General features: G+C 47.3%; 66 protein-coding genes. 20 read left to right on the top strand and 46 right to left on the bottom strand.

The genetic code is table 11. The features are described 5' to 3' along the window. The 5 genes from KVT36_RS23005 to KVT36_RS23025 form a co-directional block, all read left to right on the top strand. Nucleotides 1-206: hypothetical protein (locus KVT36_RS23005; protein ID WP_217605798.1), on the top strand; the 206-nt coding region annotated here is incomplete at its 5' end. Between the two features lie 513 nt (nt 207-719). Then, the gene (locus KVT36_RS23010) at nt 720-971 is read left to right on the top strand and encodes a hypothetical protein (RefSeq protein ID WP_217605799.1); all 252 of its coding nucleotides are present in this window, start codon (nt 720-722) and stop codon (nt 969-971) included. A gap of 380 nt (nt 972-1,351) precedes the next feature. Further along, complete coding sequence (locus tag KVT36_RS23015) at nt 1,352-1,567, top strand: hypothetical protein (protein ID WP_217605800.1); 216 nt, start codon at nt 1,352-1,354, stop codon at nt 1,565-1,567. 210 nt (nt 1,568-1,777) lie between these two features. After that, on the top strand, nt 1,778-2,056 hold the full coding sequence (locus KVT36_RS23020; RefSeq protein ID WP_217605801.1) for a carboxypeptidase-like regulatory domain-containing protein: 279 nt from the start codon (nt 1,778-1,780) through the stop codon (nt 2,054-2,056). Between the two features lie 88 nt (nt 2,057-2,144). Then, nucleotides 2,145-2,615 carry an OmpA family protein gene (locus tag KVT36_RS23025; protein WP_217605802.1) on the top strand — a complete coding sequence of 157 codons (471 nt, stop codon included), beginning with the start codon at nt 2,145-2,147 and terminating at the stop codon, nt 2,613-2,615. 181 nt (nt 2,616-2,796) lie between these two features. On the opposite strand, the gene KVT36_RS23030 is transcribed toward KVT36_RS23025, so the two are convergent. Beyond that, a protein-coding gene (locus KVT36_RS23030) for an IS3 family transposase (RefSeq protein WP_254640159.1) occupies nt 2,797-3,863 on the bottom strand; the annotation gives its coding sequence in 2 pieces (ribosomal slippage) (nt 2,797-3,602 and nt 3,602-3,863; 1,068 coding nt in all). Nucleotides 3,864-4,420: 557 nt separating this feature from the next. On the opposite strand from KVT36_RS23030, the gene KVT36_RS23035 reads away from it, so the two are divergent. The 3 genes from KVT36_RS23035 (at nt 4,421) to KVT36_RS23045 (ending at nt 7,979) form a co-directional block, all read left to right on the top strand. Then, nucleotides 4,421-5,902, top strand: a complete 1,482-nt coding sequence (locus KVT36_RS23035; RefSeq protein WP_217605803.1) for an FAD-binding oxidoreductase — start codon at nt 4,421-4,423, stop codon at nt 5,900-5,902. Between the two features lie 272 nt (nt 5,903-6,174). After that, nucleotides 6,175-6,951: an SDR family oxidoreductase gene (locus KVT36_RS23040; RefSeq protein ID WP_217605804.1), complete on the top strand. Its 777-nt coding sequence runs from the start codon at nt 6,175-6,177 to the stop codon at nt 6,949-6,951. Nucleotides 6,952-7,115: 164 nt separating this feature from the next. After that, on the top strand, nt 7,116-7,979 hold the full coding sequence (locus KVT36_RS23045; protein ID WP_254640160.1) for an AraC family transcriptional regulator: 864 nt from the start codon (nt 7,116-7,118) through the stop codon (nt 7,977-7,979). Between the two features lie 51 nt (nt 7,980-8,030). Here KVT36_RS23045 and KVT36_RS23050 read toward each other — a convergent pair whose 3' ends face one another. Continuing rightward, nucleotides 8,031-10,226 carry a LamG-like jellyroll fold domain-containing protein gene (locus tag KVT36_RS23050; RefSeq protein ID WP_217605806.1) on the bottom strand — a complete coding sequence of 732 codons (2,196 nt, stop codon included), beginning with the start codon at nt 10,224-10,226 and terminating at the stop codon, nt 8,031-8,033. A gap of 436 nt (nt 10,227-10,662) precedes the next feature. Here KVT36_RS23050 and KVT36_RS23055 point away from each other — a divergent pair, with 436 nt between their 5' ends. Both KVT36_RS23055 and KVT36_RS23060 read left to right on the top strand, forming a co-directional pair. Next, a complete protein-coding gene (locus tag KVT36_RS23055) occupies nt 10,663-11,112 on the top strand; it encodes a VOC family protein (protein ID WP_217605807.1) in 450 nt (149 codons plus the stop codon). A 140-nt stretch (nt 11,113-11,252) separates the two neighbouring features. Next, complete coding sequence (locus KVT36_RS23060) at nt 11,253-11,711, top strand: MaoC family dehydratase (protein ID WP_217605808.1); 459 nt, start codon at nt 11,253-11,255, stop codon at nt 11,709-11,711. A 339-nt stretch (nt 11,712-12,050) separates the two neighbouring features. On the opposite strand, the gene KVT36_RS23065 is transcribed toward KVT36_RS23060, so the two are convergent. From KVT36_RS23065 to KVT36_RS23115, 11 genes are all read right to left on the bottom strand, one after another. Continuing rightward, complete coding sequence (locus KVT36_RS23065; RefSeq protein WP_217605809.1) at nt 12,051-13,835, bottom strand: RagB/SusD family nutrient uptake outer membrane protein; 1,785 nt, start codon at nt 13,833-13,835, stop codon at nt 12,051-12,053. A gap of 18 nt (nt 13,836-13,853) precedes the next feature. Then, the gene (locus tag KVT36_RS23070) at nt 13,854-16,955 is read right to left on the bottom strand and encodes a TonB-dependent receptor (RefSeq protein WP_217605810.1); all 3,102 of its coding nucleotides are present in this window, start codon (nt 16,953-16,955) and stop codon (nt 13,854-13,856) included. Nucleotides 16,956-17,079: 124 nt separating this feature from the next. Further along, on the bottom strand, nt 17,080-18,231 hold the full coding sequence (locus KVT36_RS23075) for an endo-1,4-beta-xylanase (protein WP_217605811.1): 1,152 nt from the start codon (nt 18,229-18,231) through the stop codon (nt 17,080-17,082). A gap of 240 nt (nt 18,232-18,471) precedes the next feature. After that, on the bottom strand, nt 18,472-22,467 hold the full coding sequence (locus tag KVT36_RS23080) for a hybrid sensor histidine kinase/response regulator transcription factor (protein ID WP_217605812.1): 3,996 nt from the start codon (nt 22,465-22,467) through the stop codon (nt 18,472-18,474). Nucleotides 22,468-22,590: 123 nt separating this feature from the next. Then, nucleotides 22,591-23,982, bottom strand: coding sequence for a sialate O-acetylesterase (locus KVT36_RS23085; protein ID WP_217605813.1), 1,392 nt, complete (start codon nt 23,980-23,982; stop codon nt 22,591-22,593). Nucleotides 23,983-24,137: 155 nt separating this feature from the next. Beyond that, nucleotides 24,138-25,673 (bottom strand): glycoside hydrolase 43 family protein, encoded by a 1,536-nt coding sequence (locus KVT36_RS23090; protein WP_217605814.1) that lies wholly within the window; start codon nt 25,671-25,673, stop codon nt 24,138-24,140. 343 nt (nt 25,674-26,016) lie between these two features. Continuing rightward, entirely contained in the window at nt 26,017-26,928 is a 912-nt protein-coding gene (locus tag KVT36_RS23095) for an esterase family protein (protein ID WP_217605815.1), read from the bottom strand. Nucleotides 26,929-26,954: 26 nt separating this feature from the next. Continuing rightward, nucleotides 26,955-27,290 (bottom strand): L-rhamnose mutarotase, encoded by a 336-nt coding sequence (locus KVT36_RS23100; protein ID WP_217605816.1) that lies wholly within the window; start codon nt 27,288-27,290, stop codon nt 26,955-26,957. A 128-nt stretch (nt 27,291-27,418) separates the two neighbouring features. Then, a complete protein-coding gene (locus tag KVT36_RS23105) occupies nt 27,419-29,068 on the bottom strand; it encodes an alpha-L-fucosidase (protein WP_217605817.1) in 1,650 nt (549 codons plus the stop codon). Between the two features lie 171 nt (nt 29,069-29,239). Next, nucleotides 29,240-31,210 (bottom strand): glycoside hydrolase family 97 protein, encoded by a 1,971-nt coding sequence (locus KVT36_RS23110; protein ID WP_254640161.1) that lies wholly within the window; start codon nt 31,208-31,210, stop codon nt 29,240-29,242. 111 nt (nt 31,211-31,321) lie between these two features. After that, nucleotides 31,322-34,159, bottom strand: coding sequence for a T9SS type A sorting domain-containing protein (locus KVT36_RS23115; RefSeq protein ID WP_217605818.1), 2,838 nt, complete (start codon nt 34,157-34,159; stop codon nt 31,322-31,324). Nucleotides 34,160-34,935: 776 nt separating this feature from the next. Here KVT36_RS23115 and KVT36_RS23120 point away from each other — a divergent pair. From KVT36_RS23120 to KVT36_RS23155, 8 genes are read left to right on the top strand one after another with little or no spacing between them, the layout of a single operon-like run. Beyond that, nucleotides 34,936-35,850: an ROK family protein gene (locus KVT36_RS23120; protein ID WP_217605819.1), complete on the top strand. Its 915-nt coding sequence runs from the start codon at nt 34,936-34,938 to the stop codon at nt 35,848-35,850. Between the two features lie 2 nt (nt 35,851-35,852). Beyond that, entirely contained in the window at nt 35,853-37,631 is a 1,779-nt protein-coding gene (locus KVT36_RS23125; protein ID WP_217605820.1) for a class I mannose-6-phosphate isomerase, read from the top strand. Nucleotides 37,632-37,689: 58 nt separating this feature from the next. Beyond that, nucleotides 37,690-40,017: a GH92 family glycosyl hydrolase gene (locus tag KVT36_RS23130; protein WP_217605821.1), complete on the top strand. Its 2,328-nt coding sequence runs from the start codon at nt 37,690-37,692 to the stop codon at nt 40,015-40,017. A gap of 58 nt (nt 40,018-40,075) precedes the next feature. Beyond that, on the top strand, nt 40,076-43,165 hold the full coding sequence (locus KVT36_RS23135) for a TonB-dependent receptor (RefSeq protein ID WP_217605822.1): 3,090 nt from the start codon (nt 40,076-40,078) through the stop codon (nt 43,163-43,165). Nucleotides 43,166-43,187: 22 nt separating this feature from the next. After that, a complete protein-coding gene (locus KVT36_RS23140) occupies nt 43,188-44,792 on the top strand; it encodes a RagB/SusD family nutrient uptake outer membrane protein (protein WP_217605823.1) in 1,605 nt (534 codons plus the stop codon). A gap of 56 nt (nt 44,793-44,848) precedes the next feature. Next, the gene (locus KVT36_RS23145) at nt 44,849-45,994 is read left to right on the top strand and encodes a SusE domain-containing protein (RefSeq protein ID WP_217605824.1); all 1,146 of its coding nucleotides are present in this window, start codon (nt 44,849-44,851) and stop codon (nt 45,992-45,994) included. A gap of 25 nt (nt 45,995-46,019) precedes the next feature. After that, on the top strand, nt 46,020-47,219 hold the full coding sequence (locus tag KVT36_RS23150; protein WP_217605825.1) for a glycoside hydrolase family 76 protein: 1,200 nt from the start codon (nt 46,020-46,022) through the stop codon (nt 47,217-47,219). Nucleotides 47,220-47,270: 51 nt separating this feature from the next. Continuing rightward, nucleotides 47,271-48,440, top strand: a complete 1,170-nt coding sequence (locus KVT36_RS23155; RefSeq protein ID WP_217605826.1) for a glycoside hydrolase family 76 protein — start codon at nt 47,271-47,273, stop codon at nt 48,438-48,440. A 127-nt stretch (nt 48,441-48,567) separates the two neighbouring features. On the opposite strand, the gene KVT36_RS23160 is transcribed toward KVT36_RS23155, so the two are convergent. Genes KVT36_RS23160 through KVT36_RS23170 form a run of 3 tightly spaced genes read right to left on the bottom strand, consistent with a single transcriptional unit; the run spans nt 48,568 to nt 51,556 of the window. Further along, nucleotides 48,568-48,924, bottom strand: a complete 357-nt coding sequence (locus KVT36_RS23160) for a nuclear transport factor 2 family protein (protein WP_217605827.1) — start codon at nt 48,922-48,924, stop codon at nt 48,568-48,570. Between the two features lie 56 nt (nt 48,925-48,980). After that, nucleotides 48,981-49,577: an AraC family transcriptional regulator gene (locus tag KVT36_RS23165; RefSeq protein ID WP_217605828.1), complete on the bottom strand. Its 597-nt coding sequence runs from the start codon at nt 49,575-49,577 to the stop codon at nt 48,981-48,983. Nucleotides 49,578-49,636: 59 nt separating this feature from the next. Beyond that, complete coding sequence (locus KVT36_RS23170) at nt 49,637-51,556, bottom strand: alpha/beta hydrolase-fold protein (RefSeq protein WP_217605829.1); 1,920 nt, start codon at nt 51,554-51,556, stop codon at nt 49,637-49,639. 920 nt (nt 51,557-52,476) lie between these two features. On the opposite strand from KVT36_RS23170, the gene KVT36_RS32835 reads away from it, so the two are divergent. Then, the gene (locus KVT36_RS32835) at nt 52,477-52,902 is read left to right on the top strand and encodes an AraC family transcriptional regulator (RefSeq protein WP_254640162.1); all 426 of its coding nucleotides are present in this window, start codon (nt 52,477-52,479) and stop codon (nt 52,900-52,902) included. Nucleotides 52,903-52,904: 2 nt separating this feature from the next. On the opposite strand, the gene KVT36_RS23180 is transcribed toward KVT36_RS32835, so the two are convergent. The 13 genes from KVT36_RS23180 to KVT36_RS23240 all read right to left on the bottom strand — a co-directional run bounded on the left by KVT36_RS23180 (nt 52,905) and on the right by KVT36_RS23240 (nt 83,210). After that, nucleotides 52,905-54,872: a discoidin domain-containing protein gene (locus KVT36_RS23180; protein ID WP_254640163.1), complete on the bottom strand. Its 1,968-nt coding sequence runs from the start codon at nt 54,870-54,872 to the stop codon at nt 52,905-52,907. 251 nt (nt 54,873-55,123) lie between these two features. Continuing rightward, complete coding sequence (locus KVT36_RS23185; protein WP_217605832.1) at nt 55,124-56,716, bottom strand: glycoside hydrolase; 1,593 nt, start codon at nt 56,714-56,716, stop codon at nt 55,124-55,126. 27 nt (nt 56,717-56,743) lie between these two features. After that, the gene (locus KVT36_RS23190) at nt 56,744-58,831 is read right to left on the bottom strand and encodes a beta-galactosidase (RefSeq protein ID WP_217605833.1); all 2,088 of its coding nucleotides are present in this window, start codon (nt 58,829-58,831) and stop codon (nt 56,744-56,746) included. Beyond that, nucleotides 58,824-61,289, bottom strand: coding sequence for a sugar-binding domain-containing protein (locus KVT36_RS23195; RefSeq protein ID WP_217605834.1), 2,466 nt, complete (start codon nt 61,287-61,289; stop codon nt 58,824-58,826). The genes KVT36_RS23190 and KVT36_RS23195 overlap by 8 nt, the downstream gene beginning before the upstream one ends. Before the next feature lie 21 nt (nt 61,290-61,310). Further along, the gene (locus KVT36_RS23200; RefSeq protein ID WP_217605835.1) at nt 61,311-63,500 is read right to left on the bottom strand and encodes a glycoside hydrolase family 3 C-terminal domain-containing protein; all 2,190 of its coding nucleotides are present in this window, start codon (nt 63,498-63,500) and stop codon (nt 61,311-61,313) included. Between the two features lie 16 nt (nt 63,501-63,516). Next, on the bottom strand, nt 63,517-64,971 hold the full coding sequence (locus KVT36_RS23205; protein WP_217605836.1) for a cellulase family glycosylhydrolase: 1,455 nt from the start codon (nt 64,969-64,971) through the stop codon (nt 63,517-63,519). 28 nt (nt 64,972-64,999) lie between these two features. Then, nucleotides 65,000-66,220, bottom strand: a complete 1,221-nt coding sequence (locus tag KVT36_RS33035) for a glycan-binding surface protein (RefSeq protein WP_217605837.1) — start codon at nt 66,218-66,220, stop codon at nt 65,000-65,002. A gap of 22 nt (nt 66,221-66,242) precedes the next feature. Next, entirely contained in the window at nt 66,243-67,817 is a 1,575-nt protein-coding gene (locus tag KVT36_RS23215; RefSeq protein WP_217605838.1) for a RagB/SusD family nutrient uptake outer membrane protein, read from the bottom strand. 27 nt (nt 67,818-67,844) lie between these two features. Then, on the bottom strand, nt 67,845-71,003 hold the full coding sequence (locus tag KVT36_RS23220; protein ID WP_217605839.1) for a TonB-dependent receptor: 3,159 nt from the start codon (nt 71,001-71,003) through the stop codon (nt 67,845-67,847). 346 nt (nt 71,004-71,349) lie between these two features. Continuing rightward, complete coding sequence (locus tag KVT36_RS23225; RefSeq protein WP_217605840.1) at nt 71,350-72,942, bottom strand: RagB/SusD family nutrient uptake outer membrane protein; 1,593 nt, start codon at nt 72,940-72,942, stop codon at nt 71,350-71,352. An 18-nt stretch (nt 72,943-72,960) separates the two neighbouring features. Then, a complete protein-coding gene (locus tag KVT36_RS23230) occupies nt 72,961-75,984 on the bottom strand; it encodes a SusC/RagA family TonB-linked outer membrane protein (protein ID WP_368670043.1) in 3,024 nt (1,007 codons plus the stop codon). 109 nt (nt 75,985-76,093) lie between these two features. Continuing rightward, a complete protein-coding gene (locus tag KVT36_RS23235; RefSeq protein WP_217605842.1) occupies nt 76,094-78,958 on the bottom strand; it encodes a TIM-barrel domain-containing protein in 2,865 nt (954 codons plus the stop codon). 130 nt (nt 78,959-79,088) lie between these two features. Then, the gene (locus KVT36_RS23240) at nt 79,089-83,210 is read right to left on the bottom strand and encodes a two-component regulator propeller domain-containing protein (protein WP_254640164.1); all 4,122 of its coding nucleotides are present in this window, start codon (nt 83,208-83,210) and stop codon (nt 79,089-79,091) included. 345 nt (nt 83,211-83,555) lie between these two features. Between KVT36_RS23240 and KVT36_RS23245 the strand changes: the two genes are divergently transcribed. After that, entirely contained in the window at nt 83,556-84,611 is a 1,056-nt protein-coding gene (locus tag KVT36_RS23245) for an aldo/keto reductase (protein WP_217605843.1), read from the top strand. Nucleotides 84,612-84,639: 28 nt separating this feature from the next. Here KVT36_RS23245 and KVT36_RS23250 read toward each other — a convergent pair whose 3' ends face one another. The 17 genes from KVT36_RS23250 to KVT36_RS23330 all read right to left on the bottom strand — a co-directional run. After that, nucleotides 84,640-86,034 carry a sialate O-acetylesterase gene (locus KVT36_RS23250; RefSeq protein WP_217605844.1) on the bottom strand — a complete coding sequence of 465 codons (1,395 nt, stop codon included), beginning with the start codon at nt 86,032-86,034 and terminating at the stop codon, nt 84,640-84,642. 10 nt (nt 86,035-86,044) lie between these two features. Continuing rightward, nucleotides 86,045-88,255, bottom strand: a complete 2,211-nt coding sequence (locus KVT36_RS23255; protein WP_217605845.1) for a DUF2961 domain-containing protein — start codon at nt 88,253-88,255, stop codon at nt 86,045-86,047. 26 nt (nt 88,256-88,281) lie between these two features. Continuing rightward, nucleotides 88,282-89,241 carry a hypothetical protein gene (locus tag KVT36_RS23260; protein ID WP_217605846.1) on the bottom strand — a complete coding sequence of 320 codons (960 nt, stop codon included), beginning with the start codon at nt 89,239-89,241 and terminating at the stop codon, nt 88,282-88,284. Further along, nucleotides 89,238-90,530 carry a histidinol dehydrogenase gene (gene hisD / locus KVT36_RS23265; RefSeq protein ID WP_217605847.1) on the bottom strand — a complete coding sequence of 431 codons (1,293 nt, stop codon included), beginning with the start codon at nt 90,528-90,530 and terminating at the stop codon, nt 89,238-89,240. Before hisD ends, KVT36_RS23260 begins: the two co-directional genes overlap by 4 nt. Before the next feature lie 42 nt (nt 90,531-90,572). Next, nucleotides 90,573-91,745 carry a glycoside hydrolase family 172 protein gene (locus KVT36_RS23270; RefSeq protein ID WP_217605848.1) on the bottom strand — a complete coding sequence of 391 codons (1,173 nt, stop codon included), beginning with the start codon at nt 91,743-91,745 and terminating at the stop codon, nt 90,573-90,575. A 7-nt stretch (nt 91,746-91,752) separates the two neighbouring features. Next, nucleotides 91,753-93,903, bottom strand: coding sequence for a hypothetical protein (locus KVT36_RS23275; RefSeq protein WP_254640165.1), 2,151 nt, complete (start codon nt 93,901-93,903; stop codon nt 91,753-91,755). 1 nt (nt 93,904) lies between these two features. After that, nucleotides 93,905-95,131, bottom strand: a complete 1,227-nt coding sequence (locus KVT36_RS23280; protein WP_217605849.1) for a hypothetical protein — start codon at nt 95,129-95,131, stop codon at nt 93,905-93,907. Nucleotides 95,132-95,138: 7 nt separating this feature from the next. Next, nucleotides 95,139-95,948 (bottom strand): glutamine amidotransferase, encoded by an 810-nt coding sequence (locus KVT36_RS23285; RefSeq protein ID WP_217605850.1) that lies wholly within the window; start codon nt 95,946-95,948, stop codon nt 95,139-95,141. A 19-nt stretch (nt 95,949-95,967) separates the two neighbouring features. Next, on the bottom strand, nt 95,968-97,821 hold the full coding sequence (locus KVT36_RS23290) for a hypothetical protein (protein WP_217605851.1): 1,854 nt from the start codon (nt 97,819-97,821) through the stop codon (nt 95,968-95,970). 16 nt (nt 97,822-97,837) lie between these two features. Then, on the bottom strand, nt 97,838-99,046 hold the full coding sequence (locus tag KVT36_RS23295) for a glycoside hydrolase family 172 protein (RefSeq protein WP_217605852.1): 1,209 nt from the start codon (nt 99,044-99,046) through the stop codon (nt 97,838-97,840). A gap of 24 nt (nt 99,047-99,070) precedes the next feature. Beyond that, nucleotides 99,071-100,903: a RagB/SusD family nutrient uptake outer membrane protein gene (locus KVT36_RS23300; protein ID WP_217605853.1), complete on the bottom strand. Its 1,833-nt coding sequence runs from the start codon at nt 100,901-100,903 to the stop codon at nt 99,071-99,073. Between the two features lie 19 nt (nt 100,904-100,922). Continuing rightward, complete coding sequence (locus tag KVT36_RS23305) at nt 100,923-104,114, bottom strand: TonB-dependent receptor (protein ID WP_217605854.1); 3,192 nt, start codon at nt 104,112-104,114, stop codon at nt 100,923-100,925. A gap of 262 nt (nt 104,115-104,376) precedes the next feature. After that, nucleotides 104,377-105,381 (bottom strand): LacI family DNA-binding transcriptional regulator, encoded by a 1,005-nt coding sequence (locus tag KVT36_RS23310; protein WP_217605855.1) that lies wholly within the window; start codon nt 105,379-105,381, stop codon nt 104,377-104,379. A gap of 235 nt (nt 105,382-105,616) precedes the next feature. Next, nucleotides 105,617-106,381 carry a penicillin-binding transpeptidase domain-containing protein gene (locus KVT36_RS23315; protein ID WP_217605856.1) on the bottom strand — a complete coding sequence of 255 codons (765 nt, stop codon included), beginning with the start codon at nt 106,379-106,381 and terminating at the stop codon, nt 105,617-105,619. A gap of 232 nt (nt 106,382-106,613) precedes the next feature. Next, nucleotides 106,614-107,255, bottom strand: coding sequence for a DUF1826 domain-containing protein (locus KVT36_RS23320; protein ID WP_217605857.1), 642 nt, complete (start codon nt 107,253-107,255; stop codon nt 106,614-106,616). 5 nt (nt 107,256-107,260) lie between these two features. Continuing rightward, nucleotides 107,261-109,435 carry an FN3 associated domain-containing protein gene (locus KVT36_RS23325; RefSeq protein ID WP_217605858.1) on the bottom strand — a complete coding sequence of 725 codons (2,175 nt, stop codon included), beginning with the start codon at nt 109,433-109,435 and terminating at the stop codon, nt 107,261-107,263. A gap of 46 nt (nt 109,436-109,481) precedes the next feature. Further along, on the bottom strand, nt 109,482-109,768 hold a 287-nt coding region (locus KVT36_RS23330; protein WP_217605859.1), incomplete at its 5' end, for a DUF1501 domain-containing protein.

Consider the following 109,768-nt stretch of genomic DNA (forward strand, 5'->3'; position numbering starts at 1 on the left):
TGACAACGCTACTTAAAGCGCCTTATAGGTGGTTCACTTTGCGCCGGAATGGTGGTTCACTTTGTCCGGAATTTACAAATGGAAAAGAAATCGGTGAAGTTGCAGAATATCCTACATTGGATACACATCAAAATGAGGCTGTCGATTACATAAAAGAACGCTCGACTAAAAATACCGATTCAACTGGAGAGCTAGTTGATGCCTAAATACTCACTGCTTTCCCTAATCGCCGGACAAACTGAAGAGGTGATTTTCATAACTGCTCGTTCCACTAATAATAGTTGTAAAAAAAACGAATGTATCTCATTTCAGTTGGTTCAATCTGGATTTATTTGATATTATTTGGGAAATAACCTAATATTACTACCGAAACCATTAGTGACCGCGAGGAAACAATTGAGTAGCTAAAAAGTTCTTAAGTATAAATAACTGAAATTTGAATAATTAGAGTCTATGGGCGTCGTATAGTCGTCCCGACAGAAGAGAAAAAGCCTTAGAATTCTTTAACAGAAAGGATTTAGGGCTTTTTTCTTTTTAGAACTTTTCTGAATGTATTGTATTTCTGAAGCCTGAATTAGCCCTTTAAATACCCTGTTTGGGCTACAAAATGGGCTACACAAAAAAGGGAAAGAAGGGATAGATCAGCATATCTAACCATAGGGGAAGAATTATATTAAGATGGAGATATAATGGAATAAGATACCCTTTAAGCCTACCTTATGACTATAGCCCTGAAATTCAACCATTGGGGTAATAATATCAGAAATGTTGATGTAGAAAACTCCATTGATTACTTATATACCAGAAAGCTACTGGAAAAATGGGCAAATGTTCCTATTGACCAGATTGCAGAAAAGTTGAATAGTACAGATTGGGCTTTTACCACATATAACAGAAGGCTGAACTATCTAAAAACCCTTTTTTACCTGGTTGTTGGGATTAGGCGCTATACAGCAGAACTATTTAGCTGATGTTCGTAGGAAAATGGAAAAGAAGAATCCCAGAAGGATACCCATATCAGAAGAAGAAACAAGCATCTTTTTAGAGGCAATTAGGAATGATACCCACTGCCCTTCTAGTTCCAGATTTACGCACTCCTACTACTACCCTTTCCTTTTATTCATTTTCCATACTGGTGTATGAAATGCAGAGGCCATAGGGCTAAAAGTAAAGCATATTGATTTTGAGAGTGGGCTGATTGAAATTTCAGAAGCATTTGCTCGTACTATCAAAGGTACTAACCATGCAGCAAGGATTAGCAAGGGTACCAAAATGGAGAATGTTAGGTATTTACCTATGCCAGAGGAATTGAGAGAACTTTTAAGTGTTCAGACATAGGGTAAAAATCCTGATGACCAGGATTATTGCCAACAAAGATGTTTCCATTCCTTTTAAAAGTGACTCGGCTGGTTTTACTTTTTTAAAGCTGCTACCAGCGATAGTTTACCACAATGATCTGCTTCGGGATGAATGGACAAAATTTTTGCCCCCCGTGCAAGTGACAAACAAATTTAACTCAGTTCATGGCATGGCAATTAAGGATGATCACAGCGGACAAGGTCATTAAACTTTGCCTCTGCTCAAGCACCTGATTTCATAACTGAAGACATTATGAATGTTTATTTCTTTTGCTTCAATAATTGCAACAGGATATAAACCGCAATTCATGTACATAGTTTGACAGCAGTGGGATGATAAATCTTTCGAATTTTAGTCTTACTTTTAAGCAGATACCTGGTGCTTACACTGAATACGCTTTTTTGAAAACACCATATTTATGAGTATTGCAAATGATGGCGCGGTAAGGGGCGTTATTATCGATAAAGAGACGAACAAGCCGATACCTTTCGCAGAGGCAATTTTATTACAGGATAATGTCAAGGTTGGAGCAGCGGTGGCCGATCACAGAGGGATATTCATTATAAAGCCGGCAGCTCCGGGGCATTGTGAGCTGGAAACCATATCCCTGGGATATGAAACGGTGCAGACAAAAGTCCTTGTGGAGTCTTATATCACCACATCTGTCGGAACTGTAAAAATGTCACCGAAAAATTAAGAACGTTCCGCCTCCTACCCGGAAATATCCTACCCGGATTTAGACATATGTTATCTTTATCTGCCATTTACGCCCCAACTATAATCATATGAAAAGAGTAACCTTATTGTTGTGTATGCTTTGGCTGGCATTATCTGTTGCAGCACAGATACCACCACCTCCACCACCGCCTCCAACTCCACCATCCTTGCCACCTAATCCCCCACCTCCAGCACACGAAGGCAGGTCAACTATCCATTTTGCTTCCGGCAGTTGGAGCTGCGACGATGATGCAAAGGTCATCTTGGATAGTGCAGCATTGAAGATCAAGCAGGATCCGGACGCAAAAGCCGTGATTATAGGATATACGGATTGCCTGGGTACAGACAAATATAATTTAGATCTATCCCAAAAAAGGGCCAAGGCAGTAAAAGATTACCTGGTAGGCCGGCACGGCATTGATCCCTCCCGCATGGTGACCGAAGGACGTGGCAATGCTGATGCAATGAATGACTGTTGTAATAATAAAGCAGTGTGCTGGACAGACAGGAGAGCAGTGATCATTGTTGAATTTGAATAAAATTTCCCTCCAACTCCAATATATAACCCGTGGGAATGTAAGAAGGTTAAAACATGCTCCCACAAGCATGCCGTTCTTGCCGCACAAACGGCACTTGGGATGGCGGTGTAAGCTTCCCTTATATTAGGCCCATTTTGGATTAGAATTTTCAAATTTTATACGTGTTCCGAAGAGAAATAAATCAGACGTACTCCAGAGGTGGAACAAAGCCGAGTGCCTGGTGGGGTCTCGAACAGTTGTAATCCTGCTGCCATTCTTCTGCCATCAGCCTGACCTCCTGTAAGGTGAAGAAATGGTAAGCATCTAAAAGTTCTCTTCTTAAAGAGCCATTATTTCGTTCAATAAAAGCGTTTTGTACCGGCTTGCCCGGTTGGATGTATAATAATTGAATGTGCCTGTCCTCGCACCATAGCTGCAGCTTGTCGCTTATAAACTCTGGTCCATTGTCAACTCTGATCCGCTGGGGCTTACCACGCATTTCCAGGAGCCGGTCCAGCACCCTGATAACCCGCAAACTGGGTAGGGATGTATCTACTTCGATCCATAGCGATTCCCTGTTATAGTCATCAATAATATTCAACAGCCGGAACCGTCTACCATCTACCAGGCTGTCCGACATAAAATCCATGCTCCAGGATTGATTAAGCGCGTCAGGAACAATCAGCGGCTGTTTAACCCGTTCGGGCAGCCGGCGCTTGATCTTACGCCGGATATTCAATTTTAAAAGCTTATACACCCGGTAAAGACGTTTATGATTCCAGATATGACCCTTTCTTCGGAGTCGATGATAGCATTTCCAGAAACCAATGGTAGGATGCTTTTTGACCAGGTCTTCCAAGGCATTCATCAGAGCATGATCGTCTTTGAGCACCTTCTTATACCGAAAGGCGGAACGTGGCATACCAACCAGCTTACAGGCCTGACGTTCACTCAGCTTTTCCTTCACCAACAACTCTACTTGTTCCCGTTTGTCGTCAGGCCGCCGTACTTTTTTTCCAGGACATTCTTCATAGCGTCATTCTCCAGAGTGAGATTGGCCACAATTCGTTTGAGCCGGTTGTTTTCCTCCTCCAGCTCTTTCATCCGTTTAACCTCATTGGCATCCATACCGCCATACTTCGCCTTCCAGTTGTAAATACTGGCTTCGCTGACTCCATGCTCCCGAGCCAGATCCTTGATGGACATACCCGCTTCCTGCTGCTTAAGAATGGAGATAATCTGAGTTTCTGTAAATCGTACTTTCTTCATAATTGTGACATTTAAGTTAGAGATTTTTCTCTAACCCCAATGGACCAATTTTCGGAGAAGCTTACAGCGGGTTTCGGAAACGGCCTTTACCTGCGGTGGCGGATATCAATCTTGAACAATCCTATATCATTTGGTACACATTTAGGACCGCCTTATATTTGCGCTAGGCACGAAGACCAGTGTAGAACAACCAGTGAGTAGCTGAAAAGTTCTTACATAACAATTTTATTTTAAATTAGTAGTAATATTTGGCGTTGTATAGTCGTCCCGACAAATGAGCAAAAGAGAATAAAACCGATCAATTCTGATCATTTACTCTCTTTTTTTGTTTAAGCAAGTCAAATGGGGTTCTGTTCTGCGTTCTTCATATTTAATTATTTTCTGGATTGTATCTACAAATTGTCGCATTTGTACCCTTTTAATGTCACGTTTTACACCTGCATTTTTCAAGCCGCAAGTATATTTTTGCAATATAACAAGGCCATGGTAAAAGATTATCCTGTTACATCTTATAATAACCGAAATGCCTTGAAATTTAAGCATCTTCAAATTAACACATGGAAAAGATAACCTCTGACGACATTCGTTTTACTGATCTTGCCGAAAAGCGCTTCAACAAACGCTTTACCGGAAAACCTGAATATTTCTACCTTCCAGAATCGACGCAAGATGTCGTAGCAGCCGTACAGGAAGCTGTCAATGCTCAAAAGAGAATAGTTGTTCGGAGCGGCGGCCACTGCCTGGAAGGATTTGTATCTGACCCTTCCGTACAAATACTTATTGATATGTCCCTGATGAAGAGTATTTCCTACGATGCTGAAAAGTCAGCTTTTGAAGTGCAGGCTGGTGCAACTGTCGGTGAGACGTACCGCAGGCTCTTCTTAGGCTGGGGAGTAGTGCTACCCGCCGGTGAACATCCCAACATAGGAATCGGTGGCCACGTACTTGGCGGGGCTTTTGGTTTTCTTTGCAGAGAGTATGGATTAGCTGCAGATCATCTCTATGCTATAGAATTGGTTGCAGTAAATGCATCCGGGAAAGCACACAGCGTTATTGCTACACGGGAAGAAAATGATCCCAACCGGGATCTCTGGTGGGCGCATACCGGCGGCGGTGGCGGGAATTTCGGCATCGTTACCCGGTACTGGCTTCGATCTTTAAGAAGCAATGGTTCTGATCCTACTACTGCTCTTCCTCAAGCACCCAGATCTATTACGACGTTTAGGGTGTCATGGGACTGGAATAACTTTAACGAAATACTGTTTTCACAGTTAGTTCAAAATTTCGGAACATGGGCGCATAAGAATAGCGACCCGGAATCTCCCTATAAGCAGCTATTCAGTTTACTTTTTTTGAATCATCGCAACATGGGTAAACTAGAAATGAAAGGTATTTGCACAGCAGGGGCAAAAGCACTACAGCTTATAGATGAACATCTGGCCTCGATTGCCGATCCTTTAGGCTTATCTTATACGCGGCAAGTGGAAGAAACTGCATGGCTACAATTTGCACTCAATCCTTTTCCCGAACTTTTCCAGCCAGGGTTCGACAAATGGAGAGCTAAGATTAAAGACGCTTTTCTGCGCCGTCCTTTTACAGATGATCAAATTGCGACGATATACAAATATTTGTCGAATAATGAGCCGGTAGGCGGGGGATTAGGTATGGCAACTTATGGCGGCCAGGTTAATGCCGTAATGCCGGGGGCAACAGCTTCCGCTCAACGGGATTGCATTCTTGATGTTGCTTGCAACACTGGATGGGGTGACCCTGAAGGTGAAACTGTCAGTCTTAACTGGGTTCGCAATTTTTATAAGGATTTGTTTGCCACTTCCGGCGGTGTCCCTGTACCCAATGAGCAGACCGGTGGATGCGTGATTAATCATCCCGATACTGACCTGACCGATCCGCAATGGAACACATCTGGTATCCCATGGCAAACCTTGTATTACCGGGATAATTACCCACGATTGCAGCAGGTGAAACAAAAATGGGATCCTAAGAACGTGTTTCATCACGCCTTGTCAATTGGTTTATAGTATTATCCAATTGGAAATTAGTTGTATTTGCAATCCTGTGGGCACAATTGCTCATACCCTCCATGCTGGTGTATAAACATCAACATTATTTAACGCTATTTATTGCTTTTCTGTCTTCCGCATAGAAAACATTTTCGGCCCATAAGTTTATTTCGATCCCTACAGGAAGTATTCCACGTCTTTTTGTGTTAGACATTCCTCCTTTTGGGTTATGACCCGGGGATAAGGTCAACCTACCTTTGTGTTATCAAAAAACGCAAAAAAAAAGCAAAATGGAACTTAAAGGAAAAACAATACTGATTACAGGCGGTACAGCAGGTATCGGCCTGGAAGCAGCAAAGCAATTTTTATCAAATGGTGCAAAAGTGATCATCACCGGCAGAAACCAGGGAAAATTGGACGAAGCCAAAAAATTATATCCGGCATTAACTGCTATAAAAAATGATGTTGCCAATGCAGATGATGCTCAGTTACTATTTAATAAGATTAAGGAGCTTGGAGGAATTGATGTCCTTTACAATAATGCCGGCGTTATGAGCTATCCACCGAATATGGGAATAGCGAATGACAAGCATTTTGAATTGGCAAAGTATGAAATAGACATTAATTACCTGGGGGTGATCCGCTTGAACAACCTGTTCATCGAAATGCTGAAGTCAAAGAAAGAAGCGGCCATTATCAACACTTCTTCCATTTTAAGCTATGTGCCATTGAATCTTGGTGCAACCTACTCTGCCAGCAAAGCGGCCATGCACTCTTACACAGTGTCGCTTAGAGATCATTTAAAAATACTGCACAGCAAAGTGAAAGTGTTTGAGCTATTACCACCTGTGGTGGCAACAAGCATGACTGAAAACCTTGAGTCAAAAGGAATCTCCCCGGAAAAATTGGTGAACGCATTGATTGCCGGCATCAAAAAGGATCGGTTCACTATACGTGTTGGTGACACGAGATTGATATATATGCTCAATCGTTTATTTCCTAAAATAGCATACGGAATAGTTAATCCTGCAAAAAATGCCAGTCTGCTGCTACTTCCGGTAATGTAACTATTAATGGAACATTTTCACATATCGCACAGGATGATCTTTCTTTTGGTGGTGATCTTTTGCATGCTCCCTTCACTAAAAATACGGATAGGCTAATTAACCGTTTCTTCGTTAATTTGTAACTTAAGACCAATTTGATGAAACACTTTAAATCAATCAGTGAAATGGCAGTTGCCAACAATTTGCCATTGCCAGAACATCCTATGCTGGGTCTGTTGCGAATCAATCGTGAAATCAAAATAAATAATGCAGAATACACCAGCGATTTCTATATGATTGGATTAAAAAAAGTAAAAACTGGCTATGTGTTATACGGGCGAACCAAATTTGATCATGAGACGGGCTCTATGATATTCACGAAACCCCGGCAGGTGATTGAAATGCGGAATTTGGAATTTGAAGAGGATGGATATATTTTAGTACTTCATGAAGATTTCCTGATCGGACATTCATTGCATGAAGACATTCAACGTTATTCTTTTTTTGATTACGAAACAAATGAAGCCCTTCACCTGGCACCAAAAGAAGAAAAAATTATTTGGAATATTTTCCATACGATAGAACAGGAATATAAAAATACTGAAGATGAATTTAGCAAAGAGATTATTCTCGCAGGCATCAATTCCATACTCAAATATGCGGAACGGTTTTATAAAAGACAATTCATTAACAGAAAGCAACTTTCCGGAAAAACGGTAACAGAGTTCAATAAAATCTTACAGCAGTATATTAAGGATGGTTCACTTGATGACAAGGGACTGCCTTCGGTCGGAGATTTGGCAAACAGGTTGAATATTTCTTCACGATACCTTACTGATTTATTGAAAGTAGAAACTGGCAAAACTGCTATTGAGCTTATTCACATCGCTCTTATCAATGAAGCTAAAAACCGGCTGAGAAAAAAAGATAAAACGGTTTCTGAAATAGCGTTCGATTTAGGATTTGAAAATATGTCTTACTTCTCCCGGCTCTTTAAAAAAGAAACAGGAATGCTACCGACATCTTATAAGAAACAATTTTTTGAATAAATAGAGGCCGGCTTTTTAGCCGGCCCCCGCTTAAATCAATTTAACACCTTTCTATCGTTTCATAAGTTTGTATTTTTCCACGATTACCTGGCCATCTCTGACCTCGATCATGTAAACCCCAGATGGCAAGGAAGTAATATTCAATGATATTCTGTTAAAACCTTTCACAACAAATGTTTTATTACTGTGTAAATTTCTTCCGAACATATCAAGAACATTGACTGTTACCGATTTCGAAATGGAAGCATTTAATTCAATCTGTATAAGCCCCTCCGTGGGATTCGGGTATATTTTTCCGGTAAGGGGTTTATTTTCTTTTATTACTTCTAAAGGAGGTGCAAATATTACCCTTGCTCCGCTGCAACCACTGGAAGTTGTGGCCTGGGCACTGGTAACATAAGTACCGTTGGTGATAGTACCGCCATAAGCGGTTCCCAGTTCCGCAGTGGCAGTTGCCGGATTCGTGTTGTCATCCAGTGGCCAGTATACAACCAGGTGGGCGATATTGGGATGGCAGCTGCCGAGCAGTTTGTCTTTCCAGGCCCCGATGGTTGCTGCAGAAAGTACGGTATCCCATACACGTACCTCATCGATCGTACCATTAAGATAACAGCAGCCCGGCTCCCCGCCTGCCATGAAAGGTGCGGTATTAGTTGTACTGGTATTAGCCGGTAAGTCGATGGCCGAGAAACTGAGTGATTGCTGAACGCCATCGATATACACTTTCAGACGGTTGGCATTGCCGCTTTGTGTGCCATCAAATACAGCAGCAACGTGGTACCAGGTGCCTGGGCTTACGGCATTGGCCCCGGTGTAGCCGTATGTATTATTGCCATTACCCACCATCACATATATAGAATTATTGTTAGGACCTATATGGATCATAATCCTATCTGTAAGGGAGGTGGATTTGCGCATGATCGTGGTCCAGCCGCTGACGGTTGCATCATATTTAAACTGCGCTTCCAGGGTAAACTTAGACGCATTGTTGAGCTGTGTTACATTTCCAGCCGTTATCCTCCCTAGGGAGGACATGGTCAATGCCTTGCCGGAATCAGAACAGCTGCTTGTAACCGTAACCGTCAGCGTGTCCCTGGCAATGGCCGCCCTGTTGTCCACAACATTCAATTGATATTTATATACACCTGCCGTTGTAAGCCCCGACACAGTTGTAGAGGAGCTGGAACCCAATGGGGTAGCAATGGTACCGGCAGCCGGGCCGGAAATTTTTTTCCATACATACCTTACAATACTCCCATCCGCATCTGTAGAAAGGCCGCCACTCAACGTGGCTACCCCGGAGCTGGTGCAAATTGTTGTATCGTTGCCCACGCTAGCTATGGGAAGGACATTAACCGGAAGGCTTTTATTCTGCCCAAGGAACCATTCGTAGATATTTACTATGCCGTCGTAACCGTATGTATAGGCCGCGTTGTCGATGTTATACACCCTGGGCCATATCCCGTGCCCTCCGTCTGGCCAAATGGTCTTCAATGCTTTTACATCCGGTGGAGGAATATGGTTGTTGATTGAATCAATTGGAACCGTAGTGCCGGTAACGTCGCATGTCACATCATTTTCGGCATGAAACCCCCACACCGGCAATTTGGCTTCCCCCACATACTGGGGACCATTGGGCGTACTACCCCAGCCATCAAAATGGTGTGGAGGTGCGCAAAGTGGTGCTGCTGCTGCCAGCCGTTTGGCGTTTGCTGCATTGGATGCGAGAAAGCCAAAAGTGCCCCCTCCGCCAAAACTCATGCCGGTCAGGTAAACTCTGTTGGTGTCTATTTTGAGATTGTTCTTAGCATAATTTAATATGGAAGTTATATAAGCAACCTGCCACTGCCCTATTGGGTTTCCGGTGCTTCGGAAAGTGCTTCGGCACATAGGGGATAAAACGATAAAAGTATCTACCTGTCCGTTCCAGGTAAATGCCATTTTATACCCAAGACTTACGAGGCGGGAAGGCCCGAAACCTTCTATATCCCACACGGGAGCACCAGCAGCAATGGATGTATTATTACTTTGCTCGCCACCACCATGCAGAAAAACAATCAATGGGTATTTCCTGGTATTGCCCGGCGCGTCGTGCCCTGCTGGTTTGTATTCAAGAAAAGGAATCGTATCGCCGTTGCTGGCTGTAATGCGTTTGGCAATATTTTGTGCATTTATATGAGCAGGTAAATTGGAAAGAAGCAGAAAAAAGACCAGGCATTGGCCGGTTAGTGGGGTAAATCTTTTCATGGAATAAGTGTTTTAGCATTAAGGTATTACTTGGGAAATCAATTTATTACAACGTTTCTGCGTTAAAAAAGGTGATACTGGAAAGAAAGATGGTTAAGTAAAGGGGTTCAAGGGTGTTAACCAGTGGATATAACTACAGTGCTTGCACCAGGCTTAGAGTTTTCGTATTTGCCAATCGTAGGTGATGTAAATAATCTAAGTAAAACAGGGATCCAATGAGTAAAATGAGAATCTTATCTTAAGTTAGTATTTCTTGTGCTAATTATCAAAAGTTGTGATGCATATCTTTTTTCAGCAACTATACGTTCGGCAGTTTTAAATATTTACCATTGATAAATTAATAGAATGCCGTACTTTTTGGATATCCTGCACGCTGAAATTGCGTATATTAGTTGCTAATGGTCATCCTGTAAATTAAAGTCAATTCAAATTAAAAATGAAAGTAAAATACGGACATACGAATATTATAACGAAAGATTGGAAACGGCTGGCGGACTTTTATGAATTGGTTTTTAACTGTACACCAGTTCCTCCGGAACGCAACCAAAAGGGAAGCTGGCTTGACAAAGGAACAGGTGTGCTGAACGCTCATTTAAAAGGAATGCATTTACGGCTTCCTGGTTATGGCGATAATGGGCCAACTTTAGAAATTTATCAATATTCAGAAATAATAAGTTCCGAAAAGCCTTTACCAAACAAACAAGGGTTTGGACATATCGCTTTTCAAGCAGACAATATAATTGAGCTGTTAGAATCAGCATTAAAAAACGGGGCAGCAAAAGTTGGGGAATTAAGCGAACATTATGTTGAAAATGTTGGGCTGCTAAAGTTTACATATATCTCAGACCCAGACGGCAACATTATTGAACTTCAAAACTGGAGTTAGGCCGGCTTCGTACTTCGCAATAACGGTCACCAACATGCCATCTTACAAAGATTCATCATTTATTTCTAAGATTGATATATCACATCAATTATAAAACTTGTATATTGAAATTTAAATGTGTTGATTAATATAATTTTACTATGGTAATTATTAACAGTTTTGAAGAATACAAATCTTTTGAAGGAGAAGTTTTAGGAGTTTCGAACTGGCACAGAATTAGCCAGGAGCAAATTAATAAATTTGCGGATGCGACATTGGACCATCAATGGATACATGTTGATAAACATCGGGCAGAAAACGAAGGACCCTTTAAGTCAACTATTGCACACGGTTACTTAACACTGGCTCTTATTCCTTACCTATGGAAACAGATTGCTGATGTAAGAAACGTAAAAATGGAGATCAATTATGGGATCGAAAATTTCAAGTTCGGTCAGCCCGTATTGGTTGACAGCGAGATCCAATTACAGGCTAAAGTAAAATCAATAACAAACCTCAGGGGAACCGTGAAGGCGGTTATCGAAGCAATTTTAATGCTCAGGGACAATCCGAAACCCGTGTATACAGGTGATGTGGTATTCCTGTATCATTTCAATTAATTGAAGCGGATTAACAGACCGGGGATATGGGACAATATCCAACCTGGCGCAACAGCGTTCCCCCTGCTACCACGAGACCCTAACTCTGGAAAAAGCTGTTTCGACAACAGCTTTTTCCAGTACCATTCTACCACGGATAAAAAATCTAAAGCTAATTACCAGGCGTACTGCTTATTGTGTACCACCACACGTAAGCAGCCCATCCGGCATTCATGCAATCATGGATCTCCTTTGCAGCATTCATTGCATTTGGTATAATGTTCGGTCATCCAAACCGATTTACCAATGGAATTATTATCCTGATGTATGTATGCTTAATAAGATCTTATCTGCTCAAATTTAGTTCCCGTACCATGGATTCTGCGGAAACGCAGGCCCTTCGGTCACCAGGTCTATCTGCTGCTGAGGGATAGGCCTTAACATATGTTCAGGCACTATATTGGCCGCTGCTTCATCATTATATTGTTTAACCCTGGCAACAAGCGTTTTTGTGCGGGAAAGATCGTACCACCGGTTACATTCACCATACAGCTCTCTTGTACGTTCCTCCAGGATAAAATCCAATGTTACCTGTGGCGCTGTAATAGTTTGCGCAGCTACTGCAGCGGCATACTGGTCAGGGGTTTGCCCGGGCTTTCTTGCCGCCCTTATCCTGATCACGTTCAGCATATCAGCGGCCTGCTGTAAGGTTGCACCGCCTTTCAGCGCCGCTTCCGCTGCAATCAGGTACACCTCTGAAAACCGGAACAGGATATAAGGCCTGTCCGAATAATCATTCATATCAGCCCTTGTGGAATCGTCCCATTTGCGCAAAGAAGGGTAAAGCAGGCTGGTATAAGGCACGGTTGCTCCCGGCAGATAATCCGGCTCAAAAATAACACCCCTGAAGGCAGATCTTTCGGCTGGCGTTACAACCTTGTCTGCCATCCAGATTGCCGTATCAACACCATTGACAAGTTTTCCACGCGGTGTAGTTGCGCCGGCAGTCCCTTTTACAGAACCCGGTACACTGTTGGAGAGCCAAATGGTTTGAAAGGTACCGTCATACCGGGAATCAGTGGCCCTGTTGGCAAAAGCCACATTCAGTACATAACGCATATTAGGTCTTATCCTTTGCCATGGACGGCCATTCTGCACGTCTCTTACACATACATAAGCGCCGCCTGCCTCCGGGTAATTTGCATTCACCGTGGGATAATTGGGCCGGAAAAAGAAGTTGGATTTGTTTTCCTTCAGATTGCTGGCACCTGTACCGGTCTGCGAGTTTTCACCAAACTTCAGGTCTTTGGTGTGGTCAATGACCATAATGGTCTCCCGCCCGTATTCATTGCCTTCCAGGAAACCTTCCGCAAAAGAAGGCCAAAGGTCCAGGCCATAAACGCCTTTATTATCGATGATCTCTTTGGCGGTATTAAATGCAGCAGTGAAATCGCCCGGCTGCCCGGCAGCAGACCAGCCGCGCCACAAATAGGTTTTTGCCAGCAGGTAGAGCGCAGTAGCTTTATACGCCGGCTTACCCAATGCAGCAGCAGGTTGATCCGGGAGGATGCCGGCTGCTTCCTGCAGGTCTTTTATGATGGCAGCATATACTTCAGCAACCGGCGTTCTGGTGTCTGAAGACTCAATAGCCGTGTTAAAATCCAAATGTAAGGGCACATCGCCAAAAGTAGTTACCAGGTAAAAGTAACTGAATGCGCGAAGGAATTTGGCCTGCGCCAGCAACTGCGCTTTTTTACCCTCTTCCATTTGCGCTTCGGGGCCGAATTGCAAGACCCCATTGGCAGTATTGATATCAATATACAAGGAATTCCACAAGCCGCTGTAATCATTGGTATTGCTCTTCATTAACGGAGAATAGGTAAAATTATGCTGCACATCAGCGGCGCCGCCACGGATCATTTCGTCAGTACCGCCATTGAAAAGCTGGGTAAAGATCTGTGTGCCCCAATGACCGCGCAGGGAAGAGTAGATACCGGAAACGGCTCCGTCCAGCCCTTCCGGCGTTTTGAAATATCCGGGGTCGATGGTTGCCCGGGGCTGTTCGTTCAACACTTTCCTGCAGCCTGCTCCGGCAAACAGCCATACGGCTACCAGCAAGCAGGATAATTTTATATTCAGTTTCATAATGGCTAAGTTTTAAGATTAAAATTTCACGTTAACACCAAACATATACTGGCGCGTAGGAGGTGCGCCCATTCCTACAGTAATGGCCCGCGCTACTACCGGCGTTCCTCCTGCGGTGGAACCTACCGCATTGCCATTGCCATTTCCTTCCGGATCTATCCCAAGCCCGTCATGTACAAGCGGGGCCCAGAGGATGAACGGATTTTGCGCGGCCAGGTATAAGCGCAGCGAACTAAGGCCTATCTTGTTTGTAATTTTCGACGGAAAGCTGTATCCAAGGGTGATGGTCCTTATTTTAATAAATGAACCGTCCCGGTAAGACAAAGCGGACGTGTATTGCAGCGCATCCCGGCTTGCATCGGGCTGAGGAAAGGCATTGGTAGGATTATCAGGTGTCCAGTAATCCACCTTATACTGGTTAACGCGGCTGTTCATGAAGAAAGGATAGCCGGCCGCACCACCGTCCGCGGTCAGATAGGTAACCACTACGGTCTGGCCTATACGCCCAAAGGTGACAATGTTCAGGTCAAAGTTTTTATATGCAAAACGGTTATTGAAGCCAAAGACAAAATCCGGCTGAAAATTGCCGATCACCTGCCGGTCTTCCGCGCCAATGGTTCCATTACCGTTAACGTCCTGGATCTTGATATCGCCCGGTGCTGCGCCGTATCTGGCAGCATCTGCTTTTTCGCCAAGCTGCCATATACCGGTCTTTTTTACGTCATAAATTACGGTCAGGGGCTGCCCTACGTACCAGCCATTACCAATGTCCTGTGTTAAACCCGGCTGCAGCGCAACAATTTTTTCCCGGGACATGGAAAAGTTCAGGTCTGTATTCCAGGTAAATCCTGTCCTGCCTTTTATATTCAGGCTGCTCAGTGTCAGCTCCAGGCCATGGCCTGCTGTTTTACCCTGGTTAACCAGCACAGAATTGGCTCCCCTGCTTCGCGGCAGCTCCTTGCTTAACAGGATATCCCTGGTATTTACATTATAATACTCAACAGCGCCGCTTATACGGTCATTGAACAATCCAAAGTCCAGGCCTATATTATATCCCCTCGTAGATTCCCAGGTAAGATGCGGGTTGGGAAGTGTGTTGATCAGGTAACCGGATACAAAGTTGGTATTGGGCGAAGTACCCTCGCCATAGTTGTAGAAACTAGATGTAAGGCTCCCTATGGTTGTATATGGAGCAATAGTCTGGTTGGAGCTTACACCCCACCCTGCCCTTAACTTGAGGTTACTGATCCATGTTGCATTATGCATAAATTTTTCGTTGCTGATGTTCCAGCCAACGGATAATGCAGGATAGGTGAACCATTGGTTACCGGGCGCCAGTACAGAAGCACCGTCTGTTCTGACCGTAGCGGTCAGCATATAGCGGTCGTCATAAGCATAGAACACCCGTCCCATATAAGACAGCAGCCCGCGCTCACTGTAGCCGGATGAGTTGGCGGTCAGCGAATTGGCTAGCTGGAAATTATAGTCCTGGATATAGTCTGCAGGCACTCCCTGCCCATTAAATTGCTGGCTCTGATTAAAGTTCTTCACCACTTCATGTAAAGCCGTTGCCTGTACCTTATGTTTTCCGGCAAAGGTCTTCTCATAGGTAAGCGAATTATCAACCGTATAACTCCATGTTTCATCGTTTGACTGGCTTAGTGTTGCGCCGGCGGTAGTAAGGTTGGTATTGAACACTGTTCCGGGACCGTTATAGTTGTTGTTCATTGTCTGGATCCAATCCAGGGCCAGGCTTGACCTGAATTTCAGGCCGTCAATGATCTCCACTTCTCCATATACATTATTCAATGTACGGAAGCGGCGTGTACGTGCTTTAATCTTATCATTATTACCGATAGCAGTAAGCGGGCTTATCTGGTTGCCGTCATTGGACTGCTGGATAGCAGGCTGCAAATTGATGCTGCCATCGGCGTTATAGGGCAGGTACAGTGGGCTTAACCTGGTTGCCGAGCCATAGGCGCTGGTGTTGACCCGATTGGCCCAGCTCATTGTATTGGTGCTGGTTAACCCGATCTTTATACGTTTACTTACCTTATGGTCAATGGCAATATGCATTGAACCGCGATCAAAACGTTGATCCGGAATAATGCCTGTTTCCCGGAAAACGCCAAATCCAAAGCTGTACAGTGTTGTTTCATTTCCGCCTGCAACATTGATATTATGATCTGTTCGCATGGCGGTTTGCAGCAACAGCTTCTGCCAGTCCGTGCTAATGCCCTTCGCCAGGTTTTCCTGTTCAATGGGCGTAAGCGCATTGGGATGAGGATTTGCCGGGTTGGGCTGCCCTTGCTTGGCGGCATCTTTGAAAGCCGCGTATTCCTGGCCGTTGAAGAGGCGGTAGGTGTCCATAGCCTGTGAAATGCCCACATAACCGTCGTAGCTGGTAACCGGTTTACCTGGCTTGCCTCTCCTGGTGGTAATGATAATAACCCCGCCTGATCCACGGGAGCCATATATAGCCGTGGCAGAAGCATCTTTCAAGACATCAATCGTTGCAATATCATTAGGATTAATATCATTAATGCTGCCGCCGGAAAGCGGTATACCATCCACCACCAGTAAGGGACCATTCTGAGTATTATTGGCGGTTGAGCTGGATGCCAGCGAGCGGTTGCCCCGGATCCTGATCTCGCCGCCTGCGCCTATGCTTGAACTGTTGTTTACAATGTCGATACCTGCGGCCCTTCCCTGCAGCTGGTTATAAACATTAGGCGCGCCTACTTCCCTTAATGTCTCTCCCTTAACGGAAACCGTAGCCCCCGTTACATCTTTCTTTTTAGCCGTACCATAGCCAATTACAACTACTTGTTCCAGATCGGCAACAGCAGATCTTAATGTAACATTAACCGTTGTCTGGCGGTTAATGGCTACTTCCAGGGGAGCAAACCCCACCGAGGAGATCATCAGGGTTCCGCTGGCAGGAGCAATGACCTTAAAGAAGCCTTCATTGTCACTGTTGACGCCCGTTCTGGTGCCTTTTATCTGGATGCTGGCGCCGGGAATACCTGCCCCGTCACTGCTGGTAATGCGCCCGCTAACGGTTATGTTCTGCGCAAATGCAAAGGATGCTGTTCCAACAACAAATAGAACGGCAAGCATCGTTCTCCCCAATAATAACCTGTGGAAGGTTAACGCTTTTTGTAAACTGTGCGTAACCGAAGTTTTCATAATCGTGGTTTTATTTCATTTTTAAAATATAGATCCCGGTATAAGAAGCTGGCTGTTAATGGGACGCTGTCCTGTCTGTATTCCTGGTTTTGGTTGCAATCACTTTATAAAAAGCAGGTTTGGGATTGAAATGCCTGTCAAACAACAATGGATAGTTTGTTCTTCCGCGTACAGGCCAGTTATTTAGCCATGAGTTTCCATCATTTACGCCCCAAAAGGTGATGCGGCTGATCTTGTTTTTATACTTCAGAAATAACCGGAATAAATCTTCATAGCTTCCGGCAAGCTTGCTCTGCAAAGAATCGGGCAGGCCATTTACATAGGGGTTCAAGGCCGCATTATAGGCTGTATTCTGACTTATATCTGCTCCATTGGAACCAATTGGATCCGGCAATACGCTTATATCCAGCTCCGTAAACATGACCTTAACACCTAAAGATGAAAATTCAAGGATGCTTTGCTCAATATCTTTCAGGGGTACCTGATCAATATGCCAGTGTCCCTGTATCCCAATACCGTCAATACGCACACCGGCAGCCTGTATCTTTTTCACAAGTGTTATAGCGCCGGCTCTTTTCTCCGGTCTTTCAATGTTATAATCGTTGTAATAGAGCATGGTACCCGGCGCTGCCTGTTGTGCCAGTTTAAACGCTTCCACCACATAATCTTCTCCCAGCTTTTCCCGGAAAATAGAATTACGCATTGTACCATCTTCATTCAAGGCTTCATTTACTACATCCCAGGAGTATACTTTTCCCTTATACCGGGAAGCGATGGTACTGATATGTTCTACAAAAAAGCGGTGCAGTGAATCCTTATCCTGCATCCGGCGCACAAACACAGGGAGCTGGCTATGCCATATCAGTGTATGGCCGTTGATCCGCATGTGGTGCTTTTGGCTATATGCTATAATTTTATCGGCCTCCGAAAAGTTGTAGGTACCCCATTGCGGATGTATCATGACAGCCTTCATGTCATTTTCCGGAGTGAAGGCACTAAACTGCCGGGGAATGAAGGCAGCGGCCAATGGATCTCTTTCTTCGATCTGTGTTCTGTTCAGGGCTGTGCCGATGACAAAATCGTCCTTAAAAACCTCCTTTAGGGAAGGTGTCTTTCCGGTTATCGCCTGCTGCGCGGGCAGCCTGATGGGGAATACGATAACCGGCAGCAAACAAACAAGCAGAATGCATCGTCTGACTTTTTTCATTGGTAGATCAGTTATTATTAACACGTGGAAAATGTCCGTTCACATACGTGGAAGCTGTGGTTCTAATATCGTGGCTAATGTACCCTGTCCCCTGCAGGAGCGATGGTTGATTTGTAAAAATGAATGGCACAAATGTTTAAACAGGTATTTTCTTTTTGGGGGTGGGAGAAATTTATCTGATTAAAAGCAGATAATAAATAAAAAATACATCACATATCAACACGATATCTGAGGGGCATCTTAACTGGCAGGCCGTTTTTTTAATAACTGGTATTCGGAAGGCAAAAGGTTGAATTTAGCTTTGAAAGCCCGGGTAAAATAATTGGGCGTGGAAAATCCGACAGCATACCCGATCTGCGCAATTTTCATATCGCTGTTTTCCAAAAGGTCGGCTGCCTTATTCAGCTTAATGGACCGGATATATTCTACCGGAGTTTCCCCTGTTAATTGCAACACCTTATTGTATAATGAGGCACGGCTCATAAAAAGGTGTTTGCTTAACTCTTCAACGGTTAAATGGTCACTATTCACATTGGCCTCAATATACTGTATAACTTTCAGCAGGAATTTCTCGTCTTCCAATTCCACCTCGGCTGCCGGTATCACTACTTTTAACTGGCGGGTGTAGGTATCCTTCAGGCTTTGGTTCAACCGCAGCAGGTTCCTGATCTTAACATTTAGTATATCAAAATTAAACGGCTTGGTGAGGTAGTCGCTTGCGCCTGTTTCCAGTCCCTTGAGCCGGGAAGCATCGCCAGTCAGGGCTGTTAGCAGGATAATGGGGATATGGCTGGTTCTTTTGTCGGATCTGATTTTCCGGCTTAGCTGGATACCATCCATATAGGGCATATTAATGTCACTTACAATCACCTGGGGATGTGCAGAAAGTACTTTCTGCCATCCTTCTTTCCCATCTGAGGCCTCTACTATTTTGTAAAAAGTCTTTAAATTATCCTTCAGATAATAACGGAAATCGTCATTATCCTCGATCAGCAGGACTGTTAGCCTTTCAGCGGCAGGAGCGGCAGCATCCTGTACCAAAGCAGTAGCTACTCCGGGCTGACCATCGGGCTCAAAATGTTCACCTGGCTCTATTTCATCAACTTGTTCGTGTATCTGCTCCAAAGGTAACAGCACCGTGAAAGTGCTCCCTTTCCCGGGTATACTTTCAACATTTACCGAACCTCCATGCATTTTCACAAACTCCAGGATAATGGAAAGGCCAATACCGCTGCCCTGGTTCAGGATGGCTGAATCAACGTCGCCCTGGAAAAAGCGGGTAAAGATCTTTTCCTGAACTTCCGGTGTCATGCCAATGCCGGTGTCCGTTACCACGACCCTGAGCCCCAAAGCCGGGTCCTGCTCAACAGTCAGCGATATCTGGCCGCCTTTCGGCGTGAATTTAAAGGCGTTTGACAACAGATTAAACAATATCCGCTCGATTTTATCCCGGTCAAAACTCGTATAGAAGCGGCTTAGCGTACTTGCAAAGGAGAAACTGATCTGCCTGCGTTCAGAGATATCTTTAAATGACTCCACCACCTCTCCTATAAAGGATACTATGTCGCCGTCTGTAAGATTAAGCTTTTGCTCCTGCTCTTCGAGCTTACGGAAATCCAGCAGCTGGTTCACCAGGTTCAAAAGCCTCCGGGCATTGCGCTTCAGGAGATTAAGCTGTCCCAGTTTTTCAGGGCATTCCTCCTGCTGGATCAGCTTTTCAACCGGGGCAACGATCAGGGAAACCGGTGTCCGGAACTCATGGCTTAAATTGGTGAGATATTTAATCTTAACCTGTTCAAATTCGCGCTGCCGCTCAGCCTCTCTCCTTTCCAGCTCCAGGGCCTGCCTTATCTGAAGACGTTCCTGCTCAAGCGCAAACTTATTTTTCAATTTCCGGATGCCGCGGTACCGCAATGCCCATAAAATAAGAACCACTGCCAGCACATAGAAAATATAGGCGTATATGGTAAGCCAGAAAGGCGGCCTGACATATATATTAATGGTTGCTTCTTCTGTAGTCCATGAACCATCGTCGCTACTTGCTTTTACGCGGAACACATATTCGCCCGGGCTTAAATTGGAAAATACCGCAGTCCGGGAAGCACCTACCTCATTCCAGGTTCTGTCAAAACCCTGCAGCATGTAGGAATACCTGCTTTCCTGCGGCGCCGTATAATTCAGGGTCGTAAAGTCAATTGAAAAGTTCTGCTTGTAGTCCAGCCTGATCTCATCAGCCACTGAAATATGCTCTTTGATGGCTGTTTTATTGCCCGGTATCACTGAGCTGTTGGCAATCTTCAGATCGGTAAGCACAATCCTGGGCACATTCCTGTTATAGTTCAAGGCCTTGGGATTGAAGTAATTAAACCCATCCAGGCCGCCAAAGAACAACTCTCCGTTGCTGGTTTTCAAACCTGCCCCCAGGCTGAACGTACTGCGCTGCAAACCGTTATAATAAAAATAGTTTTTGAACCTCCTGGTTTGCAGGTCAAAACTGCTGATGCCCTTATTCGTGCTGACCCACACCCTGGAAACATCATCTTCCAGTATTTTATAGATAACAGCATTTGATATTCCCTCCTGTTCAGCATAGCGGATAAACTTTTTTGTGGTAGTATCATACAGGCATAGTCCGCCGCCTGGCGTGCCCACCCAGATCCGGCCGTTTTCGCCGGCATAGATGGCCTGCACATCATCCGCCTGCAAACCACTGTTAAAGCGGTTAAGGATCGTGGCCTTATCAAGAAATGGATTAAACACAACTATTCCGGCTCCCAGCGTACCAACCCATATATTACCGGATCTATCTTCTTCAATGGCCCGGATGAATCCCCGGGAGAGCACTTTAATATCCTCCGGATACTTACGGCCCGTATCAAACCTTTGGAATTTTCGTGATACAGGATCGTAAACGTTTACCCCCTCTCCGTTAGTGCCGATCCAGATATTTCCCCTGCTATCCTTTTTAATACAAAAAATATCGTTACCGGAAAGGTCTTCCGGACCATCGCCTTTCATATAATGCCGCACCCTGCCGGTTTGCATATTAAGCACATATATTCCCTGCATAAAAGTGCCGATCCAAAGCTCCCCATCTGCACATTCCAATGCAAGCACTGCCGGCGGTTTGCCCTGATCGCGGGTATAGAACACAGGATGGTCAAACATACCTGTGCTTCTATGATACAGGTTAATACCCCCACCATCCGTTCCAACATAGATATCGCCATTTCTGTCTTCAGCAAAAGAAGTTACAATTGGAGCTGTTAATCCCCTGGGATCAAAAGGGTCGCTTTGCCGGAGGTTAAAGAAAGTGAGGTTCTTATCATACTTGCTGACACCGCCCTGGTATGTCCCCACCCAGTAAATGCCATGCCCGTCTATGAAAATGCTCCGGACAGATTTACCATGCAAACTATACCTGTTCCTGACATCATGTTCCACCCGGTACGATGTTTTTTTCTGCAGATCAAAGATATTCAGCCCTTCCTCTGTGCCAACCCATAAGCGGTTTGCATTTTCCGGTGTAATTGCCAAAACCCGGTTGCTGCTTAAGGTTTGATTATCTGTTTTACTATAGCTGTAATTCCGGAATCCTTTTCCGTCAGGCAGCAACATGCTTAAACCACCGTCATTGCTCCCAATCCACAGGTTACCGTTATGATCTTCTGCTATTACCTTTATCGAATTGTCAGGAATAGATAGCGAGTCTGCCGGGTTATGTACAAAATGTTTGAAATCATCAGTATTCCTTTGATATAGGTACAGGCCTGAGTTCCCGCCTATCCATAACCGCTGCCGGCTGTCTTCATACACGCTGGTAATAACGTTTGAAGATAGCTGCCCCGATGTGCCGGGATCAGCACTGTAGCGGACTGTTTTTCCTGTGCGCGGATCAAATTTAAACAGGCCATAATAACTACCCACCCACAGGTAACCCAGATGATCGCTGAAAAGCGCACGCGCGGTATTACCCAGTGTGATCTTATAATTAATAAAGGAATTCTTACGGCGGTTGTAAAGAGATACTATATTGGCTGTACCCACCCAAAGATTGCCGGAACGGTCTTCATGTATGGCTAGTATTGAATTAGCGCCAATGCTGGACGTATCACCGTCTTTATGCCTGTAAACCGTAAAATTAGTACCATCAAATTTATTAAGCCCATCGTCCGTACCAAACCACATATAGCCGTACCGGTCCTTTAGTATGGCAGTGACGGTATTGGAAGACATGCCATCTGTACTACTGAAATTAACGAAGCTAAGATCGCTTTGCTGAGGAAAAGCAACCTGCCGGAGGAAAACCAAACATAATATAGAAGCAATATACCTCACAATAGGGTGTAAATTAATGGACTAATTGGCCGGCCAGTTATCAGTACGGAAAGGTACAACAGGTAAACCTTCTGAAGAAAAGATATTACCGATACCGGTATTGGAGAAACCGTATCTCACCGCTTCAGGTTTCTCTACTTGTTTACTCCAAACGATCACTGCATCTTTTTCTACCTTCGCGGATGCTTCATGGAAAACATGGTCTGCTCCGGCTATATACAAGGCTGCGGGTGTTTTGCCATTGATCTTCAGAGAAGCAGGCACATTGCTGAAACGCAGCACTGCCTTGTTTTTGCTGATGCTCATTTCTTTGAATACCGGACTTTTCCAGGTAAATCCTGTTTTACCATAGTTCTCCCCTAGCGCCCAATTGGCAAGCCTGTTGCCAACTGTTCTTTTATCCTGTGGGTGAATATCTTTCACATTTTCTGTAACGTCGGCTACTACTACCATACCTGTTCCCGCAAGAGCGCTGCTGCGCGCCTGCGCCTCACGAAGCAGTGCAGCCTGGTTTTCCTTATCGTAGGTGAACGGCGCTATCTGCACATAGTAAAATGGCAGCTGTTTATGCCATGCATCCCGCCATGCTTTTATCATGCCGGTGAACAATGGTGTATAGGAATCCGCAGTGTTCACATTGGCTTCTCCCTGGTACCAGATCACTCCCTTTATGTTGAAATTGATAAGAGGAGCTATCATAGCATTATAAGCATAACCTGGCTTAATGGGCCACCAGGCAGCAGGCTGTAACTTAGCGGCAGCTGCAGAAAGCTGCGGTTCACCTGTTACAAGATGTTCCGGAGCCCATACTTCAGCCGGTGTTCCTCCCCAGCTGGCATTGATCAGTCCAACCGGTACTCCCAAAGATCTCTGTAGTTTTGATCCGAAAAAGTATCCCACTGCACTGAAGGGTTTCAGGCTGTTGCTGTCGCATACTTCCCAGCTTGCATGACAGTCATCCTGGAAATATGGAGCCGTAGTTTTAGGGATGTTAAAGAACCGGATATTATTGTTGCTGCAAACAGGCAGCTCGGCTGCTATCTGCCGGATGCCGTTATAGTAGCTGTATTCCATGTTAGATTGCCCTGAACACAGCCATACTTCTCCGATCAGGATATTCTTCAATACAATCTCATTGGATCCTTTCAGTCTTATTTCATAAGGGCCTCCTGCTGCCGGTGTATGTACTTTTAAAGTCCACTTTGCATCACCGCTGGTGGTGACCGTCGTTGTTCTGTTATCCCAGCCTGTAAATACCGTAACTTTTTCTGAAGGGTTTGCCCATCCCCAGATATTTACACTGTCGTTTTGCTGTAACACCATGTTGCTGCCAACGAGCGCGGGCAACCTGATTGTGGCATGAAGTGCTGCAGGCAATAGCAGTGTTATGCTGTAAAAGAGGAGTTTGTTCATAATCGTGTTTAATAAATCAGGAATTAAATATAATACATGGCGGGTTCAGCTGCCTATTTTATTGCCCAAATAGTACACTACTAATGAAAACCGGCAATAAAAGACCAAGGATCTTAAATTTCATGCTGTTCTATATTTGTATTTGAATTTTGTCATTACTTATAATCATATCGAAACCAGTCAACATCCACGGATCCCTTATCTTCTTTGGCATTAAAATTGAAAATCCCGATACGGTCTCCCCGGTAGCTGCCCCAGGTCAGCTGATAGGTGCTTCCAAAAGATTGGTAAGACTCACCATCCGTACTAAAAGCATAATGACTCACTCCATTCGCATCCCATGTTGACCGGAGCCAGACCGTTCTTCCATTGATCCTGATACCTGAAGTATCCTTTCCATTGTTGTCATACACCAGGGTCCGTATCCCATTTTCCTGTTTGACTCCAAATAAGCTATGGCTGGTGGTTGAAAAATGTGTTAATCCGCTGAACTGGCTATCCGCCATACGGCTAAGGCCGATCCTTACGGTTGCTACATTGGCAGGCGTACGCATGCTGCGTTGCGTGAGCGTGTTTCCGGCCCTAAGTATAATGTTACCCTGTTTGTTTGAATGAATGGGCGTAAAAGCATACAACCGGAGAAAACCGCTGCGTTCTGTTAAAGACCATTTACCGGCCCGTGGCTGATAGTTCCATTCCCACTGAACATTTAGTTTTCCGGTATTGAACTCATCACTGCTTTGAATGGAATTTTTTCTCTTACCGGATATAGGTTTTTTACCCGTCCAAACCATGCGGCCTATTGCCCCGGCGCCTGGTTCTCCAATAACCGGCCACCCCCCGGTCCAGTGAACAGGTAAAAGGCTGGCCGGACGTCCTTCCCAATCACCACTGCCATGGTGGGTGAGAAAATACCATTCGCCTGCCGGTGTTTGCAGTAATCCACCCTGGTTGGGCTCTCTGTCAAGTTTTTGATCAACATGATTTAACTGCCTTATTTCCCAGGGACCGTACAAGCTCTTTGAACGCTCCATCATGATCACGCGGCCTTCGGGCTTCACTTCGCTGAAATAGTGGTAATACAGTCCGTTGATCTTATAAAGCTTATTTGCCTCACTTCCATTGGATTGATGTATGATGGAATCAGACTCCATGATGAGACTTCTTCCATCAGGCGCCATTTTAAATAAATGAATATTGTACTTTCTTCCGTTCTTTGGATCAACTGCAAAATTAGTAGCAACAAAATAAAGCTGGCCATCGTCATCACAAAACGAACAACAGTCATCCCAGCCATTTACTTTCCATAATTGATGAACAGGTTCCCAAGGGCCTGCGGGATTGGCGGCGGTACTCATAAAAAATCCATCATCCGGTGTACCGAAATACACCCAGAACTTGTTCTTATAATACCTGATGGAACCCGCCCAAATACCCTTGCCATAACAATTCATCCGGTCCCAGTTCAATTCCGGGCTAATGCGTGTGAGATCATCCACTACATGACCAATAATTTCCCAGTTTATGAGATCCCTGGAATGAAGCACTACCATGCCGGGCGAAAATTGCATGGTAGAGGATATGGCGTAATAATCCTCCCCCACACGTATGGCATCAAGATCGCTGTAATCTGCCGGCAGCACAGGATTAGCATAGGTTCCATTCCCCTGGTCGCCCCAGCTTCCATGCATTTGGGCTATTGAACATACACTTAGCAATTGCCAACAAAACAAGAGCGATAAAAATCTGAGATGAACCATCTTAAATAATATCGTATAGTTTTTAATAAATATGCCATTCCCAGATACCATTGACGCCACTTAAGATCCTCAGCCGTAAATAACGGGCTTTAATATCCAGTTTATCAGTATGCGGCGATTCCACGACAAGCTGCTGATGTTCCCCACAATTCTTCCATGCCTTACCATCGGCAGAATGCGAGCGCACCAAGTGCTTTTACAATTTTCATCTGTGTACTTATTATTGAAAAAGAAGTGATGCAGTGGCCGTATAATAATAAACTATTCCTTGCTCCTATTTAAAAATATGCTGTGAAAACAGATACAGGTTACGGTCCCACTCCATATTGTCATGGCCATTCGTGTCTGCATTCCAAACGTGGGGAAAGCTAATTTCGTTAAGGTACAGATGGGCCTTTTCACTGATCCGCCAAAGACCATCTTTATTCCCACATCCTATCCATAGCAGCTTCAACTTTACCCGGGCAGCTTTAATATCCGGAATAAACCGAACGTCTGTATACATATTGCCAAACTGATTTGTATTAGGCGCAGAAGAAAATCCACCTACATAGGCAAACGTTTCAGGATGATACAAGCCTATGTTTAACGACTGCCCGCCGCCCATTGACAAACCTGCCAATGCACGGTGTTCAGGATCACTGATAGTGGAATAATGTGAATCAATGTAGGGAATTATAGCTTTCAATAGATCCTCTTCAAATGGTTTTCCGTAACCTTCAAAATTATCTGCTCTCCCGGAACGGCTGGCAGCCGACGTGTCTGTTACAGTGAGCTTAGCATCGCAGTTGGGAAAAACCATTACCACAGGCTGTATTTTACCGTCTGCAATCAGGTTATCTGCAATGTTATCTGCCTGACACCATTCAGTCCATTGACGATAGTCCTGCCCTAAACCATGCAACAGGTATAACACAGGATATTTCCTGTCAGCAGAATATCCCGGAGGCTTATACACGCTCATTTCCCGAAGTTTTCCGGCCGCTTTTGAGTCATACTGAACTACTGTTAATTTTCCGTGGGGCACATTATTACGCTGCGCATTATACCCGGCAGGTGGATCAGGAAAAGTGGGTATAGTGTCCCCTTTAAATGAAACCGGATCTGTTTGTGCCTGGCATACATGACTGGCAATAATAAGTACAATCGAAATGAATAAATACCTGTTACTCATTTTACTTTTCATAACGTTAAATTTTTCCCGTTAATCCTTTAAAGCTGAAAGATCTGCTCCATCAGTATCCACTTCTCTCCTTCTTTGGCCCAGGGTAAAGGTTGCTGGAACTTCCACATTAACCGCTCCCATTCCTGCACTTTAGGATTAGCAGCATCTGCAGCTGCTTTTGCGGCGGCATTAAACTGGTCATTGGTTTCCATGATCATCATTAAACGATTACCCGTTCTATAGATCTGCATTTCCGTGATGCCCGCATCAAGAATGCTCCTTTTAATTTCGGGCCAGCCATTTTCTGCTTTGTGCCAATATTCATATTCTGCTATCAGCTGGGGATCATCTTTCAGATCAAGGGCCAAACAGTATCTTTTCATATTTCTATTTAATGTTTATAAGTAGCTGGCAGCATAGGACCAGTCAGGTGACCAGCTGGGTAAAATCATGAATCATTTTACCTGCTCGGTCACCTGCTTTGTCCGTAAGGACAATGGGTCTTGAACATTTATACGATAGCTCCTTCAATTTTCAGTACAAACGCATTTTTACAGGGCGGCTGTTCCGGCAGCTGTACCTTCAATCCTTCAGCCGTTTGCTGAAAGTTCAGGCTGTCATTTCCCAGCAGGCTTACCCGGCTTACCTTTCCCACCTGGTCATTTGCAGCCAGTGTTTTAACCAAAGCAGCTTTATCTTCCGGCCAGCCTAACATAACTGCATAAAGTGTTTTGCCTTTTGTGGTAAAACGAATATCTGCTGCTTCAAACGGCTTGCCTTTTCCTTCGTTAAAACCCTGTGCGCTTAAAGCTACAACTGATTCCATGGCCGGCCCTTCCCCAAATACTTTCCAGGGACGGGTACTGTAAATAGCCTCGCTGTTCACCTGCATCCATGCGGCCACTTCCTCTACTACGGTACGCTCTTCACTGTCTATAGTACCATTTCCACGTACTGGAATATTCAGTAAAAGATTACCGTTCTTGCTTACCACATCGGCCAGGGTATGCACTACTGTTTTAGCGCTTTTATAGCTTTTGTTATCAAACACGCGGCGGTCGTAATGCCAGCCACCGATACAAGTATCCGTTTGCCAGGGCAAGGGTTCTATCTGGTTGCTTTGCCCGCGCTCAATATCCCATATCATACATTTGCGCTGCTGCTCGTTCAGCATCTTACCAAACAAGGCAGCCTGCAATTTTCCATGTTTCTTTATACTGGTATTATATAAATGGGCCGCTATCTTTAAGCCTGCATCGCTTACCGGCCAAAGCGGCAGCGCATTGTCATCAAAATAAACAAGCTCAGGGCCGTATTTATCAATGAGCTCAAGGGTACGATTCAGAAATTTATCACAGTAAGCTTTATCAGGCACGCTGGCGCCATTGCCCCAATACCAATGCTCGCCCATGCTATTGTCGTTGAGGCTATCCTTGCTCAAAGCATGATCCTGCGCATACAGCTGCTGCGGATCATAACCATTCCACCATTTGTTGCTGCCGCCGGCTTTTTTGAGCTTACCATCGTAAGGAACGCCTGCATAAGGGCCGCTTTTATCGGAACGCTGTGCCACCTCATACCAGGTCCAGGCATGGGAGGCATGCACCGTTACGCCAAAAGGCAGGTCTTGTTCCTTAGCTGCTTTTGCCCAGCCTCCAATGATATCTTTTTTAGGCCCCAGCTTAGTAGCATTCCAGGGCTGATATTTACTATCGTACAGATCAAAATTATCGTGGTGATTGGCCATGGCCATAAAATACCTGGCGCCGGCTTTTTTGTATAAGGCTACCAGCTCCTGCGGATCCCAGCTCTCCGCCTTCCATTCGTTTATCACATCCTTAAAGCCAAATTTTGAGGGATGACCGTATTTCTGTAAATGATACTTATAATGGTCGCTGCCTTCCTGGTACATGCCCCTGGCATACCAGTCGCCATGTTCCGGCTGGCATTGCGGGCCCCAATGCGCCCAGATCCCAAACTTTGCATCCCGGAACCATTCCGGTACCTGGTACTGCGCCAGCGAATCCCAGCTGGGCTTGAAAGGGCCTGCAGCCATAGGACGATCCGTTCCGGAGGCTAACAGGTTGCGTGCATAAAGATTAGATAGATATAGGGATGACAGACCCGTGGCTAAACCTTTTATCAGCGTTCTTCTTTGCATGGAATTTAGTTTTACTTGTTTCAGTTCAGGCCGGCAACCGCTACCGCTGTATAGAGTAGCCTGCAGCTTATAATTATGGCCGGCAGATCAAACTTAGTGCTAAATACTTACTAAACATTTAGCTGAATAGGACTTTTTTTTATACAAAACCGACTATTTCCTGTTTTAAGATCACTCAAGCACCATTACAAATCCACTATTTGCATTTAAGGTAAGATCAAGCTGCTTTTGCTTTGCCGTGTTCAGGACTGTTTTTGAAAACAGCTCATCTTTTATACCATCTGTAAACAGGGTAACCTGGCTTTTCTTAAATGAGGTAAGGTCAAGCGCTATTTTCTTTGCATCTTTATCTCCATTAATACCGGCAACATACCAGCGTTTGCCGCTTCGCCTGGCTATAACAGCGTATTTCCCTGGGTATCCTTCCAGGAATCTTACATCATCCCAGCTGTCAGGAAGCTTTCTTAAAAAATCTTTCACATCAGCGGGTACCTGCAGCATTCCTTCCGGTGATTGTGCAAAGTGCTGTATCCCCGATAAAAATAAAACCGGAAGGGCCAGCTCAAAGGCGGGAGTAGTTCTCCTGGTACAATCAGACGATGTAAGCCCGGTGAGGTTCATGGGTGTAAAATCCATGGGGTCAAATGCGTTCCTGGTGAACGGCAGCATAGCGCAGTGGTTGGCTTGCACATCGGCTGCTTTCTGGTCAAATGTTACCATCTCCATGCCATAAATTGCTTCGGCTGTCATAAGATGAGGATAGGTTCTTTGCCAGCCTCTTGGCAATGTAGCGCCGTGAAAGTTTACAAGCAGCTTATATTTTGCAGCGTCATTCAAAATGTCAATGTAGTATTGGATCATACTCCGGCCGTCTCCACCAAAGAAATCAATCTTTACGCCCTTAATACCCATTGCCTGCAAACGGTTAAATTCCTTTTCCCTTCCTTCTTTTGTGAGCAACAGGTCTTTAGGATGATAAGTGATCGTGTTCCAGTCACCCGCAGAATTGTACCATAATATCAATCCAATATTCTTTTGTTTTGCATACGCTGACAGCTCAGCTATTTTATCATATCCTATCTTGGTATCCCAGTTTACATCTATCAGGCAATATTGCCAGCGCATGTCAGCGGCATAGTCAATATATTTTTTTTGTTCATTGAAGGTGATGTTGTCATCCTTGCTATTGATCCAGCTCCAGCTGGCTTTTCCGGTTTTTACAAAAGAGGTGTCCTTTAACACTGCTGCCGGCGCCAGATCGGTGCCCAATGTTGATTCAGCAATTGTTTTCAAACTTCCAATTGTAATAATACGCCAGGGTGTAAGCCATGGCTTATTGTTTTCCGGTAAATAACCCCTTCCTGTAAATACCTCTCTGGGATCGGCAAAGCCAATTGAATAAACAGCCGAGGCAGAATCATTGATCAATCTTGTACCGCAATAAGTACCATCCAGCGCTGCTTCGGTGATCAATACCCAGGTATCCTTTGTTTTAAATAATGCAGGGTACACCCAGCCTGACTTCAACGGCGATACCGTGCCAACAGGAATATCCTGCAAATAATGTTCTTCATAAGAGGGATGGCAATGCTCAAAGCCTGTTTTTGCTTCACTCATGGGCTGCAGCCAGGCTCTTGTTCCCTTGTCAAATGCAAATGAGGAATGTTCTTTAACGATCGTTTCATTATCTTTTATCCAGGGAAACCCGTACCGGAAAGCCACTCCATCATTGGATAACCGGAAAATAATATCCATTTTCTCTTTTTCACTATTCGCAAAAGACATCACCAGCTGATTGGCCTGGTAAAGAATGCTGCTTTTCTTTGCATTCTTCGTCCGGTAGCTGTCTGTTATACGTGCCGGTTTTGATGCTGTTACCAGCTTCATGCCTTGTGTAAAATCATGCCCCTTCATCATCAGCCCTAAAGCCGAAGGGTAAATGATATCCACGCCGGACTTCTGGATCCTGTATTGAATTTCACCTGAAGCGGATAAGGATACCTTTAGTACAATAGACTTATCCGGGCTTTGTACCTGAGCAACCTGCTGTGCTTTTAAAGGATCCGTTATTCCAACCCCCCAGCTATTCATGCCGGTCAGGAGCCAAACTAAAAGGATTGTGTTCTTAAATCTCATTTTCATAATTATATAACTTACAATTTATCAAATCCAAAAATTATTATGGCGATCCATCTATGCATGAAACAGGGAATGCTTCGCTGGAAGCATTCCCGGGGAAATGGTGAAAATCTGTTAATGAACGATAAGCTTCTTCGTGAAACTGGATCCATTTGAATCTATTGTTACAATGTAAAACCCTGCATTCAGCCGTGAATCGATCTCTATCTTGTTACTGCCCTGCGTTTTCCTTTCATAAAGCATTCTGCCCTGGTTATCATAGATCCTTACCACCGCATGTTCTGAAACCTCCTTCAGCAGGATGGTAAACCTTCCTTCACTGGCAGGATTCGGATAAATGCTAACCGCATCCTCATTAAAGCCGGTTTCCTGTGATATGCCGGCAGCTGAAGTATCGCTCATCCCTGCCCGGGAATCTCTCATTAAAGAACCGGTCAGGGTAATGTTAAAGGTCTGTGTGCTTTTGCATCCTCCGCTGTTGGTGTAGGTAGCCACGTAGTTCCCTGCCTGGCTGGATTGAACATTTGAAATATATACTTCACGCGTAGCTGCACTAAAATTATTTGGCCCGGTCCAGCTCCAGGATCCGCCCTGTGTGGGCTGAGGGCCAAACTGCACACTGCCACCTGCAGCTAAGGAAGCATTGGCGGTCTGCTGCCAGGTTCCGTTATTAATATTTACATACGGTGTGATGGCAGTAGGCGTACAGGCGCCAGGCTCCCAGTAAATTAAACCTCTTCCGCCGCCGGCGCTCATGTATACCCTTCCTGCAACGTTCATGTCGCCGATCAGCAATGGCGCGCCTGCAAACTCGTGCGCGTCATCATTCAGCCTGGACCAGGTAACACCCTGGTCTGTTGATCTGAAAAGCCCCGTTACGCCGGAAACTGTTCCCCATATAAAAACAGTAGGATAGCCGGCGCCTGACACTGCCTTTCCTATGCCAATCGTTTTACAGTAAGTTACGTTTGAAATATTCGTATAGGCCGCTCCGTAATTGGTTGAATATTTTAATCCATTACGGCCAAGCGGTACCCACACATGCCCTTCGCGGCCCGGTACGGTCCGGATCAAAGCCGGCTCCCAGGGATAATTCGCGGTTGACGCACCCGGCGTGCCTGCTACTGAAAAGCTGACTCCTTTATTGGAGCTCCTCAGCAGCTGCCCGTTGTCTGGAATGTATATATAAAAATAGTTTGCGTTCACCTGGTCGGCAACCGGAGCAGCGTCTCCGAGGGATACACCTGAACAGGCAGACCAGCTGGCGCCGTTGTTGGTAGTATAGTAGGTAGTTGCAGAACCGCCGGGACAATGCAGTATAGTACCTCCGTCAGCGCTGACGGCAACCCTTCCTCCTGTACCTTTATTGGTGGAGGCTCCTGTCCATGTAGCACCTTTGTCGTTGGAATAGTAAACAACATTTCCCCCGTTGGAAGCTCTTACGACCTTGCTGGTGTTGCCGGCAGCATAAGCAATGCTCTGGTTGTTCCCGTCCGAAGGAGTAAGCTTTTTTGACGGATAAGAAGTCAGCGGCTCATGCACAAAGCCTGTTACATCTCCAAAGGAAGAAATAAACGGCCCTCCGGGAATGCTTGTCCCGTCAAGCAATGCGGTTTCTTCAAGCCCGGTCACATCATATTTCCATGAAGGATTTGCGGCTGTAATATCGGAACAGGTATATACGCCGCCGCCGCCGATCACCCGCACTTTTGAAAGATTGGATTGATCAAACTCTATACAGTCCATCCAGTTAACCGCGCCTCCCACAGTCCATCCTATGCCATTACTATCATAGGTGGCGTTTGTGCCGTTTTTAAGCGTCCAGCTGGATCCGCCATCGGTAGTGAGGAAAACAAAATCGCCCCAGCCGGTACCAAACTGGTTATTCCAATACATACCACAGGAGGAAACTATTACCCGGTTAACATTGGTCGGGTCAATACTTACACCTCCGTATGCATAATCCTTTGAAGAAACGGGGGTAACATTCGTCCACACACCGTTGGCCGTATTGAGTTTATATACCTTCCCATCTCCGTTACCGGATTGCGGACCTGCATCATCGGAGTAGGTAACATACATGGTAGTTCCCTGCAGCGCTGCACGATGCGGCATAAAGCTGGTGGTTGCGGAAATGGCGATAAAGGTAGCGCCGCCGTCCGTACTCTTATAAATATTCGCGCTTCCGGTGCGGGAAACGCCTATGTACATGGTTTGCGAAGCGCCGCCTGCTACAGCGCCGGAAGGATCAAAAAGTACAAAACATATTCCGTTCTCATTAGGCGTGATAGTTACACCATTCCAGGCAAGATTCCAGGTAACGCCGGCGTCTGTGCTTTTCCATAATCCGTTAGCCCGGGTGCCGCAGAATAAAATGTTGCTGTTTTTGGGATCTACTGCAAGACGTTCTCCGTTCCCGCGTCCGTTCCCATTTCCATGCGCTTTAAATTTAGCCGTAACATCTGTGTAAGTGAAAGTATTTCCTTTGTCCGTGGATTTCAATATAGCCGTTCTTCCGTTGTTGATATAGGAGGTGCCGCAGAGCATATAAACGTTATTGGCGTTCTGCGGATCCAACGCCAATGCTTCTACGCCAATAAATCCATTTTCCGATTCGTTAAGCCAGTCGAGCAGCTGAACCCATTTATTGTTCGCTGCGTCCCAGCGGTAAGCTCCGCCTACATCTGTGCGGCAATACCTGTCGCCGGATGTTTTGTGGGTAACAATACCCGTTACAAATCCGCCGCCGCCAACAGGCGCATTCTTCCAGACATAACCGCTGGTCTGCGCCACCACTTTATAACCCGGAAACACAACACACAGGAGCAGTAAACAGAGATAGGCAAGCTTTTTTTGCCTGAGCTGCGGGAATACCCGGGGGGATGTAAAAGATCTGAAGACAAAAGGCAGCGTACCCTTTGGTTTAAATGATGTTGGTAATTCTGTTTTCATAAAGGTTAATGGTTTAAGTAAAATTGTGTGGAGAAAATTGATACAACGAAATACGCTGCCCCTGCCTGAGTATTTGATGAAAGCGCTGACAACATGTCATTATACCAGGATGGCCCCGGGAAGCTTAACGGGAGCAGACGTATTTTCATAACGGGAATGTTCTATTAACTGAATGTTGTAAAACTACCCAGCTATTCTTTGAGAGAGGGTTCTCAAATGTTGCAGATCATGGGGGGAAATGTTTCAAAGATGATCTCTGTGGATCTAAAATGCCATTCTGCCATTTCATTATTGATTTACTACCCTGGATGCACCACGGGAAAACAGCATCCCTGAGATGCCTTATTTAGGAAAGTGTAACCGAGCTGTTTGGATAACCATTGCCCCCTGCAGCAGAATATTTTTGCGGAAAACATATTTTTATTTCAAAATTTAGTATGTTTGAACATTCATACATAAGTTTGAGGATCGATCATAAATGCGAACTACCACTCCACATCCAGGTAGAAGACTGTTACGAAAGCTGATCAGCCAGCCGGAATACCAGAATGGAACCTTTCTGCCCAGGGAAATGGAGCCGGTACTGTTCTGCGAACGTTTCGTTTATGATCCGGGCGACATGGCGCCCCCGGGAATATAATGTGGGTTATTACCATTCAGACAAATTCACGTATTCTATAGAGATAAGCCCCAGAAGGCTGATCCGATAGCACATCCTTTTCTGTTTCCACGCAGAGAGGGATATTTTTTCCTTCATTTTTAATATGTTCAAACATATGAACAAACGATATGTACTTGGGGCGGACATTGGTGGTTCACACATCACCGCTGCGCTCATTGATCTGTCAAACGGCGTGGTAGCCGAAGGTTCAAAGTGTAAAGAGCAGGTGAACGCCGGCGCCGGTGCGGACGATATTATTGGCTGCTGGTCAAAAGCCATTGATGATGTACTTTCTTTTGCAGGTTCAGGAATACCGGCCATAGGTATAGCCATGCCGGGCCCATTTGATTATCCGGAGGGCATTTCACTGATCAGGGGCGTGGCCAAATATGAATCCCTTTACGGCATGAATATAAGAACGGCCCTGAAAGCATCACTGAACTTCAGCGGCAACGTTTATTTCGAGAACGATGCTTCCTGCTTTGCATTAGGTGAAGCATGGGCCGGAGAAGGCGCAGGCTGCAGCCGCATAGTAGCCGTAACCCTGGGCACAGGCCTGGGCGGCACTTTCCTGTACAACAAACACATTCTGCATGAAGGGAAAGGCGTACCCTCCGGCGGTTACATCTATAACCTGCCTTACAGGAACGGCATTGCAGAAGATTATATCTCCTCCCGCTGGCTGCTCAATGAATACCACCGGCGTACCGGCACAAGGCTGCCCGATGTTAAAAGCATCGGCGACCTGGCAGAAAAACAGGACGCCACAGCGCTGGCATTGTTTATGGAAATGGGTAACGCATTAGGCGAAGTACTGACGCCCTGGCTGGAAGATTTTGAAGCGGAATGTTTAGTGATCGGCGGTAATATCCGCAAAGCGCATCCCTACTTTTTGCCGGCCCTGCAAGCCTGCCTGCAGCAGCATAAGATCAATACTACCATACACGTTTCCAGCCGCGGAGAGGCCTCTGCCCTATCCGGCGCGGCATGGTTATGCAAATCCCTACTTGTAAAAAACAACGCACGATAGCAATGAACACAACGACGAACTGGAGAAAAACAAGCCAGCCGCTGATGCCGGCCGAAGTTACACGCAAACAGCTTCCACCTGCCGGTAAATACGATATGCATCCCTTTGCAGGTCTTGGTGCTGGCAGGATCCACAGCGGTTATGCCAGCCTGGCCGGCTGGATGGCCGGATACCCGGCCGTTTTGATAGATGGATATATAGGCAATGATTGGGAGCTTATTGCAGCCCGCCTGGAAAAAGAGCTGCTGGCATCCGGCATAGCGGTAAATTTCGTGTATACATCCACGTTGATGAAAACTGCAGATGAAGTGGAGGCGCTGGTAGCGCCTTTCCTTGGTGAGAAAGGATCGGTTTGGGGCAGAAGGGCTTCCATTACGCTGGATGAGCTGTTTGATGAAAACAAGCTGAATAGCATACAGGCGTCTGCCGCAGGCATGACCATCATCATCGGTGCAGGTGCCGCGCTCACAAACCTGCAGGCCCCCCTGGTATATATAGATCTTCCCAAGAATGAGCTGCAATACCGCATGCGCGCCCGCACGGCCAATAACCTGGGTAAGCTTGAGTGGGACGATAACCAGGAAACCTACAAACGTTTCTATTTTGTAGACTGGGTGCTGCTGAACGCTTACAAACAGCGGATCATGCCCCGTATTGATGTGATCGCGGATGGCCAGTGGCAACATACCATTAACTGGGCCACACAGGCCGCTATCAGCGAAGGCCTGCAGCAGCTGTCGCAAAACGTTTTCAGGGTAAGGCCCTGGTTTGAAGCAGGCGCCTGGGGCGGTGACTGGATGAAAGAAAAAATTCCCGGCCTCAATAAGGATGAAATAAACTATGCATGGTCTTTTGAAATGATAGTACCGGAGAACGGGCTGGTATTTGAAAGCGATGGCCACTTGCTGGAGATCGCTTTCGACTGGCTTATGATGAAACATTCAAAAGATGTGCTGGGGCAGGATGAGCAGCGCTTTGGCATCGACTTCCCCATCCGCTTTGATTTTCTCGACACTTTCAACGGTGGCAATCTTTCCATTCAATGCCATCCGCGGCTGAAATATATCCGGGAGCAATTCGGGGAAACCATCACACAGGATGAAACCTATTACATCCTGGATTGCAAACCGGGTGCAAAAGTTTATCTCGGGTTCCAGGAAGATATAGACCCTGCTGCTTTCCGCCATGCGCTGGAAGAAAGCGTAGCCGCCAATCAACCCATAGCCATTGAGAAATATGTGCAGGTACACGACGCACATAAGCACGACTTCTTTCTTATTCCCAACGGTACCGTGCACAGCTCCGGGAAAAATAACCTGGTGCTGGAAGTAAGCGCTACGCCATACATCTTCACTTTCAAGATGTACGACTGGGTAAGGCTGGACCTCAACGGCAAGCCGCGCCCCATCAACATAGATCACGCTTTCCATAATCTCGATTTCAGCCGCAAAGGCGCGAAAGTAAAACAAGAGCTGATCTCCAGGCAACAGGTGACAGAAACAGGAGAAGACTGGCAGCTGGTGCATGTGCCCACCCATGCGGAACATTTCTATGACCTGCACCGGATGGAATTCAATAGCAGCGTAACGGTTAATACCTTCGGCAAATGCCATGTGCTGATGCTGGTGGAAGGTACCTCCATAACTGTGGAAACAGCGAACGGCCTGCGCCAGCGTTACAACTACGCGGAAACATTTGCCATCCCCGCCGCCGCAGGCGCTTACAGGATCATCAACGAAGGTAACGGTACCGCCAAAGTAGTAAAGGCTTTTATAAAATAACAGGAGGCTGTCCGGCTGCTGAAGCGGACAAACCCATTACAACTAAACAAGTTCAGTTATGAAAAAGGAAAATTGGATGCTTTGGTTGCTGCTGCTTATAACGGCATCACACCTGGGCGCACAGGACAGGAAAGAGCTAAGCAGCTATGTAGATCCCCGGATCGGCACTGCGCATTGCCGCTGGTTCCATTTTGCACCGGGCGCCGCACCATTTGGTATGGCCAAGCCAGGCCCTTCTACCAACGGGCATTACGGCAACCCAAGCGGCTGGGAAGCAGTGGGGTACGATTACAGGCATACTTCCATTGAAGGGTTTCCCAATTTCCATGAGTTCCAGGTAGGCGGCGTGTCGCTGATGCCCACGAAAGGAACACTGATCACCATACCCGGTGAGCTGGAAGATTCGTTATCCGGCTACCGCTCCCCTTTTGACCGTGCAGACGAAAAAGCAACAGCCGGTTATTATTCCGTATTACTGAAACGCTATGGTATTAAAGCAGAAATGACCGCCACACCACGGGTAGCCTTTCAACGTTTTACATTCCCTGCCGGTAACGATTCACATATCCTGTTTGACATAGGCAACAAACAGGGCGAAAGCGGTGATGTGAAAGATGCCCGCGTGTACATGACCGCTGACGGCCGCATAGAAGGTTATGTAACCACCCTGCCCGCGTATGTACAAAAGTACCAGCGCGGCTCGGAAGTAGCTATGTACTTTTCAGCGGTGACAGACAAGCAGCCCGCATCCTACGGCACATTCCGCGGTACAACGCAAACCGCCGGAGAAAAGGAGATCAGCGGCAAGGGAGCCGGTATGTACCTTACATTTGCTACCGGCAGCCAGGAAACGGTAACCGTACGTCTCGGCCTTTCCTATACCTCTATTGAAAATGCCCGCCTGAACCTGCAAACCGAAGCAGCCAGCCTAAGCTTTGATGAGGCCCGTACACAATCCCATGAGGAATGGAACAATTACCTGGGCCGCATCGCCGTAAGCGGCGGTACGGAATCCGACCGGGTTAAATTCTATACAGGCCTGTATCACGCGGTACTGGGCCGCGGCCTTGCCAGCGATGTGAATGGCGCTTATCCAAAGAACACCGGCGGTGTTGGACAGATACCGCTGAATGAAAAAGGAAAACCCCTGCACAACCATTACAATACCGATGCTGTATGGGGCGCATACTGGAACCTTACGCCGCTATGGGCGCTGGCTTATCCTGAATATTATTCCGATTTCGTAAGCAGCCAGCTGCTTGTATATAACGATGCAGGCTGGCTGGGCGATGGCATTGCCAATAGCAGGTACGTATCCGGCGTAGGCACCAACTTCGTTGGGCTGGTAATGGCCGGCGCCTATAACTACGGCATCCGCGACTTTGATGTGGCAAAAGCCTATGAAGCGGCCCGTAAAAACGAGCTGGAATATAAGAACCGGCCTGAGGGCGCCGGAAAAGACGATGTAGACCGCTTCCGCAAATATGGCTATGTTGATCATATAGATCCAAAGCCGGGTGAATGGTGCTTTTCCGGTTCACATACACTGGAGTATTCCTTCAGCGCATATGCCGTAGCGCAATGGGCTAAAAAGCTCGGAAAAACGGAAGATTATAATACCCTGCTGAAACTCTCCGGCAGCTGGAAGAACATTTTTGATCCTGCTACAAAATATATGCGGCCCCGTTATGCCAGCGGCAAATTCGCAGACAATTTCAAACCTGCCGAGCCATGGCGCGGATTCCAGGAAGGAAATGCAGGCCAGTATTCATTTTACGTACCACACGATCCGCAGGGCCTGATCATGAAAATGGGCAAGGCGGAGTTCAACAAACGGCTCGACAGCATTTTCACCGCCGCTCAGAAAACCACTTTCGGTGGCGGCAATACGATCGATGCATTCTCCGGTCTGAGCGCCCCCTACAACCATGGTAACCAGCCCTGCCTGCAAATGTCCTGGATGTTCAACTACTCCGGCAAACCGTACCTGACGCAGAAATGGGTGCGTGCTATCTGCAATGAGTTTTATGGCACAGAAGGTATTCACGGTTATGGCTATGGACAGGATGAGGATCAGGGGCAGCTGGGTGCCTGGTATGTGCTGAGCGCCATCGGCCTTTTTGATGTGCAGGGCGGCGCTTTAGCCCAACCGGTAATGCAGATCGGGTCATCCCTTTTTGATAAGGTAGAAATTAAGCTGAATAAAAAATATTACAAAGGGGACAAGCTGGAGATCGTTACGCATCATAACAGCGCAAACAACATCTACCTCCATCAGCCTGCGTTCAACGGCAAGAAGCTTGCACAGAATGCCATTCCGTTTGAGCAGCTGACCCGGGGTGGAAAACTGGAGTACAACCTTTCCGATAAACCCGCTGCGTATTAATGCGGTGGCCATTTTATAAAACAACATTCCACAACTGATCAAAAGAAAAATTAAGCCTATGTTAGATTATTTTCACGTTATTCCTGAAAGACTCCGGCGGTGGGCCGGCCGCCTATGGATGGCGCTGCTCCTGGTGTCGGTGACGGGCTATGCCTACGCACAGCAGTCACGCATGATCGCAGGGCGCGTTACAGACAGCACCACCCGCCAGCCGGTACCGGGAGTATCTGTCTCGCTCAAAGGAACCGGCATTGGCACTGCTACCACCGCCGATGGTGCGTTCTCATTAAACATACCGGCCGGGGGCAATCCCCTGCTGGTATTTTCCTCCATCGGTTACGCGCCGCGCGAGGTGCCGGTTACGGATGCAGCACAAATGAACGTAGTACTTTCATCTGCCAGCAGCATTTTATCCGATGTTGTAGTGATAGGTTACGGTACGCAAAAACGTACCAGCCTCACGGGCGCAGTAAGCGTGGTAACTGCCAAAGACCTGCAGGGAAAGCCCGTTACAAGCGCCGTGCAGGCATTACAGGGCGCAGCGCCCAACCTGATCATTCAGCAGAATGCTACGGAACCCGGTGCAGCCATCAACATCAACGTGCGTGGTGTAAGCACCGTCAATAACTCCAGCCCGCTCATCCTGGTGGATGGTGTACCCGGCTCGCTGGACCTGATCAATCCAAACGATATTGAAAGCATCAGCGTGCTGAAAGATGCTGCATCTTCCGCCATCTACGGTTCCCGTGCAGCCAACGGCGTTATACTGGTCACTACTAAAAGCGGCCGGCATAATAAAGTGCCGCGCGTTACGTACAACGGTTTCGCCGGTGCACAACAGCCTACTTTCCTTCTTAAACCGGTGAGCGGGGTGGACTACATGCAGCTGAAAAATGAAGCCCTGGTTAATTCCGGGCAAACAGCGCAGTTCTCCCCGGAGCAGATCCGCCAGCAAGGTTTAAAGGGTACGGAGAAATGGTGGATGGATGAAGTGATGCGCAAAGCAGCATTACAGCATAACCATAACCTTGGCGTTACCGGCGCAGTAGGTAAAGTTTCTTACCTGGTATCCGGTGGTTACCTGGATCAGAACAGCCTATACCGCGGTCCCGGCTACGGATACCAGCGTTATAACACACGCGCCAATCTTAGCACACAGCTGGGTAAGCTGAAGCTGGGCGGTAACTTTGCTTACGCGCGCCAGAATATCCGTGAGCATGCTTATTATTCTGACTGGCTGGTATCCACAGCCATCCGCATTCCTACCATCTATCCGATCAAAGACACTGCCGGCCATTACTTCCTGGCGCCAACGGCATCCAATAATCCGCTGGCACAGCTTGAACAGGGCGGCCGCAGGTTGTATAAGAACGACAGCTATAACTTTATGGCCAATGCGGAATATGCCATCACCAAATATTTATCAGCCAAGCTGGTATACGGCGCGGATATCCGTGAAAACAACATGGACGAGTTCCGCCGTTCCATTGATTATGCACCGTACTCAGGCTCTGATAACCAGAGCTCAAGAACGGTGAACCATGCACGCAGCGTGCAGGACAACTTCCAGGCGCTGCTGAACTACGGCCAGACCTTTAATAAAGTGCATGAAGTAAAAGTGTTGCTGGGTTATGCTACAGAAGGCTGGAAGAACAAATATTACCAGACCCGCCGCCTGAATGTAGATAACAACACCGGTGATTCTATAGCCGGCACGCAAACGCTCACCGGCTTCAATGACACCTATGCGACCCGCGTTGATCAATGGGCGCTGAACTCCGCTTTCGGCAGGTTAAACTACGCATTCAACAACAAGTATTACTTCGAGTTCAACTTCCGTTATGATGCATCCAGCCGTTTTGCCAAAGGCAACCGCGGCGCATTTTTCCCGTCCTTCTCCGCCGCATGGCGCATTACAGACGAGCCGTTCATGGCAGCAGTGAAAGAGCACGTTGGCGACCTGAAGCTCCGCGGCTCCTGGGGCCAGCTGGGCAACCAGCAGATCATTTCCAACTATGGTTACCTGAATATATACACCACGGTAAGTAATGGTTACGGTTTCAACAACATACCCGTATCCGGCAGCTCCTTTGCAGTGGGCAACCCGGTGATCACCTGGGAATCCGCCAATTCTGCGAACATAGGGTTTGACCTGTCTATGCTGAACAACCGGCTGACTATCAGCTACGATTACTTTCACAAGATCACAGACAACATTTTGCTGCAGCTGCCTGCGCCCGGCCTTTACGGCGCCACACCGGCCTTCCAGAACGCAGGAAAGGTAAAGAACCAGGGCTTTGAGCTGGCAATAAACTATACCGCTAAAACAGGAAACTTCAACCATACCATTGGAGCCAACCTGGCTGATAACCTGAATGAGGTCGCAGATTTCCGCGGCAGAACCACCATACAGGAAGGTGATGTTACCTACATCAACCGTGAAGGATTTCCCATCAGCTCCTACTTCGGCTACCAGGCAAACGGGTTCTATCAGAATCTTGATGATATCAAGAACAGTCCCAAGCCCACTTTTGCAAATGAGGTAAAACCCGGCGATATAAAGTATGTGGACAGGAATGAAGATGGTATCATCGACAACCGGGACCGTTTTGTTATGGGAAACCCGTTCCCCCGCTACACTTTCGGGTTCAACTATGGTGTTACCTGGAAAGGATTTGATGCCAGCATTTTTATACAGGGGGTTGGAAAACGTAACGTTTACATGCGTGGTGAAGGTGTAGAGGCATTTCACAATAACTGGGACGACGTATATTCCCAGCACCTTGACCGCTGGACACCCAATAATCCGGATGCATCCTACCCGCGCCTGACCATTGGCACCGCTTCCGTGAATAACAACGCCAACTCAACGTTCTGGCTGGCCAATGCCGCATATGCAAGATTGAAGAACGCGCAGATCGGTTACACCTTACCGTATGATCTTACAAAGAAAGTGAAGATCGAAAAAGTGAGAATATACCTCACCGGCCAGAACCTGCTCACTGTTACCAGCATGACCAGCGGCTTTGATCCTGAGCTGACGGAGTTTAATAATACCCTTAACCTGAACCAGCTAAGCAGCGCCACCAGCGGACGCATTTACCCGGTACAGAAAGTATGGGCTGTAGGGCTGGATGTTAACTTTTAACCACGTTTAAATGATCGAATTTATGAGGATAAGAAAGTATTTCTTAATAGTGACAGGTGGACTGCTGCTGGTTGCTGCAGGCTGTAAAAAGCTTGACCTGGGCCCTTCTTACCAGGATACCGACCTTAGTTTCTGGCAAAAGCCGGAAGCGGCGGAGCAAACCCTTAACAACTGTTATGCAGGCATGTATTCAGACGATTACTTTTTCTTTAATGAAAGCCTGAGCGATAATGCCTTCTGCTCCAGCCCCGTTAACGGCGGTGCGGTGCAGAGCATTGCTGCCGGCGCATACGATGGCCGTACCAACCGTGTGGCAGGAGAATGGGCTTTCCATTACGGCGGCATTCGCAACGTCAATAACCTGCTTGCAAATATAGATAAGGTACCGGGCCTTGCTGCGGACCTGAAGGCCCGTTACCAGGCAGAAGCCCGTTTTATCCGCGCCTTCCACTACTTTCATCTTGTTAACTGGTACGGCAATGTACCATTGATAAAAGATGAGATCTCTTACGATGAAAGCTTCAACATAGGCCGCTCACCAAAAGCCGATGTGGTAAGCTATATACTCTCTGAGCTGGATGAAGTAACAGCCTTGCTGCCGCTGCCGTCAGCATATGCAGAAGCAGACAAAGGCCGTATCACGAAAGGCGCCGCAGCAGCGCTTAAAGCCAAGCTGCTGCTGTATCAAAGCAGGTGGGCCGATGCCGCTGCCGTGCTGGAAGGCATTATGGGCGGTACTTATGGAACATACACGCTGTACCCCTCCTTCTCCGGTATCTTTCAGCCTGAAAATGAGAACAACAGCGAAGTAATGCTTGACCTGGAATTTGTGCCCGTGCAAAGAACACAGTCTATGCAGCGCTTCTTTATTCCTTTTACAGAAGGTACACTCATCACAGGTATGGCGCCTTCGCAATCGCTGATAGATGATTTTATTATGGCTAACGGCAAAGGCATCAACGAAACAGGCTCCGGCTACACTGAGAATACCCCCTTTGCACAACGCGATCCCCGCCTGGAAGCTACCATCATACATGACGGATCCTCTTTTGTTACCAAACGCGGGGAAACCGTTACCATACGTACTGCGCCGGGTACGGGAGATAACGCCGTGGATAAAGCAGACGCCTCCCCTACCGGGTACTATTTCCGTAAGTATTATGACCGCACTGCAGATGGTAATAACAACTCCGGCCTGAATTTGATCCTGCTCCGCTATACCGATGTGCTGCTGATGTATGCAGAAGCCAAGGCCATGCTGAACCAGCTGAATGAGGATGTATGGGACAAAACCATCAAAGCCATCCGCCAGCGTGCAGGCTTCACTGACCCTGCAGCGCTCAACTACGCTAATTATGCAGCTATAGGCAATACCGCCATGATCAACCTGGTGCGCCGGGAACGCAGAAGCGAAATGGCATTGGAAAGCGGCCGGATATTTGACATCCGCCGCTGGAAAATAGCAGAGACAGTGCTGAACGGCACCCTCTACGGCATGAAGGTGGGTACAAGCAACCTGGCCGTAAACCGCCGTGTGTTTGATGCCGGCAAACATTATCTCTGGCCTGTGCCGCAGGCGGATATTGAAATGAATAATAACCTGCTGCCGAACAATGGCGGCTGGTGATCATTCTTATCCATTACCTGGTGCAACCTATATCAACAACTATCAAATCAACTATCATGACACGTACTTTAAAATTCAGGATATATACCATTTTCGCCGCACTGGCGGTCCTTGGCGCTTTCTCTTCCTGCGAAAAGGAAAAGGAGCTTAACAGCAACATCTCTACCGTAAAGGAGCTGTATTACCCGGAGGTGGGCAGGTACTTCAAGCTGCAGCCTGCCACTAATGCGGTAGTGAATTTTGAATGGAGCGCCGCCAGAGCGGAAGACGGCAGCCTGGTGATGTATGAGGTAGCATTCGATACCATCGGCGGAGATTTTAAACGCCCGGTATACACAGTAGCCTCCAATGGCAATGGTGTGCAGAACTCCCTTTCACTTTCACACAAAGTGCTGAACAGCATTGCCAGCAAGGCAGGCATTCAGCCCGCTACATCCGGATCGCTGCAATGGACGGTGATCGCCAGCAAAGGGCTTAATGAAAAACGCGCAGACTCTACGCGCACGATCGTGATCGAAAGGCCTTCAGGCTTCACTGAGATACCGGCCAACGTGTTCATTACCGGCGATGCTACGGAAGGTGGCACGGATCTCTCAAAAGCAACTGCCATGAAGCTGGGGGCCGATGGGATCTTCGAGATCTTCACACATCTGAAGGCCGGCACCTTCCATTTCGCAGACCGTAACAGCGGTACGCCTGTCACCTACTCCGTACAGGGTACGCGCCTCCAGGAAGGAGGTGAGAACCAGCAGGCCGCGGCAAAGCTTTACCGCATACGCCTGGACTTCGCAAACGCAGCTGCTGAAATGATAGAGATCACCGATGCCGGTGTTTTCGCATCCGCCTACAATAAAGTGATCGGCAAGCTTAGCTACGCCGGCAACGGTACATGGACAGCGCAAAATATTCCCATTGCCTATTATGATTTTGGCAGCTGGAAAGATGACCGTTTCAAGTTCCAGTTCAGCACTGCAGATGCAGGCGGCACAGCCGGTACTATGTATTACGGCAGCGTAAACCAGTCCAACTCCACACCGCCGGATGCCAATACGCCGGAAGCTTACTACCGCATAGTACCGGTGGATAATTCCCAGTGGGATTACACCTATAAGTATCCCGGCGGTGCTGACGGCAAAGCCGGCGACTTTACCCTGAAACTGAATGCACAGGGGGAATACTCCTACCAACTGACCGTGCATTGATTGCTGAATCATTAAAGAGAATCACATGAGATCCATCATTTTAAGTATAACGGCCGCAGCGCTCCTGCTTACAGGATGTTACAAACAGCGGGACGATGTGCCGGTGAAAGTGGGCAGAGATACCTCTTCCACCACGCTCACCTACAAGCTGAAGGCGCGCCAGGTCCTCGACGATATTTATAAAAGCTACGGCATCAGCGGTAGCGTGTACGTTAAAGAAAGCTACCCGGTGCAGCCCGGAGACCCGAAGTATGCCTATCTATGGCCCTATTCAGCTATGTTCACCGGGGCTACGCTGTTAAAGCAGTTGGGGTATACAGATGAAGTGGCGCAAGCTTATTACACCAGCACCGCCAGTGGTATGGAGGGTTATCTTGATGTCAGCCGGACGCCCGCTGCGTATCAGTCCGTTCCCGTTAGCGAAGGCAGGGCTGACCGTTTTTATGACGATAATGCCATTACGGGGATAGACATGCTTGAAGCCTTTCACGTAACCGGTAATGCGCAGCTGCTGCAGAAAGCAAAGCTGTGTTACACCTTCTGCGCCTCCGGCGAAAGCACAGAAGCCGGTGGCGGATTGTACTGGAACGAAGGGGTGCTCAATAACCCGGACCATCCTGATTACATTAAAGCCACCAACGTAACTGCATTGTCGGCCACACTGGCGCTGCAGCTTTACCAGCAGGAGAAAAGTGATGTTTACCTCGCATCTGCCACACGCTGGTACAACTGGGTAAGACAAAAAATGCTGGACCCCGTGGACAAGGGCTTCTGGAATTCCATCTGGATCAAAGACGGCAGCATTAACTACGCAAAATGGGCATACAACTCCGGCGCCATGATCCAGAATGCAGCGCTGCTGTACAAGATCACCGGCGACGAAGCATACCTCACTGATGCAAAAACATGGGCGCAGGCTGCGTACAACCTGTTCACCTATGAGGCGCCGGGCCTGGGACGGTTCTATGTTCAGCACGATCCCTGGTTTACGGCGGTGCTGCTCAGGGGATACCTTGAGCTGCATGCGATAGACAAAAAAGCAGATTACATCAATACCCTTGTTGCGAATGTTGATTATGCATGGCAGCATGCAAGAATGCCGCAGACCAACCAGTTCTATGAAGACTGGACAGGTTCTGACCTGGGCAGATATCACTCACTGCTTACGCAGCTGGCTATGGTAGAGATCTATGCAAGAATATCGATCTGGAAGCATGAACAATAAATAGTGTGCATACCGCGGCGCAGGGCCGCGGTATGCATTTTAACGGATATTATGAAAAGGATCTTATTCAGCCTGGTATTAGGCGGATGGACAATAGCAGCACCGGCGCAGCAGCTGCAACCCGCGCAGGAATATGAGCGCAGGGCAGCAGAAATGTTCCACCGGGTATGGACCTTGTACCGTGTACCGCAACACAGCCTGTTTTCAGAGTATTTCCCGCAGCAACATAAGGATTCACTCACTTATATGCAGGATGGAAATGTGCAGTCAAAAGAGGTGAGCTATCTGTGGCCACTCAGCGGTGTGGCTTCCTCTGTCAATATCATTGTACGCATGCGTGGCAGGAAGGCCGCTTACCTGCCCTATGTAGATTCGGCCATGCAGGCCATGTATCAATACCGCGATACATCCCGCACACCGGCCGGTTACCAGGCTTACCCGGCAAAGTTTGAAAAGGTGGACCGTTATTATGACGACAACGGCCTGGTAGCGATAGACTACGCCGAAGCCTATACCAATACCGGCAATCCCCTGTACCTGGCCCGTGCAACAGAAGTGTTCACCTTCATTATGAGTGGCTGGACGAATGTGCTTGGCGGCGGTGTTACCTGGCTGGAAGGCCACCATGATCAGAAACCTGCCTGCAGCAATGGCATGGCTACGCTGGCCGCGCTGAAAATTTACGGGATCACGAAAGAGCCTTATTACCTGCAGCAGGGCATCCGTTTTTATGAGTGGATGAACCGGCGCCTGCGCGATTCCGCCGGGCTGTATGTGAATGATATTAAAACCGCTACAGCGGCCATCAACCCGGTGTATTATACCTACAACTCCGGTTCCATGCTGGAAGCGGCCATGCTATTATATCATTTTACGAAAGAGCAAAAGTATTACCGGGATGCCAGACAAACTGCGGCAGCCGCCTTCACCTACTTCGGCCGGCCGGAGAAAGGCCTGCGCAGTGAGTTCTGCGACCTGCCCTGGTTTGCCACAGTGCTGTTCCGCGGATATGTGGCGCTTTATGAGGTGGATAAGGATCCGCAATATTTGAAAGCAATGATCGCAAGGATAGACCATGCCTGGGATAACCGTGACGGCAATGGCCTGCTTAACCATAACTGGGGAGAGGCGCGTGATCCCACCGGCAAGCCGAAATGGCTGCTGGACGAAGCCTGTATTGCAGAGTTATACGCCCGTATAGCGCTCCTGGATTTAAGATAGTATTTATGTCACAAACAATCAGCAACACATCACAAACAGCTGCAGGATCAAATGTTTTCCGGGGCACAAAAATGCCCGGTAGTTAGCCGTCTGAAATAGCTTACTACACGGGCTTAGGCAGGTGCTGCTAATTGTAATGCCCCATGGCCTGGAATACCTTCCCATCCTCATTGAACACAAAAAATTCCGCCGCTTTCTTTCCCTTCACACTTGTGTAATAAATGATCACAGTATTCATACATGATAAAACTTCATGCAGGTCGAAATGAAGATCAGGGTAGCTCACCATGGCCTTTTCCCAATAATTCCGCACGTTTGCCTTTCCTTTCAGACGGCCATCCGGGCTGATGCCCATCTGCTGTATAAAGGGGCTGCTCATTTCAAAATCTTCCGTATAATGTGCGAGTACCGCATCCAGGTCGTGCGTGTTCCATGCAGCTACCCATTCGTCTGCAAATTTCAGGGCTTGTTCACGTGAGATCATATTCTTTTTTTTAATAAAGGTAGGGCGCAGGAATATGAGGGAGTAGGACAAAAAGGTCAAATTGCTTCCTGACCCGGTGTATGGCCAAAGGCCTGCCTGTACCTGCGGATGAAGTAGGATACATCTTCAAAACCGCTGTTATAGCAGGCTTCCTTCACGGATAAACGCTTATGCTGCAGCAGGTATTTTGCCTGTTGTAAACGTTTTTCGATCATCCATTGGCCAGGACTGCATCCCACTTCCTTTTTGAACCATCGTTTAAAGGTGCTCAGGCTCATGTTGTGCATGCCGGCGTAATATTGCAGCTGCATACGGTCTGCAATGTGGCAGGCCATGGGACTGAGCAAGGTATCCGCATCGCCCAGCAACAGGTTCAGGCTTACGAAAGGTTCCCGCTTCACGAGGATATCAGAATATAAAATGGAATTTTTCGGAACCAAAAGCGTATCACCGGCTTTCATATCATAACACTCGCCGTTAAGGAAAATCACTTTCCGGCCTTCGCGTACATACGTAAGCGTGGTATAAGGTATGAAAAACGCATCTTCGGACGAGCGGCGGTACTGGCAGAACGCCATTTTCATGGCGCCATCCGCATACAGCAGCTCTACCTTTGCCTTGTGCTGGTTGAAGTTTTCATACAGCCGGATCATAGGCTCCAAATTACAAAGTCTTCGCGGTTTTGTAACAAAAAGCTATATCCGCTCAATATTTATTTAAAAAGCAGCTGCGCAAAATTAAACAGGTTATTCCGCCATACCGGCCAGGTATGCCCGCCCGGGTATTCGCTGTACGTGTGCTTAATATTCAGCTCATCCAGCTTTGTAAGCATCAGCTGGCAGTTCCTGTAGGCAATATCTTCTTTTCCGCCCATGGAGATCCACAGCGCTTTCAGATTGCTGTTGATCATGGCCGCATTGGTTTTCATAAAATCGTACTGGGCCGCTGCAATATCAGCCTGCCGGGCCTGGATCCAGCCTGAGCTGAATACGCCCAGGTAGGAAAACAGCTCCGTATTCTTAATTCCGGTATAAAGCGTATGAATGCCGCCCATAGATAAACCGGCTAGTGCCCGGTGGCTTGCGCCGGTTTCAGCCCGATAACTTTTTTCTACCAGGGGAATAATAATATCCTTCAGCTCGGATTCAAATGTTTTCAGCACAGATTCATCAAAAGCAGCACCGCCCACATTTGCATCCGGCATAACGATCAGCATGGGCGCCGCCTTTTTTGCAGCGATCAGGTTATCCAGGATCAGATCTGTTTTACCTTGTGTGGCCCAGCCGGTTTCGTCTTCACCGCCCCCGTGTAAAATATAGAGCACAGGATATTTTTCGTTTGTATTTGCATCATAACCAGGCGGGGTATAGATATACAGCTGCCGCCATGAACCGGTAACCTTTGAGAAATATTTCCTGATGCGGATATCCCCATGCGGCACATCTCTTAATGCATAGTAGCTGCCGCCTGCAAAGGGTATTTCAATACCGCTGGCCATTCTTCCCATACCATAAAAAGTTTCACTGGCAGGGTCCGCAACGGCCACACCATCTATCAGCAGGGAATAATAATGAAATCCTTCGCCGATGGAATCTGTTGTTACGGTCCATAAACCGCCGGTGTCCTTTACCAGATCATATTTGCGGCCAAGGTCAACCTGCACTTTCTGCGCTTCCGGCGCTTTAACCCGGAAAATAACACGGTGATCAGCCAGTATCTGCGGATACTTTGCATTGCGCACATTGGTTGCCGCGGGCGCGCCCACCACCGGATATTTTGAGAAGGTAGCAGTATCCACCGGTTTAAAGATCAGCTGGGAGAACATATACAATCCGTTCTTCCACACCTTGAAATCGTGCACGCCCGGCTCAATGTAATAGATGTGCGGCACATTATTCCTCTGCAGGTAATCATGCGTGCGTTTGCTAAAGGAAACCAATCCATCACTGGCGCCGCAGGAGATCCAGAGCAGCTTAATCTTTTGCCTTGCTTCAGCCGGATCCGGCACCAGCTGTTCCGGTATTTTAGTGTTGGGCGCGGAAGAAAAGCCTCCGATCCAGGCAAACTTGTCCAGGTTACCCAGGCCAAAATTCAGTGACTGTCCGCCTCCCATTGACAGGCCGGCAACGGCCCGGTGCTCCCGGTCCGTGTAAACAGGGTATTTCTTTTGTATGTAGGGAATGAGATCATTCAGCAGATCCTTCTCAAAAGTGGCAAACGCCTGTACTTTGTCAGGAGCCATAATATTGCCGGTGGCCCGGTCATCTTTCATGGCCCTGCCGTTAGGCATAACAACGATCATAGGCTCAATTTTTCCTTCGGCGTACAGGTTGTCCAGCACTACCTGGGGAGTGCCGCCTTTTAGCCACTCCTTTTCATCGCCTCCTATACCGTGCAACAGGTATAACACCGGGTATTTACTCTTTTTGGAAAATCCCGGTGGCGTATAGATCAGCGCTTTGCGGGGATTTCCCACTGTTACCGAGTTATAGCTGATCGTATCAATCCGGCCATGCGGTATACCGGCCCGCAGGGAATCAAAACCCGGGGCTGCGTGCTCAATAATACCTTGCGCAAAAACCGGTATGGCAAACAACAGAAGAATGGTAAGATTAAAAATTGTTTTTTTCATGTAACATGGATTTTTCCTTTTATAGATACCGCTGCCGGATCATTGTCATATGGGATAACACATTTATACCTTCAGGATTCCCTTTAATGTCAATCTGACAAATATTCTGCGGACCAAAAATAAACCATTTAACAATGTTAAATAGTATTCATAAACGTGGTATTGCCATAGGTGTTGCTCCCGGCAGTTCCGGTATTGTAAAGAAATGGAATTTAGCCGTTCAAAAAGTTCAAAAATCACCGCCGTTAATTTTTAGACATTTTCAGGAGGTCACCGGACATTGCGGTACCGGGTCCGGGGAATCCCGGGTGAACTGAAACGGCCCTGCCGCCATAAGATGATCTGGCCCGGAGGTTAACAGGACTTTTTTTTATACGAAACCGACTATTTGTTTATTATTGCTATGGCGGAAAACCGTAAAGCAGGTAAGGATCTTTTCTTATTCCCTTTAATTATTTCACCGCATGATCAAAAGGACGCTTAAACATACCTTTACATTATTGAACGTTGACCATGTAGAACTTGATTCAAAATGGAATTACAAAAACGTTATCAGCCCCTATTTCAGACTATACTATATTAACGGGGGCGCAGGCGAAATCTCGGATGTTTCAACGAATGTGAAACTGGAGCCCGGTTTCCTCTATATCATACCCAGCTTCACCTTATGTAATCTTTTCTGCAAAAGCCATCTCAGTCAGTATTTTGTTCAGTTCTTTGAGGAATCATCGGACGGCATTTCCTTGTTTGCCAATAACAGGTCTATCCTTAAGGTGAAAGCATCAGAAATTGATATCATGAACTTTGCCCGTTTACTGGAAATAAACCCAGGCAGAGGCATCAATCGCTCAGATAACCCAAGGATATACGAGAAGAGCGTTTTTTATAAGGAGTACCAGGAGCTTAATAACCGGCAAAGTATGTCAACATTCACAGAAACACATGGCATTCTTTTACAACTGGTTTCCCGGTTTCTGATACCAGAAGTATTTGAAAATAAGGATACTGGTCCCGTGCCGGCCAAGATCTTAAGTGCTATCAGCTATATTCAACTAAACCTGCACCGCGATCTATCGGTAAGCTACCTGGCGAAAAGAGCAAACCTGCATACAGATTATTTTTCACGTCTTTTCTATCAGCACACCGGAGAAAGGCCTGTAAGGTACATCCATGAAAAAAGGATCGAAAGGGCGCAATACCTGATGGTAACAACCCAGATGACCTATGCTGAAATTGCAACAGAGACCGGTTTTGAAAATGTGTTTTACTTTTCCAAAATATTTAAAAAAATTACCGGTATGTCACCGGGGAATTATAAAAAACAAATGGACCTGGTGAACTTTTAAAGCTAACGGGTAATCACATCCAGCTCTGCATAACCTGCCGCATCGTTCTGCTGGGTATTGTGTAACGCACGCAGCCTGATATAACGGGCTTTTACCGGCTTAAATTCCTTCACCTGCCACAATGGGTTATTTTTAATATTGGAAAACTCTCCTTCATCTGCTATTTTCCATTCTTTATTATCTTCTGATACATAGAACTGGTAGTGCGTAATAATCCCCTCTGTGCTGCCCTGGCCGGGCAGATATTTGAAACCGGATACATTCTCTGTTTTACCCATATCAATATCAATATCTGCCGGCAGCTTTTTGTCACGTTCCTGGTACCATGCCGTTGCAGGGTCCCCGTCTATCACACGGTTAACTTTATCGTCCTTAATACCTGATATTTTCCAGTCCTTCCTGGATATGTCAAATTTCTCCCCTGCTACGGCACTGCTTTTTTTCGATATGGGATCATAAACGATCGCCTTTACGTTCACTTTTCCATCCGTTTGTACAGGTCCTTCGTACCGCTTTGCATCCTTTGTGGGCTGGCTGCCATCCAGTGTATAATAAATAACAGATCCCTTATCAGCGGGCCTGATATACACTGTCCCCGACTGATCCCTGATAATTTCAGGGGCTATCAGAATAGGAGGTGCATTATATACTCCTATATTGGATATGAGCGGGCAGCTTTTTGCAGCTGTAATGGTAAAACGTAGCTGTGCAGCAGTTACAGCCGGAAAAAGCAGGATACGTTTGTAACCAATAGTAGTTCCATTAGCCAGCTCTTTCCAGCTGCCACCAACCAACCCCTCAACCTTAAAAGCTTTTACCCGCTGGCCTAATCTTATATATTCCTGGGCGAGAAAACGGTTAAAAGTAGTGGGCTTGCCAAAGTCTATAGTTAGCGATGCGGCTGTTATTGCATCATCGGTTGCCCAATAGGTGTTCTTATTTCCGTCCACTGCCATACTTGCGCCGAATGTTTTTACATTACCGCGCACATTTGAAGCGCTCACTTTTTTCTTTTCAGCAAAGTTCACCGCAAATGCTTCCTTTACGGCTTTTGCCAGCGCCAGCACCGCCTTCTCATCTGTTTCATGGATCAGGCCTCTCCTGTCCACAGGAAAGTTCAGCAACAGGGCGCCGTTACGTCCAAAAGAGCTGTAGTAGGTGTTCAGCAGATCGGGCAGGGATTTTACGCGGCTGTCTTCATAGGCATGATAGAACCATCCGGGACGGATGGAGGTATTAACCTCAGCCGGCACCCAGGAATCACCGTTCTCCACGCCATGATGTAACATATCATACGGTACTTCTCCGGTAGCATTCAGCAGGCTCCAGTTCGTTTCCCCCACATAACCACCCTCTGTGCCTACCCAGCGCAGGTCGCCGCGCTCCCCGCCGTCGTTCCATATAACGATCTTTGGCTGCAGCTGGCGTATGAGCTTATAAGTGTTCTTCCAGTCATAATAGGTAGTCCGGTCTATTTTCCGGGTTTCCCTGGCGCCGCCGTAATAACCCGAACCACCATTAGCTCCGTCAAACCATATTTCAAAAATATCCCCATAGTTTGTAAGCAGCTCTTTCAGCTGATTCCTGAAGTAAGTGATGTATTCCGGTGTTCCATACACCGCGCTGTTCCGGTCCCAGGGAGATAAATAAATACCCAGCTTCAGGCCATATTCCTTACACGCATTTGCCAGGTCACGAACAATATCCCCTTTGCCACCGCGCCAGGAAGAATTTTTAACAGAATATTCGGTGTACTTTGATGGCCATAAACAAAATCCTGAATGGTGTTTGGCTGTAAGAATAATACCCTTCATACCCGCCTCTTTACAAACACGGGCCCACTGACGGCAATCCAGGTTTACGGGGTTAAAAATTTTAGGATCGTCTTCACCATATCCCCACTCCTGGTCTGTAAAAGTATTGGTAGATAAATGGATGAATGCGTAATATTCCATTTCCTGCCATTTCATCTGGTTTTCAGAGGGAACCGGACCGCAGAGACCGGGGGCGGTGGTTTGAGCATAACCACTCACAGCTAAACATGCTATTACCGTTATTGCCTTACAAATTTTCCGAATCATACTATTATTAATCTTTAGCTCAAAGTATTATTTCCCTCTAATCTACTTTAATAATCTTAGATGTTTTTAACCAATTCTGCAGCATGCATTGGATAACATGCGTAAGGAGTTTTTCATAACATTCGTGGTTTTCAGGGTGGTTAAATTCTTATTAAATTCAGAAAGTAAACATCGTTCTCTCGGATTTCCAGCTCCTTTGAAAAAGGGGTTCCTTCTTTCACTTTTATGATCTCTTTTGAAACCGGCCTGCCGTCATTCTGCGATTTAATCTGCTCCACCTGCTGCCTGGTAAGCTGTGCGGGTTTCTCCAGGGAGAGATAAGTGGAATAAGCATCGTTGCAGTGATAACCTACTTTATATACTTCAAGCGCATACGTTCCGGCAGGTACGTTTGCAATATTGAGCTTCAATTTTCCTTTTGGCTTTGAAGGAAGATCACGGATATAATATTGCTGATTATGTACGGAATCTCCAGGATGCGTGTTGGTAAAATCCCAGGCCAGCGCCTGTATATTTCCGGTTGAATCCCTGCAAACCCATGAAGTGGGATCTGTATTTGCCAATTCAATATTTCCCAGCCGGTTCATAAACTGGTATGCATAGAATACAGGTTTGTTAATACCCTGGATGTTCAGCATTCCAAAACCTCCATGAAAGGGTGTAAAGCGGGGGCCGGGCTCTTCAAAAATATCTGTAAACACCCAGTACGACATTGAGCTGGCAGCCGTACCAACCTGTTTCAGCTTTTGCAGTACATAGGCTGCTTCGTGATAGCTGTCATGAATAGGATCAGCCGGAGTATAGGATGCGCTCCATTCGGTGTAATGGAGCTCCAGGTCAGGCATTGACGAAGCGGCAATTTCTTTTCGTGACTGCAGCACATCACCACTCACACTCATGGGGCTTTTATCGAGCACGGTACCTGAATTGCCAAATTCGTCGAGATATCCCTGCTTTACACCATAGGCATGAGTGCTTATAAAATCTATAGGTACATTATTCTTCCGGCAGTATGCAATCATTTCCGGTTCCCAGGCAGCACCGGCGGTTCCCGGCCCTCCAACGCGATAAGATGAATTAACGCTTTTAATAGCTTTAGCACTATAGGTGTATAATTTGAAGTAGTCTTCCTGCGTCCCTGCCCAGAAACCATCCAGGTTAGGCTCATTCCAAACTTCAAAATACCAGGTCTTTACTTCGCTGGCGCCGTAACGTTCTGTAAAATGCCGGGTAAGATCCTGCACCAGTGCGCCCCATTTTTCGTAATCCTTCGGAGGAGTTACATTACCCCGCCACCAGAAGATGGTTTTGGAGCCACTGGCCAGCGCCGAAGGCATAAAGCCCAGCTCAATAAAGGGTTTCATGCCAATGCTTTGTAAAAAATCAACCAAAGCATCAATATACATATAGTTGTAAACCGGCTTACCTTTACTATCCTCTGTATATACAGCCATGTCATCTGTTAACAGCCCGTGCATGCGGATATACCTGAAACCACATTCTTTTCTTACATATGCAAGCTGCTGCTGCCAATCTGCCCGTAACCCTTCGTTGGCACGGCCTGCGCCCACACACTCATTGAACATGGTATTGAGCTTCCCTGCTGTTTTGTTGAAATCAATATTAATTGCCCGTTCCTGCACGGCCAGCCCGCTGCGTTTTGCCGTTTGGGCAACCAGTGTTCCTGAAATGGAAGCAAACAGGGTCGTCAACAGGATTAGATTCTTTTTCATTCTTAAAGCCTTTTATCTTTCTTATAACTATTCAGTCCAGACCAGCACTCCACCGGGTTGCAATACTTTTTCACCTACCATAATCCTGGCTGTTCCAGGCATGTTCATGGTATAACTATCCGGGGAATAATTTACCGCTACATAAAAACCATCCCGCCAGTAAACATATATGCCGGGCGGATAATTTTCAGTGGCAGCGCCTGCACTGGTATAAATGCCGCGCAGCACGTCCTGTTCCAGTTTTGAATCATCTGTATCCACACCTATATAGGTTACAGTGCCTTTACCAACCTTATGTTTTACTACTGCTGCTTTTCCTTTATAAAACTGGTTATCGAATACAGCAAGTGTTTCCGTGTTCTTATCCGGCGCCAGCAGATCGGCCCAGTTGTTCCAGCCGTAATGGTCCTGTCCCATAAGGATCTCTCCTTTGCCGGTATTTGAAAGCATATCGGTTGCTTTTACCTGCGCCCCTATAAGTGCGGATATGGGAGCAGCCCATTCCGCCTCCCAAAAATGTCCCACGCGGTCTTTGGTTGCGGTACGGCAGGTAATGATCAAATGCCCTCCATTTGCCGCATATTCACTCCATTTCTTCACCAAAGCACTGTCAGCCATTTCGTAGGCTGGTACTATCACAAACCTGTATTTAGACAGGTCAGCGGTTTCGGGGATCACATCTGCCGGCGCACCGAATGATTTTGCTATTTCAAGGAATTTAACCGGGTAATTCCAGGTATCCCATTGCCAGGTTTGTTTTTGCCGGTCAATAGTCCAGTAATTTTCCAGGTTCCACAGAATGGCCGTTGACCGGGCGGCCAGCTTTGCCGGCATGGTAACACCCGGCTTATATTGTTTGCGCAGCGCTTTTATTTCTTTCATGAATTGCATATACTCCTCACCGCCCTGTGAAGGGGTTACACCATCCGGTTGTATTACGCCGGCATGGTATTGCTCTGCACTATAATTGATCTGGCGGAACCGGTAAGAAGAGGCCAGTTTTCCACCTGCAGCAAAGGTGTGGTACAGCCACATACGTACGGTACCCGGTAAAAGCAGCGGGTTGTAGCTGCCCCAGTTCACCGGCCCGGGCTGAATTTCCATTACGCCGGATACGCCACCTACGGTTTTATAATATTCAGCGGCAAAGAGAATTACCTTACTGTTTCCCAAACGAAAGCCCAGCTCCCCGATATTATTGCTGCCTCCATTCGGATAAGCGGTATAAGTGGCAAAATCAAGCTTATTCGTCCGCCGCGGATCAGCACCTGTGGAAACCGCTGTATAGTTGGTTGTTACAAACTGCTCCTTAGAAATGTAGCTCCGCAATGTTGCTGCCTCAAAATCCAGGAACTCCGCCTGGGCATCTGCCGAATATCTTTTAAAATCAAGCAAGGCATGCGGGTTATTGCCCCACCAGCCTACCAGGTTGGTATTAGGAATGATAACCTGGTCAAAACTATCGTACCACTGGCTCCAGAACGCAGCGCCCCAGGCAGCATTCAATGCCTCAATGGTTTTGTATTTGCTCTTTAGCCATTGCCGGAAGGCTTCCTGCGAAGAGGGACTATAATCGGGTTTAGCATCCGGCTCATTATCCAGCTGCCAGCCGGTCACATTTTTATGCTGTCCATAGCGTTTAGCCATTTCTGTTACAATGGCTGCTACAAACCGCCGGTAGGCAGGATTAACAATTGACCCTAACCCGCGTGTGCCATGCTCAGCGCGGATATAATGGCCATCCATTACAAAAGTTTCAGGATATTTAACCCTCATCCAGGCAGGGGTGGCTGCAGAAGGTGTGCACATCATCACTTTCAGGTTGTATTTCGTGCAAAGCGCTATTACCTTATCCAGCCAGTTAAATTCAAATTTCCCTTCTTCGGGTTCCATTTTAAACCAGGCAAACTCCGCCAGGTGCACAAACTCATAACCCATACCGGCAATCTTCTTTATATCCCGTTCCCATTGATTTTCGTTCCAATGCTCAGGATAATAATAGATGCCGGTTGTGATGAGATCTTTCTCAGGAAAAAAGCGGTTGCCTTCCTGCGCAGCTGCGTTTAATCCTGAGATCAGAAGAGTTATAACAAAGAGTATTGCGTATTTATTCATCTGAAGATCTGTTGTTTGTAATAGTATTTGCTTTAATGCTGATAGTACTTTCCGGCAAACCGGGTGAACTAACCGCAAGCTTAATATCCCCGGTACGCTGCGTACTGCGGATCACAGCTAATGCCCTTCCGTGCCATGCTTTACGTGAATCCCCTACATAGGGATCAGTATCTTTGATGTCGGCATTCGCTATTCCTGCAATAACCGCCGGTCCGTCTATTTTAAAATGCAAACGGTTTGCAGCATTGGGCTGAAATATTCCATCCTTGTCCGTTATTTCAATGGTAACATAAACCAGGTCCTCCCCGTTTGCCAGTATTTCTTTCCGGTCGGCAGTGAGTTTTATTGCTGCTGCAGCACCGGCCGTTTGGAGCGTGGCCGATCCAGCTTCCTTATTACTTTCCACACCAACTGCTTTCAGTACACCTGGTGAATAAGGCACAGAGAAGGTTGCCTTAAACTGTTGTTCAATGGTGGTTAGCTGTTCATCAATAAGCTTGTTGTTGAGGTAAAGCCGGACTTTGGGATATTTGGAATAAACTTCCACCTGCACATTCCTGCCCTCAGATCCCGGCCATGTCCAGCTTTCCCAGGTAGGCCATACGGACCACCAGGTTTCTTTGATCTCAATGGGTTCCGGAGCCGGCTCCCTGACAGCCATGTAGAGCTTTTCATCATTATTATACAACATGCTTCTATAATGCGATATGGGTTTTCTCCATCCAACCAGGTCTATATCACCACAATAAGCAGCATGCCAGGGGAAAAAATCATGCTCCCAATGTTCGCCGGGAACATCGCCGGAGTAGTACCAGCGGCCTATTCCCGATTCGCCCAGGTAATCAATGGCTGTCCACACAAAATCTCCGATAACATAACTGTTATCCTGTACCAGCTTCCAGTTTGTAAAGGCATCTTTCGGGTAGGATTCCGTTTGAACGATCATACGTGAAGGAACCCGTTGATGGTCTGAGGGTGCAGCAAACAGGTGATAATTATAACCGGCAACATCGTGTACCGCCATCAGCGGATCAAACGCTGCCCAATCCTTACCATTTTCTACAATAGCCGATGTAACGGGGCGTGAACTATCTATTTTCTTTATACATTCTGCAAGCATTTTTGCAGTATTTACTGCTTCAGGCTCACTTCTCTCCGGTATCTCATTACCTATACTCCACATAATAACAGCGGGATGATTACGATCGCGCAGCACCATTGATCCCAGATCACGGCTCCACCACTTATCAAAATACATGGCATAATCATGCTTTGTTTTTCCCTTTCTCCAGCAATCAAATGCTTCATCCATCACCAGCATACCCAATTTATCACAAGCATCTAAAAAAGCTTCGGAAGGGGGATTATGGGAAGTTCTTACCGCGTTGAACCCGGCAGCCTTCAGCTGCTCAACCTTGCGTTCCTCTGCACGGTCAAAAGCGGCAGCGCCTAAGCAACCATTATCATGATGGGCACAGCCACCGTTTATTTTTACCGTTTTGCCATTAAGCTGAAACCCATTTTCAGCAGTAAACTTTATAGAACGGATGCCGAAAGCGGTTTGGGTATCGTCCACTACCTTTTTATCCTGTAACACCTGGATCTGTGCCTGGTATAAATTGGGAGCCTCCGGTGACCAAAGCAAAGGCGCCGGTACCTGTATGGTTTGGGTAATTTCCTTTTCACTATTAGCGGGCAGCTCCACCTTCACCTGGTCGGCGCCTGCATTTTTTGAATTTTTATTCCAGAGAAGGGTTTTAAGCACAATACTTTGGGCAGTAGCTGTTTCATTTTTCACCTGCGTTCTTACCTGTACAGCTGCCTTTTTTGAAGTAACATCGGGCGTTGAAATTGCAACACCCCATTGCGCCACATGCACGGGGCCCGTAACCATCATCCAAACATGGCGATAGATCCCGGAGCCGCTATACCAGCGGCTGTTCATCTGCTGAGAATTATCTACCCTTACTGCTATAACATTCTCCTGCCCAAACTCCAAAAAAGGGGAAAGGTCATAACTAAACGAAGAATAGCCGTATGGGTAAATACCAAGAGATTGCCCATTGATAAAAACCTCGGAGTTCATGTAAACACCCTCGAAATAAATGGAGATATGTTTATCCTTCCATTCCCCCGGAACCTGAAAGGTTTTCCGGTACCAGCCTACACCTGCAGGAAAGTATCCGCCTCCACCTCCCGTTGGATTTTTGGGACTTATATTTCCTTCTATGCTCCAATCATGCGGTAAATTGAGGTTACGCCAACCTTCATCTCTGAAGTCTTTTAACCTGGCTTCAGGAATATCGCCTAAAAAGAACTTCCAGCTATCATCAAATAATTGCTTCCGGACAAGAGGGCCGGAAGGATCTGCTTTGGGTAAAGCTATCCGGGCATAACATAACGACTGGAAAAAAAATGTTGCAATCAATGCCGCTACAACTCCTGTAAACTTTTTCATGTATTACAATTCCTGTAAATTCTATTTAACTAAAATTTTCACCGAGCCTGAAATATTATTTGATGCATTGCCGATGTGTAATACAAATTCACCTGCTTCCACGTTCCAGGCCTTTTGGGCTTCGTCATAAAAAGCCAGATCCGCAACTTTTACATTCAGCTCAAGTGTTTTTGCTTCCCCAGGCCGCAGAAAAGTTTTTTCAAAAGCCTTCAGCTCTTTTCCGGGGCGCAAAACAGCACAAACCGGATCGCTGACGTAGAGCTGTGCAACCTCTGCTCCATACCGGGAGCCTGTATTTTTTACGGTGCATTTTGCATGGATGGTCTCTCCTTTTCCATAGCTGGTTTTGTCCGTAGAAAAATGACTTATTGAAAAACCGGTATAAGAAAGCCCATAACCAAATGGGAATTGAGGAACAATTTTCTTTGTATCAAACCAACGGTATCCTACTAAAATATCTTCCTCATAATTTACCTGGAGGTTTTTACCCGGAAAATTGCCTAATGCATGAGCGGGTGATTGGTCCAGGGATACCGGCAATGTGAACGGCAGCTTACCGGATGGATTTACTTTACCGCTCAGCAGATCAGCAACAGCATTCCCGGCCTCCATTCCACCGAACCATGACCATAATATAGCAGGCACGCGATAAACAATCCCTGATAACTTTACCGGTGAACCGGCAATAATAACAACCACTGTTTTAGGGTTTGCTTTGGCCACTTCACGGATCAGCACATCCTGCCCGTAAGGCAGGTCCATATTTTGCTTATCGGAAGATTCTGTATCAAAATCATGATTTAAGCCTCCGAAAATGATCACAACTTCCGATTCCTTTGCCACTGCTACCGCTTCATCGATCAGCTTCCAGTTAACCCTATCCGAGCTGGTTTGCCCGGCATTGCTGCCTTCTTTGAAAGTGGATTGCTTTTCATACCCCTGTGCAAAATTTATTTTCACCGCAGCTCCAAATTTTTTCCGGATAGCGTCCAGCGGAGTGATTTCATACAGGGCTTTTATTTCGGAGCTAAGCCCGCCATTGCAATGCTTACGTGTAGCATTATCTCCAATCACGGCAATGGATCTTATTTTATTGAAATCCAGCGGAAGCAGGTGCCCGTTGTTTTGCAATAACACGGCTGCTTCAGCGGCATCGTTATATGCGGCCTGCTGATGCTGCGGCGTATTCATTGTTCCTTTTTCCCGTTTTTCTTCATCAAACATTTTTGTTTTTATCATCACCCGCAGCACATTTGCTACTTTTTCATCCACAATGGCCACAGGCACTTTCCCTTCTTCCACTGCGCGGATCAATGGATCAGCGAAATACCATTCGTTGTAATCCCTTTTATCCGTTCCCATTTCCAGGTCAAGGCCGGTTAAGGCGGATTTTATGGTTGAATGTGCGGCCGCCCAGTCGGTCATCAGCACGCCTTTAAAACCAAATTCTTTACGAAGGATCTCCCTATTCAGATACTCATTCTCAGCACACCAGTTCCCTCTGAACTTATTGTATGCGGCCATTACGGTGTAGGCTCCGCCTTCGGTTACCGACGCTTTAAATGCCGGCAAATAAATTTCACGCAATGCCCTTTCGCTCATATGCACGTCAATAGAATCCCTGTGCGTTTCCTGGTTATTAGCCAGCCAGTGTTTTACACTTACCGCCACATCTTTTGACTGCAATGCTTTGATATAGGCAACCGACATTCTTGAAATAAGGAACGGATCTTCGCTCATGTACTCGAAATTCCTTCCACAAAGCGGCGAACGGATGATGTTGATACCGGGCCCCAATAAGATATCTTTTTTCCGGAAACGTGCTTCTTCACCCAATACAATTCCACGCTCATAAGCCAGCCGGGGATTCCAGGTAGCTGCCAGGGCTGTACCTGGTGGGAAACAGGTAGCGGAATCATTGGTCCATCCGGCATAAGCCCAGTTATGCCGGTTTATTTCCGCACGCACGCCGTGAGGCCCATCGCTCAATGCCCATTCAGGAATACTTAATCTTTTTATTCCCGATACATAAAATTTTGAATTTCCATGCAGGAGGCTAACTTTTTCCGCCAGCGTCATTTGGCTGATCCATGAGCGGATCTTTTCCTCCTGCATTTTTTCGTTTGTCAAAAGCTGCGCATGGGCCATACCTGCCATCATTACGCCTGCTAAACCGAGCACAAATTGCCTTACTGCTTTTTTCAATTTCATTAAATTTCCAGTTCAGTTATTTACCACCCGCCACAATGGCGTCAATGGTGCGTTGATCCAGCACGGTATTATTCCGCCTGTCCAAAGCACCACCTGTATCCCAGTAAAAAGGTTTAAGACCATTAGCTATGGCCTGTTTGGTTACATAGGTCAGCCAATAATCCACGGCATCATTGTGGGTGGCCAGATCTTTGGGGATATACTTACTGTTACCACGCCTGTAGGTTCCATATTCGCCCATTATAACAGGGATCTGTTTATCGGTGTATTTCGTTTTCATTCTGGCCATGGAGGCGTTCACATCACTTTCCTCTCCCCAGGTGGCATTGCGCTCAGGCTCAATGGTTGAATGATGCCCGGTACCCCAGTAGTAAAACATTTTACCCCAGGTGGCGTCGCCATCCATCAGCAAACAGAACTGGGAAGGGGAATAATAATGTACTTCCACCATCATGCGGTCTTTCGCAGGATCTGTGGGAAGGGTATTCATCAGGTCATATGTTTTTTCAATATTCGTTGAGGGCCCCTGCACCACCAACACCCGGTAGCTGTTACGTCCGCCGGTGGAACGCACTGCGTTAACGAAGGTTTGATGATAGCTGGCCAATACTGCCACCTGATCAGCATTGTCGGCAGCGGGTTCATTGGCGCTTGCAAACATTAAGTGCTCATCAAAATCACGCATGGCCGTAGCAATCTGTTCCCAGAAAGCCTGTTGCTTGGCATTCACCGAATCCTTCTTCTGGGCGTTAATATTGTTTTCCAGCCAGCCACCGTCCCAATGGATATTGAGCAGCACATACATATCGTTATTCACACAATATTGCACCACCTGTTTTACCCGGTTAAGCCAGGTATCCTGGATCTTAGCGGTGGCTTTATCGGAATAATAGTCCCATGAACAGGGCAGGCGGATGGCGTTAAATCCCTGCGCTTTTACAGCCTTGATATAACTTTCACTGATCTGAGGATTTCCCCAGGCGGTTTCCCCGCCAATTGCTTCCAGCGTATTTCCAATGTTCCAGCCCAGCTTAAATTTGGCAGCCAATTGCACGGCGGTACTTCCCATGCCGGTTGCATCAGCCGCTGCGGGCGATGTATTATAGCCAGGATATAAGCTACTGGCTTGTGTTACATTGATCCTGCGCACCTGGCTATTTCCCGCGTTAACCTCCAGCACTGCTGAACGGGAAGCGCCTGTAGTATTGGCTGCAGCGGTCAATTGAATGGAAGCAGGGCTGCTATTGCCGCCTGTTTTGCTCAATTGCAGCCAGGAAGAAGCGGGGTTGCTGATGTTCCATTGTACGTTACTGGTGATAGTAACATCAGATGCGCCCCCATTTGCCTGAAAAACAATTTCAGATGAAGAAACCGACAATTCGGGCGTAATAACATTCTTTTTACTACAGTATGCCGACATTACAGCCATAATTATAAGGCCTGTAAGCGCATACCAACTTCTGGTTTTCATATTTGTGTATTTGGTTAAAAATTTTGCCTTATTTAATCTTCACTATCCGGATATTATCAATAGCGGCCTTTAGGCCGGAAGCCGATGGTGAAGCGGAAAAGTTCTTGGTCTGAATATTTATTGCTCCATTGCCACTGGCGCCCAGCAAAGCGATCAGGCTTGCAGCGGCCGAACCTTTACCGTCATTGTTCCTGAACATGGATAATGGAATGGTTACGGTACGCCAGCCCTTTGTAGTGAAAGCAGTTACCGTGTTATTGGTACCCTGCCAGGGCTCATAGCGGGCCATATAGTCAAATGCATAACCTTTTATTACATAAATAGAAGTACCGGTCCATGCGGTGGGAACACTGATCTCAAACTTAAGGCCATAGTCATCCAGTGAAAGGCCTAAGCTATCCACAGGCACCCACTGTACGTCGTTGGTATTCATACTGCGTTGCGAGTCCCACCAGGTGCCATCGCCGGCCGGCAAAATACCATTGCTCAGCACCGCGTAATTGCCCCTGTTGCCGGGAAAATTGACGCTGCTGTTTTCAATGCCGGTACCCCAGCTGAAAGTATTTGTCTTGTCAAAATCACAGAGCATCCCTGTTGTAGCATCATTCACATTAAAGGGAGTGGAAGCTGTGCCGGATTTTGTAACCACCACTACCCGTCCGCTTTGTGTAAGCGCGGGCAATACAAATCCAATGGAAGTACCATCGCCCGCTGTGCTGAATTTCGTAACCGGTGTACCGGCAAAGGTTAGTTCCTGTATAAAAAATAAATTCAACCCGTTGATATAAACGGAATCACCCTCATTGGCATTTTCGTTGGAAATGCTTGTGACGGTGGGCGGCGGGGCTACAATGCCGAATGTAAAGGTGGTAGCCCCCTTGCGGGTAACATAGTGGATGGTATTCAGCTCTTCCGGAGACACGGATGGAAAAGGGATCACCGCGGGTACCAGCACGGCAGCGCTGGTATCAGAGAACATAACGCTATTGATGTTAGCAGGTATGCCATTGAAGGACACCTGTACAGCATCTTTCAAATTATGGCCGATCAATACTACCCATTGACCGGTAGTGATGTTATTCACAAGCGTATCGGCAGGCGAGGCTGCATAATTCCTGACACTTGTTATAACAGGAGCGCCGCCGTCCATTGCCTCCTTCTTACAGCCGGACTGCATGCATGCAAAGGCCACAGCAAGCGCTAAGAACAGTAACCTTCTATAGTTTTGGTTGAATATTATTTTGTTCACGGTATAATGTTTTTAGTATTGCTTAATAATAGGATACCGGTGGCTCCAACAATTTCGGGTTGGCAGTAACCTCAGAAGAAGGTATCGGGAAAGTGAAGCTTTGAATAGTTGCAGGTGTAATAACACCATATGGATCTGCAGGTGTTAAAACACCATTTGGCAGCGTAAATGTTACACGCTTTTCCCCGTTTAATTTACTGATTGCCTTTGCCGGGTTGTAATAAGACAACCTGACCAGGTCTATCCAATATTGCCCCTCTCCTGCCAGCTCAATCCTTCTCTCATTAATCAGGGTATCAATATCTATTTTAGTGGTTGGAGCAATGCCAGCCCTTTCACGCACTTTGTTAAAGTAAAGCAGCGCTTCACCGTCCGCACTGGAACCATTGTTGCCAAGTATGGCTTCAGCATAAAGGAGATACACATCCGCCAGCCTTAATAATACATTGTGTTCTGTAGAGGAGGTCAGGTTCATGGTGGGCGCATTATTATCCTTGTTTGTACCGACAATATGCTTCTTCAAACCGCAATCACCTGTAAATTTATATCCTCCGCCTGCTGCGTTCAGCTCGGGGTAATAATCACCATTGATCATAAAAGTAGCCTTACGTCTTATAGAATCTTTAGTGGTGTAGAGCTGGTACATATCTATAGTTGGGCGGATGTTAAACCAGCCGGCCGAGCCATTGGCAGATATTTCCGTACCACCCGGAGAATAGATCTGCAGCATATTTCCTTCCAGCCAACCACCACCCGGGGCCCATTGTAATGCAAACAATGATTCCGGATTATCATTAAACTGGCTTTTAAAGAGATCGGCATAATTAGCTACCAGCGCCAGGCCGCTATTCTTACATACATTTCCTGCGTATTTTCTTGCACTATCCAGGTAAGCCTGATCCCGGGAGCCGCTGCGGTTTAACCCGGCTGCTGTTAAATAAACCTTGCTTAACATGCCTTGCGCCGACCAGGAAGTAACCCTTCCTGCGGCATCGGCAGGCGGTAGGTTTTCTGCTGCAAAAGTCAGGTCATTAATTGCGAACTTAAATACATCTTCTGTTTTTATGCGGTTGATCAATGGAGATATGATCAGCTTACTGTTATCCTCAATAACAGGTACAGCACCCCATAACACCGCCAGATTATAATAGGCAAATCCACGTATAAAGCGGGCTTCGGCAATAGCAGCATTCTTGTCCTTGTCAGGGATGGTATTGGGCGCCTTTTGCGTGATGGCATTAATGGTAACATTACAGTGTGCAATAACATTATACATCCCTTTCCAGTTAGAGATCATGATGCCATTTAAGCCGGTAATTGTAAAAGTGTTAAGCTGCACGGCATCTCCCCAGTAACCAACCGCCATGTTCCCGCTCAGCACATCGCCTACAGGTAAATAACAGTTATAATTCCAGTCGGCCCAGGGCGTACCGGCATACAATGCAGCTGTTGCCAATCTGAGATCATTGGGAGTTTGATAAAAGTTATCAGCACTTATTTGCGACAGGGGCGGACGATCTAAAAAACTTTTGGAGCATCCTGTTATAACTATTGCAGTTAACAGGAAAGCAATTATTTTGTCCAATATCGATTTCATAACTATTTATATTAAACAGATGAATATTTACTTACTCAATTTGATGTTGGCGCCAATGGTATACACCCGTGGCTGCGGATAATAACCGCCGTCAATACCTGCGCTTAGCGGATCCCAGGATCCGATCTCAGGATCCATTCCCTTGTAGCTTGTAAGAATGAAAGCATTTGAAACGTTGAAATAAACTCTCACATATTTAATATTGGCTTTCGAAATCAGCTTTTCAGGGAGGGTATATCCTAAAGAAATATTCTTACACCGTAAAAAAGTGCCGTTTTCCACAAACTTGTCAGAGTTCCTGTTATTATCATTGGTATTATCATTTCTGATCCCGGGGATCCTGGTATCGGGGTTTGTTACCTGTATATTATTAATATCGGTAGCAGATCCGTTGGGGTCGATCAGGGTTAGCTTTGCATAGTTTGAGAGCGCCCTGAGGTAGCCAAAACTTGTACCAGGATATTCTCCGTTCACACGCAGCTGGTTATATACTTTATTGCCGGTGTTTGCAGTGAAGAATATATTCAGATCAAAATTCTTATAGGAGAAGGTATTATTTAAACCCAGCTGGTATTTAGGTATGGGAGAACCCAGGAACGTTTGATCATGTTCATTAATAACGCCATCACCATTAAAGTCTTTGAATTTCAGATCACCATACCAGATACTGCCACCGGCAGCGCCTACCGGCAGGGGCACACCATTTTTAGTGGGTAATGCGTGGGTCTTAAAATCTTCTTTTGTTGCAAACACGCCTCCGTCAACAACATATCCGTAAAACCCGCCAATAGACCTGCCTACAACCGTTTTACTATACTGCCTGTCCAGTGAGGCGCCATCTGTATTGAGCTTCAGCACCTCATTAATATTGCGCGAAACGGTTACATCTGTTTTCCAGGTAAAACTTTTGCTTTTAACATTGGTTGAGCTAATTCTGAAGTCAAAACCTTTGTTATTAACGGTGCCCACATTTACATACGGGGCATCCAGGGAGCCTGGTGCATAACCGATCGCTGTACCGGAATACAATGGCAGGGGGATCTGTAATACAAGACCATCGGTTCTGCGATTGTAAACGTCCACGGAGAAATTTAATCTCCAGTTAAAAAGCGTACCATCCAGCCCTATGTTTGCATATTTTGTTTTTTCCCATTGTACATACGGATTGCCCACATTCTGGGTAAGCTGTGCAATGCCTGTAAGCCCGGTGGCCACAGTAGCCAGGGTGGAGGTATAGGCATAATCCCGGATATTTTGATTATTCGTTAAACCATAACCCAGGCGCAGCTTTAGTTCATTAATACTTTTTGCAGACTGCAGAAATCCTTCATTATTGATCTTCCAGGCAAATGCTCCTGAGTAGGTATTTACCCAGCGGTTTTCAGAAGCGAACTTTGAAGATCCGTCTGCCCGGAGATTGGCGGTAAACAGGTATTTATCATTGATCCCCAGGTTTATACGGCCAAAGTATGATTCCTGGGCGCTTTGCCCCTTGCTGCCGGAATTGGTGGCGGTAGTAGGATCCCCGCTGCTGATCACCTGCACACTGTTGGATGGGAAATTCGATCTTCCGGCGGAAGAAGCTTCATTGGTGCTTAGCTGCGCTTCATGGCCCAGCAACACATTTACATTGTATTTATCTTTAAACAGATGTGCATAGGTAAAATAGTTCCTGATGGTTGTAAACAGGCTTTGCGAAAAATTATAAGATGCGCTGTTAGTATTATTTTTTACCAGGCCAAAGGTATAGGAAGGGTTAAACCGGTCTTCCGTTGCCATTGAAAAGCTGGCTGTTGCCTCATTCCGGAGGATCAGATCTTTGGTAAAAGCAATTTCTGCATATAAATTACCAAAAAGCTGCTTCCTGTTTACCTGGTCTTTATTAATAAGGGCAATCGCATACGGGTTCACGGTACTATTAACCCATCCATTCGGGTTATAGGCGCCGCCCCAGCTGCCATCCTCATTTTTCACAGCGATATCCGGTGTCTGGCTTAATGCGGTACCAATTACATTAGAGCTGGTTGAATTCACATTTTCTTTGATACTAATAAGCTGCAGGCTGGTACCTATCTTTAGCCAGTTGGTTGTTCTATTGTCAAGGTTCAGCCTTAACGAGATCCTGCGGAAATCGGACCCCAGGGCAATACCTTCCTGGTTGAAATAAGAGCCGGACAGCAGGTATTGTGTTCTTGCATCTCCCCCACTGATTGTCAACGTATGGTTGGACATTGGTGCATTTCTAAAAAGCTCTTTCTGCCAGTTAGTTCCCCCGCCCAGATATTTTGGATTTACAAACTCCGGCCGGGTATCAAAGCCCCAGCCTAAACCTGTATTTCTTTCATTTATAAAAGTGGCATATTCCCTTAAATTCATCACAGGCAGCTTTTTAGGTATTTGCTGGTAGCCGGTATACATATCATAGGAAATGCTTGGCGGAGCGACTTGTCCTCTTTTGGTGGTTATTACTATTACGCCATTTGTTGCCTGGGACCCATAAATTGCCGTTGCAGATGCGTCTTTCAATACATCAATGGATTCAATTTCAGAAGGATTGATACCGGCCAATGGATTGACGCCTGCGCCCAATGTGGCTGTGCCGCCAATAATGACCCCATCTATTACATACATGGGCGAACCTCCGCCAAAAGAAGACAAGCCCCGGATCTGAACAGATACTGCTCCACCTGGCTGACCTGATATTTGCTGAGCTACTAATCCCGGCACCTTTCCCTGTAAGGCCTGATCAAAGGTTACAGGTTGTGTTTTACGGATCTCATCACCGGAAACAGAAGATATGGCGCCGGTAACGTCCGGCCGTTTTATTTTGCCATACCCAATTACCACCACGTCCTCCAGCTGTGAAACATTTTCAGCCAGCTTCACCTGAATGGAAGCGCTTTTATCAACCACTACTTCTTTTTTCAGGTAGCCTATCATTGTAATCACTAATACGTCCCCTGTTGACGCATCGATCGTAAATTTTCCCGCTTCATCGGTGATGGCAAAGCGCCGGGTGCTCTTTACGCTAACCGTTGCTCCCGGAACCGGTGTGGAGTTACTTTGATTGATGATTGTACCACTGATCTTTATTGTTTGTGCAGAGAGGTTTATGCTGAAAAGGGATCCCAAAAGAATACCCAATAGCGGCAGTATTCGCAAGCGAATCATTTTGGTTGACTTCATACTTAATAATTTTAACTTGACTAGATGATTATCCTTTATTCTTCAGCGGGGATGGCATTTCATCCGGATGGATCTGAGCCTGACTGGTTGGGGTGAACCAGCAGGTATAGGGATAGGATAGATAATCTGGTCCGCAGGACCTCCACTATAGGTGGAAGATCCGGTTAATAAGTCCCTGAACAAGGTATAGGCAGACAGGCGAAGCTGCAGCAGTTGTAGTTTCATATACGTGGATTGAATATTGTAAAGTTATTGTTGTACTCTTTGAAACCCGGGGGTCAAATGATTCAACCAGGGGGCTAAAATGTTACAAACAGCCCCCTGGTGAACGATCTAAATCAGCCTTTTACCATCCCGCATTTTGTTTTAATACGTTATTTGACAAAGTGATCTGTGTATAAGGTATTTGCACCAGGCCCTTTGTTTCTGTGACCTTTGATGCCAGAATGGTTTTGGTTGTATTCACCCCTCCATTTTGAACGGTCGCTGATTCGGCAATGGCCGCTGCCGCAACATTTACGCCCTGGCGAAGCAGATCCCAATAACGGATCCCTTCTCCTGCAAACTCCAGCTTTCTTTCATTCATAATATTTGCCTGGTTTACCGGGAGCTGCACAAAGCTGGTACCCAATGCTCTTTTGCGTACATCATCAAAGTAATTTTGCGCGCCGGCAGCACCTAATTCAGCAGCCATTAACAATACATCGGCGTAACGGATAGATACATAATCCTGGAACTGACTGATCATGAAGCTTGCGCCACCCATTTTTTCAGCAAGGCTTTTTCCTGCCGCATCAGACATTGGTGTATATTTTTTAATGCAGTAGCCTGTATACTCCCTTTGATCTTTTATATTCTGAAAATCAAGTCCTTCATCCTTTATAGAAATAATAGAGGCATTTCTCCGGCTGTCATCCGGGGCATAGGCATTCCAAAGCTTAGGGTTCACGGTTGCGCCTCCCCAGCCCATTCCATACGGGTAAATATTCTGGATACGGATACCGAACATTACCATCCAGCTATTGCCATCCACATTGCCATTCCAATCACTGGTGTAGGTATACTTGATGGCAAACACGGTTTCCTTATTATCCTCTCCTACGTAATTATTGAGAGAGGCGGCAGGCCATAAATTGGCAAATTTGTCAACCAGCCCGAATCCTCCGTTGTTAATAACATCCTCCAGGTAAGCAAGCGCCTGTGCTTTTGACACCTCTCCTGCCAGGTCTGCTTTGTTATAAGCGCCGGTGTAATAAAGGAATACACGGCCTATCAAAGATTCAGCCGCCCATTTGGTTACCCGTCCGCGGGTGGAGGCATCCTGGCTGCCATAACTGGTGGCGGGAAGATTGGCTGCTGCAAATTTCAGATCATCTGTAATGAGCTTGTAAACACTGTCTACACCGGTCTGCGGCACATTATCAGTAGTTGGTTTTGTGATCAATGGAATATTGCCCCACAACCTGACCATATCAAAATAGCAGTATGCCCGTATAAACCTTGTTTCCGCTTCATAGGTCTTACGTAACTCGTCATTTCCTTTCCAATCCACCCCGTCCATGTGCAGCAAAAGCATGTTGGCACGGTAAATAGCTTTGTAATAAAGACTCCAGGTATCGCCAAACATATTCTGATCGGAAGGTGAGCGGAGCTTGTCAAATTCGTCCATCATCTGATAACCGAATCCGTCTGCATTACCGGTACCTCCGAATGCTTCATCGGACATGACCACAGACGCCACAGGAAAAGCAACGCCACCTGACCAGATCCGCTGCAATCCATCATATACGCCTACCAGCGCTTTCCAGGCATCATCCGGTGTTTTGTAAAAATTCTGTTCTGTGGCGGATGTTACATCTTCCGTATCCAGGAAGCTTTTACTACAGGCTATCAATGATAACAATGCAGTAAACAGTATATATACTTTTAAGTTTTTCATTGCTGATTCATTTTAAATTTAAAAGCGGATGTTTGCCCCAACCATGTATGTTCTGGGCCTGGGATAATATCCAAGGTCCACCCCGGATGAAAAACCTTCATTATATCCAACTTCCGGATCCATTCCTTTGTAACCGGTAATGGTGAAAGCATTCAGCACTGAAGCATATACTCTTAGCTTGCCCAGGTAGCTTTTCTTAACAAGGTTTGCAAAATCATATCCGAGCGTGATGGTGCTGATACGAAGATATTTTCCATCATAGATGTAGAGGTCTGAGAACTGCGCCCAGTTAACGCCGTCTTCTGTTACCCGGGGAATCCTGTTGGATGTTCCGGGACCATGCCAGCGTTCCAGGATCCCTGTAGTATAATTACCAAAGCCACCCGGACCTCTCCAGGACTGCACCAGCTGATTGCCGGAAACACCGGATGCCTGTATAAACAGATCAAAACCTTTATAACCCAGCGCTACGTTAAAACCAAATGTGAGATTAGGGTTAGGATCACCGATCTTTGTTTTGTCATTGGCATCAATGGCTCCATCGCCGTTCAGATCAACATAACGAACATCCCCTGGCTGGGCGGTGGGCTGAATGGGTGTACCTGATTTGCCTTTATAGGCCAGCACGTCTTCTGCTGTTTGAAAAATGCCGTCCGTTTTAAAGCCCCAGAAATAACCTACCGGCTCACCATTTGCCGCACGGTAAAACTCACCCGCATTGGCATACAGCACATTGGTATTGCCATGCAGCACATGATCATTTGTGGGAATATTCCCTATCCTGTTCCTGTTATAAGCGCCGTTCACACCAATTGAATAATTGAAGTTCTTACCAATGCTGTTCTGGTAATTAAGCGCCAGCTCAACGCCTTTATTCGTTACATCCCCCCCGTTGATCAGCGGCGCATCGGCGCCGGCAGTGGCAAGAATAGGTACGGTAATTAACCAGTCTTTTGTTTTCTTGTTGTAATAGTCAAAAGTTACGTTCAGGTTTTTCAGCACGGTAGCATCAAAGCCGATATTGGTTTGCTCGGAGGTTTCCCATTTTACATCAGGATTAGCGATGCGGCTTGGGAAGGCGCCCTGCGTATTTGCCCCTTCAACAGGCCCGAAGATATAGGCCGTATTACTGAAGCTGATGGGAGATAAATATTGATAAGCCGCCACATTCTGATTACCTACCCGGCCCCAGCTGCCGCGGATCTTCAGGAAATCCAGCCAATGAGCGCCCTGCATAAAGCTTTCCATAGAGGCCACCCATCCTGCGGACACAGAAGGGAAATATCCCCAGCGATGCCCGGGTGCAAATCTTGATGAGCCATCAGACCTGAAGGTGATATTCAGCAGATATTTTTCGCGGAAATCGTATTGCAGCCGCCCGAAATAAGACAGCAAAGCATTCTCAGTCGGCCCTCCGCCAATGCTCATATAAGGCGCACCCCTGTTCACATTCTGCGCCACGGAAAGGTAAGCATGCTGCAGATCGGCCACACGCAGGTACCAGTTGTTACCATTCATACCCACTGTTTTTGTTTTCAGCGAAGAGCTGCCTGCCATTACGCTGAAGTGGTGATCAGTGGCTATATTAAAATCATAGCTCAGTAAATTATCGAACTGAAGGGTTAGCCCGTTACCCATTGACTGGCTTACCTTGGAAGTATCATTAAACGCATAAATAGAGAGGTGGTAAACCGGGGTATAACCGTGGCTTTGATTAGAGGTGTAATTTAAACCCAGGCTGGAGCGGAACTTTAATCCCTTAATGGGCTCGGCCTGTATATATACATCGCCAAACAAACCCTGGTTGCTGTTGCGGTTACGCGTAGTGTAGTCCATTACAGCGTAGGGGTTGGATTCTGTATTGTTCCATGCCTGGTCCGGTTTTCCCGGGTACCAGCCTTTCTGGTCACTGCTGAAATAATTGCCGGCTGCATCATACATGGGCAGGAGCGGGCTTGTACTAAAAGACGAACGTAAGGTGTTATTGTACTGGCCATCTACCAAAATTCCATGCGTGTTCTGGTAATTGAATGTAAGATGCTCACCTATCTTAATAATATTCTGGTATAAGTTGTGATCGGAGTTGACCCTGAACGTATAACGCTCGAAGTTAGAAATGTTAGAGCCGCCTACAATACCGCCCTGGCCTGTATATCCCAATGATAAGGAATAGGCTGAACCGGCACCGCCGCCCTGTACGCCCAGCACATAGTTCTGGGTGGGTACATTGCTCTTAAACATCTGATCCATCCAGCTGGTATTTACGGGCAAATTGTCAATTACGTCATTGCTGAAATAAGGCGCTTTACCGGAGTTGGTTGCAGCTTCATTTATAATGGTGGCATACTCTTTTGCATTCAGCAGCTTTGCTTTACGTGCAACGTTCTGGGCGCCGTAAAAAACATCCAGGGTAACCTGCGCTTTCTGATTGTTCTTCCCTGAGCGGGTAGTAACCAGGATAACGCCATTGGCTGCCTGGGAACCGTAAATAGCAGCGGAAGCGGCATCCTTCAGGATGTCTATGGACTCAATATCAGCAGGATTCAGGTATGAGATGTCGCCGGTTTGAACGCCATCAACAATATACAGCGGAGAAAAATTACCCACCGTACCCTTACCACGGATAATAACATTCATGCCTGAACCGGGCTGCCCTGAATAAGAGGTGATCTGCACACCCGGTGCCTGCCCCTGCAAAGCCTGCAGCGCATTGGTAGTATTCTGCTTTTGAATATCGGCGCCTTTTACCTGTATGTTGGCGCCTGTTACCAGCTTTTTCTTTTGTGTGCCGTAACCGATCACCACTACATTCTCCAGCTGGTTCTCCGATTCCAGCAGCTGGATCCTTAATTCAGGCGATTCAACCTTCACCTCTTTTGCAACAAACCCTACGGAAGTGATCACCAGCACATCACCGGTGGATGCGTTAATAGAAAACTTTCCTGATTCATCCGCAATGGCGGCAGTTTGGGTATTCTTAACGTTAACCGACGCGCCCGGAACCGGGGCGGACGTGCTTTGGCTGGTGATGGTCCCACTCACTTTTGCTGTTTGGGCATAAGTGTTTTTGCTTAGGGTAAAAATCATAATTGTCCCCCATAACAGCAATATTCGCAAGCGAATAATTTTGGCTGACTTCATACGTGTGAATTTAAAATTGGCTATTTTTTATGTTTAGATGTTTCCCTTCATAAACCACTTCTTTATCGCATGCTGTATCAAGATCCAGGCGCCTTGTTTTATTAGGCGTTATCATATTTATACGGAAGGTTCTTTTTTGCAGCATCCCGTTGAATGATCCCTTCCGGTCTCCGATGGTAACGGTTCCTGTTGCTTCATTATATTTTACCGGGATAATAGAAAAAGCGCCTTTTTCATAATTGTAATTGGCTCCTTCATCTTCATACAGGTTAAAGGATGCATCGGCTCCGGTGTAAATGTTTAAGGTGATGGTATCGGCCTGTTTTTCTGTGGTGTATTGCAATGCAGGTCCAAAAGGCAGGATGGAGCCGGCTTTTACAAACAGCGGCATTCGTTCATAAGGAGCTTCGGCAATAATTTTTTGACCGCCTGCATACCATTTCCCAGAATAGAGATCATACCAGCCGGCACATTGGGGCAGGTACAGGGCACGTTCTGTTTTCCTGTATTCGCAAACAGGACTTACCAGCAGCGCAGGGCCAAACATATATTGATCTCCGATGTTCAGCACAGCTGTATCTGCTGCAAAGTCCATTGCAAGGCCCCGCATAATCGTATAGTCATTATGGTAACCCCATCCTGCCAGCGAATAGATATAGGGAAGTAAACGGTAACGCAGCTTATCGTAATAGAGAAAACTTTTATAGGCAGGATGATCCTCCGGGGCTGTATTAAATACCTCGCGGTAAGGGAATTGCCCATGGGAACGGAACAAAGGAGCAAAGGCGCCAAACTGCGACCAGCGGGTCATCAGCTCCCTCCACTCTTCCAGGTTTTCACTATCCGGCTTTTCAAATTTCCCCGGCACCACAAAACCGCCTATATCCATGGTCCAGTAAGGAAGTCCCGACATAGAAAAGTTCACGCCTGCGGTTATCTGCGCTTTCATATCCTGCCAGGTGGAGCCGATATCACCGCTCCATATGGCTGCTGCATAACGTTGTGAACCTGCAAAGCCGGAGCGTGTAAGCAGGAAAACCCTTTTATTGGGATCCGTTGAACGCTGCCCTTCATAGATCCCTTTTGCATTTTGCAGGGGATAGGCATTCAGGAATTCGGCTGCACTGCCTAAAGCGGTGGGCGTCATTTGCAGCTTTCTTTTATCCGGGCTTACATTGGAGAGAATGTCCGGCTCACTGGCGTCCATCCACCATGCGTCAATGCCTTTACTATAGATCTTATCATTGATCAGGTTCCAGAATCCTTTCCGGGCATCTCTGTTAAAGGCGTCGTAAAAAGTAGAAACATATCCGGTGCCGATCCAGTCTTTTTGCCGGTCGGCTATATTCCTTTTATAAAGCCATCCATTCTTATCAAACTCGTTGTATGCTGAGATGCCGTCGTAAAACTTCGGCCACACCGATATCATGATGTGGGTGTTGTATTTCTTATGCAACACATCGATCATACTGCCGGGAGAAGGAAAACGTTTTTCATCGAATTCCTGGCTGCCCCATTCGGCTTCCTTCCAATAGCTCCAGTCCAGCACGATATTGTCAATAGGGATCTTTCTCTTGCGGAATTCATCAACCGTGGTAAGGATCTCATCCTGTGTTTTATATCGCTCCCTGCTTTGCCTGGAACCCAATGCCCATTTGGGCACTATAGGCGCTTTACCGGTAAGATCCCGGTAACCGGAGATCACCTCATCCATATTATTACCATACACGAAGTAGTAATCAACCTGTTTGCCTGCTTCGGAACAAAAGCCAAAACTGTTTTGCTCTTCTTCGTTCAATGGCTCCTGCCATTTCAGAGAAAGATAGGATTCGCCTCCTTCAGGTGTCCATTCAATTTTAACAGGTATTTTCTCTCCTTTTTTGAAATCCCAGGGCACCAATGCAGACGCGGGGTTCCAGGCTTTGCGCCAGCGGTCTAAAACAAGCTTTCCATCCAGCCACACTTTCAGGGAACCACCGTAGGTGAACCGGAACTGGTGAAGGCCTGACAGATGACTGGCAAGGCTCCCTTCCCAGGTTACCATGCCCGTGGCAGGCGTAAATTCCCGGGGAAGCTGGATCCTGGAATCTCCCAGGAACTCCATATTGATATTTGCCTCAGCTCTTTCTGTACTTATTTCTTCTGGGTTGTGCGTATTGTTGATGTATGAAGCGGTAAGCCAGCCCGGTTCTCCCTGCTTTGAAAAAAGCTGCATGGAGGAAAGCGGGTGCAGCGGCCTTACATCACCGGCCCTGGTCAGGGAATAATTATCCCACAGAATGCCATAGTTTTTACTGGAAATCAAAAATGGAACGGCTACTTCGGTATTGTTCTGGAAGAAAGTAACCTGCTGCCCCCGGTAATTCATGATACCGTCCTGGTGCTGGCCCAATCCATACCATGCATCACTGCCTGTTGTCTGAAAGGTTTGCGTGAGCGTGTAAGACCGTTTGCCGTCAAATACTACGGGTTGAAAATTCCTTCCAAACGGCTGTTTTTCAGCCAGTATTTTTTTGCCGCTGAGATCCGTGAAAGTAACGGCCCCGGTTTTACGGTCGATAGTAGCGATTAATTTGGAGGTTTTGAGTGTGAGACTTTCTTTAGAAGGAATCACATTCCAGGTAAGCCCGGGCTTTTTTTTGTAAACAGTGATCAGGCTATTGCCGGGAGCTATTTCTTTGCCGGGAGCTGCGATCACTCTTATAATATTATCCGCAATCACTTCCAGCTTAACGGCATTCGATGAGCCGGTTAGCAAAGGGTCTGTAAAAAGTAATACGCCATCAGGAAGTTTGATGTAGGCGGGTGGCACTGCCAATAAGTCATTCAATAACGCAGAAGCCAACAGGCTAAACAGCAGCAATCTCAATTTCATACACGTGAATTAGAAATGCTGTAAAGCTATTGCCTGGCCGTTTGAAAGCAGGCGGTTGAATGTTTCAAACTAGGGGGTTAAATGTTACAAAGAGCTGATTTTCATCGCCATCTTTTTGACAGAAAGGAAACTAATTATCTCTATTCCTGATATTTGTTATGTATTGTGAGGGTAACATATTAAACTCTTCCTTGAAAAATTTGGAGAAGATCTTGGGATCATTGAATCCTACCTCGTATGCAATTTCGGCAATTGACATTCCGCTTTTATCTAATAATTGAGCCGCTCTTTTCAAACGGATGGAACGGATAAACTCCAACGGCGACCTGCCGGTAAGGGAAACGATCTTTCTATAAAAGGTAACCCGGCTCATGCACATCTCACGGCTAAGATCTTCCACCGAAAAATCCGGGTTATCTATTTGCTTTTCAACAGCTTCCAAAGCCTGTTTCAGGAATTTTTCGTCCACAGGGGTGATGGTAACCTCCCCGGGATTCACCTCAATCTGCTTCTGGAACCTCTTTTGCAACAATTTTTGCTGTGTCAGCAGGTTATTGATGCGGGAGGCCAGGATCTCAAAAGTGAAAGGTTTTGTGATATAATCGTTCACGCCTGCTTTCAAACCCTCCAGCTGTTTTTCCTCACTTCCCATGGCGGTAAGCAAAACAACGGGAATATGGGCCGTGAGCGTTTCCGTCTTAATTTTTTTGACCAGCTCCACCCCGTCCATTAAAGGCATCATAATGTCGCTCACCACCAGGTCGGGGTTTAGCTGCTTTATTTTCTCCCAGCCTTCCTTTCCGTTCGTGGCTTCTTCTATACGGTATTGCCCTTTCAGGTTGTCCTTTAAATAAAAGCGCAGGTCCTCATTGTCCTCTACTATGAGTATGGTTTTCCTCTTATCGCCCTTTTTACTTTCTTCTAATACTATGGGTTCTCCATTTTCTGCCGGTAAAGGGGTGGTTACAGCCCGGGCCGGGGATTCATAAATCTTCTTTGCGGGAAGCAGCACGGTAAAACAGGTACCCTGATCCCGCTCGCTTTTTACGGTAATGATCCCGTTATGCAATTTTACAAACTCTTTTGTAATAGCCAGGCCAATGCCCGTTCCCTGGTTCACCATGCTTTCCGGGACCTCTGTTTGAAAGAACCGTTCAAAGATCTTTTCGTGCTGACCGGCCGGGATCCCGATACCGGTATCTTTTACTTCAATGGCCAGTGTTCCATCCCCTTCATTATTTACCGGCGGCTGATAAATAAGGTTAATGCTCACGGCGCCGTTATCATGCGTATACTTAAAAGCATTCGAAAGGAGGTTGAACAGGATCTTTTCAATCTTATCCTTATCGAAATAAATTTCCAGGCTGTCAATATTAGCGGAGAATGAAAATTGGATCTTTTTCTTTTCCGCAATATCCGCAAACGAACGGCTGATTTCCCCGCTAAACCCGATAATGTCGCCTATGGAAGGGTGTAATCTTACTTCCTGCACTTCCATCTTCCTGAAATCCAGCAGCTGGTTTACCAGGTTCAGTAAGCGTTTTGCGTTACGCTGCACCAGGTTTAATTGCTTTACCTGCTCTTCATCTGCAGTATGCTTAATGATCTTGTCCAATGGGGCAATGATCAGACTTAACGGGGTGCGGAATTCATGGCTTACATTGGTAAAGAATTTTGTCTTTAACTGTTCCAGCGCATGCGCCCTTTCTGCTTCCCTGCGTTGTTGCTGCACTTCAAAGCGCATGCGTATCCGGTCTAATGTAATACGCCGGGCAAGTAAGAACAAGCCTGCAGCAATCAATATATAAATAATATAGGCAAGGGGAGTTCGCCAGAACGGCGGCTCAATATTGATCTGCAAAGCTTTAATGTTACTCCAGGAACCATCCCGGCCTAAAACCTTTACTTTAAAAACATAATGACCAGGATTAAGGTTGGTGTAAGTAACCCTTCTTTGGCTGCCATCTGCATAAAACCAATCTGTATTAAACCCTTCCAGCATGTATGCATACTTATTAGAAGCATTGCCGCCAAAATCAAGGGAAGCAAATTCAATGGAGAAAACGTTCTCTTTATGTTTCAGGTCTATGTGCTGCAGCCTTGGTAAAGATTGCGGCAGCAGGGTTCTGTTATTGATCCGCTCACCCGGCGCCACTTCTTTATTTAAGATCTGCAAACCGGTAAAAACAATTTTAGGATGGTAAGCAGGCTTTTTTATGTTATCCGGATCAATAATATTAAACCCAAAAGGACCGCCAAAGATCAACTCACCGGCCCGTGTTTTGAGTGCTGCATTTTCATTAAATTCACGGTTCTGCAGGTTGTTCGTCTCATCGTAGCTAATAACAGAGAAAGTAAGTCCGCTATTCGTTTGCTTTGGAATGGCATTACACAAACCATTGGGCGTGGAGAGCCAGAATGTTTGATGATCGTCTTCAAGAATATCCAGGATCATGTTATCGGGCAAGCCATCTGCGGTAGTGAAGGTCTGAAATTCTTTTGTTCGTTCATTAAACAAATTCAAACCGTCTCCCGTTCCCAGCCAGATCCGTCCCTTGCTGTCTTCCAGGATACAGGAAACAATATTGTTGCTTAAACTATTTTTGTTGTTTGTATGCTGATAAAAGACCGGAATGCTTTTATTCTTTTCAAAAACGGCCACCCCGGCATTTGTACCGATCCATAAATTACCCTTTCTATCCTGAAGGATGTTAAAAATGTACTCGGTAAGTGCACCCCCTGCCTGGCCTGTGTAATGGTCAAACTTATTTGTACTCCTGTTAAAACGATTCAGGCCGCCACCCAAAGTACCGATCCATAAATTCTGGTCCTGGTCCTCAAATATTTCCCAAACCCGGTCGTCTCCCAAACTTGAAGAATCACGATCGTCATGCCGGTAGTGTGTAAACTTCTTTCCGTCAAAACGGTCAAGGCCCCCCAGGTAAGTTCCAATCCAGAGTATACCTGTATGATCGATCCACAAACTTACAATTACATTTCCCGTCAGGCTGTTTTGGTTGTTTGGATCGTGCAGATACTGTTTAAAAGTATTGTTCTTCCTATCAAAGTAAATGAGTCCCCCGCCATTGGTCCCGATCCAGATATTACCCAGCCTGTCTTCAACAAAACGGTTTACATCATCATATTGAAGGCTCTTTGCATTCAATTCCTGGTGATGATAATATGGAAATTGTACGATGTTGCTGTTTAAATAATTTACCCCCTGCTTATATGTTCCCAGCCAGATAATGCCGTTATCGTCTTTATAGATCGTGTTGATGCTGTTTTGGCTCAGGCTTTTAGGATCCTGGGGATCATTCAGCAGGTAACTGGTTTGAAAGCTGTTCTTCTTATTGATCAGGGCTACTCCCCCATGGTCCGTTCCTACCCAGATCAAACCATTATTATCCTGAATGATCTGGCTTACTACTTCTGAAATCAGCCTGGCTGGAGAGGACTTTTTATTAACCTGCCTGATGGTATTATCCTGCGGATGAAAAAGAAAAGCTCCATAGGTGTAACACCAGATCCAAACATCTCCATCATTGTCTATAAAAAGGCTATTAGGATTATTCCCTTTATGCTGTTCCTGCAATGCAGTGCTGGAGAATATAACCTTATCCAATGTTATGTCATATTCCTGCAAAAATCCATTTTGATATACGAGCCATAACTTCCCATCTTTTGTTTCTTTAACGGAAGTGATCTTTCCGGGAGAATGGAGTGTGTCCTGGTACCTGAATGGTTTTACTCTTTTATCAGTAGCTGAATATAAATATAAACCCAGGTCATTGTAAAGGAACCAGTATCTGTGATCATTCCCTTTCACGACACCCGCAATCACTCCCGGGGGTAACCCGAGCAGACGTAAATAGTTAAAATAGTCTGCATCAAACTTTTCGGTGTCCGGATTATAAATACAAGCCCCTCCTCCTGTTGACACCCACATCTTTCTGTCAGGAAGCTCATACAGCGACAGGACATTATTATTCTTTAGCGAAGAGCTGTCACTGTGATTTTGACGGAATATCCTGCACATATATCCATCATAGCGGTTAAGTCCGGCCGCGGTACCAAACCATAAAAAGCCATCCGGATCTTTTAATACTGCATTCACCTGGTTGTGTGAAAGCCCGCTGTGCATATCAAGCCTGGAGAAATTATAATGGTCACGTTGTGCAAAAACTAAAGCCGGAAACAGCAGTAAACCAACTGAAATAAAAAAACGTATTACAAATTTAAGGTGGTTCAAAACAGACTGTATCATTTTAAGTTTCATTGTTCAAAAACCCCATCACAAAAAAGAAAACCGGTAACAGCTCCACGTTTATAGCTGTAATTTCAGCTGGACTCCAAATATAATTGATAACCGGGAATTATAAGAGAGGCAGAAAAACTAAGCCGCACAAAAGATACGGATAAACGAGTGAACAATTGAAAGGTGGCTCTCAATTGCAATCGTTGTGGATTTGCATTCATGATTCGTTTTTTTAAACGTGGAAGCGACCTGGTTTACTTCAATCTGAAGCTAATATAATAGTTATTCTATCGATTGAAAATTTTTATCTTCGTTTCTTTATGAACCCAATGAACAACTATGTCTAAAGCAGATTGGAATTTACCTCCCCATTCACCGATCCCCTTTCATTTCCCCCAAATAATTTGCGGTACAAGCAGTCTGGGAAATTTGTACGAAGAACTTTCTTTTCCTGATAAACTGAATCTGGTTAAAACCTACCTGGAATGTTATCCCTCAGGAGGTATTTTCGATTCTGCCGGCAAATATGGAGCAGGACTTTCTCTCGAAGTACTTGCCAGCTCATTGATGCATTTGGATGTTGACCCGGGCAATATTTTAATCAGCAATAAACTGGGATGGCTCCGGACACCATTAAAAGAGAAGGAGCCAACGTTTGAGAAAGGTGTATGGAAAAATCTGCAAAACGATGCCGTACAAAAGATCAGCTATGAAGGCATTTTTGAATGTTATGAACAGGGCAACCAGTTGTTGGGCCCCTACCGCCCCCAGCTTGTTTCTGTTCATGATCCGGACGAATACCTGGCTGCTGCCGGCAGTGAAAAAGAAAAAGAAGACAGGTTCCAGGACATCCTGGCGGCCTACAGGGCATTGCAGGAACTTAAATCAGAAAGAAAGGTGTCCCATATAGGCGTTGGTTCAAAAGACTGGCGAATTATTCAAAGGATTTCCAGGGAGATCGGATTGGATTGGGTTATGCTTGCCAATTCGCTTACCATCTATGAACATCCGGCTGAATTACTGGAATTTGTTAAGGAATTAAATCAGCGGAACATAAACATCATCAACTCGGCTGTTTTCAATGGCGGATTTCTTGTAGGGAGTAATTATTTCAACTACCGCCCGATAAATGAATCAGACCCCAAGGATAAAAAGCTACTTGAGTGGAGAAGCAGTTTTTTTGCGCTTTGCAACCGGTTCGGTTTAACGCCATCACATGCATGTATACAGTTTGGCATCAGTATTCCAGGAATTGGCTCACTCGCATTAAACAGTACATCGGCCAGCCGCATAAAACAGAATATGGAAATGATCTCTGCAGAGATCCCTGCTGCATTTTGGACGGCAATGAAAGACAGGAAGCTTATCGCGTTGGATTATCCATATCTCGGCTGATGCCGTTTACTTCGGGTGAATTGGCCCGTTATTTCGTATCTACCTCCCAGTTATCCGTACGGAAGGGCGCAAGGGGCAGCCCTTCACGGCTGAAGACGTTGCCCATTGCTGCATCCCTGAAGCCATAACGCACGGCTACAGGAGCTTTCACCATTTTGCTCCATACCGTCACCGTACGCTGGTGTATCACTGCTTCCGCCGGATAGAATATTTTATCGTCACCGGCAATCATCCATTCTGTGGCGGTTGCTCCTTTTATTACCAATCCTTTATCTGCATGATTGAAAGTTATGATGGCCTTGTTTCCCCGGATCCGCATGTTACTAAAAACCGGACTTTGAAAGGGGATGCCCTGCCGGTGATAAGTGTCTGCCAGCGCAAAATTGGCTAAACGGAGCCCCACATCATGTTTGTTTGCGGGGTGAACATCGTTGGTGTCGGCCACCAGGTCTGTGATCACCACCATGCCGGTTTTATGATGCACTGCGCTTTGCAGCTGCGCTTCCTGCAACAGGGCGCCGGTGTTTTTTACCTGGTACCTGAAAGGGGCGATCTGCACAAAATAAAAAGGAAAGTCTCTTTTCCAGGCCATTCGCCAACTGTCTATCATGGCCGTGAATAACTGTTTGTAGGTGCCTGCTGCGCCGGTATTGTTCTCTCCCTGGTACCAGATGGCGCCAGCAATGGTGTAAGGTATTACCGGCGCTATCATAGCATTAAATGCATAACCGGGCTGATAAGGGCACATACCACTGGGCGCTATTCTGGCCGCAGCCTGTTTTAGTATAGGATTGTTGTGCACAAGGCTGTCCGGAGTCCATACTTCAGCCGCGGTGCCGCCCCAGCTGGCGGCGATCAGGCCAACGGGAACATTAAGCTCCCTGCTTAAACGTTTGCCGAAAAAATACGCTACGGCGCTAAATGCCTGCAGCGTAATACTGTCGCAGGCCGCCCACTGTCCGGCACAATCATCCTGCGGGTACGGGGCGGTTGTTTTGGGGATATGAAAGAAACGGATATTGTTGAGGTGAGCGGAAGACAGTTCTGCTTTTACATCCTGCAAGCCCTTTTCTGCACTCATTTCCATATTACTTTGCCCGGAACAGATCCAAACTTCACCGGTCATTACATTATTCAGCACAAGGGTGTTTTTCCCTTTTATAACAATGGTATACGGACCACCTGCGGCAGGCGTTGCCACCTTCAGCTCCCAGCGCGCATCGCGGGAGCCGGTGGCCTTGTATGTTTGCTGGCCCCATGAGGGCGCTACGGTCACTTCTTCATAAGGGTCTGCCCATCCCCAGATCTTTACACTGTCGTGCTGCTGCAATACCATGTTGCTGCTGATGATCCGGGGCAAACGGATATTACCGTAGCCGGAAAGTGCCATGCACAGCAGCGCTGTAATAACTATTCCACGCATATTCCTGTATTCATTTAAAAGCCGGAAGAATGTAACTGTAAACGTCATATTTCAATTCGCTCCACACACTCTGGCGGGGGAACGGATGACCGGGATATAATTCCTGCGCGTTGGGTATGAAGGTGATCCTTACCCTGATAACATCGCGGCCTTTTGTAAGCGCGGCAGGAATAAGGAACTCATCGTCCCGGAAACGGCGGTTGGATGTTTCCACCTTGTATTGCCGCGGCGATAGTTCGCCGGGCGGCCTGGATATCACATAGGTATTGGCGCCTGCCAGGTACCATGTACCGGCCTTCTGCCAGTCGTTTGATCCTGCTGCTGCGACAAATACTTCCGCTGTCTGGTTAGGATAAGCATAATCCAGCGTTCTGCGTAACAGTGCACCCATATTGTCTTTGCGGAGGCGCAGGGTGAACGCTGAGGTACCGGTGGTAGTGCGGCCGTCTTCCACATGCGCGGGATAGATCTCCTTTCCTATCAGCTCCTTATAACCCGGCCTGTTTTGCAGGTCATAACCCCAGGCATGAGCGGGATAGGTATCAGGGCCCCATTCATATCTTGAACGGATGGTGTTCACTGCTGAGGCTTGCGGTGAATGATAGTTATGCTGCTGTTCATCGGCCGGCTGGCCAATATCCAGGGAATCGGTTTTAACCAGTGAGGGGGCGGGCAGGCCGTACCAGTAGCAGACCGTTTCATAATGTTCCTGCGCTACATTTTCGTTATGCTCAAAGCGGATCATGGCGCGCTTGCCAAATGGCATCAGATCGGCCAGCAAAAAGCGGTAGGCGGATTGAATGAGGTCTTTGTCATTGACGGCCTTTTTCTTTTCCGTGGCCCCACAAGGGTGCCCGGCAAGCGGAAGCGTCATGTTCTCTCCTCCCCAGTAATCACCTCCCCCAGCCCATTCTTCAGTGCCTGTTCCATATGCCTGCGGTGTACGGCTGTCATCAAAAAAGAAACGCGGGTCGCCTTCCAGCGTGCTCAGGTTGGCGTTGTGAGAGAATATAAAAGATGTGCCCAGGAAACTGCCAGACCATTCCTGGTGGCCTTCTGCGCCTTGTGTATCCAGCCAGGTCATGTCCTGCCCCAGCTCAGGTTTCGGAAAGTCGCGGTAAGTGGCATGAAAATAAGTGCTCCTGCCCGCAGGTATCTTAGACCGTTCATAACGGAGCTCATAGCTGATCTCTGCAGTATCCGGCTGTATACCTGTAAGCTCGAACCTGGCTGTTTTAAAGAAAGGCATGGGATAATAACAGGCCAGCTGCAGCTTATTGTTCGTATAGTCGTAACTGATATTGACGGGCAGGCCTTTTACGAGATACCTTTTCCGCTCACGGTTGTAGAAAGTGCCTGCGCCAAAGAACAGGCACAAAGGAGCGTCGATGGAAGGCTGCGCTGCATCGTCCCAGGTTATGCGCAGCCGCACACGCTCCAGCGCCTCTGTTTTTTCCAGCGGCAGGGTAAGTTTTAAAGCTCTCAGGGAAGAGGATGCGGATGTAATGCTGGCCAGCAATACGGTTGGTTTGTCCAGCTTTACGCGGCCCTGTACTTTTTTAATGTTTTGCGGCGCAATATCAGTGCCTGCGCGGTTCAGCAGGTCTGTTATATCACGGTCAGGCATTTGGCCAATATTCCAGCTGCGCAATGGTTTGGAGAGCGCATCTTTATTGGCATACAGATGATAGATGTAATAGCCGGTACCGTAAAACGTTCTGGAGTAGGCGATCCGCAGCGAATCGCGAAAGGTTATTGGAACCCAGATCAGGTTAGCGCCTTTGGTGGTACCCCAGGTCCAGGCCAGGGGCTCGGGGAAAGAAGCAGCGGGAATAAACGCAGTGCTTTTGAACTTTTTCACGGCATCCACCGGGTTAGCAGTAGCGGTTTCAGATACGATGTTATCCTTCCCATCCACCATAAAATGCCAGGGGCTGCCGTGCCAGTGATTGGCCCGGAAAAAATACAGCACGCCGGCGCCTTTTACATCCAGCGTCACGTTTTCATCTTCTTTATTCATAAAAAGAAAATTCGAAGCATCGTATCCGCCGCCGGTGCGGGCATAGGTGCTGCGCATATATGCGCGTACGCCAATGCGCTGCTGCGGCAAGTTTTCCCATGAACGGCAAGCATCGTAGCCGGTGGGGACTTTGCGCTGCTGTGCATGCGCATACAGCGGTACAAAAAACAGCAGCAGTAATAAATTCCGGAGTGCGGTCATATAATTGCCGGTTTTGAGCGTTTATATCAGTTAGCTTTTTTCCATTTTAAGGGGGCGAGATAAAGCCCCTTTTTATCCCATCCTGTATTTGAAATGAACCAGCCTTCTTTTTTATCGTAGATCACTTCAGCCGCGTGCACGGGTAAGGTGCATACCAGGTTCTCTACCGGGAAATTTTCAGGGTCTTTGGACCAGTACACGGCCGTGAGGTTATAAGTTGTCATGGCCTTGCAGATGAAAAGGTAGAACAGGCCCTTATGCCGTACTACAAAAGGGCTCTCCGCATCTCCCCCCCAATAGATCTTGTACGGCTGTATATGGGCTATGTGCGGGCCGCTCCAGTGCAGCAGGTCAGGGCCGGTGCGCACAGCTACGGCAGAACGGAGGTCCGTTTCCGTTAGTACCCTGGTATAATAGTAATAGTATTTGTTTTTGTATTTCATGACGTAAGAATCCCGGGCATGCCCGGGATCACTGAAAAGCGGGTTCCGGTCGTGCCGCGTCCAGTTAAAAAGATCTTTGCCGGCAGCCAGGCGCAGCTGCCCCCAGGATGCATACTCCGGTGCATTATGCTGCATATTGCCGGTGTTGTAAAACAGGTAATATGTTCCCTTTTCCCGTAAGGCATACGGCGCCCACAATACGCGCTCCACGCCGGGTTCCGCCGTCATGGCATAACCATGGTCTTCCCATTTGGCCTGTTTAATGGAGGAGGCGGATATATGGAAAAGCCGCTTCTCATCCCAGGGTTTTACAGGCAGGTGGTGAATGATGCCATAGGCATGCCAGGTACCGTTGCGGCCTTTGATAAATGTATGGTCATTGGTGTACCAGGCGCTGTCGCCCTCCTTCCGCGTATCGTTAGGATTAAAGATGTGCACAAAGGGGCCGCTTATTTCCGGGATGAGATAACCCGTGTTTTGACCATAAATGCAGTGAAAGGCGGAAAGCATGCCTGCCAGTAAAAAAATGAGCTTGATTTTCATACGATAGATTTGTGCGGTGAGGAATACCGCTTCACGCGTAATGCGGCTTGTTCCTTATGTCCGGCAAAACCTTCCAGCTCACAGAGGCGCATGGCGTATTCGCCGATCATAACACTTGCTTCCGGCGTACAGCGCTGATAGGTGCAGTTCTTCAGGAATTTCCCTACCCATAAGCCCCCGGTATACCTGGCGGCTTTCATGGTAGGCAGCGTATGATTTGTGCCGATCACTTTATCGCCGTATGCTACATTCGTTTCTGCACCCAGGAACAAGGCACCGTAATTGGTCATGTTGTCCAGGAAGAACTGCGGGTCTTTTGTCAGTACTTCCACATGCTCATAGGCCAGCATATCAGCCTCGCGCAGCGCTTCTTCCCGGCTGTCCACAATGATCACTGATCCGCAATCGCGCCAGGCCACCCGTGCAATATCCGCTGTAGGCAGGTACTGAAGCTGCCTTTCGATCTCCGCCAGCGTTTCATGGGCCAGCGTGACGGAAGTGGTGATAAGTGCGGCAGGTGAGGTAGGTCCGTGCTCTGCCTGTCCCAGCAGGTCGCAGGCCACCATTTCGGCATCCGCGGTTTCATCGGCGATCACCAGTATTTCCGTAGGGCCGGCAAAGAGGTCCATACCTACACGGCCGAACAGCTGTCTTTTTGCTTCTGCTACATAGGCATTGCCCGGCCCCACGATCATATCCACCGGTGAAATGGAAGAGGTGCCGATGGCCATAGCGCACAATGCCTGCACGCCACCCAGGATATAAATTTCATCTGCCCCTGCAAAATGCATGGCGCAAACAGTGGCTTCCGGAATGTTGCCGTTGATTGGCGGCGTACAGGCAATAACCCTTTTTACGCCGGCCACCCGTGCGGTGATAATGCTCATGTGAGCAGCTGCCACCATGGGATACCGCCCGCCGGGAATGTAACAACCCACGCTATTCACCGGGATATTCTTATGCCCCAGGAATACACCGGGCAGCGTTTCTATTTCAATATCCGAAATAGAGGCCCGCTGCTGCTCCGCAAAAAAACGGATCTGCTGCTGTGCAAAACGGATATCGTCTTTCACCTGTTGAGGCATGCGGTCAACGATCGTTTTGATCTGACTGTCCGTTAACCGGAATGAACCGGGCTGCCAGTTGTCAAATGATGCTGCATATTTCCGCACAGCAAGGTCGCCGTTCTCTTCTACGTCGCTGATGATCTTTCCAACGGTTTTCCTGATGTCCGCATCTGCATTCTTAATGTCGGATTCACTTTTCCCTTTTTTCAAATACCTGCTCATTGGTTTCAATTTTTCGCCCGTAGGCCTGGTTAACTTGTATGATCAATTTCCCCATAACGTGGGGTCATTGCCTTTGCTTTTCCGCCATTCATTTCTCCACCGGTGAAAATCGCCGATGTTGATGAGGGGCTTGGGCGCCCTGGCTTCCTTGCCTGGTATGGGCGGCACGGCGGTGGCTTCACTCTGGTACCAGTAGGCTACACTGGCCAGATCCAGCGTCAGTACGTTGTTGTGGCCGTGCTCTATGGTGAATTTAAACGACTTGTTGAAGTATAGCGGGTCGGTGATGTGAAAGCGGTACAAATGTGTTCTGCCCAGCCATCCCATGTCGTTATTCACGCGCGGGTAACCGAAGTAGGCGTGCTGAAAAATGTTCTTCGGACAGAAAGCGGTGTTAAAATAATCTTCCGTGCCTGTGCCGTGAAGCGTTGCTGAAGGGGAACCGTCAATGTAGATCATGTCGTCGCCCTCACCATACCATACCGGGGTAGGGCAATGCACATAATAGTTTACGCCTACAAAATGGCCCTTACCTTTTATGTCGGCAAATACGTAGTTGTCCTTGCCGGTAGTGTTGTTTCCTGTTTTACCGAGAATGCCCCATTCATTTTCACCGCCATCCCCCGCGGAACCGGCCAGCTGTTTATTGTACCAGCTGTGAAAGCGTCCCGAGTTAGCGGGCAGCTTGTCCATAGCCACATAATCCACGTAATAATAAAAATTGTCGATGGGCCGGCCGGCCTGGTTCTCTATTTCTATTTTTGCGCCGTTGGCAAAAGGCATGCTGAAATAGCAGACCAGCCCCTTACCCCTGTCTGGCCCGGCAATCAGCGGCAGGGAGTTGAATTCATAGGCTTCACCCCATCCCTGCCCGAAGAAAGGGCCTATGGGCGATACTACGGAAGGTTCCGCCTTACCGTCCCAATACATCCTGATAATAATATCATTCCGGTTCAGCGCACCCGGCTCGGGCGCCATGGTAATCCAGATATGATTGATGATGCCAGCGCCTTTCACGTCGAAGATGATCTTCTTTTCATCTTTTTCTATGCGGAGAAAATCATCGTTGCCACCGGTCCTGTCGTAGCTGCTGACCCGTTTGGAGGTCATACCCTGTTGGATCTGCGACAGCGCGGCCAGGTCGCTGGCGGGTGTTTGCGCCTGCGCGTATATGGCGCACAGGCATATGAAAATGATTATTATTCTTGCTTGCATGTATTTTTTATTTACGCATCATTGATTCAATAACGGTGTTAGCCGGTTTACCGATCGCGGAATTTTTGGTCAGATCCCAGAAATTTTCCCGCTGCTGTATCTGCGCCTGTGTGGTAACGATCCAGCTTTGGATCCATCCGGTGAGTGTGCACCATGCGCCCCAGCCTGCGTCGGAGTTGGATGCCCAGTAGTCCCATCGTCCGTAGTCAAAAGCCCTGAACCAGGCGCCATCCACATCTTTGTGCTTTTCACTCTGCACCTGTATCCTTGTCAGAAAATCAGAGAGCTTATTGGCGGCATCGCGGTACTTTTTATCGCCGGCTGCCGCTGCAGCCTCATTGAGGCTGAACACCGCAAAATTGCAGGTATACAGCATGCAGGCTACTTTTTCACCGTTGCGGAATATCAGTGATCCTTCATCTGAACCATAGTCTTCATTTTTTTTCAGCTCCCTGAACATGCCTTTGCCTTTGCCCAATTCCTCCATGATGGCGCCACTCTCATCCTGGTATTTCAATATTTCATTGACCATTTTATCCAGCCATTCGCGGTGCTCCGGGGTATCTTCCACTCTCACCAGCCAGGCCAGTGGCAGTATCATGCGGGCGCGCTGGGTTTGCATGCTGCTGCCCCAAAGCCATTTATCGGGATAACCTTCCATCGTGATCCGGATGGCTTTTTTTGTCTGGGATAAAAGCGGTTCGTATTTCGTTTTATCGTACAACCACAGGTAACAGGCCCACATCCAGGATTCAAAATGCGGGGAAATGTGAATGAGATCACGCTGCTGGTAGAACGGCAGACCGTTTTTGATAATATCCCCTTCCTCCAGCCGCTCTCCGCGGAAACCCAGTTTGCCGGTGGTCCTGAAGTTGCCCATGATGGCTTCCGCCAGCTCCTTATCCCAATTACCCTTGTTGAGATACGATGCTGCACCAATGGCGCCGAGGATGGCCCGGGAATTATCGTCGCCGTAGAATGTGCCGGCGTTAGTAGTTGCCCAGCCGATAAGGCCGTAAGCAGGGCTGGCAGGATCGTTTTTAGCGCCTGCACGCAGATTGGAGGTATGGAACATAAAATCGATCAGGCGGGTCGATTTGTCCTTATAAGTTTGATTGTTGAACAGCCGTCCTGCAGCCGCCAGCGCCATACTGGCTTCGCCCTGTACATCAGCGCGCATCCAGTAGCGGTATTGCTGACTGCCGTCGTAATAAATGGTGGAGGTATGCCCTTCAATAATGCCCAGGCTACCATCGCCATCAGGTTTACCTGCGGGTACCGGCGGACCTACCGGTGTAGTGCCGTTCCTGCCATCATGTTCGAGCCAATACACCTTCCAGGCAGGATGTATAAAAAAGCGGCCGTTATCAAACCACGCCGCGCCTTTGCGAATGCTGTTAAGGCGCGCGCCGGCAGGCAGGGATGCTGTTTTGTTATACATCGGGCGCACATCTTCTTCCCACTTATTCAGTGTGATGTTTTTTATGCCGGTGATCCTGGAAAGTATGTAGGCCCACACTGATTTCATGGAGGCCTGGGGCCCGTAACGCCCTGTCTGGAAATTACTCAGACCTGTCATACAAACCAGTGCATTGTCCCGTTCAAACAGCAAGGGATATGTTTTGGTACCGGCCAGCCCGTACTCCGCTTTATCAAATCCCACCACTTTTGCCAGTACTATCAGCGGGTTGCCGGCGGTAACGGGCAGAATGTGGCAGTTGTGAATACCCAGTAAACTCATAGGCGCCAGCTCATCACCGAAAACATCTGCGGTAATAACGCCGCGTTCAAATTTTGTTTCAAGGGGCTTTGCAGGAATATCGAGGCCGGGGAATGATACAGGATATTCTATATAAAGCCGCAGCGATTTTTTGCCTGCTTCATCCAGCAGCTGGCGCGTAATGCGGTTCACCGGGTCTGCCTGCGGATAGTTACTTCCCAGTATTAAAACCCCTGCTCCCTGTGGCGCGGCTTTCACCGCGGCTTCCGGCGTGCTGTACTTCCGTATGGTAAACCCCTCGCGCTGCAGCAGCCGGTACAGATCGTTCCGCACATTGCCATAGAAATAAACTTCCCTTCCTTTTTCTGCATGGGCCGTAAGCCCTGTACCAAGCAGGATGTATATCCAGAGAAAAATTGTTGCCTTTATTGTCTTCATATCAATTAGTTATTGGAATGTATGTAGCAGATAATGCTGCCAGCAGCCGTTGCGCTTCCGCAATAATGAGTGCTTCCGCTTCTTTTCCCAGGTAAGACCATTTGCCCGGGCCGGTTTCATAACCGCCTTCTTCAAATGCCTTTTCAGTAGGCACATAACCGATGGTGTTCTCTGCATATGCTGCTACGATGGTGTGTTCAAAAGGCGAATTCCGTTCAATGGCAAAAGCGATTGCTGTAAAGGGCTCACCGGGAATGAATACCAGGGCGAGGGAGCCGATGGCAATAGCATTGAACCTTGCAAGGGCCTCTGCAGCCTGCGTTACGCCTGCTTCCGGTCTCACAGGCAGCTGCATTTCGCTGTGTATATAACGGAATGCGCCGGCGCACAACACGCCCCGCTCCTGCCCTGCCAATGCGGCCAGCGCCTTGCCATGCTGTTGCGCATATACCTGCCCGCCGGACACGGTGGGAGGATTGATATCGCCTGCTGCCCCATTCAGGAAAAGCGGCATGCCGTGCTTACCGGATGCTTCCAGCGCTAAACACATTTCACCCGGAAACTCTGCGGAAATATGCGGTATGCACATTTCATGTACTGGGTGGCAAACGGCGTGTACCAGCGTAGCTATGACATCACCGCTATCAGCTTCTAACGTTACCGCATACACGCGGCGGTCAACAGGCTCCCTGCCAAGCAGCTCCGGTGTTATAGGCTGCATGGCATCAGACATCATTATCCCTTCCGGTGTTGGAATGCGGCGTTGCAGGGAATAACCTTCCAGCCTGGCAACAGCCACCGATGCATGGCAGGGCTGCGCTGCCGCAGCTGCCTGCTGAATGGCTTGTTTGACCTGCTGCTGCACACCTGCCAGCCATTGTTTATAAACCGGCGTGCGGTACAGGTCTGATAAAGCCACTGATTCCGGACCGTTATGTGTATGCGTGCAGGTGATGATGATCCTGTCCGGCGGAATAGTATCAGACAGTTCTTTTTTGAACTGCTGCCATCCGCCAACCGCTGTATCGTTTAGCGCCAGCAGATCCAACGACACCACTGCCACCAGGTCCTTCAACGTGCCCAATACCAGTACACGGGCTTTCAGCGGCAGCCTTACTGATTGAAAAGGTGCATACAGCCCGTGTACAGAGGAAGTGAGCAAACCCACTTCCAGCGGCGGTGTAATGTCTGTTACCGAAGTGCCGGCCAGTAATTGCAATGGTTCCATATGATTGCTAAGCGCCTTGTTTTTTTACCCAGTTAAGCGATTGCTGCCAGAAGGCATCATAGCTGTCCCACAGCTCAAAATTTAAACCCCAGTGCGGTGCGGGATCAGACATATAAGTAAGAATGCGGCCTTTCCCATATTCTCCTGCCACTACCAGCGGATCACCGGTTTCTTTCACACGTACCAGCACTTCCCCTTCAGGTTTGGCGGTTACCTCGTTATAACCGAAGATCGGTGGAAAGGTATCCCAGCTCAATCCTTTTACGGCCGGATGACTGGGCACCAACAGCTCTGCTGTGAAGCCGGCAGAAGATTCAACCAGGTCTTCTGTAGCAAGGCACTGCACAGGTAACGCATTAGAGAAAGAACTTCTTCCCCAGCCGCCTTTACCGAATGCACCGCTGAATGACAGCCAGCCGCCAAGCATTAACAAGCCGCCGCCGTCTGCGATCCAGTTTTTAATAGTGGTAAGCCGGTCAGGGAAAGTAACCACTGTATCTTTCCGCTGCGCACGGTCAAAAAAGCTGGGGAACAGGTGAAAACATTTTGCTTCCACATCGCTGATAATAAGACCGGTTGAAGTGTCCAGTATTTCTTCAAGCCTGCCGGGCTGCATGCGGTACAATTCCCAGTTGGCCATGCTGGTTACATCCACCACCGGATCAATGGCTTTTACCAGTCTTTTTCCATAAAAGTGCAGGTCTGCATCTTTAGTTTCCGTTCCAAAAGGTGTTTCAATAAATAGCGGTCCCACGCTGAATACCCAGTCGCCCAGGTAAAGAATGTGCTCCCGTTTTACGTCCGTCGTTTGTTTCATGTTTTATCTGATTTTATAATTAATTCATGTTGTTCATGACCGGTTCTTCCTCTTTTACGGTTATGGGCAAAGCATTATCCGCTGCCCGCAACGCCAGCACTGCCAGGTATTTTTCCGCCAGTTTCCAGAAAATAATAAAGGTGATGACCGCTGCTGCAACAGTCAGTATTCCTTCGGGATACCGCGCAAACCATGCGTGGGTAAGCCCCAGCATGAGCAGCGATACAGACACAGTTCCCAGGGCGGCGATGAATATGCCGCGGAATACCAGCTTGAACGAGCCGGCAGGGCCTTGTTTGTCCAGTGTTTTGTAGGGCGTCCAGCAGCCCAGCGGATGCGCCCTGACGTAAAATTTACGCAACAGCTCATCCGGATCGGGTTTGGTAAGCAGCGCCACGGCAACCCACAATACGGTAGTGAGGCCCATTACCAAAAGTGTTTGCCAGTACCAGGGTATCACTAAACTGTTTGCCCAGGGAACATCCAAAAAAGCCAGTAACCTGGGGCCTAACACCACCAGACAAAAAATACCCGCACCACCAAAGGAAGCGGTTACGCGTGCAGGACCATTGAAACGCCACCACCACCATTGTGCCCAGTTGGCGGGCAGCTCTGCGGCGCTGAGAGAGAGCATAAAAATGGCCACATCTGTAATAATAAGTACATTGAACACAACGGCAACTGACAGGGCAAGAATGATGATCATGCCCAGTTTTCCCATCAGCATGTAATGGCTTTCTTTTGCTTTGGGTACAAGCCAGCGGCGGTAGATGTCGCTCACCAGCACCTGGCTGCCGAAATTGAGATTATCGCCTACAGTAGACATGGTGGCGGCCAGCATGGCGGCTACCATCAATCCCATAGCACCCACGGGCAGCAATGTTTTCATTAACCTCCCGTACACCAGCTCCCGGTCAGCACCGGCCTCCCGCAATTCAGGCCACATCACCGCCGCACTGATGCTGGGTAATGTAACGAGCAATAGCAGCAGGAACATGCTGATAGCTGTAACCACATACATGGTCAGCGCTTCTGCCGGTGTGCGCGTGGAAAGAATGCGCTGCCCTTCCATGGCCCCGCCCATGGGAGCCGCATCTCCGCCGTAGCCGATGCTTTGTCCCAGCAACCATCCCAATGCAGCTGCAAGGGGAAACACCGCATGATCTTTAGGTGGTATGGAGCCCAGTATCTCCGCACCCGAGGGGCCGAACTTAGTGCGAATGGCGGTTACCATTGCCTCAGCGCCGCCGAAGTGCCGGAGCGTAAGCCAGGCCAGCATTAATGTGCCGATGAGAAAAATGATCATCTGTATAAAATTCGAGATCACCACGCCCTTGTATCCTGAAGAGAATACAAAAAGAAGTGAAACCGGCACTACGAGATATAATGTTTCCAGTTTGGAGAGGTTAAAAGCCGGTCCCATGATCTTACAGGCAGCCAGCAGTGTAATGCCCGTCCAGGCAGGCATGGCCACCATGGAAGTACGGATGGCAATCCAGAGCCGCATGGCGGCAGCGGCGCCTTTCGGGAAACGCAGATCATAAAATTCAAGGGTAGTGAACAGGTTAAGCCGGCGCCAGAAAACGGCAAACAATACGCCTCCAAGAAAAAGCGCCAGGCCAAACCGGCTGAGGTACCACCAGCAAATGAAGCCGCCGGTGGCCACTGCCAGGCCGCCGTAACCGGTTGCTGCATCAGGGCTCACCAATGCTGCCGTATAGGAAATACCGTTTAGCCAGCCGGGTATTTTACGGCCTCCCAGGAAAAAATTATCCATGCTCTTGTTGGCGAAACGGCGGTGCCAGAACCCTATGCCAAGCATGAGCAAAATATAGATCCCTACTATCCAGATGTCTATTTGGTGCCAGTTCATATGTGATCCCGGTTTATTAGAGAATGCCTTTTAATCGTTGTGCGAGTGGCGCCAGCGGCGGCAGGTTGTTCTCCGGTTTGTCCAGGTAGAAATAGGCTGTGGCGGAATAATTGTCCACGCGGTAAAAATTCACCCATTCGTCTGCCGGAAACCTGTCGTCCATCAGATCAGGATACGCAGGCTCCTCCAGCAGTTTTATCAGCCCGTTCTGCGTCATCACGGAAACAGGTTTTACTTTACCACCTGCTTTTGCTATAGCCCTGATCTTGTCCCTTCCGCCGCCGCCCATTTGCTGTATGGTCACTTTACAATCCGTCTGGAAGTAAACGGGATCAGGAATGTGATAGCGGTAAAATGCATACTGTCCTTTTTGTTTATCAACAATAGGCGCACCCTGGTACAGATGTGCAAAAGGACCAAGGTTCCATGCAGAGCCTACGTAATCTTCAGTACCGGTGCCAACAAGCGAGGGATATTGTTTGTCACCATCCAGGTACATTTTTATCTCCCCTTCGCCAAACCAGGTATCGCCGTAGATCTTGTCCGGGATGATGCTCAGGTTAGTGCCTAAAAAACGCCCCTTGCCTTTTACCTGCGGCAGTATTTCAAAGTCATTCCCTGGCATGCTGTCTGTACTGCTGGTCCAGCATGCATGGAAATACGCGATCTCCTGCGGATGCTTTTTCACTTTCGTCAGGTTCACATCAAAAAACAGCAGCTGATTGTGTTTGGACTCATTCACAAAAACGATCTTCGCATGTTTTTTAAAAGGCATTGGAATAAAACAGTTAAATGATTTGCCTTCAGGGTCGGAGAACAGCGCACTTTGAAAAGCTGTTCTGCGCCCCAGCCCTATGCCAAAGAAATCTCCCAGGGGCACTGACACCGCAGGTTTGGCGGCGCCGTCCCAGTACATTTCAATATAAATGGAACGGAGCGAAGCCGGGCTTCTTTCGATAATGGTCATCCATATCCGGTTGATCACTCCTGCCCCGTTGTAATCCATCATTACTTTCCGTTCGCCTGCCTTTATCCATTCTGATGCGTGCCCTTTTGCGCCTTTGTTTTCCATGCCGCCCTTTCCTTTTGTACCGGAAGCATTCTCCAGGCTTACCCATTGCGTTTCAGCACCCGCAGGCAGCTCGTATAGTTGCTGCGCATGTGTGGTTTCGAAAAAAAAGCAGCATAGCAACAACATGCACCCGCTGTTGAATAATTTTGCCATTTGTATTTGTTGTTTGATGATAGCTTACCAGCCTGGGTTCTGCACCAGGTTCCTGTTCTTTTCAAGCTCACGCTGCTGAATGGGCCACAGATAATGTTTCTTTTCAAACACTCTTTTCTCCACCACTTTTCTTACATAAAAAGCGTCGCTGGATATGTTGTAGCCGTCCGTAAGCACATCCAGGCCATAAATGTTTGCGTTGTCTGTCTTCTCGGCGATCTTCCAGCGATGCTCATCAAAATAGCGGTGTGTTTCAAAGGCCAGCTCTATCCGCCGTTCATGCCGGATCCTTTCCCGCATATCTGACTGCGAGAGGCCCGGAGACAGGCCCGGCAAGCCTGCACGGTCGCGGATCAGGTTCACGTATTTATATACATCCGGCAAGGGCCCCTGTGCTTCGTTCAATGCTTCGGCATAGTTGAGGTACTGCTCACCCAGGCGAAAAAATATCCAGGTTCTGATGGGCCCTGCTTTGGGCTGCATAACGTACGAGGGGTTCGTTAGTTTTTTCATAAGATACCCTGTTTCGCTGAAATTTGCACCAGCGTCGAACGGCCGGCCGTCAATTCCTCCTTTCCAGAATTCCAGCGGCGTGCTCCTGTTCTGCGGAGGGCCGGTTTTAAACTTTGCGCCCGTGAAATTGATGCTGGCATAAAAACGGGGCTCCCGGTCTACATACATTCCGCGGGTACCGGCATAATAGTGATCGGTGGCGGTAACAGCCTGAGTATTCTCATTATAGCCGGAAAGCGGGTTGATAACAGGCGTCATGTCTGCATTATATCCCAGGATGGGGCGTATGCCATTCGCCATTTCATAATCATCCACAATATTCTGTGTAGCATCCTGCAAAGGCCAGCCGGCGCCGGCCATTCCTCTGGGTTCGCTATAGGCGTCTATGTTCAGATAATCGGGATCATTGCTGGTAAAAAATACTTCCTCGTTAAAATTAATGTAGAATACCTCCTGGTAATTTTTTACAGGATCGGCGCCTGAGCGGTGCAATTTATGTCCGGCAGATTCCGCCAGGTCTATACAGGCTTTTGCTGCCGCGGCGGCGGCCTCCCATCTCGCTGCCTGAAAATCCGGGAACAGGCGCATGCCTTCTTTGTCTTTAAAGGAGGCATAATCCGGATTGCCGTTCCACAACGGACTGGCCATATATAACAGCGCCCTGGCCTTCAGCGCCATACAGGTCACTTTAGAGGGTTTACCGTAATCAGTAGTGGCCGTTATCCTCAGCGGCAACAGCGCGGCGGCCTTGTCGCATTCACTTACAATAAACTCCACACACTTTTCAATGGGCTGGCGTTTAAAAGCTGTGAGGTCTTCATCCAGCAGCAGCGTTCTGTCTATTATCGGTACGGGGCCGTAAGCCCTGATCAGGAAAAAATGATGAAGCGCACGCAGGAACATGGCCTCTCCTTTCCAGTTAGTGATCTTGTCTTCCGTTGCCAATTCGGATGGCACCAGCTTGCCGATGTTTTCCAGGAATATATTCGCTTTGCGGATGGCAATGTAGCTTTGCGACCAGATATCCTGCACATACGAATCAGCATTCCAGTTACCGTTGTTCATGGCGTTGGTGAAGTTGGGCTCATAGCTGATCTCCAGCTCATCTGAGGCGGCATTGAACGCATTATTCACCGCGCATCCCACACAGGGGTTATCCACCATCGCCAGCTCTTTCGGAAGGTGTGAATAGATATTGGCAAGGTATTGTTCGGCGAAAATAGCGTTGGTAAATACCTGCTCCTGTGTCAGGTCTTCATCCGGTGTTTTCTCCAGGTAATCCTTTTTACAGGATGGCGTAAAAAGCAGTACTGCGGCCAGCAGGAGAATGATATATGAGTTCATGATACCTGATTTAAGTTGACTAAAAATTAGCTTCCAGCCCGAAATTGTAGTTCCGCGGAATAGGATAACCGCCTGTGCCGAAATCCGATTCAGGGTCGATCACCTTGATCTTATCCCAGGTAGCGAGATTGGTTCCCTGCACAAATACCCGGATGCTTTTCAGCGCTGCTTTTTTGGTGAGGTTCACGGGAATGGTGTATCCGATCTCCGCGTTCTTGATCCGCAGGTAATCGCCGCTTCTTTGCCACAGGGTGGAACCGGTGTAGTTGTTGGTACTGCCTGCTCTTACTGCCGGAAATTCCGCCTGCTCATTATTACCGCCTACTATAAAACGTTTATCATACACCTGCTGCATTACGTTGTAATAACCGGCCTGACCGGAAAAGGCCCAGGCGGTCCAGCCCTGCGTGAAAAAGAAATCACGGCGGGCTGCTCCCGTAAAGAAGATGGTGGCATCAAACCCTTTCCAGGCCCCTGTAGCCCCAAAGCCGTACATGATCTGCGGCTCGGAGCCGTAGCTGCCGATGATCACACGGTCTGCTGAAGTGATCTGTCCATCTTTATTAATATCCTCGTATTTAATATCGCCAGGGCGGATCACAGACTGTAATGCGGTTTGAGAAGGGCTGTTATCTATATCCCGCTGGTCCTGGAAAAAACCCAGTGCGCGGTAGCCCAGGTTAGCGCCAATGGAGCTTCCCCTGAAGTCCTGGTAAGGATATAGCGATGGCGGAGCATCATTTTCAATGATCCTGTTTTTTGCAAAGGTGAAGTTGCCGGTGAAGGAATAATAAAACCCGCCTTTGGAGGTGTTCCTGAGCTGTAAGGTGGCTTCAAATCCTTTGTTCTCAGTGATGCCCACATTGGCGAAGGGCACCGTGCCACCAGGGTAACCTGCATAAATAGGGATGGTTTTCCGTTCCAGCAGCTGCCCTTCGCGGCGCTCGTGGAAAACGCTGGTGGACAATGTAATCCTGCTGTCGAACATTTCGAGATCAAATCCAAGGTCTGTTTTATAAGCTGTTTCCCAGGTTACGTTCATATTCCCGATGCGTGCCTCGCTTTTACCACCGGGATCACGGTTCTGGTCCAGGCCAAACACATAACCCGGGGCCGACTTGTTATAAGTGCTCTGGTACAGAAAACGCGCTCCCCCGATCCGGTCGTTGCCCACAATGCCGTAGTTGCCCCTTAGCTTGAGCAGGTTCACTACGTTCTTGTTCCAGAATTTTTCGTTGGATACTATCCAGCCTGCGCCAATGGCCGGGAAAAGGCCATACCGCTTGCCCTTGGGAAAGTTCTCGGAACCGTTATAACCCGCGCTCAGCTGCAGCAGGTACCTGTAGTTATAATGGTAGGTAAGGCGGCTGATAAGGCCCTGCCGCCGCTCGGGAAGGTTCTCAATAGAATTGCCGGCATTAACGTTGGTGAATTCCCTTCTTTCTGCCGTGAGCATACCCGTTACATGATGATCACCGAAAGCGCGTTCATAATCGATCCCCACCTGCGCATACATGGTTCTGTAGGTTTCATTCCGGTTGTAAAAACCCAAAGGTGATTCGGTAGACCATTGCTTATATGTTTCAGCGCCTGTTACAGGATCCTTTGCATAAGAATAGGTGGCCGGCGTCTTTTGCCGGATGTTCTGGGTAATGTCCACCACATCAAAGGCCACCAGGCCGCGGGCAGACAAGCCCCGTGTTACGTAGGAAAGGTCCCATTTGGCAGCGAGGTTGCTTACCAGCGTATTGTAGAATTGTTTGGTGTAGCCTGTTTGAGTGACCAGCGCGTATGGATTTAATTGCAGATCGCCAAAAGCGCCGGGCTGGCTGCCATTGGGATTTTTAACGGGGTAGGTATTCGGCGCCGTAAGCTTCAGGCCCATAAGGATCCTTCCGGCATCCGTACCCGGGAAGTTGGTATTGGAAATAATCCCTGAAAGACCTAATGCCAGTGAAAATCTTTTACTCAGCTTAACATCTATGTTCGACCTGAAATTGTAGCGTTTCAGGGCGGCGTTGGTCTTATAGCTGTTGGCAGGGTCTTCGTTATAAATACCTTCCTGTATGGTATAACCCAGGTTCAGATAATACTGCACGGTTTGCGTACCACCGGATACGCCCAGGTTATTCATCATTTGCCGGGTCCTTTTTTTCAATACCACATCGTACCAGTTCACATTGGGGTACATGTAGGGATCCGAACCGTCTTTATACTTCTGTATCTCAGCCGGCGAGAATTTTGGCGGTTCACCAACATTGGTAAGGGCTTCATTATGCAGTAACGCATATTCATACCCGTCAATATTATCTTCAATGCGCATGGGCACCACAATGGCGGCCTCTGACCTGAAGGTAACATTAGGTTTGCCCACGGCGCCCCTCCTGGTGGTGATCATGATCACCCCATTGGCGCCCCTGTTGCCGTACACCGCGGTGGAAGCAGCATCTTTTAGTACGGAAAAGCTTTCAATTTCCTGAATGTTCATGGTGGTCCAGTAATCCTGTAATTCGCGCTCCACGCCATCTACAATAATGAGTGGCTTATTGGTGCCGCTTTGCGATACCAGGCCGCGGATAAATACCTTCGCGGCATCATACCCCGGCTCCCCGGAGGTTTGCCGTGTAATGATGCCTGCCAGCTTTCCGCCGATGGCATTGGTAAGGGAAGGCGTGGAGTACTTCTGGATCTCCCTGGGAGACACAGAAGAAATGGCGCCAACCATGGTGATCTTTTTCTGCGTACCGTAACCTACTACCTGCACTTCGTTCAGCTTCCGGCTTTCTTCGTCGGGTATAAGTTTTACGGTAATGGTCCTTTGATTGCCTGCTTTGATGGTGGTGTTGTAGTAGCCCGTAAAACTGACTATCAGCGAGTCCTGCTCATGCTCCACTTCGATCATGAACTTGCCGTTCACATCGGTGGTTGTGCCTTTAGAGGTGCCTTTAATGCGCACGGATGCACCTGGCAAAACCGCATCGTTTTCATCGGTGACCGTACCGGATAACACAAAAGAGCGCACCTGTGCAATGCCCGGGTGCCCCGCATCCGTGGCATTGTTACGGGCAGTGGCTTTAAGAGCAGCCGGCGCCATACTGCAGGTGAGCAATAACACTGCATAAGGAGTGAAAAACCAGGCGGCAGAAAGGTACCTGCCAGCCGTTTTTCCGAACAAATGATGGGTGAACCTGGATCCCGTGGAGAATTGCATAAATAATAGGTTTAAAGGGTTCGGCGTTTGTTCAATTTTTGCGTAACGTGAAAACATGAAAGCCCGTGGGCCGGCTATAGGTCTTATCCTTCCTGCAGGAACTTACGTTGCTTCATAGCATCATCCGGCTATGGAGATTTCTGGCTGATATGGGCGCTGTGCCTGTGAATGGATCACCGGCGCAACGCTGCATTACGGTCAATAAACGACTATTTATCTGAAAAATGACTACGTATTCAAAAAATAAAAAGACAAAAAAAATCTACTTCCTGGATTTTACGGTGTTGCGCACTACCAGGTGTCCTTTCATCATCACGATCTGTGGTTCAGCATTCGTATCACCGATCTCATTCACCAGCAGCTCAACGGTAGTGTCTACCATTTCTTCCAGCGGCTGTTCCCAGGTTGTAAGGGAATAGGAAGGCCATTCGGCCATACGGATATTATCAAAACCTACTACAGACACATCTTCGGGGATCCTGAGGCCGATAGTTCTGATAGCATCCATTACACCCAGGGCTATAATATCATTGCCGCAAAAGATGCAATCAATGTTTTTATTCCTGGTCATCAGCTCCTGGGCGGCTTTAAACCCGCTTTCGAAAGTATAGTTACCTGGTTCTATCATGAGATTGGTGATACTTCTCTCCTGCAGTACTTCTTTAAAGCCCTTTAACCGGTCGATGGTGGTGGAGGTATCAGAAGGGCCGGAAACAAAAGCGAATGACTGGTGGCCCAGCTCCACCAGGTAGGTGGCGATCTGTTTGGCGGCCAGGTAGTTGTCGCAGAATACGGCGCTGCTTTCCAGCTGTTCGGTATACCGGTTGAACAGTACGACCACAATGCCGTGGCGTTTGAATTTTTCGGAAGCAGAGGAGGATAATAAGGCATCCGTGATGATAACCCCTTCTATATTATATTCCAGCAGCTGCGTGACCTCACTTTCCTGTATTTCTTCGTTTTCTGAATTGATAAAGATAAGATGGTACCCCAGGGCTGAAAAACGGTTATGAAAGATCTCCAGCACTGCGGAGTAAAAGGGATTCCGGATGTTGCGCATCACGATGCCGATCATCATGGTTTTGCGCGTGATAAGGCTCCTGGCATGCGCATTGGGCTTATAGCCCAGCTTTTCTGCCGCCGCAAGTATCTTTTTCCGCTTTTTCTCCGACACATTTGTGTTGCCTGCAAAAACCCTGGAAACAGTAGACTGTGAAACGCCTGCTACTTCCGCTACATCCTGTGAAGTGTAATTCTTTTTTTCCAAGGGTTGCTTTTTAACGGGAATGAAAAAATGAATGCGTATTCATTTTCACAAATATAATTGCCTTTTTGAGAAAAAAAACAAAATTTTAAAAAAAAGATAAAGGGGATACTTTTTTAGCGATGCATTGCCTGGCCGGATCGTCCGGAACTCATTTTTATTCAAATTATCTTTACTGCTGTATTCATATTCATTCTCAGGTGCTCATCCCCTATCAGCCGGCTCACTGTTATCTTACTCACATTATTCCCAATTGCCTGAAAACTTCCATCGTAATTTCCTTCCTGCATTTTCCAAAATCCGGGTTCGGCACGCTTCTATCTTTTATCAACCTTGTCGCGAAGAAATAAACATGCTCCCCGCGTTCCACATAACCGACCCACCACCCGGTGTCCTTACTATGGTCCCTTGTCCATCCTGTTTTTGCCCTTAATGTATAATCCGCCGTTTTTTGCTCGATCATCATATCCTTGAGTATCTTAAAGGACTCTTTCCTGAAGGGCAACGATTCTTCATATACACCAATTAATACTTCAATCTGGTTCACAGGCGAGATCGCGAGATTCCCGAAATTCCAAAAATCGTCATCATTTACAGAAAGGTCCACATTGCCGTATTTACTGGCAGTCAGATAATCTTTATATTTGGGTTTACCTATCTTCTTTGCCAGTTCCACATACGCCCAGCCGGCTGAAGCCTTGAACGCTTCTTTCATGCTTATGTCATGATAAATATCCGGACGATAACCATATTTGACGGTATCTGTCCATCCGGGCCATTGAATGATCTGATTTTCATTCGCGATAACACCCGATTCAAGCGTAATCAGTGTATTTATTATTTTGAAGGTCGATGCCGGCAGCGTAGGGATATGACTGTCATTGATATCACTTGATATCCGCTTTTTTTCCTTGTAGTCAAACAATGTGATGCTGCCTTTAATCTGGCAATCTTCAAATGGTTGGGCAAGATTGATCTGCCCGGCAGACCGGATAGCTGCCATACTGAATAAGATGAGGAATATGAGCTGTTTTATCATAACCGTAAAAGATACGAACTGAATTTTTTCTTAAACGGTTATGATCGACGAATATTACAATACAGTCCGCAATCTGCCCGATTTAAACATCAATTAGAGAGCATGATCCGGAAAATGTGGTTGTGATGACTTATTGTACTCAGCAGATCATTAATAACCTATTCTGTCCGGATCTTTCCTTTGGTGCACGGTGAAGTCAAGGAGGAACCTGACTTTCAGGATGATCAACCGCCAACCTGCATAGGTGACCGAGGCCTAAGCTTATTGGACGCGCATCAGGTTTAGCTTCATAGTGCAGATCAAAAAAATGTTCACTTAAGAATGATTCAAAACCTTCCTCTGCTCCATGATATATTTTTTTGAGCTCATCACGTATTTCCGGAATAAGCACTTTCTTTTGGCCTTGTGAATTTGGCAATATTTCACTGGACGCACCATAGTAGGTGCATAAAAAGGTATCGGTTGGTATGGGAGAGCGATCTACATGAAAGGAATAAACATCGGTTGGAAAAAACGGGTAGGTATTATCCCGGTCATAATAGCTGATCACATTAAGGATGGGCGATGCGCCATGAGCTTTCAATACCTTCAGGTCATTTAAAAGAATTTCACGGGCAAGCTGCCCTTGTTCACTCAACTGAAGCTCACGAAGCTCCTCCGGTTCAATTTCCGTTATATTTCCGCTTAGCTCTACCTTTTTAATAATCTCAGAAAAATCACCTGTTAGCTCACGAGTCCAGCAGATCGCATTAATTTCTCCATTAAATGGTGTAGCAACAAGATCCTGAAAACTCGCGACATACTGAATCTGTTTCTCAGCATGATATAAATCTATCATAATAGCTAATTAAATAACACTTCATCTGCAAACACCCATCCCCTGCTTCCCTTGCCAGGGTGCCAACCGGGTATTTTTACCAAAGGATCCATTACCAGCTTCACACAGGAAACATTGGTAACCGGAAAGGTACCTGCTATTTCCATGGCGGCAGCAGGATCGTTCTTCTTCCCTGCTGCGGGAAAAATCCTTTTCAGCAGCTTCAGGTGCTTAACATCTGTACCACCCCATATTTCCAGTTTTGCGGGAGGGAAAATGTACCCGTTAATATTCCGTAAGATACCTACTGAAACTGACTGCAGGGGTATGGGCTGTTTAAATAGCAGCATGGCTACCATAGGCTCTTTTACATAACCCAGCCATTTCTGATTGCCCTGGTCTGCTCCCCCTTTCTGCCCGTCGCATAGCGTTTTGGCGCCTGCGCCGGCATAAGTTCCATCGGGTTGCGTGAGCAATACCACACTGTCAGGGGTATACGAAGATCTGTAAAAATTGAATTGCACCGGGTCGCTCGCATACCAGCCCTTTTTGCAGGCAATGGCACGGATAGTAGTGTTGGCTTGCAGCAGCAGGCTATCTTTAAACAGGGGCGAGCTCACACTGTCTGGTACCGACCCATCGGTTGTATAGCGGATCTCCACCCCTTTAATGGGATGCTTCAGCAATAGCTGGGTAGTATTGCGGAAAACCGGCATTGTATTCACCAACAGCGGCTGATTCAGTTTTAGCGGTTGTTTACCATCATCTGTAAATCCCCTGATAATAGCCACTGTTTTAAATGCTGCCGGCAGCTGATCCAGCTCGGCAGCAGTGAGCGCGGTATTCCACAGGTACAGCTCTTTCAATGCAGGCATTGTTTTCAGCACCTGCAGCTGCTGCAAGGTAACCGGGGTGCCCGACAGTGAAAGGCTTTCCAGGTGTGGCAGCTTTACCAGGGCGGGCAGCGTTTGGCCCTTTATGTTAGTAAAGCTCAGGTTCAGTACCCGCAGCTCGGGAAACTGTGCTATGATGTTCAGATCTGCATCCTGCACCGGCATTTTCTGCAGGTGCATTTCTATGATCTGTTTTTTCAGCGGCAGCAGCTCTTCGATCGATTTACTATTAAACCGGTCCTTATTATAACAGTTCACCACCAGTGGCGCTGCATTCAGCGCTACCGGATAAATAACGCGGTAATTATTGTTCAGCTTTTGCACCAGCTTTTCATCTGCCGCTGCAAATTGATAAACAGGGGCCGCTGATGGAGCAGGTTGTAACATAACAGCAGCCAATAAGCGCAGGCTGTCATGTACCGGCAATGCAGCTACTTTTGTTTTGAAATCAGCGCCGCCTTTGATCCAGTAATAAAGCAGGTCCGCTTCTTCCGGTGTGAGCTGTGGTTTGCCGGCAGGCGGCATATGTTTTTTCGCATCCACCGGTAAATGCAGCCGCTCTATTAACAGGCTTATTCCAGGTTTACCGGCCACAAACAGCTTCCCGCTCTTTCCTCCTTTCAACAGCTGCGCCGGCAGCTCCATTGCCAGCTCGCCTTTTGCCTTAGCTGCATTATGGCAGTTCATGCATTTTTCCTGCAGCACCGGCTTTACCAGGTGCTCATATATCAGCGCCTGGTCAAAAGGCACCTGCGGTCCTTTTCCGGCAGGGGTTACGGGTCCCAATACAAAGTTTTCGCCGTGCGTGATGTCTGCCCCGAAATGCCCGGTCACCACCAGCAACAGCGCAGTAATAAGCACCCCGCCTTTCTGTATTGCAGGCCGGCTTATACCCGGCCGGCCCAGCCAGTATAATAAAGAAGTGAGCCAGCACACACTTACGCCGCTCCATTTGTGCCATTGTAAAGTGCCGCTGCCATTATATCCTTCCTCACCGGATAAGAACAAGCCCATAATAACGGTAATGACTGCACTGAGCGCACCTGCAAGTAATAAAACGTTGGCCAGGTGCTGTTTCCATGCTTCAGCAGCTGGCTCACGCAGGCGGATAAACGTTAAAACGCCTGCTACCAGGATCAGCACAATAGGGAAATGCAGCAATAAGGGATGCATTCTGCCCAGTACCTGCAACCACGGCGGTAATACCACACGGTTGCCGAAGATCAGTAGGAAAAGGATAAAAATATTGCCTGCAAATAACAGGCTGCTGCCTGCGCTTTGCCATCTGGACGGCTGCTTCACTGTCATTATACGCTCCTCAGTTTACATGAATTGTTATCAACAACGATCTTAATCAGGCCATCAATCCGGGGATGACCTTACCGGCTACATCTGTAAGACGATAACGGCGCCCCTGGTGTTTAAAAGTTAATTTTTCGTGATCCAGTCCCATCAGGTGTAAGATGGTGGCATGAAAATCATGCACATGCACCGGGTCTTTCACAATGTTATACCCGAACTCGTCTGTTTCCCCGTATACAATGCCGGGTTTTACACCACCGCCGGCCATCCAGATGGAGAAACAGCGCGGATGATGATCACGTCCATAATTATCTGCGGTCATCTTACCCTGGCAGTAGT

Origin of the sequence: Chitinophaga sp. GbtcB8 (genome assembly GCF_019091455.1) — a bacterium.
GTDB lineage: Bacteria > Bacteroidota > Bacteroidia > Chitinophagales > Chitinophagaceae > Chitinophaga.

Excerpts from the sequence above, each read along its gene's own strand:
- KVT36_RS23020 (WP_217605801.1), top strand. The coding sequence starts at position 1,778 with ATGAGTATTGCAAATGATGGCGCGGTAAGGGGCGTTATTATCGATAAA.
- KVT36_RS23045 (WP_254640160.1), top strand. The coding sequence starts at position 7,116 with ATGGCAGTTGCCAACAATTTGCCATTGCCAGAACATCCTATGCTGGGT.
- KVT36_RS23275 (WP_254640165.1), bottom strand. The coding sequence starts at position 93,903 with ATGAAGACAATAAAGGCAACAATTTTTCTCTGGATATACATCCTGCTT.
- hisD (WP_217605847.1), bottom strand. The coding sequence starts at position 90,530 with ATGAGCAGGTATTTGAAAAAAGGGAAAAGTGAATCCGACATTAAGAAT.
- KVT36_RS23220 (WP_217605839.1), bottom strand. The coding sequence starts at position 71,003 with ATGAAGTCAACCAAAATGATTCGCTTGCGAATACTGCCGCTATTGGGT.
- KVT36_RS23190 (WP_217605833.1), bottom strand. The coding sequence starts at position 58,831 with ATGAATAAATACGCAATACTCTTTGTTATAACTCTTCTGATCTCAGGA.
- KVT36_RS23155 (WP_217605826.1), top strand. The coding sequence starts at position 47,271 with ATGAAAAGGATCTTATTCAGCCTGGTATTAGGCGGATGGACAATAGCA.
- KVT36_RS23085 (WP_217605813.1), bottom strand. The coding sequence starts at position 23,982 with ATGAACAAACTCCTCTTTTACAGCATAACACTGCTATTGCCTGCAGCA.
- KVT36_RS23140 (WP_217605823.1), top strand. The coding sequence starts at position 43,188 with ATGAGGATAAGAAAGTATTTCTTAATAGTGACAGGTGGACTGCTGCTG.
- KVT36_RS23170 (WP_217605829.1), bottom strand. The coding sequence starts at position 51,556 with ATGAAAAAAACAATTTTTAATCTTACCATTCTTCTGTTGTTTGCCATA.
- KVT36_RS23165 (WP_217605828.1), bottom strand. The coding sequence starts at position 49,577 with ATGATCCGGCTGTATGAAAACTTCAACCAGCACAAGGCAAAGGTAGAG.
- KVT36_RS23065 (WP_217605809.1), bottom strand. The coding sequence starts at position 13,835 with ATGAAACTGAATATAAAATTATCCTGCTTGCTGGTAGCCGTATGGCTG.
- KVT36_RS23250 (WP_217605844.1), bottom strand. The coding sequence starts at position 86,034 with ATGCGTGGAATAGTTATTACAGCGCTGCTGTGCATGGCACTTTCCGGC.
- KVT36_RS23120 (WP_217605819.1), top strand. The coding sequence starts at position 34,936 with ATGAACAAACGATATGTACTTGGGGCGGACATTGGTGGTTCACACATC.
- KVT36_RS23235 (WP_217605842.1), bottom strand. The coding sequence starts at position 78,958 with ATGAAATTGAGATTGCTGCTGTTTAGCCTGTTGGCTTCTGCGTTATTG.
- KVT36_RS23035 (WP_217605803.1), top strand. The coding sequence starts at position 4,421 with ATGGAAAAGATAACCTCTGACGACATTCGTTTTACTGATCTTGCCGAA.
- KVT36_RS23125 (WP_217605820.1), top strand. The coding sequence starts at position 35,853 with ATGAACACAACGACGAACTGGAGAAAAACAAGCCAGCCGCTGATGCCG.
- KVT36_RS23145 (WP_217605824.1), top strand. The coding sequence starts at position 44,849 with ATGACACGTACTTTAAAATTCAGGATATATACCATTTTCGCCGCACTG.
- KVT36_RS23130 (WP_217605821.1), top strand. The coding sequence starts at position 37,690 with ATGAAAAAGGAAAATTGGATGCTTTGGTTGCTGCTGCTTATAACGGCA.
- KVT36_RS23025 (WP_217605802.1), top strand. The coding sequence starts at position 2,145 with ATGAAAAGAGTAACCTTATTGTTGTGTATGCTTTGGCTGGCATTATCT.
- KVT36_RS32835 (WP_254640162.1), top strand. The coding sequence starts at position 52,477 with ATGTCAACATTCACAGAAACACATGGCATTCTTTTACAACTGGTTTCC.
- KVT36_RS23195 (WP_217605834.1), bottom strand. The coding sequence starts at position 61,289 with ATGAAAAAGTTTACAGGAGTTGTAGCGGCATTGATTGCAACATTTTTT.
- KVT36_RS23320 (WP_217605857.1), bottom strand. The coding sequence starts at position 107,255 with ATGATAGATTTATATCATGCTGAGAAACAGATTCAGTATGTCGCGAGT.
- KVT36_RS23110 (WP_254640161.1), bottom strand. The coding sequence starts at position 31,210 with ATGAAAATGAGATTTAAGAACACAATCCTTTTAGTTTGGCTCCTGACC.
- KVT36_RS23060 (WP_217605808.1), top strand. The coding sequence starts at position 11,253 with ATGGTAATTATTAACAGTTTTGAAGAATACAAATCTTTTGAAGGAGAA.
- KVT36_RS23050 (WP_217605806.1), bottom strand. The coding sequence starts at position 10,226 with ATGAAAAGATTTACCCCACTAACCGGCCAATGCCTGGTCTTTTTTCTG.
- KVT36_RS23255 (WP_217605845.1), bottom strand. The coding sequence starts at position 88,255 with ATGACCGCACTCCGGAATTTATTACTGCTGCTGTTTTTTGTACCGCTG.
- KVT36_RS23105 (WP_217605817.1), bottom strand. The coding sequence starts at position 29,068 with ATGCAAAGAAGAACGCTGATAAAAGGTTTAGCCACGGGTCTGTCATCC.
- KVT36_RS23270 (WP_217605848.1), bottom strand. The coding sequence starts at position 91,745 with ATGCAAGCAAGAATAATAATCATTTTCATATGCCTGTGCGCCATATAC.
- KVT36_RS23205 (WP_217605836.1), bottom strand. The coding sequence starts at position 64,971 with ATGAAAACCAGAAGTTGGTATGCGCTTACAGGCCTTATAATTATGGCT.
- KVT36_RS23225 (WP_217605840.1), bottom strand. The coding sequence starts at position 72,942 with ATGAAAAACTTAAAAGTATATATACTGTTTACTGCATTGTTATCATTG.
- KVT36_RS23245 (WP_217605843.1), top strand. The coding sequence starts at position 83,556 with ATGTCTAAAGCAGATTGGAATTTACCTCCCCATTCACCGATCCCCTTT.
- KVT36_RS23290 (WP_217605851.1), bottom strand. The coding sequence starts at position 97,821 with ATGAACTGGCACCAAATAGACATCTGGATAGTAGGGATCTATATTTTG.
- KVT36_RS23200 (WP_217605835.1), bottom strand. The coding sequence starts at position 63,500 with ATGAAATTGAAAAAAGCAGTAAGGCAATTTGTGCTCGGTTTAGCAGGC.
- KVT36_RS23285 (WP_217605850.1), bottom strand. The coding sequence starts at position 95,948 with ATGAAACAAACGACGGACGTAAAACGGGAGCACATTCTTTACCTGGGC.
- KVT36_RS23095 (WP_217605815.1), bottom strand. The coding sequence starts at position 26,928 with ATGAAAAGTAAAATGAGTAACAGGTATTTATTCATTTCGATTGTACTT.
- KVT36_RS23150 (WP_217605825.1), top strand. The coding sequence starts at position 46,020 with ATGAGATCCATCATTTTAAGTATAACGGCCGCAGCGCTCCTGCTTACA.
- KVT36_RS23180 (WP_254640163.1), bottom strand. The coding sequence starts at position 54,872 with ATGAAATGGCAGGAAATGGAATATTACGCATTCATCCATTTATCTACC.
- KVT36_RS23090 (WP_217605814.1), bottom strand. The coding sequence starts at position 25,673 with ATGCATGGAAGCTGGGGCGACCAGGGGAATGGAACCTATGCTAATCCT.
- KVT36_RS23315 (WP_217605856.1), bottom strand. The coding sequence starts at position 106,381 with ATGGCAGCTATCCGGTCTGCCGGGCAGATCAATCTTGCCCAACCATTT.
- KVT36_RS23055 (WP_217605807.1), top strand. The coding sequence starts at position 10,663 with ATGAAAGTAAAATACGGACATACGAATATTATAACGAAAGATTGGAAA.
- KVT36_RS23100 (WP_217605816.1), bottom strand. The coding sequence starts at position 27,290 with ATGAAAAGATACTGTTTGGCCCTTGATCTGAAAGATGATCCCCAGCTG.
- KVT36_RS23040 (WP_217605804.1), top strand. The coding sequence starts at position 6,175 with ATGGAACTTAAAGGAAAAACAATACTGATTACAGGCGGTACAGCAGGT.
- KVT36_RS23295 (WP_217605852.1), bottom strand. The coding sequence starts at position 99,046 with ATGGCAAAATTATTCAACAGCGGGTGCATGTTGTTGCTATGCTGCTTT.
- KVT36_RS23160 (WP_217605827.1), bottom strand. The coding sequence starts at position 48,924 with ATGATCTCACGTGAACAAGCCCTGAAATTTGCAGACGAATGGGTAGCT.
- KVT36_RS23305 (WP_217605854.1), bottom strand. The coding sequence starts at position 104,114 with ATGCAATTCTCCACGGGATCCAGGTTCACCCATCATTTGTTCGGAAAA.
- KVT36_RS23015 (WP_217605800.1), top strand. The coding sequence starts at position 1,352 with ATGACCAGGATTATTGCCAACAAAGATGTTTCCATTCCTTTTAAAAGT.
- KVT36_RS23080 (WP_217605812.1), bottom strand. The coding sequence starts at position 22,467 with ATGTCTTCCAATACCGTCACTGCCATACTAAAGGACCGGTACGGCTAT.
- KVT36_RS23280 (WP_217605849.1), bottom strand. The coding sequence starts at position 95,131 with ATGGAACCATTGCAATTACTGGCCGGCACTTCGGTAACAGACATTACA.
- KVT36_RS23075 (WP_217605811.1), bottom strand. The coding sequence starts at position 18,231 with ATGAAAAAAGTCAGACGATGCATTCTGCTTGTTTGTTTGCTGCCGGTT.
- KVT36_RS23070 (WP_217605810.1), bottom strand. The coding sequence starts at position 16,955 with ATGCTTGCCGTTCTATTTGTTGTTGGAACAGCATCCTTTGCATTTGCG.
- KVT36_RS23185 (WP_217605832.1), bottom strand. The coding sequence starts at position 56,716 with ATGAAAAAGAATCTAATCCTGTTGACGACCCTGTTTGCTTCCATTTCA.
- KVT36_RS23010 (WP_217605799.1), top strand. The coding sequence starts at position 720 with ATGACTATAGCCCTGAAATTCAACCATTGGGGTAATAATATCAGAAAT.
- KVT36_RS23135 (WP_217605822.1), top strand. The coding sequence starts at position 40,076 with ATGTTAGATTATTTTCACGTTATTCCTGAAAGACTCCGGCGGTGGGCC.
- KVT36_RS23115 (WP_217605818.1), bottom strand. The coding sequence starts at position 34,159 with ATGAAAACAGAATTACCAACATCATTTAAACCAAAGGGTACGCTGCCT.
- KVT36_RS23300 (WP_217605853.1), bottom strand. The coding sequence starts at position 100,903 with ATGAACTCATATATCATTCTCCTGCTGGCCGCAGTACTGCTTTTTACG.
- KVT36_RS23215 (WP_217605838.1), bottom strand. The coding sequence starts at position 67,817 with ATGAAATCGATATTGGACAAAATAATTGCTTTCCTGTTAACTGCAATA.
- KVT36_RS23325 (WP_217605858.1), bottom strand. The coding sequence starts at position 109,435 with ATGACAGTGAAGCAGCCGTCCAGATGGCAAAGCGCAGGCAGCAGCCTG.
- KVT36_RS23260 (WP_217605846.1), bottom strand. The coding sequence starts at position 89,241 with ATGAAAATCAAGCTCATTTTTTTACTGGCAGGCATGCTTTCCGCCTTT.